The organism is Rubellimicrobium rubrum (genome assembly GCF_006152115.1).
GTDB lineage: Bacteria > Pseudomonadota > Alphaproteobacteria > Rhodobacterales > Rhodobacteraceae > Rubellimicrobium > Rubellimicrobium rubrum.
Genome location: NZ_VDFU01000003.1, coordinates 167,477 through 277,991 on the forward strand (window position 1 = coordinate 167,477; position 110,515 = coordinate 277,991).

General features: G+C 67.5%; 113 protein-coding genes and 3 tRNA genes (2 of these 116 cut by a window edge). 66 read left to right on the forward strand and 50 right to left on the reverse strand.

Annotation, left to right across the window (positions count from 1 at the left end; genetic code table 11):
- Positions 1-1,319: the 3' portion of an ABC transporter substrate-binding protein gene (locus FHG66_RS03890; protein WP_139075379.1), read on the forward strand. 418 nt of this gene lie to the left of the window's left edge; the window shows 1,319 of its 1,737 coding nt (coding positions 419-1,737); its start codon lies off the left edge, out of view; the stop codon is at positions 1,317-1,319.
- Positions 1,320-1,660: 341 nt separating this feature from the next.
- Positions 1,661-3,331 carry a methyl-accepting chemotaxis protein gene (locus FHG66_RS03895; RefSeq protein ID WP_139075380.1) on the forward strand — a complete coding sequence of 557 codons (1,671 nt, stop codon included), beginning with the start codon at positions 1,661-1,663 and terminating at the stop codon, positions 3,329-3,331.
- 149 nt (positions 3,332-3,480) lie between these two features.
- Here FHG66_RS03895 and FHG66_RS03900 read toward each other — a convergent pair whose 3' ends face one another.
- Positions 3,481-4,110: a LysE/ArgO family amino acid transporter gene (locus FHG66_RS03900; protein ID WP_139075381.1), complete on the reverse strand. Its 630-nt coding sequence runs from the start codon at positions 4,108-4,110 to the stop codon at positions 3,481-3,483.
- Positions 4,111-4,182: 72 nt separating this feature from the next.
- Between FHG66_RS03900 and FHG66_RS03905 the strand changes: the two genes are divergently transcribed.
- Positions 4,183-5,106 (forward strand): LysR family transcriptional regulator ArgP, encoded by a 924-nt coding sequence (locus tag FHG66_RS03905; protein WP_139075382.1) that lies wholly within the window; start codon positions 4,183-4,185, stop codon positions 5,104-5,106.
- A 551-nt stretch (positions 5,107-5,657) separates the two neighbouring features.
- The gene (locus tag FHG66_RS03910) at positions 5,658-6,602 is read left to right on the forward strand and encodes a hypothetical protein (protein WP_139075383.1); all 945 of its coding nucleotides are present in this window, start codon (positions 5,658-5,660) and stop codon (positions 6,600-6,602) included.
- A 52-nt stretch (positions 6,603-6,654) separates the two neighbouring features.
- On the opposite strand, the gene FHG66_RS03915 is transcribed toward FHG66_RS03910, so the two are convergent.
- Positions 6,655-7,578, reverse strand: a complete 924-nt coding sequence (locus FHG66_RS03915; protein WP_139075384.1) for a LysR family transcriptional regulator — start codon at positions 7,576-7,578, stop codon at positions 6,655-6,657.
- Positions 7,579-7,753: 175 nt separating this feature from the next.
- Between FHG66_RS03915 and FHG66_RS03920 the strand changes: the two genes are divergently transcribed.
- The 3 genes from FHG66_RS03920 (at position 7,754) to FHG66_RS03930 (ending at position 10,486) form a co-directional block, all read left to right on the forward strand.
- Positions 7,754-8,947 carry an MFS transporter gene (locus tag FHG66_RS03920; protein ID WP_139075385.1) on the forward strand — a complete coding sequence of 398 codons (1,194 nt, stop codon included), beginning with the start codon at positions 7,754-7,756 and terminating at the stop codon, positions 8,945-8,947.
- 45 nt (positions 8,948-8,992) lie between these two features.
- Positions 8,993-10,027: a zinc-dependent alcohol dehydrogenase family protein gene (locus FHG66_RS03925; RefSeq protein ID WP_176556113.1), complete on the forward strand. Its 1,035-nt coding sequence runs from the start codon at positions 8,993-8,995 to the stop codon at positions 10,025-10,027.
- A 63-nt stretch (positions 10,028-10,090) separates the two neighbouring features.
- Positions 10,091-10,486, forward strand: coding sequence for a (R)-mandelonitrile lyase (locus tag FHG66_RS03930; protein ID WP_139075386.1), 396 nt, complete (start codon positions 10,091-10,093; stop codon positions 10,484-10,486).
- 188 nt (positions 10,487-10,674) lie between these two features.
- Here FHG66_RS03930 and FHG66_RS03935 read toward each other — a convergent pair whose 3' ends face one another.
- From FHG66_RS03935 to FHG66_RS03950, 4 genes are all read right to left on the reverse strand, one after another.
- Positions 10,675-10,959, reverse strand: a complete 285-nt coding sequence (locus FHG66_RS03935) for a DUF1775 domain-containing protein (protein WP_139075387.1) — start codon at positions 10,957-10,959, stop codon at positions 10,675-10,677.
- A 166-nt stretch (positions 10,960-11,125) separates the two neighbouring features.
- The gene (gene ilvD / locus FHG66_RS03940; RefSeq protein WP_139075388.1) at positions 11,126-12,964 is read right to left on the reverse strand and encodes a dihydroxy-acid dehydratase; all 1,839 of its coding nucleotides are present in this window, start codon (positions 12,962-12,964) and stop codon (positions 11,126-11,128) included.
- A gap of 412 nt (positions 12,965-13,376) precedes the next feature.
- On the reverse strand, positions 13,377-14,096 hold the full coding sequence (locus tag FHG66_RS03945; RefSeq protein ID WP_139075389.1) for an anti-sigma factor: 720 nt from the start codon (positions 14,094-14,096) through the stop codon (positions 13,377-13,379).
- Entirely contained in the window at positions 14,093-14,644 is a 552-nt protein-coding gene (locus tag FHG66_RS03950) for a sigma-70 family RNA polymerase sigma factor (protein WP_139075390.1), read from the reverse strand. Before FHG66_RS03950 ends, FHG66_RS03945 begins: the two co-directional genes overlap by 4 nt.
- A gap of 276 nt (positions 14,645-14,920) precedes the next feature.
- On the opposite strand from FHG66_RS03950, the gene FHG66_RS21480 reads away from it, so the two are divergent.
- The 6 genes from FHG66_RS21480 to FHG66_RS03980 all read left to right on the forward strand — a co-directional run bounded on the left by FHG66_RS21480 (position 14,921) and on the right by FHG66_RS03980 (position 22,911).
- Positions 14,921-16,297, forward strand: coding sequence for a calcium-binding protein (locus tag FHG66_RS21480; protein ID WP_218013785.1), 1,377 nt, complete (start codon positions 14,921-14,923; stop codon positions 16,295-16,297).
- A 628-nt stretch (positions 16,298-16,925) separates the two neighbouring features.
- Positions 16,926-17,876: a hypothetical protein gene (locus FHG66_RS03960; protein WP_218013786.1), complete on the forward strand. Its 951-nt coding sequence runs from the start codon at positions 16,926-16,928 to the stop codon at positions 17,874-17,876.
- Positions 17,860-18,507 (forward strand): HlyD family secretion protein, encoded by a 648-nt coding sequence (locus tag FHG66_RS03965; RefSeq protein ID WP_139075391.1) that lies wholly within the window; start codon positions 17,860-17,862, stop codon positions 18,505-18,507. The genes FHG66_RS03960 and FHG66_RS03965 overlap by 17 nt, the downstream gene beginning before the upstream one ends.
- Positions 18,504-20,714: a peptidase domain-containing ABC transporter gene (locus tag FHG66_RS21855; protein WP_139075392.1), complete on the forward strand. Its 2,211-nt coding sequence runs from the start codon at positions 18,504-18,506 to the stop codon at positions 20,712-20,714. The genes FHG66_RS03965 and FHG66_RS21855 overlap by 4 nt, the downstream gene beginning before the upstream one ends.
- A gap of 457 nt (positions 20,715-21,171) precedes the next feature.
- Positions 21,172-22,197: a sensor histidine kinase gene (locus FHG66_RS22150; protein WP_246082457.1), complete on the forward strand. Its 1,026-nt coding sequence runs from the start codon at positions 21,172-21,174 to the stop codon at positions 22,195-22,197.
- Positions 22,198-22,200: 3 nt separating this feature from the next.
- Positions 22,201-22,911 (forward strand): response regulator transcription factor, encoded by a 711-nt coding sequence (locus tag FHG66_RS03980; protein WP_139075394.1) that lies wholly within the window; start codon positions 22,201-22,203, stop codon positions 22,909-22,911.
- Positions 22,912-23,039: 128 nt separating this feature from the next.
- On the opposite strand, the gene FHG66_RS03985 is transcribed toward FHG66_RS03980, so the two are convergent.
- Positions 23,040-23,114 (reverse strand) — tRNA-Thr (locus FHG66_RS03985).
- An 88-nt stretch (positions 23,115-23,202) separates the two neighbouring features.
- Here FHG66_RS03985 and FHG66_RS03990 point away from each other — a divergent pair.
- The 4 genes from FHG66_RS03990 (at position 23,203) to FHG66_RS04005 (ending at position 25,995) form a co-directional block, all read left to right on the forward strand.
- The gene (locus tag FHG66_RS03990) at positions 23,203-23,409 is read left to right on the forward strand and encodes a hypothetical protein (protein WP_139075395.1); all 207 of its coding nucleotides are present in this window, start codon (positions 23,203-23,205) and stop codon (positions 23,407-23,409) included.
- On the forward strand, positions 23,410-24,675 hold the full coding sequence (gene murA, locus FHG66_RS03995; RefSeq protein WP_139075396.1) for a UDP-N-acetylglucosamine 1-carboxyvinyltransferase: 1,266 nt from the start codon (positions 23,410-23,412) through the stop codon (positions 24,673-24,675).
- Complete coding sequence (locus FHG66_RS04000; protein ID WP_139075397.1) at positions 24,672-25,142, forward strand: DUF2948 family protein; 471 nt, start codon at positions 24,672-24,674, stop codon at positions 25,140-25,142. The genes murA and FHG66_RS04000 overlap by 4 nt, the downstream gene beginning before the upstream one ends.
- A gap of 76 nt (positions 25,143-25,218) precedes the next feature.
- Entirely contained in the window at positions 25,219-25,995 is a 777-nt protein-coding gene (locus tag FHG66_RS04005) for a Stf0 family sulfotransferase (protein WP_176556115.1), read from the forward strand.
- A 21-nt stretch (positions 25,996-26,016) separates the two neighbouring features.
- On the opposite strand, the gene FHG66_RS04010 is transcribed toward FHG66_RS04005, so the two are convergent.
- Positions 26,017-26,223, reverse strand: a complete 207-nt coding sequence (locus FHG66_RS04010; RefSeq protein WP_139075399.1) for a hypothetical protein — start codon at positions 26,221-26,223, stop codon at positions 26,017-26,019.
- A gap of 176 nt (positions 26,224-26,399) precedes the next feature.
- On the opposite strand from FHG66_RS04010, the gene hisD reads away from it, so the two are divergent.
- From hisD to yacG, 7 genes are all read left to right on the forward strand, one after another.
- Positions 26,400-27,701, forward strand: a complete 1,302-nt coding sequence (gene hisD, locus FHG66_RS04015; protein ID WP_139075400.1) for a histidinol dehydrogenase — start codon at positions 26,400-26,402, stop codon at positions 27,699-27,701.
- Positions 27,698-28,177: a UPF0262 family protein gene (locus FHG66_RS04020; protein ID WP_139075401.1), complete on the forward strand. Its 480-nt coding sequence runs from the start codon at positions 27,698-27,700 to the stop codon at positions 28,175-28,177. Before hisD ends, FHG66_RS04020 begins: the two co-directional genes overlap by 4 nt.
- A gap of 93 nt (positions 28,178-28,270) precedes the next feature.
- Positions 28,271-28,681: an arsenate-mycothiol transferase ArsC gene (locus FHG66_RS04025; RefSeq protein WP_246082458.1), complete on the forward strand. Its 411-nt coding sequence runs from the start codon at positions 28,271-28,273 to the stop codon at positions 28,679-28,681.
- Positions 28,682-28,811: 130 nt separating this feature from the next.
- Complete coding sequence (infA, locus tag FHG66_RS04030) at positions 28,812-29,030, forward strand: translation initiation factor IF-1 (protein WP_007205486.1); 219 nt, start codon at positions 28,812-28,814, stop codon at positions 29,028-29,030.
- A gap of 22 nt (positions 29,031-29,052) precedes the next feature.
- Positions 29,053-29,652: a Maf family protein gene (locus FHG66_RS04035; RefSeq protein ID WP_139075402.1), complete on the forward strand. Its 600-nt coding sequence runs from the start codon at positions 29,053-29,055 to the stop codon at positions 29,650-29,652.
- Positions 29,649-30,674, forward strand: a complete 1,026-nt coding sequence (locus FHG66_RS04040) for a ribonuclease E/G (protein ID WP_139075403.1) — start codon at positions 29,649-29,651, stop codon at positions 30,672-30,674. Before FHG66_RS04035 ends, FHG66_RS04040 begins: the two co-directional genes overlap by 4 nt.
- A gap of 1 nt (position 30,675) precedes the next feature.
- The gene (gene yacG / locus FHG66_RS04045) at positions 30,676-30,849 is read left to right on the forward strand and encodes a DNA gyrase inhibitor YacG (RefSeq protein ID WP_139075404.1); all 174 of its coding nucleotides are present in this window, start codon (positions 30,676-30,678) and stop codon (positions 30,847-30,849) included.
- 21 nt (positions 30,850-30,870) lie between these two features.
- On the opposite strand, the gene FHG66_RS04050 is transcribed toward yacG, so the two are convergent.
- The 7 genes from FHG66_RS04050 to FHG66_RS04080 form a co-directional block, all read right to left on the reverse strand.
- Positions 30,871-31,935: an ABC transporter ATP-binding protein gene (locus FHG66_RS04050; protein ID WP_139075405.1), complete on the reverse strand. Its 1,065-nt coding sequence runs from the start codon at positions 31,933-31,935 to the stop codon at positions 30,871-30,873.
- A complete protein-coding gene (locus FHG66_RS04055) occupies positions 31,935-32,678 on the reverse strand; it encodes an ABC transporter permease (RefSeq protein WP_218013791.1) in 744 nt (247 codons plus the stop codon). The genes FHG66_RS04050 and FHG66_RS04055 overlap by 1 nt, the downstream gene beginning before the upstream one ends.
- Positions 32,679-32,713: 35 nt before the next feature.
- Positions 32,714-33,601: an ABC transporter permease gene (locus FHG66_RS04060; RefSeq protein ID WP_425471698.1), complete on the reverse strand. Its 888-nt coding sequence runs from the start codon at positions 33,599-33,601 to the stop codon at positions 32,714-32,716.
- Positions 33,602-33,654: 53 nt separating this feature from the next.
- Positions 33,655-34,761: an ABC transporter substrate-binding protein gene (locus tag FHG66_RS04065; RefSeq protein ID WP_139075407.1), complete on the reverse strand. Its 1,107-nt coding sequence runs from the start codon at positions 34,759-34,761 to the stop codon at positions 33,655-33,657.
- Positions 34,762-35,064: 303 nt separating this feature from the next.
- The gene (locus tag FHG66_RS04070; RefSeq protein ID WP_139075408.1) at positions 35,065-38,358 is read right to left on the reverse strand and encodes an efflux RND transporter permease subunit; all 3,294 of its coding nucleotides are present in this window, start codon (positions 38,356-38,358) and stop codon (positions 35,065-35,067) included.
- Positions 38,359-38,362: 4 nt separating this feature from the next.
- The gene (locus tag FHG66_RS04075) at positions 38,363-39,595 is read right to left on the reverse strand and encodes an efflux RND transporter periplasmic adaptor subunit (protein WP_139075409.1); all 1,233 of its coding nucleotides are present in this window, start codon (positions 39,593-39,595) and stop codon (positions 38,363-38,365) included.
- A 1-nt stretch (position 39,596) separates the two neighbouring features.
- The gene (locus tag FHG66_RS04080) at positions 39,597-40,235 is read right to left on the reverse strand and encodes a TetR/AcrR family transcriptional regulator (protein WP_139075410.1); all 639 of its coding nucleotides are present in this window, start codon (positions 40,233-40,235) and stop codon (positions 39,597-39,599) included.
- 233 nt (positions 40,236-40,468) lie between these two features.
- On the opposite strand from FHG66_RS04080, the gene FHG66_RS04085 reads away from it, so the two are divergent.
- A tRNA-Phe gene (locus FHG66_RS04085) sits at positions 40,469-40,543 on the forward strand.
- Between the two features lie 643 nt (positions 40,544-41,186).
- On the opposite strand, the gene FHG66_RS04090 is transcribed toward FHG66_RS04085, so the two are convergent.
- The 7 genes from FHG66_RS04090 to FHG66_RS04120 are packed head-to-tail and all read right to left on the reverse strand — an operon-like array spanning position 41,187 to position 47,213.
- Positions 41,187-42,620, reverse strand: coding sequence for a methyl-accepting chemotaxis protein (locus FHG66_RS04090; protein ID WP_139075411.1), 1,434 nt, complete (start codon positions 42,618-42,620; stop codon positions 41,187-41,189).
- A gap of 35 nt (positions 42,621-42,655) precedes the next feature.
- Entirely contained in the window at positions 42,656-43,015 is a 360-nt protein-coding gene (locus FHG66_RS04095) for a hypothetical protein (protein ID WP_176556116.1), read from the reverse strand.
- Positions 43,015-43,401, reverse strand: coding sequence for a response regulator (locus tag FHG66_RS04100; protein WP_139075413.1), 387 nt, complete (start codon positions 43,399-43,401; stop codon positions 43,015-43,017). Before FHG66_RS04100 ends, FHG66_RS04095 begins: the two co-directional genes overlap by 1 nt.
- Before the next feature lie 3 nt (positions 43,402-43,404).
- Positions 43,405-44,292, reverse strand: a complete 888-nt coding sequence (locus tag FHG66_RS04105; RefSeq protein ID WP_139075414.1) for a CheR family methyltransferase — start codon at positions 44,290-44,292, stop codon at positions 43,405-43,407.
- Complete coding sequence (locus FHG66_RS04110; RefSeq protein ID WP_342777475.1) at positions 44,289-44,747, reverse strand: chemotaxis protein CheW; 459 nt, start codon at positions 44,745-44,747, stop codon at positions 44,289-44,291. The genes FHG66_RS04105 and FHG66_RS04110 overlap by 4 nt, the downstream gene beginning before the upstream one ends.
- Entirely contained in the window at positions 44,737-46,842 is a 2,106-nt protein-coding gene (locus FHG66_RS04115; protein WP_139075416.1) for a chemotaxis protein CheA, read from the reverse strand. The genes FHG66_RS04110 and FHG66_RS04115 overlap by 11 nt, the downstream gene beginning before the upstream one ends.
- Positions 46,843-46,844: 2 nt before the next feature.
- Entirely contained in the window at positions 46,845-47,213 is a 369-nt protein-coding gene (locus FHG66_RS04120) for a response regulator (RefSeq protein ID WP_139075417.1), read from the reverse strand.
- A gap of 385 nt (positions 47,214-47,598) precedes the next feature.
- Here FHG66_RS04120 and FHG66_RS04125 point away from each other — a divergent pair, with 385 nt between their 5' ends.
- From FHG66_RS04125 to FHG66_RS04175, 11 genes are all read left to right on the forward strand, one after another.
- A complete protein-coding gene (locus FHG66_RS04125; protein WP_139075418.1) occupies positions 47,599-47,967 on the forward strand; it encodes a response regulator in 369 nt (122 codons plus the stop codon).
- The gene (locus FHG66_RS04130; protein ID WP_139075419.1) at positions 47,964-49,595 is read left to right on the forward strand and encodes a chemotaxis protein CheA; all 1,632 of its coding nucleotides are present in this window, start codon (positions 47,964-47,966) and stop codon (positions 49,593-49,595) included. Before FHG66_RS04125 ends, FHG66_RS04130 begins: the two co-directional genes overlap by 4 nt.
- Positions 49,592-50,116, forward strand: coding sequence for a chemotaxis protein CheW (locus FHG66_RS04135; RefSeq protein ID WP_139075420.1), 525 nt, complete (start codon positions 49,592-49,594; stop codon positions 50,114-50,116). Before FHG66_RS04130 ends, FHG66_RS04135 begins: the two co-directional genes overlap by 4 nt.
- 129 nt (positions 50,117-50,245) lie before the next feature.
- Positions 50,246-50,770, forward strand: coding sequence for a chemotaxis protein CheW (locus FHG66_RS04140; protein WP_139075421.1), 525 nt, complete (start codon positions 50,246-50,248; stop codon positions 50,768-50,770).
- Positions 50,767-51,678 (forward strand): CheR family methyltransferase, encoded by a 912-nt coding sequence (locus tag FHG66_RS04145; RefSeq protein WP_139075422.1) that lies wholly within the window; start codon positions 50,767-50,769, stop codon positions 51,676-51,678. Before FHG66_RS04140 ends, FHG66_RS04145 begins: the two co-directional genes overlap by 4 nt.
- On the forward strand, positions 51,675-52,775 hold the full coding sequence (locus tag FHG66_RS04150) for a protein-glutamate methylesterase/protein-glutamine glutaminase (RefSeq protein ID WP_139075423.1): 1,101 nt from the start codon (positions 51,675-51,677) through the stop codon (positions 52,773-52,775). The genes FHG66_RS04145 and FHG66_RS04150 overlap by 4 nt, the downstream gene beginning before the upstream one ends.
- Positions 52,756-54,450: a hypothetical protein gene (locus FHG66_RS04155; protein ID WP_139075424.1), complete on the forward strand. Its 1,695-nt coding sequence runs from the start codon at positions 52,756-52,758 to the stop codon at positions 54,448-54,450. Before FHG66_RS04150 ends, FHG66_RS04155 begins: the two co-directional genes overlap by 20 nt.
- A 162-nt stretch (positions 54,451-54,612) precedes the next feature.
- Positions 54,613-55,092, forward strand: a complete 480-nt coding sequence (locus FHG66_RS04160; protein WP_139075425.1) for a hypothetical protein — start codon at positions 54,613-54,615, stop codon at positions 55,090-55,092.
- A gap of 153 nt (positions 55,093-55,245) precedes the next feature.
- A complete protein-coding gene (locus tag FHG66_RS04165; RefSeq protein WP_139075426.1) occupies positions 55,246-55,455 on the forward strand; it encodes a DUF1127 domain-containing protein in 210 nt (69 codons plus the stop codon).
- A 122-nt stretch (positions 55,456-55,577) separates the two neighbouring features.
- Positions 55,578-56,510 (forward strand): NAD(P)/FAD-dependent oxidoreductase, encoded by a 933-nt coding sequence (locus tag FHG66_RS04170; RefSeq protein ID WP_218013787.1) that lies wholly within the window; start codon positions 55,578-55,580, stop codon positions 56,508-56,510.
- A 115-nt stretch (positions 56,511-56,625) separates the two neighbouring features.
- Positions 56,626-57,855: a multidrug effflux MFS transporter gene (locus tag FHG66_RS04175; protein ID WP_218013788.1), complete on the forward strand. Its 1,230-nt coding sequence runs from the start codon at positions 56,626-56,628 to the stop codon at positions 57,853-57,855.
- 18 nt (positions 57,856-57,873) lie between these two features.
- On the opposite strand, the gene FHG66_RS04180 is transcribed toward FHG66_RS04175, so the two are convergent.
- Positions 57,874-58,800 carry a cation diffusion facilitator family transporter gene (locus tag FHG66_RS04180; RefSeq protein WP_139075427.1) on the reverse strand — a complete coding sequence of 309 codons (927 nt, stop codon included), beginning with the start codon at positions 58,798-58,800 and terminating at the stop codon, positions 57,874-57,876.
- A 27-nt stretch (positions 58,801-58,827) separates the two neighbouring features.
- Entirely contained in the window at positions 58,828-59,433 is a 606-nt protein-coding gene (locus FHG66_RS04185; protein WP_246082448.1) for an SH3 domain-containing protein, read from the reverse strand.
- A 177-nt stretch (positions 59,434-59,610) separates the two neighbouring features.
- On the opposite strand from FHG66_RS04185, the gene FHG66_RS04190 reads away from it, so the two are divergent.
- On the forward strand, positions 59,611-60,045 hold the full coding sequence (locus FHG66_RS04190; protein WP_281282901.1) for an SDR family oxidoreductase: 435 nt from the start codon (positions 59,611-59,613) through the stop codon (positions 60,043-60,045).
- Between the two features lie 2 nt (positions 60,046-60,047).
- On the opposite strand, the gene FHG66_RS04195 is transcribed toward FHG66_RS04190, so the two are convergent.
- Complete coding sequence (locus FHG66_RS04195; RefSeq protein ID WP_139075429.1) at positions 60,048-61,031, reverse strand: quinone oxidoreductase family protein; 984 nt, start codon at positions 61,029-61,031, stop codon at positions 60,048-60,050.
- 140 nt (positions 61,032-61,171) lie between these two features.
- Here FHG66_RS04195 and FHG66_RS04200 point away from each other — a divergent pair, with 140 nt between their 5' ends.
- Positions 61,172-61,345: a DUF1328 domain-containing protein gene (locus tag FHG66_RS04200; RefSeq protein WP_139075430.1), complete on the forward strand. Its 174-nt coding sequence runs from the start codon at positions 61,172-61,174 to the stop codon at positions 61,343-61,345.
- 195 nt (positions 61,346-61,540) lie between these two features.
- Here FHG66_RS04200 and panB read toward each other — a convergent pair whose 3' ends face one another.
- From panB to FHG66_RS04215, 3 genes are all read right to left on the reverse strand, one after another.
- Positions 61,541-62,356 carry a 3-methyl-2-oxobutanoate hydroxymethyltransferase gene (panB, locus tag FHG66_RS04205; protein ID WP_139075431.1) on the reverse strand — a complete coding sequence of 272 codons (816 nt, stop codon included), beginning with the start codon at positions 62,354-62,356 and terminating at the stop codon, positions 61,541-61,543.
- Positions 62,353-63,213 carry a pantoate--beta-alanine ligase gene (gene panC / locus FHG66_RS04210; protein ID WP_139075432.1) on the reverse strand — a complete coding sequence of 287 codons (861 nt, stop codon included), beginning with the start codon at positions 63,211-63,213 and terminating at the stop codon, positions 62,353-62,355. The genes panB and panC overlap by 4 nt, the downstream gene beginning before the upstream one ends.
- 99 nt (positions 63,214-63,312) lie before the next feature.
- On the reverse strand, positions 63,313-64,056 hold the full coding sequence (locus tag FHG66_RS04215; protein WP_139075433.1) for a carbonic anhydrase: 744 nt from the start codon (positions 64,054-64,056) through the stop codon (positions 63,313-63,315).
- A 175-nt stretch (positions 64,057-64,231) separates the two neighbouring features.
- Between FHG66_RS04215 and FHG66_RS04220 the strand changes: the two genes are divergently transcribed.
- Together FHG66_RS04220 and FHG66_RS04225 are read left to right on the forward strand one after the other, a co-directional pair.
- On the forward strand, positions 64,232-66,730 hold the full coding sequence (locus FHG66_RS04220; protein ID WP_139075520.1) for a GcvT family protein: 2,499 nt from the start codon (positions 64,232-64,234) through the stop codon (positions 66,728-66,730).
- A 104-nt stretch (positions 66,731-66,834) separates the two neighbouring features.
- Positions 66,835-67,593, forward strand: a complete 759-nt coding sequence (locus tag FHG66_RS04225) for a MipA/OmpV family protein (protein ID WP_176556117.1) — start codon at positions 66,835-66,837, stop codon at positions 67,591-67,593.
- A gap of 43 nt (positions 67,594-67,636) precedes the next feature.
- On the opposite strand, the gene FHG66_RS04230 is transcribed toward FHG66_RS04225, so the two are convergent.
- From FHG66_RS04230 to secG, 3 genes are all read right to left on the reverse strand, one after another.
- Positions 67,637-67,966, reverse strand: coding sequence for a DUF1330 domain-containing protein (locus FHG66_RS04230; protein ID WP_139075435.1), 330 nt, complete (start codon positions 67,964-67,966; stop codon positions 67,637-67,639).
- A 154-nt stretch (positions 67,967-68,120) separates the two neighbouring features.
- Positions 68,121-69,764: a CTP synthase gene (locus tag FHG66_RS04235; RefSeq protein ID WP_139075436.1), complete on the reverse strand. Its 1,644-nt coding sequence runs from the start codon at positions 69,762-69,764 to the stop codon at positions 68,121-68,123.
- A gap of 120 nt (positions 69,765-69,884) precedes the next feature.
- Entirely contained in the window at positions 69,885-70,274 is a 390-nt protein-coding gene (gene secG, locus FHG66_RS04240; protein WP_139075437.1) for a preprotein translocase subunit SecG, read from the reverse strand.
- Between the two features lie 135 nt (positions 70,275-70,409).
- Here secG and FHG66_RS04245 point away from each other — a divergent pair, with 135 nt between their 5' ends.
- A complete protein-coding gene (locus tag FHG66_RS04245; RefSeq protein ID WP_139075438.1) occupies positions 70,410-71,699 on the forward strand; it encodes an adenylosuccinate synthase in 1,290 nt (429 codons plus the stop codon).
- A gap of 4 nt (positions 71,700-71,703) precedes the next feature.
- The gene (locus FHG66_RS04250; protein WP_139075439.1) at positions 71,704-71,943 is read left to right on the forward strand and encodes a DUF2842 domain-containing protein; all 240 of its coding nucleotides are present in this window, start codon (positions 71,704-71,706) and stop codon (positions 71,941-71,943) included.
- Between the two features lie 30 nt (positions 71,944-71,973).
- Here FHG66_RS04250 and FHG66_RS04255 read toward each other — a convergent pair whose 3' ends face one another.
- Complete coding sequence (locus FHG66_RS04255; RefSeq protein ID WP_139075440.1) at positions 71,974-72,870, reverse strand: hypothetical protein; 897 nt, start codon at positions 72,868-72,870, stop codon at positions 71,974-71,976.
- A 135-nt stretch (positions 72,871-73,005) separates the two neighbouring features.
- On the opposite strand from FHG66_RS04255, the gene FHG66_RS04260 reads away from it, so the two are divergent.
- Complete coding sequence (locus FHG66_RS04260; protein WP_139075441.1) at positions 73,006-73,692, forward strand: thiamine diphosphokinase; 687 nt, start codon at positions 73,006-73,008, stop codon at positions 73,690-73,692.
- Here FHG66_RS04260 and FHG66_RS04265 read toward each other — a convergent pair.
- The gene (locus tag FHG66_RS04265) at positions 73,613-74,551 is read right to left on the reverse strand and encodes a DMT family transporter (protein ID WP_246082450.1); all 939 of its coding nucleotides are present in this window, start codon (positions 74,549-74,551) and stop codon (positions 73,613-73,615) included. The two genes, FHG66_RS04260 and FHG66_RS04265, sit on opposite strands and share 80 nt — an antisense overlap.
- A gap of 129 nt (positions 74,552-74,680) precedes the next feature.
- On the opposite strand from FHG66_RS04265, the gene FHG66_RS04270 reads away from it, so the two are divergent.
- Positions 74,681-75,280 (forward strand): copper chaperone PCu(A)C, encoded by a 600-nt coding sequence (locus FHG66_RS04270; RefSeq protein WP_139075442.1) that lies wholly within the window; start codon positions 74,681-74,683, stop codon positions 75,278-75,280.
- A 7-nt stretch (positions 75,281-75,287) separates the two neighbouring features.
- Here the strand turns inward: FHG66_RS04270 and FHG66_RS04275 are convergent, their stop codons facing one another.
- Positions 75,288-75,599: an arginine transporter gene (locus FHG66_RS04275; RefSeq protein WP_342777476.1), complete on the reverse strand. Its 312-nt coding sequence runs from the start codon at positions 75,597-75,599 to the stop codon at positions 75,288-75,290.
- 187 nt (positions 75,600-75,786) lie between these two features.
- Between FHG66_RS04275 and lepA the strand changes: the two genes are divergently transcribed.
- The 3 genes from lepA to FHG66_RS04290 all read left to right on the forward strand — a co-directional run bounded on the left by lepA (position 75,787) and on the right by FHG66_RS04290 (position 79,679).
- Positions 75,787-77,586, forward strand: coding sequence for a translation elongation factor 4 (gene lepA, locus FHG66_RS04280; RefSeq protein WP_139075443.1), 1,800 nt, complete (start codon positions 75,787-75,789; stop codon positions 77,584-77,586).
- 41 nt (positions 77,587-77,627) lie between these two features.
- Positions 77,628-78,521: a DUF2971 domain-containing protein gene (locus tag FHG66_RS04285; RefSeq protein ID WP_139075444.1), complete on the forward strand. Its 894-nt coding sequence runs from the start codon at positions 77,628-77,630 to the stop codon at positions 78,519-78,521.
- 657 nt (positions 78,522-79,178) lie between these two features.
- On the forward strand, positions 79,179-79,679 hold the full coding sequence (locus FHG66_RS04290) for a pyridoxamine 5'-phosphate oxidase family protein (protein WP_139075445.1): 501 nt from the start codon (positions 79,179-79,181) through the stop codon (positions 79,677-79,679).
- Positions 79,680-79,704: 25 nt separating this feature from the next.
- On the opposite strand, the gene FHG66_RS04295 is transcribed toward FHG66_RS04290, so the two are convergent.
- Positions 79,705-80,454: an alpha/beta fold hydrolase gene (locus FHG66_RS04295; RefSeq protein WP_139075446.1), complete on the reverse strand. Its 750-nt coding sequence runs from the start codon at positions 80,452-80,454 to the stop codon at positions 79,705-79,707.
- A gap of 77 nt (positions 80,455-80,531) precedes the next feature.
- On the opposite strand from FHG66_RS04295, the gene FHG66_RS04300 reads away from it, so the two are divergent.
- Positions 80,532-80,897 (forward strand): hypothetical protein, encoded by a 366-nt coding sequence (locus FHG66_RS04300; RefSeq protein WP_139075447.1) that lies wholly within the window; start codon positions 80,532-80,534, stop codon positions 80,895-80,897.
- On the opposite strand, the gene glyA is transcribed toward FHG66_RS04300, so the two are convergent.
- Positions 80,898-82,181 (reverse strand): serine hydroxymethyltransferase, encoded by a 1,284-nt coding sequence (glyA, locus tag FHG66_RS04305; RefSeq protein WP_139075448.1) that lies wholly within the window; start codon positions 82,179-82,181, stop codon positions 80,898-80,900.
- 162 nt (positions 82,182-82,343) lie between these two features.
- Here glyA and FHG66_RS04310 point away from each other — a divergent pair, with 162 nt between their 5' ends.
- The 4 genes from FHG66_RS04310 to FHG66_RS04325 all read left to right on the forward strand — a co-directional run bounded on the left by FHG66_RS04310 (position 82,344) and on the right by FHG66_RS04325 (position 84,609).
- Positions 82,344-83,108, forward strand: a complete 765-nt coding sequence (locus FHG66_RS04310; protein WP_139075449.1) for an NAD kinase — start codon at positions 82,344-82,346, stop codon at positions 83,106-83,108.
- A gap of 187 nt (positions 83,109-83,295) precedes the next feature.
- Positions 83,296-83,736 carry a hypothetical protein gene (locus tag FHG66_RS04315; protein ID WP_139075450.1) on the forward strand — a complete coding sequence of 147 codons (441 nt, stop codon included), beginning with the start codon at positions 83,296-83,298 and terminating at the stop codon, positions 83,734-83,736.
- Positions 83,737-83,795: 59 nt separating this feature from the next.
- On the forward strand, positions 83,796-84,203 hold the full coding sequence (gene csgH, locus FHG66_RS04320) for a curli-like amyloid fiber formation chaperone CsgH (RefSeq protein ID WP_139075451.1): 408 nt from the start codon (positions 83,796-83,798) through the stop codon (positions 84,201-84,203).
- Positions 84,204-84,228: 25 nt separating this feature from the next.
- Positions 84,229-84,609 (forward strand): curlin, encoded by a 381-nt coding sequence (locus tag FHG66_RS04325; RefSeq protein ID WP_139075452.1) that lies wholly within the window; start codon positions 84,229-84,231, stop codon positions 84,607-84,609.
- A gap of 36 nt (positions 84,610-84,645) precedes the next feature.
- Here the strand turns inward: FHG66_RS04325 and FHG66_RS04330 are convergent, their stop codons facing one another.
- On the reverse strand, positions 84,646-86,925 hold the full coding sequence (locus FHG66_RS04330) for an NADP-dependent malic enzyme (RefSeq protein WP_139075453.1): 2,280 nt from the start codon (positions 86,923-86,925) through the stop codon (positions 84,646-84,648).
- Positions 86,926-87,151: 226 nt separating this feature from the next.
- On the opposite strand from FHG66_RS04330, the gene FHG66_RS04335 reads away from it, so the two are divergent.
- The 5 genes from FHG66_RS04335 to upp are packed head-to-tail and all read left to right on the forward strand — an operon-like array spanning position 87,152 to position 91,734.
- Positions 87,152-87,538, forward strand: coding sequence for a cytidine deaminase (locus FHG66_RS04335; protein ID WP_139075454.1), 387 nt, complete (start codon positions 87,152-87,154; stop codon positions 87,536-87,538).
- Entirely contained in the window at positions 87,535-88,887 is a 1,353-nt protein-coding gene (locus FHG66_RS04340; protein WP_246082451.1) for a thymidine phosphorylase, read from the forward strand. Before FHG66_RS04335 ends, FHG66_RS04340 begins: the two co-directional genes overlap by 4 nt.
- Positions 88,884-90,059: a phosphopentomutase gene (locus FHG66_RS04345; protein WP_139075455.1), complete on the forward strand. Its 1,176-nt coding sequence runs from the start codon at positions 88,884-88,886 to the stop codon at positions 90,057-90,059. The genes FHG66_RS04340 and FHG66_RS04345 overlap by 4 nt, the downstream gene beginning before the upstream one ends.
- Positions 90,056-91,042 carry an adenosine deaminase gene (locus FHG66_RS04350; RefSeq protein WP_139075456.1) on the forward strand — a complete coding sequence of 329 codons (987 nt, stop codon included), beginning with the start codon at positions 90,056-90,058 and terminating at the stop codon, positions 91,040-91,042. Before FHG66_RS04345 ends, FHG66_RS04350 begins: the two co-directional genes overlap by 4 nt.
- Positions 91,039-91,734 carry a uracil phosphoribosyltransferase gene (upp, locus tag FHG66_RS04355; RefSeq protein ID WP_139075457.1) on the forward strand — a complete coding sequence of 232 codons (696 nt, stop codon included), beginning with the start codon at positions 91,039-91,041 and terminating at the stop codon, positions 91,732-91,734. Before FHG66_RS04350 ends, upp begins: the two co-directional genes overlap by 4 nt.
- Before the next feature lie 46 nt (positions 91,735-91,780).
- On the opposite strand, the gene FHG66_RS04360 is transcribed toward upp, so the two are convergent.
- The 8 genes from FHG66_RS04360 to FHG66_RS04395 form a co-directional block, all read right to left on the reverse strand.
- Positions 91,781-92,797 carry a hypothetical protein gene (locus FHG66_RS04360; protein ID WP_139075458.1) on the reverse strand — a complete coding sequence of 339 codons (1,017 nt, stop codon included), beginning with the start codon at positions 92,795-92,797 and terminating at the stop codon, positions 91,781-91,783.
- 144 nt (positions 92,798-92,941) lie between these two features.
- Positions 92,942-95,140, reverse strand: coding sequence for an FAD-dependent oxidoreductase (locus tag FHG66_RS04365; RefSeq protein ID WP_139075459.1), 2,199 nt, complete (start codon positions 95,138-95,140; stop codon positions 92,942-92,944).
- Between the two features lie 94 nt (positions 95,141-95,234).
- Positions 95,235-95,633, reverse strand: a complete 399-nt coding sequence (locus tag FHG66_RS04370; protein ID WP_176556118.1) for a hypothetical protein — start codon at positions 95,631-95,633, stop codon at positions 95,235-95,237.
- Positions 95,634-95,768: 135 nt separating this feature from the next.
- Positions 95,769-96,980 (reverse strand): acetyl-CoA C-acetyltransferase, encoded by a 1,212-nt coding sequence (locus FHG66_RS04375; RefSeq protein ID WP_139075461.1) that lies wholly within the window; start codon positions 96,978-96,980, stop codon positions 95,769-95,771.
- Between the two features lie 9 nt (positions 96,981-96,989).
- On the reverse strand, positions 96,990-97,619 hold the full coding sequence (locus FHG66_RS04380) for a glutathione S-transferase family protein (protein WP_139075462.1): 630 nt from the start codon (positions 97,617-97,619) through the stop codon (positions 96,990-96,992).
- 70 nt (positions 97,620-97,689) lie between these two features.
- Positions 97,690-99,468 carry an acyl-CoA dehydrogenase C-terminal domain-containing protein gene (locus tag FHG66_RS04385; RefSeq protein ID WP_139075463.1) on the reverse strand — a complete coding sequence of 593 codons (1,779 nt, stop codon included), beginning with the start codon at positions 99,466-99,468 and terminating at the stop codon, positions 97,690-97,692.
- A gap of 29 nt (positions 99,469-99,497) precedes the next feature.
- Positions 99,498-99,896, reverse strand: a complete 399-nt coding sequence (locus tag FHG66_RS04390; RefSeq protein WP_139075464.1) for a MerR family transcriptional regulator — start codon at positions 99,894-99,896, stop codon at positions 99,498-99,500.
- Between the two features lie 138 nt (positions 99,897-100,034).
- On the reverse strand, positions 100,035-100,418 hold the full coding sequence (locus tag FHG66_RS04395; RefSeq protein WP_139075465.1) for a MerR family transcriptional regulator: 384 nt from the start codon (positions 100,416-100,418) through the stop codon (positions 100,035-100,037).
- Positions 100,419-100,523: 105 nt separating this feature from the next.
- On the opposite strand from FHG66_RS04395, the gene FHG66_RS04400 reads away from it, so the two are divergent.
- From FHG66_RS04400 to FHG66_RS04410, 3 genes are read left to right on the forward strand one after another with little or no spacing between them, the layout of a single operon-like run.
- Complete coding sequence (locus FHG66_RS04400) at positions 100,524-100,961, forward strand: PaaI family thioesterase (protein ID WP_139075466.1); 438 nt, start codon at positions 100,524-100,526, stop codon at positions 100,959-100,961.
- Positions 100,958-101,449, forward strand: a complete 492-nt coding sequence (locus FHG66_RS04405; RefSeq protein WP_139075467.1) for a PaaI family thioesterase — start codon at positions 100,958-100,960, stop codon at positions 101,447-101,449. Before FHG66_RS04400 ends, FHG66_RS04405 begins: the two co-directional genes overlap by 4 nt.
- Positions 101,446-102,756, forward strand: a complete 1,311-nt coding sequence (locus FHG66_RS04410) for an MATE family efflux transporter (protein WP_139075468.1) — start codon at positions 101,446-101,448, stop codon at positions 102,754-102,756. Before FHG66_RS04405 ends, FHG66_RS04410 begins: the two co-directional genes overlap by 4 nt.
- Here FHG66_RS04410 and FHG66_RS04415 read toward each other — a convergent pair.
- On the reverse strand, positions 102,753-103,808 hold the full coding sequence (locus FHG66_RS04415) for a quinone-dependent dihydroorotate dehydrogenase (protein ID WP_139075469.1): 1,056 nt from the start codon (positions 103,806-103,808) through the stop codon (positions 102,753-102,755). The genes FHG66_RS04410 and FHG66_RS04415 overlap by 4 nt on opposite strands.
- Positions 103,805-104,137, reverse strand: coding sequence for a DUF952 domain-containing protein (locus FHG66_RS04420; protein ID WP_139075524.1), 333 nt, complete (start codon positions 104,135-104,137; stop codon positions 103,805-103,807). The genes FHG66_RS04415 and FHG66_RS04420 overlap by 4 nt, the downstream gene beginning before the upstream one ends.
- Before the next feature lie 136 nt (positions 104,138-104,273).
- Here FHG66_RS04420 and FHG66_RS04425 point away from each other — a divergent pair, with 136 nt between their 5' ends.
- The 3 genes from FHG66_RS04425 to FHG66_RS04435 all read left to right on the forward strand — a co-directional run bounded on the left by FHG66_RS04425 (position 104,274) and on the right by FHG66_RS04435 (position 106,819).
- On the forward strand, positions 104,274-105,986 hold the full coding sequence (locus FHG66_RS04425) for a bifunctional metallophosphatase/5'-nucleotidase (protein WP_139075470.1): 1,713 nt from the start codon (positions 104,274-104,276) through the stop codon (positions 105,984-105,986).
- Positions 105,987-106,026: 40 nt separating this feature from the next.
- Positions 106,027-106,701, forward strand: coding sequence for an SOS response-associated peptidase (locus tag FHG66_RS04430; protein WP_139075525.1), 675 nt, complete (start codon positions 106,027-106,029; stop codon positions 106,699-106,701).
- Between the two features lie 44 nt (positions 106,702-106,745).
- Positions 106,746-106,819 (forward strand) — tRNA-Gly (locus FHG66_RS04435).
- A 761-nt stretch (positions 106,820-107,580) separates the two neighbouring features.
- Here FHG66_RS04435 and FHG66_RS22830 read toward each other — a convergent pair.
- Both FHG66_RS22830 and FHG66_RS22835 read right to left on the reverse strand, forming a co-directional pair.
- Positions 107,581-107,778: a hypothetical protein gene (locus FHG66_RS22830; protein ID WP_425471696.1), complete on the reverse strand. Its 198-nt coding sequence runs from the start codon at positions 107,776-107,778 to the stop codon at positions 107,581-107,583.
- Positions 107,775-108,050, reverse strand: coding sequence for a helix-turn-helix domain-containing protein (locus FHG66_RS22835; RefSeq protein ID WP_425471699.1), 276 nt, complete (start codon positions 108,048-108,050; stop codon positions 107,775-107,777). Before FHG66_RS22835 ends, FHG66_RS22830 begins: the two co-directional genes overlap by 4 nt.
- Here FHG66_RS22835 and FHG66_RS04445 point away from each other — a divergent pair.
- Positions 108,022-108,825, forward strand: a complete 804-nt coding sequence (locus FHG66_RS04445) for a fatty acid desaturase (protein ID WP_246082461.1) — start codon at positions 108,022-108,024, stop codon at positions 108,823-108,825. The two genes, FHG66_RS22835 and FHG66_RS04445, sit on opposite strands and share 29 nt — an antisense overlap.
- Here FHG66_RS04445 and FHG66_RS04450 read toward each other — a convergent pair.
- Positions 108,751-109,167 (reverse strand): DUF983 domain-containing protein, encoded by a 417-nt coding sequence (locus FHG66_RS04450; protein ID WP_139075471.1) that lies wholly within the window; start codon positions 109,165-109,167, stop codon positions 108,751-108,753. The two genes, FHG66_RS04445 and FHG66_RS04450, sit on opposite strands and share 75 nt — an antisense overlap.
- 196 nt (positions 109,168-109,363) lie before the next feature.
- Here FHG66_RS04450 and FHG66_RS04455 point away from each other — a divergent pair, with 196 nt between their 5' ends.
- Both FHG66_RS04455 and FHG66_RS04460 read left to right on the forward strand, forming a co-directional pair.
- Positions 109,364-109,981: an EF-hand domain-containing protein gene (locus tag FHG66_RS04455; RefSeq protein ID WP_176556119.1), complete on the forward strand. Its 618-nt coding sequence runs from the start codon at positions 109,364-109,366 to the stop codon at positions 109,979-109,981.
- Positions 109,982-110,072: 91 nt separating this feature from the next.
- Positions 110,073-110,515 carry the 5' portion of an RNA polymerase sigma factor gene (locus FHG66_RS04460; RefSeq protein ID WP_139075473.1) on the forward strand. The gene runs 160 nt beyond the window's last position, so 443 of the gene's 603 nt are visible here — the first part of the coding sequence; the start codon lies at positions 110,073-110,075; its stop codon lies off the right edge, out of view.

The following is a 110,515-nucleotide window of genomic DNA, read 5'->3' on the forward strand; positions in this document are numbered from 1 at the left end:
CCCGGTCGCTGACCGACTGGATGGCGGGGGAGGGGGCCTCGGTCACGTCGCCCACGCTGAACCTCGACGACTTCATCGGGATCCAGTTCACGACCGGCCCGGACGGAGAGCTGTACCAGCTTCCCGACCAGCAGTTCGCGAACCTGTACTGGTTCCGCTACGACTGGTTCAACGACGAAAAGAACATGGCCGACTTCGAGGCCGAGTACGGCTATCCGCTGGGCGTGCCGGTCAACTGGGCCGCCTACGAGGACATCGCCAAGTTCTTCACCGGCCGCGACCTGTCGCACATGGGCGTCGAGGGCGAGGTCTTCGGCCACATGGACTACGGCAAGAAGGACCCGAGCCTCGGCTGGCGGTTCACCGACGCCTGGATGTCGATGGCCGGCATGGGCGACGTGGGCGAGCCCAACGGCCTGCCCGTGGACGAATGGGGCATCCGCGTCAACGAGAACTCGCAGCCGGTGGGCTCCTGCGTGGCGCGGGGCGGGGCGACCAACGACGCCGCCGCCGTCTATGCCATCGAGAAATATGTCGAATGGCTGGGCGCCTATGCCCCTCCGGCCGCCGCTGGCATGACCTTCTCCGAGTCCGGGCCCATCCCGGCCCAGGGGCAGGTCGCGCAGCAGATGTTCATGTACACCACCTTCGTGCCCTCGCTTGTGGAGCCCGGCATCCCGGTCATGAACGAGGACGGCACCCCGCGTTGGCGCCTCGCCCCATCGCCCCACGGCGCCTACTGGCAGGACGGCATGAAGGTCGGCTACCAGGACGTGGGAAGCTGGACGATCATGGAGTCCACCCCGGTGGATCGTGCGCAGGCCGCTTGGCTTTACGCGCAGTTCGTGACCTCCATGACCGTGGACGTGGAAAAGGCCCATGCCGGCCTGACCTTCATCCGTGAATCCACCATCCAGCACGAAAGCTTCACCGAACGCGCCCCGCTTTTGGGTGGCCTCGTGGAGTTCTACCGTTCGCCCGACCGCGTCCGCTGGTCGCCCACGGGCACCAACATCCCCGACTATCCGCGCCTGGCGCAGCTCTGGTGGCAGAACATCGGTGATGCTTCCTCGGGGGCGAAGACCGCTCAGGAAGCGCTCGACGCGCTGTGCGAGCAGCAGGAAGAGGTGCTGGCGCGGCTTGAACGCTCGGGCGTTCAGGGCGAGCTCGGCCCCGTCCTGGGTGAGGAGCAGGACCCGCAGACCTGGATCGACGAGCCGGGCGCCCCGGTGGCCGAACTCGCGGACGAGCGCGGCAACCCCGAGACGGTCAACTACGACGAGCTGATCCAGTCCTGGCAGGCCGCTCCGGCGCAGTGATCCAACACGGGCCGAGACCTGCCCGACAGGCCCCGGCCGATCATTGGCCCCGCGTCCATGGCGCGGGGCCTTTATCATTCGCGCATCTGCCCAAAGGGATTGTATCGATACCTCCAGTCTGACCGGACCCATCTCGCGGCCCTGCAATGGCCCAGGTCCAGCTTGGAGCGGACGGCTGACTCTGTGGGCGTTGACCCATATTCCTGCGTAAACATAGTCAATTTCCCGGATTGGTTCCTGGAACTGCCAGTCGTGAGCAGTTTGTTAACCATGGTGGACCAAGGGTGGCGGCGAGTTGCCGTGGTGGCAGCCCAAGTCAAGTTGCTGCGCGAAAGTGGAACATGCGTCTCACCCTCAAACTCAAGCTGACCGTTGTCTTCGCCGCCGTGATTCTGTCGGCAGGTGGCGGCATGGGCCTCGCGCTCACGGATTTGGCTGCCCTGAACGGGCGCGTGTCCAGCCTTGCGTCCATCAATGCCGAAAGCCTTCGTCTGGCCGGGGCGATCAAGGCCGACGTGATCACCATACAGCGCGACCTTCGGGACATCATCCTGTCCGACGACATGGCGACCATCGCAGCGCTTCGGGACGAGATCACGGGCTTGCGCGAACATGTGGACCTTGCAAAGGCGCAACTTACCGAACTCAGCGCTCAGGAAGGAAACACAGGTCTCGACCGGTTCGCTGAACTCACCGTGCAGCTTCGGACGGTCAACAACGAGGTGGCCCGCCTCGCGCTTCTGGGGACGCCGGAAGGGGACGACCAGGCGTTCCGCCTGCTGGCCAGCCAAGGCCTCGCTATCTGGGCGCAGATGGAGGCTAACCTCAATGAGATGGTGCAGGCCGAGCATGAGCACATGGCCGAGGCCGCCGCGGAGTCGGGGGAGCTTTACGCCATAGCCCGCGACCTCCTGATCGCGCTGGCCTTGGGCAGCGTCCTGATCGGTGCGCTGGGTGCGTCCTGGGTCATCCGGGCCATCTCGCGCGGGATGAAGCGCGGTGTCGATCTGGCTGGCCGGGTGGCGAATGGCGATCTCACCGAACTGGCCGAGATCCATGGCAACGATGAGATCACCGATCTTCTCGGACGTCTCAACGGTATGATCCTTAAGCTGCGCGAGGTCGTGGGGGGTGCGTCGGTCGGTGCGCGCAACGTCGCTACCGGCGCGACCGAGATGGCGGCCACCGCGCAGCAGCTGAGCCAGGGCGCGACCGAGCAGGCCGCTGCGACCGAGGAAGCCTCGGCCTCCGTCGAGCAGATGGCGGCCAACATCAAGCAGACGGCCCAGAACGCCACCGAAACGGAAACCATCGCCACCACCTCGGCCGACAGCGCGCGCCGGGTAGGCGAGAACGCCGCCCAGTCGATCCGCGCCATGAAGACGGTGGCCGAGCAGATCCTGGTCATCCAGGAGATTGCCCGCCAGACCGACCTGCTGGCGCTCAACGCCGCCGTGGAGGCCGCGCGGGCCGGGGAGCACGGGCGGGGCTTCGCCGTGGTGGCGTCCGAGGTCAGGAAACTGGCAGAGCGCAGCCAGGCCGCCGCGTCACAGGTGAGCCGCCTGTCAGCCGAAACCTCGATCACGGCGGAAGGCACCGGCCAGAGCCTTGAGCGGCTGGTTCCCGAGATCGCGCGCACGGCCGAACTCGTGGGCCAGATCGGCGGCGCGAACCGCGAGCTGGCCACCGGTGCCGCGCAAGTCACCCTGGCCATCGAGCAGCTGAACGAGGTCACGCAGCAGAACACCGCCGCCTCCGAGCAGGTGGCCACGACCGCCGAGGAACTGGCTGCCCAAGCCGAGATGCTGCGGTCGGCCATCGCGTTCTTCCGCATTGGCGGGATCGAGGTCGCGCCTGCCGCGCCCCTGGCTCTCCCTCAGGGCAAGGCTGCCGCGGCCCCCCGATCGGCCCGGTCGTCCGGGTTTGCCTTCGATCTGGAGACGGGCGAGGACGAACTCGATGCGGGCTTCGTCCGGAGCCCGGCGCGCGGCTCGTCCGCCAGGGCCGCCTGACCGGAGACGGCTTAGGGGCAGGCGTGCTCTGTGCGCTCCCGAGATGGCGGGTTCATGGAGCGATCAATCGCTGTCGCCGCATGTGGACGAAAGTGCATCTCCGGCGCGGCAAGGGTCGTCGCCATCTGGAGTCCTGTCGAAAAGGGCTGTCAGGCGCGCCCGTCGAAGGCGTATTCCAGCAGCCCGAAGGCGAGAAGGATCATGGTCGCCCCCACGACCAGATCCAGCACGCGCCACGCGGCGGGTCGTGCGAAAAGTGGCGCGAGGAGTCGTGCGCCGAAGCCCAAGGCGGTGAACCAGGCCGCGCTGGCCAGTCCCGCTCCGGCCACGAAGGATCCTTGCGCCCCGGCTGGCTGAGCGGCCCCGATGGACCCCACGAGCAGGACCGTATCGAGATACACGTGCGGGTTCAGGAACGTGAAGGCCGCGACCTGCGCCAGCGCCGCTCCTAGCGACCGCGCGGCCCCCCCTTGATCCGCCACGAGCCGTTCGGGCCGGGCAGCCCGCTGCAGCGCCGCGAGGCCGTACCAGCCCAGGAACACGGCCCCGCCCAGCGCCAGAAGAGTCACAAGTCCCGGCAAGCCCTTGAGCGCCACCCCAAGGCCTGCCACCCCGGCCGCGATGAGCACGAGATCGGCGCAGGCGCAGAACAGCACGACGGCTCCCACATGCTCGCGCCGAAGACCCTGCCGGAGCACGAAGGCGTTCTGCGAACCGATGGCGATGATGAGGCCAGCCGAAAGGGCGAAGCCGGTCAGGAAAGAGGATGAAGCAGCCATGCACGCTTCCTTGCCGCGGCAGGGGACTGTAGGCCAGTTAAAGATGCTAACATCGCTGAAGCGGAGCTAATGATGCTCGACTATCCCGCCTTGGCCGCCTTGGCCGCCGTTGTCCGGGAGGGCGGGTTCGAACGGGCGGCGGCCGTGCTGGGCGTCACGCCGTCGGCGGTATCGCAGCGCATCCGCGCATTGGAGGAGCGGGTCGGCACGACGCTGGTCGTGCGTTGCCAACCCCCGAAACCCACCGAGGCCGGAACCCGCCTCTGCGCCCATGTCGAGCGGGTGCGCCTTCTGGAGGGCGAACTTGTCGCAGGGCTGCCCGTGCTGGGGGAACCCGGCCGCGGGAACGCCGCACCGGTGACGCTTCGAGTGGCCGTCAACGCGGACAGCCTGGGCAGTTGGTTCCTGCCGGTCATGGCTCGCTTTGCCGAACGCACCGGCGCGTTCCTGGATCTGGTGCTGGACGGCGAGGAGCACACGGCCGAACGTCTGCGCTCGGGCGAGGTGCTGGCCGCCGTGACCGCCGATCCGGTGCCGGTTCCGGGATGCCGTATGCGTCTGCTGGGCGCCCTGCGCTATGTCGCCACCGCGAGCCCCGGCTTCCTGCGCCGCCATGCGCCACAGGGCGTGGATGCCGCCGCGCTGGCCCGCGCGCCCGTCCTGCGGTTCGATCGCAGGGACGGCCTTCAGGCGCGCTGGGCGCAGGAGGTGTTGGGGATCCCGCTCGACGCGCCGACGCATTGGGTACCATCCACGCAAGGGTTCCTCGACGCGAGCCTCGCGGGCCTGGGCTGGGCTCTCAACCCGAAGCGGATGGCCGACGCGCATCTGGCGGCCGGGCGCCTCGTGGAGCTCGTGCCGGGACGGCCGCTCGACGTGGCCCTTCATTGGCAGCACGCCCGACTTGGGGCGCGCCTGCTCGACGTGCTGACCCACGAGGTCGCCACAGAGGCGAAGCGCAGCCTTTCGCAGCCCGCCGAGAAGCAGGAGTCCTGATCGCGATGGGACAGAGGGTCATGCCTCGGCTTGCTCTGCAAGGAGAGGGTCAGGGCGAAGGGCAAGCAAATGCATTGGCTGCGGCTAGGACATCCGCGATCGCCTGAGGGGAACCGACTGAGGAATGGGCTGCCGACGATAGGAGCAACCGTGTCGAACGCCTACGCCCTGCACCGGCCCGGTCCCGCAGCGTCCCGCTTTCGTCCGCAAGCGCGCCGCTATCCAAGGTATTCCTGCCTGCTCCATGAACCAACGGCGGCTCGCATCTCGTGGCTGGGTGCCCCATTTCTCCAAGTCGAGCACCGGTCCGACACCAGTCATGCGCTTCTTGGGTCCGACAGCTGGACGACCACGGAGACGCCGGATGCAACAGCACGGCGCCGCGCCGACAGCGTGGCCCAAACGGACGGCCGACTGTCCTGCCCATCCGGCGGGGCCCAAGGCTGCCCCGGACAGGTTGCGCCGAGTGCCCGCGGTCGTTACGCCCAGTGCGCGGTGACAGAATGGAGCACGGTCGACCGATGTCTGCGGCGAGGCTGAAGGTACGCATCGTGGCAAGGGGGCCGCGCCTCGATCGGCGCGAGAGCCGTCGTCGCGGTCGTCCGGTGTTCCTGCAGCGGGGCTCGGACATCATGCGGTCGCAGCAGCTTGCGACGTTGATCCAGCCTCATCTCCCGCCGCATATCGACCTCAGCATATCGATCATTCCGCGGATCGCGTTCCGTTGGCTGACGCCCTGGATCCTCGCCCAGCCCGAAGCGGTCTTCATCCTCCTCAAGAACGTGGCCCATGCCATGAGTGCCGATCAACTGGATCTGCTGCGCAAGCGCGCGATCGCGGTCGGCGTGGACCACATCGATGGCGACCCGGCAGCCATCGATCTTGGCCGCTTCGATGTTCATGTGTCCGCCTCCTATGCCGGGCTCGCCGCGTTGGAGCAGGCCTGCCAAGGCCTGCAGGCAAAGGCTGCCCTCCTCCTGCACCATGCCGATCCCCGCCTGGACGGGCTGGCCTTCCCGACGCTGCCACGCGTGGAGACGGTCTATCTGGGGTACCCGCCCAACCTTCTGCTGCCGGCGTCCCTCGCGGGCGAGGTGGAGGTCCTGCCGGTCGTCACGCCGGACGACATGGCCCGCGCGATACCGCGTCTGCCCGACTTCAACCTCCACTACGGAGTGCGGCCGCCGCCGCCTACCGATCGGACGCTCCGGGTCTACAAGCCCTTCACCAAGGGGATGACCGCGGCGGCATGTTCCTCCAACATCATCGTCAACCGCGACGTGGACGACGCCGTGGCCTTTCTGGGCGAGGACTACCCCTACCTCGTGGATGATGTGGAGCCGGACGCGATTGCCGCCGCGCTCGACCGGGCCAAGGGCGATCTCGGAACGCCCCGATGGACGGAGTCCTTGGCGCGCATGGCCCGGATCAGGGCTCTGGTCTCCGGCCCGAACCTTGCGCGGCAGTTCACCCGGATCCTGTCTCTCGTCACATGAGGCGGGCCTCCTCGGACCCTCCAGAGAGGAGCTTCGCGTGCCCAGGCGACGGTCATGATGGCTGTCCTTCAGCCATCGATCCGTGCCCTCTCCACCGAAGAGCTTCCACGAGGAGGGTCAGGGCGGGGGCCATCTGCCGACGGCTGGGATAGTAGAGGTAGTACCCTGTGGCAGGCGGGCACCACTCCGAAAGCACCTGCACGAGCCGCCCATTCCTTAGGGGGCGGGCCGCGATATCCTCGGGGACATAGGCCAGGCCCAGGCCTTCGACCGCCGCCTCGAGGGCGGGCTGCGCGTCGTTGAAGACCAGCGGCCCATCCACACGGACGTTCAGCGCGCGCGCGTCCTGCTCGAACTCCCAGGCATAAATCCCACCTGACGTGCTGTGCCGGTAGTTGATGCAGCGATGCGCCGTCAGGTCCTGCGGCACCACCGGAGCGCTCCGGTCCGCCAGATAGGCCGGAGAGCCCACGACGATCCAGCGCATCTCTGGTCCGATGCGGACGGCGATCATGTCGCGCTCGACCTGCTCGCCCAGCCGGATGCCGGCGTCGAACCGCTGGCTGACGATGTCCACGAAGCCATGCTCGATCATCACCTCGACGGTGATGTCCGGGTAATCCGGCAGGAGCCGCTTCAGCGCCGGGCGAAGGATGGTCTGGCAGGCATGGGCGCTCGTGGTGATCCGGATCGTGCCAGCAGGCTTGTCCCGAAGCTCTCCCAAAGCCGACAGCCCGGCCGCAATGGCCTCCATCCCGGGCCGGGCGGCCAGGAGCAGCCGCTCGCCCGCCTCGGTCGGTGCGACGCTGCGCGTCGTCCGCGTCAGCAGCCGAACCCCGAGCCGTTCCTCGAAGCTGCGGATGGAATGGCTGAGGGTGGACTGCGTAAGGCCGAGGCGAGCGGCGGCGCGGGTGAAGCTGCGTTCCTCGGCCACAGCGAGGAATACACTCAGGTCGGTCAGATCATCGCGCCGCACTCATGGTCTCCGTCGATAGCCCCATGCGATTCTTAAGCCCTAATCGCTGGGTCACCCAGGTGTATCTAAGACGGTGGATGCGGAAGCCCGATTCCCGCCCCGACGCTGTCCAGCCGCATGCCTGCACGCGGTCGATGGCGAGCCTGTCCTGTCCCGACCAAGGAACCCAAGCCCCATGTCCGCTCCTGCCGCTGTCCTGCCCGCCTCCGGTGCCGACCGACCCGCCTGGGGCCCGGTGCTGGCCATGACGCTGTGCGTGGTCGTTCTGATCGCGTCCGAGTTCCTGCCTGTGAGCCTGCTTACGCCCATGGCGCGCGACCTCGGCCTGACTGCGGGGCAGGCGGGGCAGGCCATCTCCATATCCGGCCTTTTCGCCGTGCTCACGAGCCTGTTCGTCACCCGCCTTGTCGGCACCTACGACCGACGTCACGTGGTGATCGGCATGGCCCTGCTTTTGGCCGTGTCGGGCAGCCTGGTGGCTGCGGCTCCGAACTTTGTTGTGCTGATGACCGGACGCGCGCTTCTTGGGGTCGCGATCGGCGGCTTCTGGTCACTGAACACCGCGATCATCATGCGGCTTCTGCCCGCGGCCCTGGTGCCCGCAGGTCTGGCGGTCAGCAACGGCGGAGTGGCCTTTGCCTCCACCGTGTCGGCTCCGCTGGGCAGCGCCTTGGGCGACGTGATCGGCTGGCGCTGGACGTTCTTTGCGGTGGTGCCGCTGGCCCTCGTCGCGGCCGCGTGGCAGGCCATGGCCCTGCCGCGCCTTCCCGCCGGGGATCAGGGCCGAACGGGCGGTGTCCTGCGGTTACTGCGAAGCCGGCAGATCGCCCTAGGCATGGCGGCCATCCTGATGTTCTTCATGGGGCAGTTCGCGCTTTTCACCTATCTGCGTCCGTTCCTGGAGCAGGTAACCGGCGTCGATATCGCAACGCTTTCGGCGCTTCTCCTGATGATCGGCGTGGCGAGCCTCCTGGGCAATGCCCTGATCGGCCCCGTCCTGAGGGCGAGCCTGCCGCTGGCCTTGGCGGGGATCCCGCTGATCATGGCTGGGGTTGCCCTGATGATCGCCGTGACCGGAACATCCACCTGGACGGTGGCAGGGCTGCTGGCCCTGTGGGGCCTCGTGGCCACGGGCGGTCCGGTTGCCTGGGGCACCTGGCTCACGCGGGCGTTGCCCCACGACGTCGAAGCAGGCGGCGGCCTCCAGGTGGCGGTGATCCAACTGGCCATCACCCTGGGCGCGACGGCGGGCGGCCAGGTCTTCGACGCGGCAGGCCCCATCGCGAACGTCATGGGCAGCGCAGGGATCCTCGCGCTGGCGGGCGTCGCGGCCATCGTGGCGGGACGCGCCATCCCCCGCCAAGCCTGAACCGGACCGTCCACAGACAACTCAACTCATCAAGGACCCACCATCATGCTTGCAACCGTCCTGCACGCGGCTCGCGATGTCCGCATCGAGACCGTCCCGGACGCCGGTATCAAGGAGGCCACGGACGCGCTGATCCGGGTCACCCGCGCCTGTATCTGCGGCTCGGACCTGTGGCCCTACAACGGCCAGGATTTCCGCGGCTATCCCCTCCCCATGGGGCACGAAGCCATCGGCGTTGTCGAAGCGGTGGGCTCCGAGGTCCGCACCTTGAAGAAGGGCGACGTGGTGGTGATGCCGTTCGCCTTTTCGGACGGCACCTGCGCCTTCTGCCATGAGGGGTTGCACACCTCCTGCCGACAGGGCGGCTTCTTCGGCTCGCTCGACGTGGGCGGCGCCCAGGCCGAGGCGCTGCGGGTGCCCCAAGCGGATGGGACGTTGTTCGCGCTGCCCGTCGGCGAGGACGATGCGCTCATGCCTTCGCTCCTGACGCTCTCGGATGTCATGGGCACGGGCCATCACGCGGCGGTGGTCGCCAAGGCAGGGCCGGGACGAACGGCGGCCGTGATCGGCGACGGTGCCGTCGGCCTGTGCGGAGTCATCGCCGCCAAGCGCCTTGGGGCCGAGCGGATCATCCTCTTGGGCCGCCACGCCGACCGCATCGCTCTCGCCCGCGAGTTCGGGGCGACCGATGTGGTCAGCGAGCGTGGCGATGAGGCCGTGGAGCGCGTCATGGACATCACCGGCGGGATGGGCGTTCACTCGGTCCTCGAATGCGTGGGCACCGATCAGGCGGTGGCGACGGCGGTGGGCCTCGCCCGTCCGGGCGGCGCCGTGGGCCGGGTGGGCGTGCCGCACTACGACACGATCCCGTCCTCTCTGCCGGCATTCTTCAAGAACGTCACCGTCGGTGGCGGACCCGCCCCGGTGCGAGCCTACATCAACGACCTGCTGCCCGACGTGATGGAGGGCCGCATCGAGCCTGGACGGGTCTTCGACCGAGCCGTGGACCTGTCGGGTGTGCCCGAGGGCTATAGGGCCATGAACGACCGCGATGCGATCAAGGTCATGGTCCGGCCCTGACGATCCCGTGGAGGCCAGCTTTCGGCCGGTCTCCTCTTCGCTCCAGATGAAGGAGACAAGGACATGAAGATCCAACGCGCGGGTTCCCGACCGTCTACTTCCGGCCCTGCCGAGTGGTTCACGGGTCGGGTCCGCATCGACCCGCTCTTCCCGACCGAACCACCCTCGGCTATGGCCGGCAACCTCGTCACCTTCGAGCCCGGCGCAAGGACGGCGTGGCACACCCATCCCTTGGGCCAGATGCTGGTCGTGACGGCGGGCCTGGGCTGGGCCCAGCGCGGCGATGGGCCGGTCGAGGAGATCCGGCCCGGTGACGTGGTGCGCTTCGAGCCCGGCGAAAGGCACTGGCACGGGGCCACGGCCACCACTGGCATGAGTCACATCGCGATCCAGGAAGCCCAGGATGGCACCGCCGTCACCTGGATGGAGCAGGTTAGCGAGGGAGACTATAAAGCCTGACCTGGGTTCCAGTGGCGCCGACTTGCGAGGCTCAACCGGCCTGCATCACCCCTCCTGCATTGCGATCCCGATCCTTAACCGGGACCGCATCATCCTCATCGCGCCGATCAGCCAGCATGACAGAGGTGGTGCCGTCCATGCTGGACGTGGTGACCCTTGCGCAAGAATGGCTGCCGCGACGTGCCCGCTCAGTGCGTGGGGGCAGTCGGATCCGCCAAGATCAGCGCCGGCGCGGGCTCTTCCAACTCCTTGCGATCCTCTCCTTTCGGAGGGGCTTCGATCCAGCGGATCTTGGCCTTGCTGCGGGTCTGCAGCACTGGGAAGCACAGGGTCGGACCAGCGACACCGTCCTCGGAAAGGCGAGCGCGACAGGTGAACTCGTCGGACCAGTCGTCGGGAAGGCCGCCGCCGCTGTAGGTGATCTCGCGCACGCCCTCGGTGACGGTCTCACCTGGGGGCCGAGGGTTGGGCATAGGCTGCTATCTGCTTGGGAACAGCCCGCCGTTGCGCCATCGCAGGGAGGCCGTCCTGCGGCTGCGCTTCGCACGGGGCTGCGCTGACCGGGTGCCATTGCAGCCCCGCAGCCTGAACCCTCGCCGCAGGAAGGGGCTCTCGGCCGTGCGTCAGAACGCGTACGGCTCAGGCCTCGGGCAGCTTGCGCACGGCCCCTTGGGCGGCCGAGGTGGCATGCAGGGCATAAGCCCTGAGCGCCGTGCTGACCTTGCGGGCGCGCGGGGCGGCCGGTTTCCAGCCCAAGGCATCCTGCTCGGCCCGGCGCTGCGTCAGGGTTTCCTCGGGCAAGGCGAGGGTGATCGTCCGGGACGGGATGTCGATCTCGATCCGGTCGCCCTCGCGCACGAGGCCGATGGTCCCCCCTGACGCCGCTTCGGGCGAGACATGCCCGATGGACAGGCCCGAGGTTCCCCCGGAGAAGCGTCCATCGGTGATGAGCGCACAGGCTTTGCCCAGACCTTTCGACTTCAGGTAGCTGGTCGGGTACAGCATTTCCTGCATGCCGGGGCCGCCCTTGGGGCCTTCATATCGGATCACCAGCACGTCGCCCGCCTTAATGCGGTTCGACAGGATCGCCTCCACGGCGGCGTTCTGGCTCTCGAAGACGCGGGCAGGACCCGAGAAGACCAGGATGGAATCGTCCACCCCGGCGGTCTTCACGATGCAGCCTTCGGGCGCGAGGTTGCCGGACAGTACGGCAAGGCCCCCATCCTGGCTGAAAGCGTGGGCGGCGTCACGGATGGCCCCCTTTTCGCGGTCGAGGTCCAGTTCCGACCAACGGCGGTCCTGGCTGAACGCGGTCTGCGTCGGCACCCCGCCCGGCGCAGCGAGGAAGAGCTGGCGGACCGAGTCGTGGTTCGTCCGGCTGATGTCCCACTGGTCGATGGCAGCCCCGAGGGATCGCGCATGGACGACCGGCACCTCGCGGTGGAGGAGGCCTGCGGCGTCGAGCTGGCCCAGGATCGCCGGGATGCCCCCCGCGCGGTGAACGTCCTCCATGTGAACGTCGGGTTTGGCGGGCGCGACCTTGCACAGGCAGGGGACGCGGCGGGACAGGCGGTCGATGTCCTCCATCCCGAAGTCCACGCCCCCTTCGTGCGCGGCGGCGAGGATGTGCAAGACCGTGTTGGTGGAGCCGCCCATCGCGATGTCGAGCGCCATGGCGTTTTCGAAGGCTTCCTTGGTCGCGATGGACCGGGGCAGCACGGTCTCGTCGTTCTGCTCGTAGTAGCGGCGGGCGAGGTCCACGACGAGGTGCCCGGCTTCCACGAACAGCCGCTTGCGGTCGGCATGGGTGGCGAGCGTGGAGCCGTTCCCCGGCAGCGACAGGCCCAGCGCCTCCGTCAGGCAGTTCATCGAGTTCGCGGTGAACATGCCCGAGCAGGACCCGCAGGTCGGGCAGGCAGCCTGCTCGATCTGCTTGACCTCCTCGTCGGTCACGGAGTCATCGGCGGCGGCGACCATCGCGTCCACGAGGTCGAGGGCGACCTCGCGCCCCTTAAGGACGACCTTCCCGGCCTCCATCGGCCCGCCGGAGACGAAGACCACGGGGATGTTGAGCCGCATGGCGGCCATGAGCATGCCGGGCGTGATCTTGTCGCAATTGGAGATGCAGACCATCGCGTCGGCGCAATGCGCGTTCACCATGTATTCGACGCTGTCGGCGATCAGTTCGCGCGACGGCAGGGAATAGAGCATCCCGTCATGGCCCATGGCGATGCCGTCATCGACCGCGATGGTGTTGAATTCCTTGGCGACGCCGCCCGCCGTCTCGATCTCGCGGGCGACGAGCTGGCCCAGATCCTTGAGGTGGACGTGGCCGGGGACGAACTGGGTGAAGGAGTTGACCACGGCGATGATCGGCTTGCCGAAGTCCGAGTCCTTCATGCCCGTCGCGCGCCACAGGCCGCGAGCGCCGGCCATGTTGCGGCCATGGGTGGTGGTGCGGGAACGATAGGCGGGCATCGGGCGGGCCTCGGAAGCGAAGGGGGTTGCCGCGTTCCCTTGGACCCACCGGTCGTAAGGATCAAGGGGGTCGCGGAATGTGATCGGGCGCTCGGCCGGCTTGGCTATGGTCGTGGGTGCACAGCAGCAAGACTTTGTCGCCGGGGAGGATGCCCCGGTCTCCGGGTCGTGCGGAATCGTCCGGTTTCCTTGGAGTTGGAACCAGGGAGCGGGGGATCGACGGTCCCCTGTGCTCGGGCCTCGGGCTCGTTCACGCTGGCCGGGTGCAAGGGACGAGCTTCGACCGGCCGAGGTGGACAACGACCCCTTCCGAGTCCGCCAGCCTGTCCCCAGGCTCGGGATGACTGCGACGCTGCCCGGTTCTCGCAGCAGGGGCCAGCCAGAGCAGCTTCGACGGGCCCGCCATGGAGCCCTATCCAGGGATGCTGGCGCGCCCGACACCCAGGATCGGTCCGGTGGGCCGGCCCGTGACCGAGCCGCCCTCCTCCTCCAGGGTGATCTCGTAGAGTTGGCCCGCGATGGGTTGCGGCAGTCCCTCGGCCCCCACCGGCGCCCCTGTGAACTCATCGAGGACGCCAAGCGACACGGGCCCCACCTCCTCGGACCACTTTGTCCAGACCTGCAGGCTTTCCCCTGCTGGCACCTCGTAGGAGGCCAGCGTCGTCACGGTCACCTCGCCTCCGCCGAAGTCCTCGATCAGCGCGAAGGGAGCGCCTTCGGGGTCAAGGAGGACCGCAATCGCGGCGGGCTCTGTCCTGCTGGACGGCAGACCGGTCAGGAACGGCCAGGCGAGCCCCAGCGTAAGAAGCAGCGCCGCCGCCACGCCCAAGACCATGCGCCAGACTGACCGGTTCAGGTTGGCGGCGGGTCGGTCGGCAGGGCGCAAGGGCGGTGCCGCAAGCTCGACCGGGGACGCCAGCCGGCGTTCCAGCCGCTCCCAGGCACCGTCGGGCAGCGGCACAGGCTCGGCGGTGTCGTCGATGGGGGCGAGGCGGCGGGCTGCTGCTGCCACCAGAACCGCGAACGCTTGGTCGCTCTCGATGCGTTGCTCGGCCTGTGCCTGCTCGGCGGGATCGAGAAGCCCCAGGACGTACAGGTCGGCCTGCAGGTCGTCGTCGGGATCGGGTGTCATCCCAGGCACTCCCGTAACTGTTGCAGGCCACGGCGCATCCAGGCCTTGACGGTCCCGAGCGGCAACCCCGTGCGGCCCGCGATCTCTCCCTGGGAGTAGCCGTGCACATAGGCCAGCAGGATCGCATGCCGACGGCGCGCCTCCAGCGCACCCAGGCACAGGGGCAGGCGCAGCGTCGGATCGAGCGCCTGCAGCACGGCCTCGGTGTCGTCCACGGTCGTGCGGTCCTGCAACGTCTCGATGTCACCGTCGACCGCATGGTCCTGTCGGCGCTCGGCACGCAGGATGTTGAGAGCGGTGTTCCGCAGGATCATCGTGAGCCAGGCGCGGGCCGCGCCACGGTCCGGGTGAAAGGTCGCGGCGCGCGTCCAGATCTTGACCAGGGTGTCCTGCACCGCTTCCTCGGCCAGCACGGGATTGCGCACAAGCCGCATCGCAACCGCCATGAGCCGCGGTCCCTCGCTGTCGAAGAGACGCCTCATGGCACTTCGGTCGCCATGGGCACAGGACTGGATGTCCCGGACGAGGCGTTGGTCGCTGTCGTTCATCTCGCTCCGTCTTCAGATCCGTGTCTTCAGGTCCGCGTCTTCAGGCCCGCATCTTCAGGTCAGCCTGCCGCGCTCCGCCGAGGGGCCGCCGGCGGCGCATCGAACCCTTTCACCAGTCCTACACCGGAGAAGGCGACTTGGATGCGGCAAACGCGGGGTCTGACAAAATTCGTCGGCGCTGGTGCATCCGATCGGGGCGGCCCTGGGTAAGGACGACGCAGAGGCTCGATGCCGGGCTGGCCCCGGCGGGCAGCGATCACTGTCAGGAGGACGACGATGTCTTACGACCAGAATGGCGGCTACGGCAGCACCCGTGACGACGATGACTTTCGGTTCAACATCCTCTACAAGCCGGCCGTGAGCCGCGACCTGGGGGCCGGCGACGACCTGGTCAGGATCACGGCGGACAAGGGGATCCCGCAGGTTCGGCTGACCTTCACCAGCAGCGAGGTCGGGAACGGCTCGGCTCTGGACAGCAACACCATGGCCAATCAGGACGGCGGCCTCGCTGTCAGGGCACAGGTCGAGAACGGCTCGGGCGCCCTGATCGGCCCGGTCAGCCGCTTCGATGACGAAGGGATCACCTTCGACAGCAAGGGGCGCTTCACCTTCGACGTCCGCGACCTGGTCAGCGGCGTGCAACGGGGCGATCAGTTCGACGTGGTCGTGCTCGGCACCAAGGGGAACGACACACTGGGCGACAGCGGCTCCCGCGATGCGTACTACATCAACGCAGGCATGGGTGACGACCGGCTGATCGGCGGTCGCGGCGACGATTTCCTGGTGGGCGGCGCGGGTAACGACCAACTGTTCGGCGGTCGCGGCGACGATTCCTTCATCGGTGGCGGCGGCAACGACCTGATCCGTGGCGGCACAGGCGACGACATGGCGATCTTCAGCCTGGCCACCGACGGGGCGGATCAGGTCAACCTGGAGTCCGGTTGGGACACCGTCAGCGTGGCGGCGCCAGCCACCGCCCAGCAGGTCCGCCTGACCTTCACCAGCAGCGAGGTCGGCAACGACCGGGCCACCGACAGCAACACCATGGCCAACCAGGATGGCGGCCTTGCGGTGCGGCTGCAGGCCGAGGACGGGTCGGGCAACCTTGCGGGCCTCGTCAGCCGCTATGACGACGAAGGCATCCGTTTCGCGAGCACCACCTCGGGTGTGACCTTCGACGTGCGCGACCTGGTCAGCGGCGTGCAGCGCGGCGACCAGTTCGACGTGGTGGAACTGGGGACCAAGGGCAACGACGTGTTCGACGCGCGCGGCGAGGATGAGGCCTATTACATCAACGCAGGCATGGGCAACGACCGGCTGACGGGTGGTCTGGATCGCGACTTCCTGGTGGGCGGCCTGGGCAACGACCGCCTGAACGGCGGCGAAAGCGACGACTCGCTGCTCGGCGGTGGGGGCAACGACGTATTCGTCTTCATCGGCGCTGCTGGCGACGACAGCATTCTCGACTTCGCCTCCGGCACCGACAGGATTGACCTGAGGTCGTTCGATATCGACTTCGGCGATGTCCGGAGCACGAGGTCCGGGGCCGATACCATCGTCGAAGTCAACTCGGACCGCGACTCGGCTTACGATGTCCAGATCCGGCTTGTGGGTGTGGGCGCGGCGGTCGAATCCGACTTCATCTTCGCCTGACGTCATCGCGTCCGCCGGCCATCCAGGCCGGCGGGCGGCCCGTCGTTCCGAGTGGTGTCCGTGTCATGAGTTGAACGGGGGACGGTCCTTGGATGCAGGGCCGTCCTCGCCACGGAACGGCAGAACTTCCGCGACAAAGGCCGTCCGTCAAACGCTCCGATGGAGAGAGGCCCTCGTCGGAGCGCCCGGGCTCCAGGGGGCCAGCCGGTCGCACGGTTCTCTGCGCCAGATCTGCCCGGCCTGCCCTGCCCAAGGGAAGAGATCGGTAAGAGTCAGGTTAGAAGTTGCGAAGAATCCGGGGCTTCCGCGCCCTGTTCCTTGCTCCGATGGGTGTGTGGTCCAAGATCGGACCCGAGCCGATCATGGGCTCGCGCAGCAAGGAGAAACCAGATGCGTGATCTACTGACCGAAGAACTCGAGCACGTTTACGGCGCCGGCGGTAAGGGTCGGCGTCGCCGGACCAAGGGCCGCAACGACAGCGATTCCGGCCGTCGGGGCCGCGGTCGCAATCGTCGCAGTGGGTCCAACTCGGGCCGTCGGGGCGCCAGCACCTGACCCACTCATGAACCGGCACGCCTCCGCCCCACCGGAGGCGTGCCGATCCACGCAGGTTCCCGAGGAGATGCACATGCCGTTCGAGATGGCCGTTGCCGATGGTGAGGCCGCACGTGGTGCGGTCCGGGACGAACTCTGGCTTCTGGGCCAGCCGCCCCTGCGCGACTATCTGGATTTCGTCCGGCGCCTGGTGGTCGATGGCGCATCGCTGGATCCCCGCGCGCTGACCGATAAATGGCGCGAGGCGAACGACCGCTACTACGAGCTCGAGCGCACCGAAGCCGGGGTTGCCGACAAGGCCGGTCGCCGCCCTTTGCCCAAGGCGATGCGGTCGTTGGCCGAATCCGTATCGCAGACCGCGCATTTTCGCCGCACATTCGATTCCCTTCCCGTGACCATCGAGATGGTCCAGCTCGACCGCCTTGTGGTGTACCAGCCGCATGTGACCCTTCCGTTCACCGAGCGCCTGCAGGCCCAGGTCGATCCAGGCATGGATGCAGAGGCACTCTTTCGCTTCTGCCACCCCGTCGAGCGTCGGGACCCGCCCGTGCGCGCCCGGCGTATCGATGACAAGCGCTACCTTTTCACGTCCGACTCGACCGACTTCCGGCTCCACGACCCCGCGCTGCTGCGCCCCGACCAGATCGTCGAGCACGACAGCTTTGGGCCGATCAGCGCGGCGATCGGGCTCATGGTAGGCTACGGGTCCAACTTCCTGAGCGTCATCCGCTCTGACAGTCGCATGCTCCTCCACAATGGCTATCACCGGGCCTACGCCCTGCGCGCCGCAGGCATTACCCATGCCCCCGCCGTCGTGCAGACGGTGACGCGGCGCGACGAGCTGCAACTCGTGGCCTCGGCGGTGGTGGTGGACGAGCCCGCCTTCTTCTTCGCTTCCAAGCGGCCGCCGCTGTTGAAGGACTTCTTCGACCCCAAGATCGCGAGGGTCCTGCCGGTCAAGCGGATGGAGAAGATGATCGAGGTGAGCTTCGAGATCCGGGAATACGATGTGCCCTGCGCCTGAGCCCAGGCCGGCCGCTCCGCTGTTCCGCCCCGAGGCCGTCGCGGAGCAGGAAAGCCGCTGGCTCGGGCAGGTGCTCATCGTGCCCCGGCTGGGCCTGAGCCTGGGCGTCGCCTTCGCGGCCTTGCTGGCGCTGGGCGTTCTGGGGTTGCTCGTGTTCGGGCAGTACACCCGGACCGAGCGTCTGGCTGGCTGGCTGGTGCCTGCCATTGCCGGAGCGTCGGCAGGCGGGCAGGGCACGGGCGTGCCGCTGGAGGCCCGACTCCATGCGCCCGGCCATGCCATCGGCGACCTCCGCCCGGGCCAGAGGGTGCAACTGCGCTACGATGCCTTTCCCTACCAGCGCCATGGCCAGCACAAGGGGGTAGTCCGCCGGCTCCTCCCGGCGAGCCTCACGCCGGAAGAGGTGGCAGAGATCACCGGCAGCCCGGCACTGGCGGTGTCCGGGCCGTTGTTCGAGGTGGAGGTTGATCTGGTCGACCCGGCGGCAGAGGTCATGGGGCAGGGCGCGCGGCTCATGCCGACGATGACGCTCGAGGCCGACGTCCTGATCGAGACCCGGAAAGTCTGGGAATGGGTTCTCGACTTGGACGATGCGCTTGATGGCGAGTCCGAGGGTGAAGGACTGACATGAAGCTGTTCGGGCATTCCTCCGCGCGGCGGCTGCCCATGACGCTCCAGGCCGAAGCGGCCGAGTGCGGGCTGGCCTGCCTATCGATGATCGCAGCCTTTCACGGCCGCCCGGCCGGTCCGGCCGAGTTGCGCCAGCGCTTCGGGCTGTCGCTGAAGGGAGCTACCCTGAAGGACGTGATCGGGATCGCGGAGCGGCTAAGTATGGCCGCCCGCCCGGTGCGGCTCGATCTGGATGAGCTTGGCCAACTCCGGACTCCTTGCATCCTGCACTGGGATCTCAGCCATTTCGTCGTGCTCCGGTCGGTCGATCGGCGCGGCGTGACGATCCACGATCCTGCCGAGGGCGTTCGGCGGCTGAGCCTTGCCGAGGTGTCCCGCCACTTCACCGGGGTCGCGCTCGAGCTCACTCCCACGGGTGGCTTCGAGGCTGCGTCTGGGCCAGTGCCGCGTGTGCGGTTGCGCTCGCTTGTGGGCGAAGTGAGGGGCCTGCGGCGCGCGTTGGCGCATCTTCTCGTGCTGGCCCTCGCCATCGAGGTGTTCGCCCTCCTGAGCCCGCTTTTTCTTGGGCTCACGGTCGATCAGGCCCTGCTGTCGGGCGACCGCGACCTGCTGCTGACGCTGGCGCTGGCCTTTGGCCTCCTGCTCTTGCTCCAGACAGGGGTCGAAGCCCTGCGGGGCTGGATGCTGATGGCGCTTGGGGCATCGCTCAAGGTGCAGGCGCGCACCAACCTGCTGTCGCATCTTCTGGCCCTTCCGGCGGGGTGGTTCGAGGCCCGCGCGGTCGCGGACATCCTGTCGCGCTTTGAATCACAGGACGAGATCCTGCGGGCCATCACCCGTGATCTCGTGGTGGCGGTGCTGGACGGCATCATGTGCATCGTGACGCTGGTCGTCATGGCGGTTCTCGCGCCGACGCTCACGATCCTGGTGATCGCGGGCGGCCTGCTTTATGCCCTGGTGCGCTGGGCCTTCTACGCCCCGCTCCGGCAGGCCTCGGCCGAGGCGCTGGTCTGGGCCGCGCGCCGGGACGGGCACTTTCTCGAGTCGCTGCGCGGCATCCGCGCCATCAAGCTGTTCAATGCTCAGGCCGACCGCCGGACGCAGTGGGCGAACCTCCTGATCGAGACCGTGAACCGCCAGCTCGTGACCGAGCGGCTCCACATCCTGTTCAGGGCTGTCAACATGCTGCTCCTCGGGGGTTTGGGGATCCTCGTGATCTGGCTGGCAGCCCGGATGATCATGGACGGGCGTCTCACCGTCGGGCTCCTGATCGCCTTTGTTGCCTACCAGACCCTGTTCCTGCGCCGGGTGAGCAGCCTGATCGACACGCTGGTCGATCTGCGGATGCTTGGCCTGCATGCCGAACGCCTGACCGACATTGCCCTGACGCCGCCCGAGCCAGCGGGGGAGCCGGCGGCATCCGAGCCCGCGCCCAGGTTGCCGGTCGCGATCGAGGTTCGCGGCCTGGGGTTCCGCTACGGCCCGAACGACCCGTGGATTCTTCGCGACATCAATCTCCGCATCGAGCCCGGCGAGTGGGTCGCCATCGCCGGCCCGTCGGGCTGCGGCAAGACCACTTTGCTCAAGCTCCTCGCGGGCCTCCTCCCGACCACCTGCGGCGAGATCCTTGTGGACGGGGTTCCGTTGGATGAGCTCGGTCCCGCGCGGTGGCGCGACAGGATCGGGGTCGTCATGCAGGACGACTCGCTCTTTGCCGGGTCCATCGCCGACAACATCGCCTTTTTCGCGCCGGACCCGGACCGAGCCCGCATCGAGCGATGCGCCCGGCTCGCGGCGGTCCACGACGACATCGCCCGCATGCCGATGAGCTATGCGACGCTGATCGGCGACATGGGCAGCGTCCTTTCGGGCGGACAGCAGCAGCGTGTCCTTCTGGCCCGAGCGCTTTACAGGCAGCCACGACTCCTTTTGCTCGACGAGGCCACGAGCCATCTCGACACGGAGCGCGAACGCGCCGTCAATGACGCGCTCGCAACCATGCCCATGACCCGCATCGCCATCGCCCATCGCCCGGAGACCATCCATGCAGCAGGACGTGTCATCGCACTGGACGGCGGCCGGCTGGTCGAGCCTGTTGGCGCGCGACACCCGCCATCGCCTGAGCATCCGGGCCAAGATCGCCCTGCACCAGGCCGTGGTCGCGCTGACCCTGCTGTGCAGCGGCGGGGCGACCTGGTTCGCGGTTGAGCGGATCGACTACTACTTCGACCGCAACCGGTTGGCGCAGGAGCAGATGGAGACGATGCTCCGCCTGTCCACGCATCTCAACCGCTATTCCGAGAACGTGGCTGAGCTACTTCTCCTCGGGAGGACCGAGCTCGACGATTTCTTCGCCGCGAGGCGAAGCGTGGAGGAAGTGCTGGACGAACTGTCGGACTTGACCGGACAGGAGATCGAGTTCGTCCGATCCGCCGAGGAGCGGGCGGAGGAGATCGGAGAGCAGGAGCGGACCAACCAGATCCGCGCGCTGTTCGAGGAGATCGACCTCACCACGCAACGTCTTCTGTTCCTGCGCGATCAGGGTCAGCAGGAGCAGGCCGTGACCCTGTTCCGCGACACCATCGAGGAGGGGGTGAGCGCGCAACTCGACCGCGAGATCGCCACCGCCCTCGCCGGTGAGGAGGCCGAGCTGCGCGAACTCCAGATGCGGACCAATCGGCTCGAAAGCGGCCTTGTGCTGTTCGTCCTGTCGGTCGTCGGCACGGCCATCCTGGTATCCGCGCTGGCGGGCGCGCGCCTGGTCGGGGCGCTGACCCGGCCCATCCACGACCTGATCGCCGCGACCCGTGCCATCGGCGATGGCGACCTGGGGCACCGGATCGGCAACGACCACCCCAAGGAGTTCGCCGGGCTGGCGCGGCAGTTCAACCGGACCGCCAGCCAGCTCGAGGCGCAGCGGCTCGAGGTGCAGGAGCGGCAGGCCGGGCTCGAGGACACCATTTCCCGGCGCACGGCCGAGCTCGAGGAGGCCAACGAGCGGCTTCAGCGCCTCGACCGCATGCGGGTGCTGTTCCTGGCGGATATCAGCCACGAGCTCCGCACCCCGCTGACGGTCCTGCGCGGCGAGGCCGAGGTGGCGCTGAGGGGGGTGCGGTCGTCCGAAGAGCACCGCGAGACACTGGTGCGCGTCGTTCAGCTTGCCCAGCAGATGGGACGGCTGGTCGAGGACCTCCTGTTCCTGGGACGCGCCGAGGTCGGGGCCGTGCGCTTCGAGATGCAGCCGCTCGAGCTGGAGGATGTCGTGGAGATCGCCCTCGCGGACGCCGAGATCCTCGCGGACGAGCGGGAACTGGTCATCGATGCGCACTTGCCGGATGGTCCAGTGAGGGTCGAGGGGGATGCGGGACGGCTGTCGCAGGCCCTCGTGACAATCCTCGACAACGCGGTGAAGTACTCCAGCCCCGGCGGTCGAATCGCGGTCGAGCTGAGCCGGACCGAGATCGAAGCCTGCCTCCGGGTCGTCAACGGCGGTCCGGGCATTCCCAAGGCCGATCTACCCTTCGTGTTCAACCGATTCTACCGAGGCCGAGCCGAGCGCGGTTCCACCGATGGCAGCGGCCTGGGCCTGCCGATCGCCAAGTGGATCGTGGATGCCCATGGCGGCCGAGTCGACCTGGCGAGCGAGGAGGGTCGGACGGTGGTCACCCTACAACTTCCACTGAGGGGCTGAGCGATGGCGCGTATTCTGCTGGTCGAGGACGACCCTCGGATCGTGAGCTTCATCCGGCGCGGCCTGCAGGCGGAAGGGCATGTGATCGACACGGCCGACACGGCAGCGCGGGGCCTCAACATGGCGCGCGAGAACGACTATCCCCTGCTGATCCTGGACCGGATGCTGCCCGACATGGATGGAGCCGAGATCTGCCGACAGCTCCGGCAGGAGCGGGTGGGCTCGCGCATCCTGATGCTGACGGCCAAAGACACGCTTGGCGACAAGGTGGGCGGCCTGCGCGCCGGGGCCGATGACTACCTGACCAAGCCGTTCTCTTTCGACGAGTTCGTGGCGCGGATCGAGGCCCTCTTGCGACGCAGCGCGATGCAGCGGCACGAGTCGCGGCTTCAGGTGTCGGACCTGACCCTGGACCCCGCCACGCGGGCCGTGATGCGCGGCGGAAGGGCGATCGAGTTGACGCCCAAGGAATACGCGTTGCTGCGATGCCTTATGGAGAACCCAGGCACGGTTCTGAGCCGTTCGCAGCTTCTCAACAACGTCTGGGGGCTGGCCTTCGATCCAGGCACCAAGGTCGTGGACGTTTATGTGCGCTACCTGCGCCGCAAGGTGGACGACGGCGCAGCCGAGTCCCTGATCCACACCGCACGAGGCACGGGCTATTGGATCGGCCAAGGCTCCGGTTCCCAGGACGCAACGGCGGCCGACTCGTGATGCACTGGCCCTGACCGTCGAGCAGGCTTCTGCCAAAGCGCCGGCGCCGACAGACACTCTCTTGCGTGCCCCTTCGACCGCACTTGCCCGGGTTCTTGATGCAACTCAGCCGAAATGATCTGGATGACTGGTGCTGCGAGAGAGGATTGAACTCTCGACCTCACCCTTACCAAGGGTGTGCTCTACCACTGAGCTACCGCAGCACTGGGGCGCCTTCTAGCGACCCCGACGCCGAGCGCAAGAGGGTTCGTGCGGCTGGACGTGCGCTGAGGCTGGGACTATGACGCGCCCATGACGGAACGGCGGCCAGGCACCCCCGCGAAGGGCGAACGCGACGCGCGGCTCAGGGCCGCGCCGACCGGCCGCGACGCGCGGCTCAAGGCCGCCCTCAAGGCCAACATCGCCCGGCGTAAGGCCCGCGCCCAGGTTTTGGACGCGGAACGACCGCCCGAAGATCCCTATGGCGACGCGCCGCTCGCCCCACCCGAGGAAAACTGAATGGACTCGATCATTGTCCGTGGCGGAGCCGAGCTGAACGGCCAGATCCCCATCGCGGGGGCAAAGAACGCCTGCCTCGCGCTCATGCCGGCAACGCTGCTGAGCGAGGAGCCGCTGACCCTCACCAATGCGCCGCGGCTGTCGGACATCCGTACCATGACGATGCTCCTGCAGTCGCTGGGGGCCGAGGTCTCCACGCTGGCGGGGGGCAAGGTCCTGGCCGCGTCCTCGCACGGTCTCACCTCCTCGCGCGCGGACTATGACATCGTCCGCAAGATGCGCGCCTCGAACCTCGTGCTGGGGCCGCTCCTCGCTCGGGAAGGGCAGGCGGTCGTGTCGTTGCCGGGTGGCTGCGCCATCGGCGCGCGGCCCATGGACATTCATATCGACGCGCTGGAACGTCTGGGCGCGGTCATCGACCTCCGCGACGGCTACCTGCATGCGACCGCGCCGGGGGGGCTGAAGGGCGCCCGCGTGCCGCTGCGCTTCGCCTCCGTGGGCGCGACCGAGAACGTGCTGATGGCCGCCACGCTCGCAAAAGGCACTACCATCATCGAGAACGCCGCCCGCGAGCCCGAGATCGTGGACCTCGCCCAATGCCTTCGCAAGATGGGCGCGCAGATCGAGGGGGAGGGGACGTCCGCCATCACCATCCAGGGCGTCGACCGGCTTAATGGCGCGACGCACGCCGTGGTAACCGACCGGATCGAGCTTGGCACCTACATGCTCGCGCCTGCCTTCACGGGCGGTGAGGTGGAGTGCCTGGGCGGGCGGCTCGACCTCGTGGGAGCCTTCGTGGAAAAGCTGGAGATGGCTGGCCTTGAGATCGAGGAGACCGCGCGCGGGCTCAAGGTCCGCCGCTCGAACGGACGGCCCCGCGCCGTGGACGTGGTGACCGAACCGTTCCCTGGCTTTCCGACTGACCTGCAAGCGCAGATGATGGCGATGCTCTGCACCGCCGACGGCACCTCGGTCCTTGAGGAGAAGATTTTCGAGAATCGCTTCATGCACGCACCCGAACTCATGCGGATGGGCGCGCGGATCGAGCTTCACGGCGGGACCGCCAAGGTGACGGGCGTGGAACGCCTTCGCGGCGCGCGTGTTATGGCCACCGACCTGCGGGCCTCGGTGTCGCTGATCCTTGCGGGGCTCGCGGCCGAGGGCGAGACGGTGGTCAGCCGCGTCTACCACCTCGACCGCGGCTACGAACATGTCGAGGAAAAGCTCTCCGCCGTGGGGGCCCGGATCGAAAGGATCGCCGCATGAGTGACGCACCGCAGGACGCCCGCTTCGCTGATGCCGACGAGGGCCCCCTGCGGCTTCGGGCCCAGGACCCGGAGGACCTGACCATCCTGTCCGCCCTGGTGCAGGACGCGGTGGTCACGGTCGGCGACGTCGCCTGGCTGAAGCAGAACCGCCGCTTCGCCGCCCTCGTCAATCGCTTCCGTTGGGAGGGACAGACCCGGACGCCCGAGCGCGTGCGCTCCCTGCTGGTGATCGAGGGGGTGACGGCAGTGCGCTCGCAGGGCGTCGATCCTCGGGACAAGGACACCGTGCTGTCCCTCCTTTCGCTGGCTTGGGAGGCCGGGGAGGATGGGGCTGGCCGGGTCGTCGTGACGCTTGCCGGCGACGGAGTCATCGCCGTCGAGGTGGAAGCGCTGGAGATCCTGCTGAAGGACGTGACCAAGCCTTACCTCGCCCCATCCCGCCGAGCGCCGTCGCATCCGGAGTGACCCGGACGGTGCTCAAGGGAGGCTTCGGCCACGCCGCATGCACTGGCCTGATATCCGCTGGCGGCCGGCTGGGACTGTGAGGTCCCCGGTCACCTCTTACGTGCTCTGCGGCACGCCCAGGTCGGGCAGCACGCTCTTGTGCGGGATGCTGGCGGCCAGTGGCGTGGCGGGCCGCCCGAACTCCTACTTCCGGCCCGAAGATGTCGTGGATTGGGCCGCGGCCTGGGGCGTTCCGCAGCCGCACGACCTCAACAGCGCCGACTTCGAGTGCGCCTACCTGGAGGCCATGCGACGCGAAGGAAGGGCAGGCACGGGCGTGTTCGGCCTTCGGCTGATGTGGGACAGCGTGGCCGAAGCCGGGCGACGCTTGAACCGTGCGCTTGGTGCCGATCGCGACATCGGGCAGGCGATCGAGGCGGCATTCGGGCCTACGCTCTACGTGCATGTGTCGCGCAAGGACAAGGTTGCCCAGGCGGTGTCGCTTGTTCGGGCCGAACAGAGTGGGTTCTGGCATCTGGCAGCGGATGGAACGGTGCTCGAAGGCGAGGAGACACCGCGCCCCGTGTCCTATGATCGGGCTCGGCTGGGCGAAGTGACCGAAAGGTTGAGAACGGATGACGCCGCCTGGGTGGCCTTTTTCCAGGAGCGCCGCATCAGGCCCCTGCGGCTGGTCTATGAAACCGCGTCAGCCGATCCCATCGCGGCGCTGGCGAAGGTCCTGGCCGCTCTGGGCCTCGACCCGGAACTGGCGAGGCACGTGGCTGTCCCGACCGCGCGGATGGCCGATGAGGTCAGCCGCGAGTGGACCCAGCGGTTCCATAAGGAGTCAGGCGGCCGGGGTGCCCGCGTCTGAACGGCCACCTCGTCCCGAAAGTCAGTCCTTCGTGTCGGGAAGGGCAGCCTCCTCGTCCTCTCCGGCCTGCAGTCCAAGGGGCACGTCGCGGGCCAGATGAACTGCCGATGCGCCTTCGCCCACATCCGGCAATCCTTGGGCAAAAGTCTCGGATGGGACGTCGGCGTTCCTGATGCCAGGGCGCGGAGCCTGGGGGTGTTTCACGGACCTGGTCGGGTCGTCGGTCATGGGGGTCGCTCCTGATCGCTGTGTTCGGAGCCCAACCGCCCGAGCGGTGGCCTCGTTCCCTCCGAAGCCGCGATCCGGACCGATCCAACGCACCGGGACAATCGAGCCGAGCCGGCGACCTGCGGATTGAAGGCGCGGTCAGGCCTCGCTAATCCAGTCCGGCAAGGAGGCCACCCATGCCGCAATACCTCTCCACGTCCGATCCCGGCTTCGAGGCGGCTTTCGCCCATCTCCTCTCCCTCAAGCGCGAGGACAGCCCCGACGTGGACGCAACCGTGGCCGCCATCATTGCCGACGTGCGCGAGCGCGGGGATGCGGCTCTGGTCGAAATGACCGCCCGGTTTGACCGGGTGACCCTTGCGCCCGACCGCCTCCGCATCCCGGACCACGAGATCGACGCCTTGTGCGCACAGGTGCCCGAGGCCGAGCGGGCGGCCCTGTCCGTTGCCGCCGACCGCATCCGTGCCTACCACCAGCGGCAGATGCCATGCGACGAGAGCTGGACCGATGATCTGGGCGCCATGCTGGGCTGGCGCTGGACGCCCGTCTCGGCGGCCGGGCTTTACGTGCCGGGGGGACTTGCCTCCTATCCATCCTCCGTCCTGATGAATGCGATCCCGGCCAAGGTCGCCGGGGTCCGTCGCCTGGTCGTGACCGTGCCCACGCCGGACGGGGTCGCCAATCCGCTCGTTCTCCTTGCCTGCCGGATCGCAGGCGTGGACGAGGTGTTTCGCATCGGTGGCGCGCAGGCCATCGCGGCGCTGGCCTATGGCACGGAGTCGGTGCGCCCCGTCGATACGATCACCGGCCCGGGCAACGCCTATGTCGCCGCCGCCAAGCGCCGCGTCTTCGGCCGCGTCGGCATCGACATGATCGCCGGACCTTCCGAGATCCTGGTTATCGCCGACCGCGACAACGACCCGGACTTTGTCGCGCTCGACCTCCTGTCCCAGGCCGAGCACGACGAGTCGGCGCAATCCATCCTCGTCACCGACGATGCGTCCTTTGGCCAAGCGGTGGCTCGCGCGGTCGAGCGACATCTCGAAATCCTGCCCCGCGCCGCCATCGCCGGGGCGAGCTGGCGCGACTTTGGCGCAATCATCACGGTGCGCGACCTCCCCGAGGCCGCAGCCTTGGCCGACCGCATCGCAGCCGAGCATCTGGAGCTTCTGGTGGCCGATCCGGAGGGGCTGGCCGCGACGATCAGCCACGCCGGCGCGATCTTCCTCGGCCCCTGGACGCCCGAGGCCATCGGCGATTACATCGGCGGGCCGAACCACGTGCTTCCCACGGCGCGGACGGCGCGGTTCTCGTCGGGGCTGTCGGTCATGGACTTCCTCAAGCGCACCACCCTGTCCCGGATGACGCCCGAGGCGCTGCGGGCGCTGGGCCCCTCGGCCGAGACCCTGGCCAAGGCCGAGCGGCTCGAGGCCCATGGCCTGTCCGTGCGGGCGCGTCTGGACCGGCTCAACGGATGACAGAGCGTCTCGTTGCCATCGCGATCGACGACACGGGGCTGCCCCGCCCCACGCCCGAAATGGAGCAGGAGCGTCGCGTCGCCATCGTGGATCTCCTGGAGGAGAACTGCTTCACGCTTCCGCCGCACCCGGATCGCACGGCAGCACCCCCCTGGAAGCTCAACCTGTCGGTCCGCGACCGCCGCCTCGTGTTCGCGGTCACTTCCGAGTCCGGCGAGCCCGCGGGCGAGTTCCACATGTCCACGGGACCGTTCCGTCAGGTGGTCAAGGATTACTTCCAGATCTGCCAAAGCTACTACGACGCCGTGCGCACCCTTCCGCCCTCGCAGATCGAGACCATCGACATGGCCCGGCGAGGCATCCACAATGAGGGCGCGCGCGTGCTTCAGGAACGGCTGGCCGGAAAGGCCGAGCTCGACCAGGACACGGCACGTCGGTTGTTTACGTTGATCTGTGTGCTTCAGTTCGGGGGCTAGCGCGTGGAAGGGGACAAGGTCGCGAACGCCTCTCTGGATGCCCTTCCACAATCGGTGCTGTTCTGCTGCGATCACAACGCGGTCCGCTCGCCCATGGCCGAAGGGATGATGAAGCAACTCTACGGGACCGACTGCTACGTGCAGTCGGCGGGCGTGGTGAACGACCTCGAGATCGACGGCTTCGCCATCGCCGTCTGCCAGGAAATCGGGGTGGAACTGTCGCGTCACCGCGCCCGCAGCTTCGATGAAATGCGGGATTGGGGCGACGACCTGTCCTCGTTCGATCTTGTCGTGGCGCTGACCCCGGCCAGCCAGCATCGCGCGCTCGACCTGACGCGGCACAGCGCCATCAACGTCGAATACTGGCCCATTCTGGACCCAACGGGCTTGGGGGAAGGGCGTGAGGAACGCCTTCGCTCCTACCGCAAGACCCGGGAGATGATCCTGAGCCGCCTTCTCGACCGCTTCGGGCCGCCGCGGGGGCGCTGGGAGCCGCCCCGCTGACGGGAACCCGGAGTGGCCCTGACGCGTCACTGTGCTGGACGTGACGATTCGCGCTTGAAAAAGCGCCCGCGCGGGGCCATCTAGGCCCCGGGCCGCAGCATTTCGCGGCCTGAAATCATTTGGAGATCACATGGCCAAGGAAGAACTGCTCGAATTTCCTGGTGTCGTGAAGGAGCTTCTGCCGAATGCGACGTTCCGGGTCGAGCTGGAAAACGGCCATGAGATCATCGCGCATACGGCAGGCAAGATGCGGAAGAACCGCATCCGGGTGCTCGCTGGCGACAAGGTGCAAGTCGAGATGACGCCCTACGACCTGACCAAGGGGCGCATCAATTACCGCTTCAAGTGACGCGGGCGCGAAGGACACTCCCTTGACGACCCTCGCCCCGGACCCCGCAGTGCGACTGGTCCTAGGTTCGGCCAGCCCGCGCCGCCTCGACCTGCTCGCGCAGGCCGGGATCACGCCGCACGCCGTTCGCCCGCCCGAGATCGACGAGACCCCTCGCAAGGCCGAAACGCCCTTGGATTACGTGCGCCGGATCGCCCGCGAAAAGATCGCGGCCATCCAGGTGGCCGAGGACGAGGTCGTGCTTTGCGCGGATACCACTGTGGCCCTTGGCCGCCGCATCCTTGGCAAGCCCGCCGACGAGGCCTCGGCCAGGGCGATGCTTTCCCTCCTCGCCGGCCGCCGCCACCGGGTCATCACCGCCGTCACCGTGCGCCGCGGCGACCGGGTCTGGGAACGGGCCGTCACGACGGCCGTCGCCGTCAAGCCGCTGACGGATGCAGAGATCGAGGCCTATATCGGGACCGATGACTGGCGCGGCAAGGCGGGCTCTTATGCCATCCAGGGACCCTTCGGGGCGCATATCCCCTGGATCAATGGGTCCTTCACGGGTGTCGTGGGCCTGCCTCTCACCGAAACACTGGGCCTGCTCACGGCGGCGGGCCTTGCCGGAGGACCGCGATGAAGGGACGGACCATCGTCCTCGACCACCTGGGGGGCCGAGAGGCCGCTGCCCTGCTCGTGGATGGGCGGCTTGATGACCTTCTGGTCGATGACGACTCCGCGCCCCGGCCGGGAGCTATCTACAGGGCTGTGACCGACCGTGGCATGAAGGGGCAGGGCGGGATGATCCTCCGCATCCCTGGCGGGACCGCGTGGCTCCGCAACGCCAGCGGCCTCAAGTCCGGCGAGACGATGCTTGTCCAAGTCACCGGCATCGCCGAGGGCGGCAAGGCCGTCCCGGTCACGGATCGTGTCTTGTTCAAGTCGCGCTATGCCATCGTGACGCCCGGCGCCCCGGGCATCAACGTGTCACGCCAGATCCGCGACGATGAGGAACGGGGGCGGCTCCTTGCGATTGCACACGAGGAGATGGAGGAGGGCTCGCACGGCTTGATCCTGCGCTCGTCCTGCGAAGGGGCGCCAGAGGACGACGTGGCCAGCGACATCGCGGCGATGCGCGACTTGGCCGTCAAGGTCATGGCCGACGACCAGGGCCCGCCCGAGAAGCTGACCGAGGGCGATGGTCCCCATCTCCTTGCCTGGAGGGAGTGGACCGCCCCCAGCGTGATCACCAAGCCCGGCAGCTTCGCGCGCGAGGGTGTTCTCGACCAGATCGACAGCATCCGCAAGCCGGAGGTGGACCTGGGCGAAGGCTCCATGGTGCTGGAGCCGACGCGGGCGCTCGTGGCGGTGGATGTGAACACGGGCGGCGACACCTCGCCTGCCGCCGCTCTCAAGGCCAACATGGCCGCCGCCCGCGCGCTGCCGCGCCAGCTCCGGCTCCGCGGACTTGGCGGGCAGGTCGTGGTGGATTTCGCCAACATGTCCAAAGGCCACCGCAAGCAGCTCGAGCAGTCGATCCGCGACAGCTTCCGGGCGGACCCGATCGAGACGAGCCTCGTGGGCTGGACCGCGATGGGCCTGTTCGAACTGTCCCGCAAGCGCGAACGCCTACCCTTGGGGCATCTGTTGGGAAAGGACTGACATGGCCTGCCCGATCTGCGGAAAGCCTGCCGAAGCCAAGTACCGTCCCTTCTGCTCCTCGCGCTGCGCCGATGTCGATCTGGCGCGGTGGCTGCGGGGCGACTACGTCCTCCCCGGCAGCGTGTCCGAGGAGGAGGAGCGTCCCGACCCTCAGGGCGAGCAGCGGGACGGCTAGAGGCCGCCAGCCGCTCCGCCGTCAGACTCCGATCACGATCACGTCCCGGCCCGAGAAGCTGATCTCCACGGCCTCCCCTGGCTGCGGAGGTGGGGCGTCGGGCCGGTTGAAGGTATCCAGGAGAAAGCTCTGCCCGGCGGCTTCGGCGCGAATGCGGATCACCGAACCCATGAACTCCACTTCCCGTGCCGTGGCGGGAAGGATGATCTCGCGTCCCGAGGCGCGTCCCAACTGAACGGCCTCGGGTCGGAGTGCGATGGGCACAGCCGTCCCCGTTTCGGCCGACAAGGGGCGTCCCAGGTTCATGGTGAGCCCGCCCGACATGACCGTGCCCACGCGTGGGTCGATCACCGTCGCCTCGAAGGGCGTCAGGGTTCCTACGAAACTGGCCACAAATGGCGTGGCAGGACGGTTGTAGATCTCGAACGGCGAGCCGACCTGATCGGCGATCCCCGCATTCATCACCACAACGCGGTCGCTGATCGACAGCGCCTCCTCCTGGTCGTGGGTCACGAAGATCGTGGTGATGCCCAGCCGGCGCTGGATGTCCCGGATCTCGCCGCGCAGCCGCACGCGCACCTTGGCGTCAAGCGCCGAGAGCGGCTCGTCGAGCAGCAGCACGCGCGGTCGAGGGGCCAGCGCCCGGGCAAGCGCCACACGCTGCTGCTGGCCGCCCGAAAGCTGGAAGGGATACCGGGCTCCGTACTCGGCCAATGGCAGGCCGATTATGTCGAGCATCTCGCCCACGCGGGTCTGCGCCTCTTTGCCAGCGACCCCGGCGATCCTGAGCCCGAATCCCACGTTCTGCGCAACCGTCAGGTTCGGGAACAGTGCATAGGCCTGGAACACCATGCCGATGTTGCGCTGGTTCGGACGCAAGGGAACGATGTCCTTGCCTTCGATGCGGATCGCGCCGGCGCTGGGCGTCTCGAAGCCCGCGACCATTCGCAGGACGGTGGTCTTGCCGCAACCAGACGGGCCCAGCAGCGACACGAACTCCCCCTTGTCGATGGGGAGCGAGAAGTCCTTGACCACGCGGTTGGCGCCGAACGACTTTTCGAGGTGAGCGATATCGAGATAGGCCATCAGGCTCCCGCCCGTGTGTGTTTCTGCAGCCGTGTCACAAGCTGGATCAGCCCCATGCAGGCCCAGGTTATGGCAAAGGCGATCACGGCCAGCGCGGCGGGCTCATAAGCCCGGTTCGCGCCAAGAATCTGCATGAAGGGCCCAAAGGCCGGCCGGTCCAGCAGCGCGGCCATGGTGAACTCGCCGATGACGATGGCGAAGGTGAGAAAGGCGCCTGAAAGGACCGCGACCAGCACGTTGGGCAGGATCACCCGGAACAGGATGGTGCCCCAGCCCGCGCCCAGGGACTGCGCGGCTTCGGTCAGGGTGCCCACGTCCAGCGTCCGCAGGCCCGTGTCCACGGCGCGGTACATGTAAGGCAGTGCCAGCGTGGCATAGCCGAACACCAGCAGCAGGTTGGTCCCCATGGACGATCCCGTCAGCGGCAACCAGGACGAGGTGTTGTACAGCCGGATGTACCCGAACACGATCACGATGGCCGGGATCACGAGGGGCAGCAGCGTGATGAACTCGATGTAGGGGCGGATCCAGGGCAGCCGCAGCCGGACCCAGTAGGCCGTCGGCACCACCAGCAGCACGCCGAAGATGATGGTCGCCACCGCCATCAGCACCGAATAGCCAAAGGTCTGGCGAAAGCGCGGGTCGCCCAGGATCGTCGTATAGGCATCGAGCGAATAAACCCCCCGCCGCATGGACAAGGAGAACTCGGTCATCCCGACCAAGGGGAGGATGAAGTAGAGCATGCCCAAGATCAGGGCCACCCAAGCCAGGATGCGGGTCAACGAAGCCACCTTTCGGACCGGGCGCGCAGGACGATGTAGACCGTGTTCGCCACCGCCGTGATCGCGATCATCCCCGTGGCGAGTGCATAACCCAGATGGGGGTTGCCCAGCACGTCACCCCGGATCTGCGCGTAAAGCAGGATCGGAGCGATGTTGAGCGAGGATCCGGTGAGCGCGATGGCCGTGGCGACCGCCCCGAAGGCGTTCGCGAACAGCAGCGCCAGGCAGCCCAGGAGCGAGGGGAACAGGATCGGCAGCGCCACCATCCGCCAGTATTGCCAGCCGGTCGCGCCCAGCACCATCGCCGCCTCGCGCCATTCGCGACGCAGGCCGTCCAGGGCGGGCGTGATGATCAAGATCATCAAGGGGATCTGAAAGAACAGGTAGGTGATGATCAGGCCCGGCGTGCTGAGCAGATTGAAGCCGTAGGCCCGCAGGTTGATCCCCAGGTCCTGCCGCAGCCACATCGTGATCAGCCCCGCCGGCCCGATGGTGGCGAGAAAGGCAAAGGCCAGCGGTACGCCCGCAAAGTTCGACGCCACGCCCGAAAAGGTCAGGAGCGGCGAGCGCACCCATTTCGGCAGGCCCCCAAGGACCGCCCCGGCGGACATGGCGAAACCGATCAAGCAGCCCAGCAACGCCGAGATGAAGGAGATCTTGATCGACACCCAGTAGGCGTTGCGGACCGAAGGGGTGTTCAGAGCGACGATGTTCTCGAGCGTCCAGCCCCCGCCTGTCCGCTGGAACGCTCCCAGCACGATGTAGAGCGTGGGCCCGATCAGGAACAGCAGCGCAAAGACAAGGAACGGCACGACACCGACCATCCGCAGGATGGGGGCCAACACGTTGCGACGCGGGGAGGGGGGAAGGGATGTGTCTGTCACGTGAGGGGAGCGGGGGCGGCCCACCATGGAGCCGCCCCTCCGGACCTATTTCATCACTCGACGACGTTCGCGCCGACGGTGGTGTCCCAGCCAGCCTTGACCGCCTCGGAGTTGGTGTTGACCTGGTCGAGGGTCGGGAAGACCGCCGCGTCGTAAGCCTCGGCCGGCGGCAGCTTGTCCATCATCTCTTGCGGGACGACGCCGCGCTCCACGAGGTCGTTGAAGCGAATCGGGTGGCAGTAGCCCGACAGCCAATGCAACTGGCCCTCGTCTGAATAGATGTATTCCATCCACAGCTTCGCAGCGTTCGGGTGCGGCGCGTAGGCCGAAATGGCCTGCACATAGACGCCGGCGAGCGAGGCGTCCGATGGCACCACGACCTCGACCGGCGGGTTGCCGGCCAATGTGTCGCGCCAGGACAGCGCATTGTAGTCCCAGGCGATGACGATCGGCGTCGTGCCCTGCGCCAGCGTCCCGGCCTTGCCGATCACGGGGACGAAGTTCCCGGCGTCGTTCATTTCCTTGAAATAACCGAGCCCCGCCTCGGCAGCAGCTTGTCCGGGCTCGGCCCCACGGGCCATGCCCGCAGCCATCACGCCCAGGATCGCCTGGTTCGAGGCGCGGGGATCGCCCGCCAGCGCCACCTGACCTGCGTATTCGGGCTTGAGGAGGTCGGCAAAGGAGGTCGGCACCGGGTCCACGAGGTCGGTGTTCACAGCCATGGCCATCACGCCGTAATAGTCGCCGTACCAATAGCCGTCCGGGTCCTTGGCATCCTCGGGAATCGTGTCCCAGGTCGAGACCTTGTAGGGTTGGATCAGCCCTTCGGCCTGGGCCTGCGGTCCAAAGGACAGGCCCACGTCAATCACGTCGGGTGCCTGCGGGCCGGCGTTGTCCATGTTGGCGCGGATCGCCTCGAGCTCGTCGGCCGAGCCTGCGTCCGGGTTCAGCTCGTTGACTTCGATGTTCGGATACTTCGCCTTGAAGCCCTCGATCAGGGCACCGTAGTTGCACCAGTCATGGGGCAGGGCGATGGTGGTCAGCATCCCCTCGGCCTCGGCGGCTGCGACCAGTTCGTCCATGGATTGCGCCATCGCGGCGCCGGCCTGCAAAAGCGTGGCCACGCTGGCCGAGGCCGCCAGCCAGTTCGTCATTCTCATCGTCGTCTCCCCAAAGTCGGGCCGGGCTGTCTGTCCGCCCGGCTTGTGCGGACTTAGGTAACGACTGAATCGTTCATGTGACAATGGCATTGTCATGAACTGACCATTTGGTCAGCATCCGGTCCGGCCGCTGCTGGAACCAAGATCCGACTTCAGTGGCCGGAACAGCAGGCCCCGCTGCACAGATGACCGGACCGCATGCCTGATCCGCCATTTGCGTGGCCGCTGTTGCCCTTAGCCCAATGTTGCAGATCCGGCGCTTCCCGGCCCGACGCCACGGTGCGTCGGGCCGGGAAGCGGAACTCACTCCGCGACGTGGAGCACGGGCCGCGCGCCCTCGCCCTCAAGCCGCATGAGGCGCGCCTCGAGTGCCGCGATCTCGGCCTTGCGGGCGGCGATGCCGGCGGACAGGTCGCTCAGGGCGGGCTCCTCGGGCTCCTCGTCCTTTTGGCCAACGAAGCGCCCGAAGATCCAGGAGATGAGGCGCTGCAGGTCGTCCATGATCAGGAAGAACGACGGCACAATCACAAGGCTCAGCACCGTCGAGACGATGATGCCCCCGATCACGGCGGTGGCCATCGGCGCACGGAACGACCCGCCCTCGCCCACGCCCAGCGCCGAAGGCAGCATCCCCGCCGACATCGCGATCGAGGTCATCACGATGGGACGGGCCCGCTTGTGGCCAGCCTCCACGACAGCCTCGAAGCGGCTCATGCCCTTGGCGCGCATCTCGATGGCAAAGTCCACCAGCAGGATCGCGTTCTTGGTCACGATCCCCATCAGCATCAGGATGCCGATCAGCACCGGCATCGACACCGCGCTTCCCGTCAGGATCAGCGCCGCCGCCACGCCGCCGATGGCGAGCGGCAGGGAGAAGAGGATCGTGAAGGGCTGGATCACGGAGCCGAACAGCAGGATCAGCACCCCGAGCATCAGCATGAGGGCCAGCAGCATGGCATTGGCGAAGCTCGCGAACAGCTCGGCCTGGATCTCGGCGTCGCCCGATTCGGCTGTCCGGACCGAAGCGGGAAGATCGACACCCGCCACGATTTCGTTAAACCGCGCCGTCGCGGTGCCCAGCGCCACCCCGGGGGGCAGGTTGGCGCCGATGGTAGCCACCCGCTCGCGGTTGAGACGGTTCACGACGCTCGGCCCCTCCGCGACCACGATGTCCGCCACTGCGTTGAGCGGCACGGCACCCCCCGCCGCGGTCGGCACCCGCAGGGCCCCGATCCGCGCCAGGTCTTCCCGCGCGCTCCGGGTCAGTTGCACCCGCACCGGAATGAGCCTGTCGTCGATCGAGACCTTGGCCAGCGCCGCATCGTAGTCGCCGATCGTGGCGACCCGCACGGCTTCGGCGATCGACGCCGTGGTGACGCCCAGGCGGGCGGCTTCCTCGATTCGGGGGGTGATCTGCAGTTCGGGCCGGGGCAGGGCACCCTCGGTCGAGACCGCCTGCAGCAGCGGATCGCCCCGCAGCGCCTCCTCGAGCCGGGCCACCGCCACGTTGAGGTCGGCTTCGCTTTGGGACAGGATCGAATAGGAGATGTCGCGCCCCGATCCGCCTGCGCCTTCGGCAAGCTTGATGATGCGCGCGTCCGGGATGGCCGACACCATCGCCAGGATCTCGGCCTCGATGGCGGTCTGCGGCCTCAGGGTGCCGTTGCGCCCGTGATAGGGCACGTCGGGAACCAGGTCGCCCAGCACCGGCACACTCTCGACGATGTCGAGGAGCTTGCGCTCGAGCGTGTTGTCGAGCCTGTCGAGCACGATCGTCACCGCGCCGCGGCGCACGTCGCGCTGTCCGGTCGGTGAGGAGCCGTCGAGCACGAAGACGTTCGCCACGCCGTCCACGCCGCTGACCATGCCTTCGATCTGTCGCGTGACCGCCTCGGTGTCGGCCAGGGCGACGCCCGGGGGCAGTTCGACCGACAGGGTTATGCGGCTCGCATCCTCCGGCGGGATGAAGCTGCCCGGAATCTGCGCCATGAAGTAGAGCGAGACCCCCAGGATGCCGAACGCCGCCAGCAGGGTGAGATACCGCACCCGCATGGTCACGCGAACGAAGGCCAGATAGGCCCGCAGCATCAGGCCGTCCTTTTGACCGTGGTCGTCGTGACCATCGCTCGACCGCATCAGATAGGCGGCCATGAGCGGCGTGATGAGCCGCGCGACCAGCAGCGAGAACAGCACGGCGATGGCGACCGTCAGGCCGAACTGCCGGAAGTACTGTCCCGGAATGCCGGGCATGAACGACACAGGCACGAAGACCGCGACGATGGTGAACGAGGTCGCCACCACGGCAAGCCCGATCTCGTCGGCGGCGTCGATGGCGGCCCGATAGGGCGTCTTGCCCATTCGGATGTGCCGCTGGATGTTCTCGATCTCGACGATGGCATCGTCCACCAGGATCCCGGTGGCCAAGGTGATCGCCAGGAACGAGATGAGGTTGAGCGAGAAGCCCAGAAGGTCCATGGCCCAGAAGGTCGGGATTGCGGACAGCGGCAGCGCCACCGCCGCGATCATCGTGGCGCGCCAGTTCCGCAGGAACAGGAGCACCACCAGCACCGCCAGCAGCGCGCCCTCCAGAAGCGTATGGATGGCGGCCTCGTAGTTGCCGTAGGTCGAGTAGACGTTGTCCACCACGAGGTCGATCGAGACGCCGGGGTTCTCGGCGCGGATCGTTTCCAGGCTTTCCTCGACTGTCTCCTGGACGCTCACCTCGGACGCGCCCTGGGCACGGAACACCGCGAACACGACCGCATCCTCGCCGTTGAAGCTCGCCGAGGAGCGGACCTCCTCGTAGGTGTCCACCACGGTGCCGAGGTCGGACAGGCGCACCTCCCGGCCCGAGGGCAGGGCGATGGTGCTCTCGGCCAGCCGCTCGGCGTCGCCCTGGTCGCCCAGCAGGCGGATCGCCTGCTCGCCCGATCCGAGGTCGGCGCGCCCGGCGCCCTGGTTGGCGTTGGTGGCCCGGATCTGGGCGCTGACCGTGCCGGCGGTGATCCCGTAGGCATCGAGCCGCGCGGGGTCGAGCTCCACCCGGATCTCACGGTCCGCGCCGCCGTAGCGGTCGACCTGACCGACGCCGGGCCGGCCCTGGAGCTCGCTCTTGATGGTGTCGTCCACGAACCAAGAGAGTTCCTCGTAGGTCATGGCCGGCGCGGAGACCGCGTAATACAGGATCGCCTGCCCTGCCACGTCCACCTTGGTGACGACGGGTTCCTCGACATCTCCGGGAAGATCGCCGCGGATCTGGTCGATGGCGTCCTTGACGTCCTGCACGGCTTCGTCGGTGGGCACCTCCATGCGGAAGGTGACCACCGTGGACGACAGGCCGTCCGAGACGGTCGAGGTGATGTCGTCAACCCCGGTGATTCCAGCCACCGCGTCCTCGACCTCGCGGGTCACCTGACTTTCAAGCTCGGCCGGTGCCGCGCCCGACTGGGCCACGGATATCGACACCACGGGCACGTCGATGGTGGGGAACTGGGTGATGGGCAAGGTGCGGAAGCTCTGCCAGCCCAAGAGCAGCAGAAGTCCGAATACAAGGATGGGCGCAATGGGATGGCGGATCGACCAGGCAGAAAAGTTCATGGTCTCAGTCCTCTTCCACTTGGCCGCCTTGGGCGACCTCCAACTCGTCCTGAACCGGGTTGATGCGGTCCCCATCGCGCACGAAGGCTCCGGCCTTGGTGACGACGAGATCGCCTTCGGCCAGACCATCGACGATGCCGATCAGGCCGCCATCCCGGATTCCGGTGGTCACGCTGACCCGTTCCGCCACGCCGTCGCGGACCCGCATGACGGTCGAGCCATCCGAGCCCGTGCCCACGGCCGTGACCGGCACGGCAGGGCTTTCCTGCTCGCTCACCGTCACCTCGGCCGTCAGGAACATGCCTTTCACGGCCCGGGTGGGGTCGTCGATCTGGATCCGCGCAACGCCAAGGCGTGTCTGCGGGTCGATCGCGGGCTCCACGAGGCGAACCTTGCCGGGAATGACGTCGGAGCCCTGCATCGCCTGCATGGTCGCCGGTTGACCTTCATCGAGCCGCAGCAGGTCCTGTTCGGAGACGTCGGCGCGCATCTCCATCGCGCCCTCGCGGACGATGGTGAACATCGCCTGACCCGTCGCGGAGGCAATGGCTCCGATCTGGGCGTTGCGTGCAACCACGAGGCCGCCCACGGGCGCCCGGACCTCCGTTCGGGACAACTGCAGCTCTGCATTCTCGATCTGCGCGTCCACCAGTTCAAGTTGTGCTCGCGCCGAGGCGATCCCCTGCTCGGACACGCGCACGGCCGCCCGCGCGGACTCGGCTGCGGCGGCGGACTGGTCGGCCTGCGCCTGGGGAACGGAGCCGGCCTCGACCAGCTCGGCGTTGCGGCGGGCCACTCGCTCGGCCTCTTCGGCATTAGCCGTGGCCTGCACGAGGCTGGCCTCGGCTTGCGCGATCTGCGCCTCGGTCGAGGCACGATTCGCAGCGAGCTGGCTCAACTGCAGTTCCAGCGTCGACTCCGACAGGCGAGCGAGCACCTGACCTTCCTCGACCGTGTCTCCGACATCGGCCAGAAGCTCGTCGATGGGCTGCCCCTCGACGAGCGGTTGGACCTGAACCTGCTCGATGGCATCCACGAGGCCCGAGGCGATCACGCGATCGGTCAGCCGGACGCGCTTCACCTCGGAAACGGTGATCGCGGGCAGGTCGGCGGCCGGTGCGGCTTCTTCGGAATGTGCGTCGGGCGCAGCTTCCTGCGCCATTGCAAGGCCTGGGACGGCGATGAGGGAGGCCGCGATCAGGGCGCGAAGGGAATGGGCCGAGGGCAGGACGGTCATGTCAGTGATCCTTCCCGGCCAGGACGTCGTCGATCAGCCGGTCAATGGTTTTCAGGATTAGTTCGTTCAGGTCGCTGTCCGCTGCAGGGCAGGGTCCGTGGCCGCAGGCCGAGCCACGCACGATCAGCACGATCACGCGGGCATGCGTCTCGAAACGCCGGAACGCCTCCTCTTCAGGCAGTTGGCTCACGAGACCCAGCACCGAAACGATTCGCTGGACGATGCCTATCTCGAAGCCAGCCAGCAGAGCCGCGATGTCGGGCTTTCGTGCCGCTACTGCCAATATCTCGGCCCAAAGCGGGTCCTCGTCCTGGCAGTTCTCCATCACCCGTTCGCGCAAGGTAGCCTTCAGCGCGGCAAGCGGATCGTCCGAGGTGGCGATGGCTCGAAAAGTCTGCTCCACCTCCAGAAGGTCCCGAGCGATCAACGCCTCGACCAAGGCGGCCTTGGACGGGAAGTAGCGATAGAAGTTCCCCGCGCTCATGCCGGCGGCCTTGGCGAGATCCTGCATGGATGCGCCGTCGAAGCCTTTCTCTACGAAAGCATGCCGGGCGAGGCCAAGGATCTCCTCGCTACGATGACCCGAGTCCGTCGCTTCGGCCCCGTTCACTCCGACCAAGGTGGAAAGATCCTGTGGCACCTATGTGAGTCTCCCGCAGAAGCGTGTGAATGAACGTTCATTCATCTGGGTGCTGATGCGACGATTGTCCAGTGCTGGGTGCAATCTGGAGCTGGTTTTGTCCTGGATGTGTCTAAGCTGCGGTGCGATGCCGTTAAAGTAGGCACTTCCTTACCCTGAACGCCTCTGGACACTGTCAGCGCGCTCGCCTAGAAGGCGCCCACCTGATGCGGACGACACGTTCGCATCCCCGTGCCCGGGTAGCTCAGGGGTAGAGCAGCGGATTGAAAATCCGCGTGTCGGTGGTTCAAATCCGCCCCCGGGCACCACTTGTGCTGCTTCCTTTCGAGTTGGATCGTCCTTCTTTGGCCGGATGTCGAGGCGGTTGCGTCGCGCCCTGATGAATCGGGATGTGTCATGCGCTTCAGCCGGGCGACTCGTGGACGTGCATCTTCAGTCCTCCGGCCCAATCCGTCGGTGAGCGCATGGAAGAACCGCAGCCTGGGAGCAGCCCCTTACTTGTGCTTTGACGTTTGCAGCGCTGAGGCCTGCTAGCTGTCGAATCTAGCCTTTGCTGTTGGGCGGGGGCTTGGGTGTAGAGCAAGGGCTTTAGCACCGAACAGTCAGTTCAGGAACGATTGCATCGGTTCTGAACGTGTTCGGACGTCTCTAACCCAGCAGGATCCAGCCTGGATGTCGAAGCCTTGACACTCTTTGAACGGACGTCGCTGACCGGCAGATCCTCAAGGTCATGATCGCACCTCCTGAGGGGTAGGCCCGTCGGAGGAGCTGCTTTCAGCGGCAGACAGGACTGAAAGGATCCCTATTCCCCTTGGTGAGCCGACTTGGCAGCGCAGTCCGCGCTCAGGGAACAAAGCCAAATCGTCAGTGCCCTCAGCCTTGACATGCATAACGAGCCAAGGCGCAGCCAGCCCTGGCTCGTTCGTTGCGGCGGAACTTGGCGCTTGGGCGTCAGAACTCCTGCCATCCTCCATCGGAGGCCCCGACGGCAAGGCGTACCGGACGGGACGGAGCCCGCGGCGCAAGGTCCATTTGGGCCGTGGTAGCCGTTGGAGAGGCTGTCGCCTTGATGTCGGCCTCAGCGATCCGGAACCGTCCGACGACCTCTCCCAGATGCGCGGCATCCTGGCTTAGAGCATGGCTGGCGGTCGTTGACTCTTCCACCATGGCCGCATTCTGCTGCGTGACCTGATCAAGCTGCGTGATCGCGATGTTGATCTCGCCCAAGCCGGTCGACTGCTCACGCGCGCCGGCCGCGATCTCGCTGACGAGGGAAGATATCTCCGAGACGCGGCCCACGATGCTGGTGAGCGCCGTGCCGGCTTGTCCGACGAGCTGGACGCCGTCTTGCACCTGCTTCGCACTCCCCTCGATCAGGGACTTGATCTGGCGAGCGGCGTCGGAGGATCGCTGCGCCAGGGAGCGCACTTCGGAGGCCACGACCGCAAAGCCGCGCCCGGCCTCGCCAGCCCTCGCGGCCTCCACCCCAGCGTTCAGGGCCAGGAGGTTGGTCTGGAAAGCGATGTCGTCGATAACGCCGATGATTTGCGAGATCTCGTCCGAGGACCGCTTGATCTCCGACATGGCGGCCACGGCGTCCCGAACCACCGAGCCGCTGCTCTCGGCTTCGGCCTTGGCCTCGCCGACGACAGCCTCGACCTCGACCGTGCGCTCGGCGGCCGAAGCCACGCTGGCCGTAAGTTCGCCCAGCGCTGCCGCCGTTTGTTCCAGAGCGGCCGCCTGGCTTTCCGTGCGCCTGGACAAGTCGTCCGATGATTCGCTGATCTCGATCGACCGGTCACGGATGCTGTTGGCGTTGCCCACGACCGAAGCCACGATCGAGCCCAGCGTCTCCAGAGTCCGATTGAAATCGGAGCGGAGCCCTTCGTAGGCTTGCGGGAAGGGGGCCGTGATAGGCGTGTCGAGGTCACCCTGCGCGAGTCGGGTCAGCCCTCGTCCGAGTTCCGACACGATGCGCTCTTGCTCGTCCTGCGCGGCATCACGCTCAAAGGCGGCGCGATCCGCTGACTGCAGGCTGGTGCGTAAGTCGTTCAGGGTCGCCGCGATCGCACCGAATTCGTCCGTCCGGCCCAAGCCAGAGATGGCGTGGTCAGGATCACGATGGGCGACAGCCTGCATGGACTGGCCGAGATCTTCTAGTCCGGTCGTCACGGATCGGGCCAGCAGCCACCCGAGAAGACCGGCCACGCCCACGCTGCTCAGGATGAGAGCCACGACCGTGATGTGGAGGCCGGGGCCGCTCAGGAGCGCATCCTCCTGGCCTTGGCGGTAGAGCAGGATGCCGAAGCAACTCATCACGATGAGCATGAGGCCCATGATCGCGAGGGGGAGGCGAAGAGCGAGGGGGAGGCGGGCGCTGAGCATGGGACGTCCTGATGCAATGCGTGGGAGGCTCGGGCTTAGAAAAGCTCGACCGGTGGTTGAGGAGTGCAGGCTAGGCCTTGCCTGCCCAGGGCCGCGCCGAGGCTTGCGGCCACGCGTTCGAGCTTGAGGGCGTGAAAGGCGGGACCCGCGTCGATCTGGACGTCGGTCGGGACATGATCGCCCAAGCGCATCATGAACCCTTCGAGGTCATTCAGGATCTGGAGCGCCAGATCGATGCTCTGCAGATCCTGGGCCGCACCATCGGCCGCCGGACGCGACTGAAGAACCGCAGTGAGGTGGTGCTCCGCCGCGAGAATGGCTTGGCGCGGCCCGTCGATCTCGCGGGCGAGAGCAGGGAGCAGGTCGCTCAGGGCGACCGGGAGTTCCTGTTCCATCATAGCCGGCCCACGACCTGTTCGATGGAGGCCTTGAGGGATGCTGTCGTGAACGGCTTCTTGACGAGGTTGTTCAGCCCCAAAGCCCGGCCGCGGTCCATGACTTCCTTGGTCGGACTTCCGGTCACCAGAATAAAGCCGACGCCTTGGGTCGTGCGGTTCGACCGCAGTGCCTCCAGAAGCTGGAGGCCGTTCATCCCCGGCATGTTGTAGTCCGCAAGGACCAGATGGACGGGGTTCGCGACGATCTTGTTGAGCGCGGCCTGTCCGGCGCTCTCGGTCTGGAACTTCCATAGTCCCATCTCCTCGAGCGCTTGCGTCAGGAGCCCGCGGCTCACCGACATGTCGTCGACGACCATTATGCGGAGCGTGTCCTTGAGTGCCATGTCCTAGATCCTTGATGACGAGGGGCGAGGGGCCGGCCTCTTGCGGTAGGCGGTGGTCCCGGCATGGTCGAGCCGTTCGATCGCCGACCCCAGAACCCGCTCGGAATGTCCGATGAACAGCACTCCGTCGTCGCGCAGGGCGTCGCTGAAGCGCCGCCAGAGATCCTCGCGCACGGTTTTGTCGAGGTAGATCGCGACGTTGCGACAAAAGATCACGTCGAACGGATGCTTCATGGGCCAGGTTTTCACGAGATTCAGGCGCTTGAACGACACCAGTCCAAGGACAGCGTCCCGGATCTTCGCAGACCCGGCGTGCTTGGATTCCCCGAAGAGGGCCCTCCGGCGTTCCGGAGGCAGGAGCTCCGCTTCGGCGACCGGGTAGGTCGCGTCGCGGGCCTGATCCAGCACGCCCGGATCCACATCCGTGGCCAGGACGCGGATGTCGAACTGCGCGGCCTCGGGACAAAGCCCGACGATGCAGGCGGCGATGGAGAACGGCTCCTGGCCGGTGGAGCAACCTGCCGACCAGATGCGCACGCGGCCGCCAGCCTTTGCCTGGTCGATGAGGCCGGGCAGCACATCGCGCTCGAGCATTTCGAAGTGGTGCGCCTCGCGGAAGAAGTGCGTGACGTTGGTGGTCGTGGCCGAAATGAGATTGTCACGCTCGTCCTCGGCCCACGGAGCCTCGATCAGGTCGAGGTATGCACCCAGGCTCGACAGGCCAAGCTCACGCATGCGGGCGCCGAGGCGTTGACGGACGACAGAGGATTTGGCGGGCTGAAGGTCGATCCCCAGGGAGGATCGCACGACCCGTGCCAGACGTTCCAGATCCGCCGGGGTTGCGGTGCCTGCCTCTCGCGGGCGGGGTCGAAGATCCTGTCTGGATGTCATGCGGCCACCTCTGCCATCGTCGGCGCGACAGCCTGCATGTTGAGGACCCGAAGCGCCTCGCCGTTCAGTGCGATCATGCCCTGGATCAAACGCATGTCGGCGCCCGACAGCGTGGGGGTGCCCTGGATCGCCGTTCGCGGGACCCTCAGGATGTCCGACACGGAGTCGACCAGAAGACCGACGGTCCGTTCTCCGGCCGAGACGATGAGGACGACATGGCGTGCCGTCAGCGCCGTCCGGTCCAGCCCCAGCCGAAGAGCCAGGTCCAGAACCGGGATGACCGCGCCACGCAGGTTCATGACCCCGAGCAGGCAGTCGGGAGCATGGGGCAAGGTCGTAACCGGAGACCACCGACGGATCTCGCGGACCTTGGTGACCTCGATGCAGTAACCCTGGCCCCCGGCCATCAGGGAGATGAACTCGGCCTGTTCCTCGGTCCGAGCGTCAGTCTGCATGTTCATGTCCGGCCTCGAAGGTCGTGATGGAATGAAGATCCCGCCGGCGTGCCGCCATTCCCACAAGGGTGTCGGGATCGAGGATGAGTGCGACCTTGCCGTCGCCCAGGATGGTGGCCGCCGAGATGCCGGGCACGGTGCCGACATTGCCCCGCAGGCTCTTGATGACGACCTGCCGCTTGTCCGAGATGCCACTGATCGCGAGGGCTGCCCGCGTGTCCTCTCCGGTGCGGACAAGCACGACGATCGCCTGGGAGGGATCGACGACAGGGCCATAGCCCAAAACCGATGCGACATCGACGATGGGCACATGAGTCCCACGGAGATTGAGCACCCGCTCGCCTTGCCCGAGATCCAGGAAGTCCCGCGAGGATGGCCGGATCGTCTCGAGCACGGCGGCTGCCGGTACGATCATCGGCTGGTCGGCCACGGCAACGATCAAGCCGTCGAGCACAGCCAGAGTAAGGGGGAGCGAGATGATGAAGGTAGTGCCCTCGCCCGGCCGGCTGGTGATGCTGATCCGCCCGCCAAGGGCAGTGATCGCCGTACGGGCCACATCCATGCCGACCCCGCGCCCCGAGAGGCTGGTGACCGAGGCGGCCGTCGAGAAGCCGGGGAGGAAGAGCAGGTTGTCGATCTCGCTGTCCGACAGAACGGCGTCGGCCGGAATGAGGCCCTTGCGAACCGCAGTGGCCTGGATCCTCTCGCGGTTCAGTCCTGCCCCGTCATCCTTGATGACGATTCGGACGTTCCCGGACACGTGGCTGGCGGTCAGAAGCAGGCGACCCGCGCTGGCCTTGCCCGTGGCGATGCGGTCGTCAGGCGATTCGATGCCGTGGTCGATGGCATTGCGGACCATATGGGTGAGTGGATCGGCCAGCCCCTCGACCACGGTGCGATCGACCTCCGTGTCCTCGCCTTCGGTGACCAGATCGACCTGCTTGCCGGTCGCGTCGGCCGCTTCGCGAACGACGCGGGCCATGCGCTGGAACAGTGGCTTCACCGGTTGCGCCCGGATCAGCATCACGCCTTCCTGGATGTCGCGCGCCAGAAGGCTCAGGTCCTCGACCTGCGCCGCGAGCCCGGAGGACGGCGGCAGCCCGGCTTCGGCGACCTTCTGGGCGATCACCGCTTGGTTGATGATGAGCTCGCCGACGGAGTTGATGAGGCGATCCACCCGGTCCAGGTCGACGCGGAGCGTCGGACGGGGTGCCTCCTTGACGGTAGGAGGTGTCGGGACCGAGACCGGAGGAGTCGTCGGGGTGGGTGCTGGGGCGGCTTGCGGTTCCTCGGCCGGTACGTCTTCGGCCGCGGTGTCCGTCGCCTCCGGAAGGTCGATCAGGGGAAGGATCCCCATCGCGAACCGCGGCATTTCCTCGACTTCGAGGTCGCAGAGGTCCTCGACAAAGGCGAATACGTCCCGGACCTGGTCCTCGCCGGCTTCCGTCTCGAGGGTCAGGCTCCAGGCGAGGTAGCTTTCCTCAAGATCGATTACCTCAAGCCGCGGTAGTCCTGTGGTGTCGCAGGCGACGGTGACCTCGCCCAGGTCGGACAGAGCGGCGAACAGGTTCGCGGGTTCATGCCCGTTGTGGAAGAACTGGCGGCTCGGGCGGAAGTGCAGGCGGAACAGCTTCGGTTGCGCCGGAGCATCGTCGGCCAGGAACGACATTCCAAGACCCATCGGCTCGAACACGAAGTCCTCTTCCGCGAGATCCTCGCCCCCGGCCAGTTCCTCCAGTGCTTCAAGAATCGCACCAAGCGCCTCGGGCGGGTCCGAACGCCCGTCGCGTGCCGCCTCGAGCAGGTCGGCCAGGATGTCCCCGGACCGTTGGAGGAGCCGCATGACATCCGCATCCGGGACCAGCCGGTCGGATCGGATCGCGTCGAGCACCGTTTCGAAACTGTGGGCGAACGACACGACGTCGGACAGGGCAAAGGCCCCGGCGGCACCCTTGATCGAGTGAACGGCCCGGAAGACAGCGTGCATCGTCTCTGTCTCGGCGGTGCCGTCCGACATCGCGGCCAGCCCCTCGCCCATGGCGGCGAGAAGGTCCTCGCTTTCGGCGAAGAAAGTGTCCCTGAGTTCGTCCGTCATGCTCAGATCGTCCCGGTGACGCGCTTCAGGGTGGACACGAGGGCCGTCTCATCGAAGGGCTTGGTCAGCCAACCGGTCGCGCCGGCCGTCCGGGCACGGGCCCGCAGCTCGGGGCCGGTTTCCGTGGTGAGGACGAGGATCGGCACCCGCTTGTTGCGGTCGCCGGCGCGGATGGCCTCGATGACGCCGAAGCCATCCATGTTCGGCATGTTGATGTCCGTGATGACGGCATCGAATGCCTCTCCGGCAAAGGCCGAGACGCCCAGGACGCCATCATCGGCGGTGGTCACCTGCATGCCGGCGGTTTCGAGAGCGCGACGGAGCAATTCCCTGATCGTTCGTGAATCGTCGATGGCGAGAACGGAGATCATGTCAGGCCACAGCCTCCTGGATCGTGGGGCGGGTGTCCCGACCTGCACCAAGGGCGGAGGTGCCCGGCGCACAAGGCTGGCGGCCAGCCGGCTTTCTCGGATCGGACGTGTGGGTCGCACGGCTTGGCGCGCAGAAGTCGTCAGTCATGTTGAACCTCGATCGTATGGCGCGGAGCGATGCCGGACGTTCTGCCGATCCATACGCCTGCCTTCGTTAAAACGGGCTGAATGCAAGGAAGCGTCTGCCTCGGGATCATTAAAGGTCGAGGCTTAAACTCACCTTAAGCCGGACGGCCTTACCGATTCGCACCAGTCCCGACTCGACAAAGGTTCATCCCATGGTTGCCGAACGTTCCGCTCTCACCTTCATGCCAGGAGTCCTCCGTTGAGCCGGCGCATCCTTGTCGTGGACGACTCGCCTTCGCTGCGCCGGATGATCGCCATGACGCTCAAGGGAGCGGGCTATGACGTGGTTGAAGCAGAGGATGGCCTCGATGCCCTGGAGCGGGTCGCGGCGGCGCGCTTCGATGCGGTGCTGACGGACCAGAACATGCCGCGCATGGATGGCCTGTCCTTTATCCGCGAGTTCAAGTCGCGGCCCGAGGGGCAGGGCATCCCGGTGGTATTCCTGTCCACCGAGAGCGAGGGCGAGCTCAAGGACAAGGCACGCGCCGCCGGTGCGTTGGGCTGGATGACCAAGCCGTTCGATCAGGCCAAGCTCCTGTCGGTCATGGCCCGGGTGGTAGGCGCATGATCGACGCCGAAACCCTGGCCATCTTCCGCACCGAAGCGGACGGATTGGTGGAAAGCCTCGAGGCGGGCCTGCTGACCCTTCAGGAGCGCCCCGGCGACCGTTCTGTCATCGATCAGGTCTTCCGCGACCTGCACACGCTGAAGGGCACGGGAGGCATGTTCGGGCAGACCGAACTCGCGGCTTTCGTGCATGGCTTCGAATCGGCCTTCGAGGCGATCCGCTCTGGAACCAGCGTGGCGAGCCCCGCCCTGATCGCCGTCTGCCTGAAGGCCCATGACCATATCATGTCCCTTCTGGCCGGAGAGCGGCCGGGTGGCGCCGGGACGATCCTTGCCGATCTTGCGACGGCCGTGTCGGGCTCGGCTCCAGCGGATGAGCAGATCCTTCCAGAAGTGCCCACCGAGGCGTCCGCCTCCGCTTCCCAGGAATCGGGGGCCAAGACGATCCCCATGATGCGCATCTCGGCCGAGCGCCTCGACGAGATGATGGATCGCGTGGGCGAACTCGTCATTGCCGAGGCCCGCCTGGCCGAGATCGCCGCCAGGAGCGGCGTTCCGGCCCTGGTCTCCGTGACCGAGGATATACAGCGTCTAGCATCGAGCATGCGCGACGCGACGATGTCGATCCGCATGACGCCGATCTCGTCCATCACTGGCCGCTTCCGCCGTCTCGTTCACGATCTCGCACGCCAGTTGGACAAGCCGATCGATCTCGTGATCGAGGGGGAAGAGACGGAGCTGGACAAGGCCGTCGTCGAGCAGCTCGCCGAGCCGCTGATGCACCTCATCCGGAACGCCGCCGATCATGGGATCGAGGACGCCGCGACACGCTCGCGACTCGGCAAGTCCCCGTCCGGTCAGATCAGGCTTTCGGCCCGACAGTCCGGGGGCGAAGTCGAAGTCGAACTCGCAGACGACGGCCGCGGTCTGGACGAGGCCCGCATCCGGGCCAAGGCGATCGATCTCGGGCTTCTCGGGCTGGATGCCGATGTCGGATCGGCCGATCTCCAGCGCCTGATCCTTTCTCCGGGCTTCTCGACGGCCCAGCAGGTCACCGAGCTGTCCGGGCGGGGGGTCGGCATGGACGTCGTCCGCCGCACCGTCTCCGAACTCCGCGGCAGCGTCGACATCGCGTCCTCGTCGGGGAGCGGAACCCGCGTGGTCATACGGCTCCCGCTGACCCTTGCCATCATCAGCGGGCTGCTGGTCGAGGTGGCCGGGGAACGGTTCACGATCCCGCTCTCGACCGTGGAGGAGATCGTCGAGCTTCCCGAAAGATCGGGACCGGCAGACGCCTCGTCGCGGTTCTTGGACATCCGGGGACGGCTTGTCCCCACCATGTCGCTTCGCGAGGTATTTGCCAGCCCGCCCGCCCCCGAGATGTTCCCCAAGGTCGTGATCGTGGGAGCCAGCGGAGCCCGTGTCGGCTTGGTCGTGGATCGCATCATCGGATCCAACCAGACGGTCATCAAGCAGCTCTCGCCGCTTCATGCGGGGGTCAGCACATTCTCGGGCGCCACCATCCTCGGGGATGGCGCCGTGGCGCTGATCCTGGATGTGGCGACCCTGGTCAATCAATCGAAACGCCCGGCTCCGATCGAGCGGCATCTTCAAGAGGTTCTCGCATGACGCTGATGTCCCGCCCCGCCAGTCGATCCCTGGGCAACATCGACGTGGTCACCCTGCGGCTGGGCCAGGATACCCTGGCCATCCGGGCCGAGATGCTGCGCGAGGTGCTGGAGCCTGTCAGCATCACTCGCGTGCCCGGTGCGCCCGAGTTCTGCTGCGGGCTCGTCAACGTACGAGGGACCGTGGTTCCCTTGTCCGACCTGCGGGTGACCTTCGGAATGCCCCGGACGCCGCTTGGACCCGACAGCCGGATCCTTGTGCTCGATCTGCCCCTGTCCGGGCGTGCTTCTGTCGTGGGCATCGTAGCGGATGCCGTCCACGAGGTGACCCGAGTCGAAAGCCACATGCTCCAGACTGTTCCTGCCGTGGGCACCCGGTGGCCTCCGCAGTTCATCGAGGCGATCGCCCGGATCGGAGGAAACTTCGTGATGCTGCCCGACATCCCCGCCATCTTCGCGGCGTTCCTCGGCGGCCAATCGGCCACGACGGTCGGCCCGCAGGGGCAGGGCGCTGCAGCGTGACCGGCGTCGCCCTCCTCTGAGCCAAGGTCTGCCTCCACCCTGGCTGCTCCGGATCGCCGATCCGGCGGCAGCTGTCTTGAACCGATCCTGCGCAGTGGCCGCGCGGTCCCCGACTGAGGAAGATGCCTCATGCTGAATCAACCAGTAGTTACCTTCGGACTGGAAAGCTCTCTGTTCGGCCTTCCCGTCGCGCTCGTCCAGGAGATCCTCGATCCCCGTCCGGTGTCGCGCCTCCCCCACGCGCCGTCGCACCTCATGGGCGTGACGGACGTCAGGGGCAGCTCGGTCGCCGTCATCGACCTTCGCACCTACTTGGGCGAGCCGATGAGGCCCGATGCGGCGGACACGCGCATCATGGTTCTCAAGCTCGACAGGGATGGGGCCGCGCTTCTCGTGGCCCTCAGGGTCGACCGGGTGATCGAGGTGACGAGCCTGGACGACGACCGCCTCGAGCCGCTGGCCGAAGCTGCTCTCCTGAACTGGGACCAGCGGATGGTCGAAGGCATCGGCCGTCGGAACGGGACATTCGTCACCGTCCTGCGCTTGGCCGGCCTGTTCGACCGAGACGTCATGGACGCGATGGCGACGGGTCGGCCAAGGCAGGCGGCCAGTCAGGACGCGGAGGCGGCCTTTGCCGGGCTGGCCAGCGCATGAGCACCCAGATCCTCCGCTCGCGGTACCCTGCGCGGTTCCGTCAGATCGTCCATGAGGCCACAGGCATCCATCTTCCTGAAAGCAAGGATGGCATGGTGGAGTCCCGGCTGCGCCCGCGGCTGGTGGCCCTGGGGCTTACCGATGCCGGTGAATATTTCCGCTACCTGTTCGAGGAGAATGGTCTCGAAACAGAACTGGCAAGCCTCATCGAACTCGTCACCACGAACAAGACCGACTTCTTTCGGGAGGTCCAGCATTACAACCTGCTTCAGGACATGATGATCCCTGCTGCCCTCAGGACCGGACGGGCGGGCGGGCGGGTCAGCTTCAAGTTCTGGAGCGCGGCCGCGTCGACCGGGGCCGAAGCCTGGTCGGCGGCGATGGTTCTGGCGGAAGCCCAGGCCCGTGCGCCCGAGTTGGACTGGGCCGTGCTGGGCACCGACATCTCGCGCCGCGTGCTGAAGACGGCCGTCCGCGCCATCTATCCCGAAGCCGAGCTCATCCCGGTGCCTCCCATGCTGCGGGACCGGTACGCGATGGTTGGGCGCGACAAGGATGGTTTGCCTTTGCGCCGCATCGTGCCGGAATTGCGCCAGCGCGTCCGCTTCGAGGAGATGAACCTCATGGACAGGACCTATCCGGTGGATCGCAACCTGGATGCGATCTTTCTGCGCAACGTGCTGATCTACTTCGATCCTCCGACCCAGGCTCGCGTGATCGCCACGATCGCATCGCATCTCCGTCCCGGTGGGCATCTCGTGGTCGGACATGCGGAGTCGATGATCGTGCGCCAGTCCGGCCTGAAACAGGTCGCCCCGGCCGTGTTCGAGCGGCAAGGCAAACTCGAGACGGACGCCATGGCTGGCCATTTGACCCAGCCATCCATGCATATGGGAGCCATGCCATGACCGCCGGCCCGATCAAGGTCATGATCGTCGATGACAGCGCCAGCATCAGGGCGGGGCTCAAGGCCCTGCTGTCCACGGACCCGGAGATCGAGGTCATCGCCTCCGCCGCCGACCCGTTCGAGGCCGCCGAGCGGCTCCGCTCGATGGTGCCCGATGTCATGCTTCTCGATATCGAGATGCCAAGAATGGATGGCCTGACGTTCCTGAGCAAGATCATGGCTCAGCGGCCCTTGCCGGTCGTCATCTGCTCCAGCCATACCGAGGCCGGGTCCAAGACGGCGATGCGCGCCCTGGAGTTGGGGGCCGCCGAGGTGATCGGGAAGCCGAACCTGGGCAGCCCACGCGAGCGCCAGGAAGCGCAGATGCGCGTGTGCGATGCCGTGCACGCGGCTGTCCAGACCAGGCCCGGCGCGCGTGGGTCGACGCCCCGCCCGATGCAACCGGGGCCGAAGCATACAGCCGACGTCATCCTGCCGCCTGCGCGCGCGCATGCCGCCAAGCCGCCGCAGACCGCGCCCCTGGTGGCGATCGGCGCTTCGACTGGCGGCACCGAAGCTCTTGCGTCCATCTTGCGTGAACTGCCGCCGAACGCCCCGCCGGTCGTGATCGTGCAGCACATGCCCGAGCGCTTCACCGCCGCGTTCGCCCAACGTCTCGACGGATTGTGCCGGGTGCGGGTGGCCGAGGCCGTGACCGGCGACCAACTCACGAGCGGACTGGTGCTTATCGCTCCGGGCGACCATCACCTGCTGCTAAGGCGTCAAGGCGTCAACTACAGGGTCGAGGTGGTCGAAGGCCCGTATGTCGCGCGGCACCGTCCCTCGGTGGATGTGCTGTTCCGCTCGGTCGCGCAGGCAGCGGGGCCCAACGCCCTGGGGATCCTGCTGACCGGCATGGGAGACGACGGCGCGCGCGGTCTCCTGGAGATGAAGCAGGCGGGTTCGGGCACCATCGCCCAGGACGAGGCCACATCCGTGGTCTTCGGCATGCCGCGCGAGGCGTTGCGGATGGGAGCCACCGAACGGGCACTGCCACTGGGCCGAATGGCCAACGAGATCGTGACCTGGGGGAGGAAACATGTTGGATCGGTCCAGTGATATCGACCCTGCTCGGCAGGAAGCCTCTGAGGTCACGGCCCTGGACTGGTCGCCCCTGACCCGGGTCGCCGTCGTGAGGAGCCGCACCGAAGCCGTTTTCGGGGCGTCGCTCGATGCCATGCTGGGGGCAGTGGACGACCTTAGCCTGACGGAGTCGTCGCTCGCCGCTCTGGCGGACGCGCTGTCGCCCGCAACGATGGTTCGCCTCAAGTCGCTTCAGCCCCGGTTCCAGGATCTCAGCCGGCAGGTCGAGGCCAAGGCTGATCGGTGCCGCGTGGCGGCCGGTGCCTTGGGCGGCCTCATGAGGGACGCCCGCAGCCGGCTCGAGGAACTTCGTCGCCTCGCCCGCACGGCGACCCTGGTGTCGCTCAACGCCTTGGTCGTCAGCCGCACGCTGAACTCGGACGGCGGCACCATCGACGGCTTGGCCCGGGACATGAGGGCGGTGCTGGGCGAGGTGGGTGGCCTGGTTGCCGATCTTGCCGTTCGCATCTCGGCCGGACAGTCCGAGCTCAACGGGGTGGCCGAGCAGACGGCCAAACTGCAGACGCTCGCGCACAAGGACGTCCTTCCTGCGATCCGGACGCTGTCCGAACTGATTCAAGCCAAGTCCCGCGACGACCGGATCGCCCGCTCGGCCGGGTTGGTGTCCAAGCGGTTCCGCGCGCTTCAGGATCGCGTCAGCCAGGTCATCCTGCACCTTCAGGTGGGGGACGGCTTCCGCCAAAGGCTCGAACACATCGAGGCTATCCTGGCGATGGCCCAGGATCCCGACAACGCGTCGATTCGAACGATGCTGCACCGGCTCGGGGCCGCACAGCTTCGCGGCGCGCTCATCGACCTCAGATCCTCTCTTCAGGTCGCAGGGCGCCACATCCGCGCGATGAGCCGGATGGGGGCCGAGATCCCGCGCGCGGGGGCGATCAGCGCGATCAGGGGTGGACAAGATGGGCTGGGTGTCCTGCTGTCCGCAGCCTCGGGCATGGAGACCGTGATCGAACGGCTGTCCGACAGGAGCGGTCGCCTCACCGTCACGTCGCGCGGGTTGGCGGCCACGCTGGCCGGCGCCGGGCAGAACGCCGATCAGGCTGCCGAGTTCGAGCGGCGAATGACTGTCCTGGGTCTCAATGCCATCCTCCTGGCCTCGCGCCTGGGATCCGAAGGCCGCGCGATGGAGGAAGTGGCGCAGCAGCAGCGCGACATCGCTCGCAGCATCATCGAGGTCATGGGCCTGCTCCGCAAGGAGTTGGAAGCCGTGGTCGTGACCTCGGGTGCACTCGACGCTCCGGAAGACGAGACCTTGACGGGGACGCTGCATGCCGCGGCCGAAGCGGCCCTGGAGATCTCCATCCTGTCGGGCCGGGTGCGCGGGCACCTCGCGGCCATGGACAGCGTCCGCGGGTCGGACGAGATCGCCGTCGTCGTGGAGCGTGCGGGACGCGAACTCGATCACTTCATGGACATGGCCAAGGGACTGGACGAGGTTGCGCGCGTCCTTGATCAGGGACATGTCGCGGCAGAGGCGCCCCCGGGTCACAGCGAGACGTTCGCTCGTGTCCGGACGCTCTACTCCATGCAATCCGAGCGCGACATCCATGACCGGATGTTCCCCCGGGATGCTGCGGCGGAAATCGCAGCCGAGCCCGAGGAGGAGGACGACTTCCTCTTCGCCTGACGTCTGATCGCTTCGACGGCGCTGCTACCCAGAGTGCGGCGCCGTCCACATGCCTTCGGCCCCCGGCGTGTATCGCCCTCAATGCCCTGGACCAAAGATGTGAGCCATGGAACCGCCTGGCGGCGCCGGCGCTCCGTCACTGATGGATCCCGGGGGCGGACAATGGTGCAACTCTTTCTCGACTGCGATGGTGTTCTGGCGGACTTCGAGACCTATGCGACCGAGGTTCTGGGCATGGCTCCCCGTGACTTCGAGGCGCAGCATGGGCCCAGACGTTTCTGGAGCCGTATCGCCGCGCACGAAGACTTCTTCTTCAACCTGCCGCTGATGCCCGATGCGCGCGACCTTTGGGACGCGGTGGCCCACCTCGACCCTGTGATCCTGACCGGCCTTCCGCACGGCAATTGGGCCGCGCCGCAGAAGATGCGCTGGGCGTCCAGACACTTTCCCGATGCACGCATGATCACGACCATGGCACGCGCCAAGCGGGATCACATGAAGGCACCGGGAGACATCCTCGTGGACGATCTCCTGAAGTACCGGCCCCTGTGGGAGGAGGCCGGTGGCATCTTCGTCCATCATCGCAGCACCAGGGAGACCTTGGCTGCTCTGAAGGATCTTAGACTGGACATCCACGCATAGCTCCCGATCTCTTCCATGCCCTGGATGCATGACGGGCCTGCAGTGGAAGGGGCTGATACGGCGGCCCCTGAACCCCATCTCTCGTCTCGATAGCGCTAACACGCGCAACGAGGGGCCGTCAGGTCCCGCCATCTTTCAGGGAAGCAGTTCATCATGGCCTATGCCAACACCTCCTACTCGTCCTTTGCCCGCCCGCAGGGCGACAGCCTGCTGGCCCGTCTGGCGAGCCATTTCGCCGCACGCCGCCGCTATCACGAGACGCGCCGGGAGCTTGGCGCGCTGAGCGACCGTGATCTCATGGATCTTGGCATCCACCGCAGCAACATCTCCGATATCGCGGCCGAAGCGGCCCGGAACTTCTGAGGGGCCGAACGTCTGCCGTCCATGGAGGACGGAACGTCTTGCGCTCTGGTTGGTTCTCGGATCAGTCCGCAGCGTCCCACCCGGGCGGCGCCGGCGGCGTCCCTAATGTGGAGCATGTGTGGTTGACCGACGACGTCCTCGACTGCTGCATCATCGGCGGCGGCCCGGCTGGGCTGACCGCCGCCATCTTTCTTGCACGCTTCCGCCGCCGCTTCGTTCTCATCGACGCGGGCGAGAGCCGCGCCTCCTGGATCCCCCGGTCGCACAACCATCCGGCCTTTCCGGGCGGCATCAACGGCGAAGAGCTGCTCGACCGCATGCGGCGGCAGGTGGATGAGTTCGGCGGCACGCGCCTGTCCGGCGTCGTCACCCGGATCTCGCGCGAGGGGGAGGGGCCGTTCCGGATCGACACCGGACAGGGCACACTGGTTGCGCGTCACCTGATCCTTGCGACAGGCGTCCGGGACAACCTGCCGGCCGTGCCGGATGCCGTGTCGCACGTCCGCCGGGGTACCATCCGTCAGTGCCCGATCTGCGACGGCTACGAAGTCACCGGGAAACGGATTGCGGTCCTTGGCTCGGCCGCCTGTGCGGCGGGCGAGGCGCTGTTCCTGCGAACCTACACCTCCGACATAACCGTGGTGACCCTGGGGGAATCCCTGTCGATCGCCGATGACGATCGGGCCCGGCTGGATGATCTTGGAATCCGTCTCATCGAAGCGCCGGTCGATCGTGTCGCTTGCGACGATGGCACCGTCGAGGTGACCCTGGGTGACGGTCAGGTCATGACCTTCGACGCCGTCTATGCTGGGCTGGGGATCGAGCCCCGGACCAGTCTGGCCCATGAGCTGGACGTCCAGCTATCGGACGACGGGCGGGTCGTGACGGACGCGAAGCAGCGCACCAGCGCCCCGCAGGTCTATGCCGCGGGCGACGCGGTGACCGGCCTGAACCAGATCGCCGTCGCCATGGCGCAAGCCGAGGTGGCAGCCGTGGACATTCACAACGAGTTGCGCCGGGCCGAGAAGATGTGCCTTCTCCAGACGGCCTCCTGACCATGGACCGACCGACACCGACAGGCCAGGGCGCGCCCAAGGGGGATTGCCCGTCCTTTCGACAAGGCGCATCAGCGCACCCTGACCCCAGACAGACCGTCATACCGGACCCATCATGAACAGATCCCTGACGGGCGCGCTGTCGCGCCCGGAATTCGTGGCGCTGATTGCCGCGATCATGTCCCTCAATGCCCTGGCCATCGACGTGATGCTGCCGGCCTTGCCCCATATGGGCGACGCGCTGGGCGTGAGCGACGACAACCACCGCCAGTTCGTGGTGTCGGTCTACATGATCGGCTTCGCGGTGGGGCAACTCCTCATCGGGCCGCTTTCGGACCGCTACGGGCGACGGGTGCCGCTGCTGATCGGGATCGGCGTCTATGTGGTGGCCGTTCTCGCGGCGGCCTTTGCCCCGACCTTCGGCGCCCTTCTTGGGCTGCGCTTCGTGCAGGGCCTGGGCGCCGCCTCCACCCGCGTCGTGGCGACCGCCGTGGTCCGGGACCGCTTCTCGGGGCGGGCGATGGCCGAGGTGATGTCCCTGGTCTTCATGGTCTTCATGGTGATCCCCGTCGTGGCCCCCGGACTGGGCGAGGTGCTGCTGCAGGTGAGCCCGTGGCAGAGCATCTTCGTCTTCATGGGCGTTCTGGCCACGGCCTTCGGCATTTGGGCCTTCCTCCGCCTGCCCGAGACGCTCGAGCCCGAGCACAGGCGGCCCCTGACCGCGCGCTCCATCTTCGGGGGGTTCCGCCTCGTGGTCGAGAACCGGATGGCGCTGTGGTACGCGCTGGCCGGGACCTTCACCTTCGGCGCGCTGTTCGGCTTCATCAGCACGGCGCAGCAGATCTATGTCGATCTGTATGGCCTGGGGGTCTGGTTCCCGGCCGCCTTCGCCTTCGTGGCGGGGCTGATGGCGCTGTCCTCGTTCCTCAACTCGCAGATCGTCCGGCGGCTCGGGATGCGGAGGCTCGCGCATTTCGCGATCCTGGCCTTCACCGGGCTGAGTGGCGTGCTCCTGCTGGTGAGCCTTGGGGGCCTGCCGCCGCTCTGGCTGTTCCTTGGGCTCCTGTCGGCTGTCATGTTCATGTTCGGCTGGGCTGCGTCCAACATGAACGCGCTGTCGCTCCAGCCGCTCGGGGCCGTCGCGGGCACGGCGTCGTCGGTGTTCGGCTTCATCCAGACCTTGGGGGGCGCCCTGCTCGGCGGCTTCGTGGGGCAGCAGTTCAATGGAACGGTGATCCCCACGGTGACGGGCTACTTCGTCCTGGGGGTCCTGGCCGTCGCTTGCGTGCTCGTCGCCGAGCGTGGCCGCCTGTTCAACGAAGTGCAGGAGGGCGCTCAGGCCTGACGCCATGACGGCGTGGGGTCAGCCGGCCTCGGGAGACACCGGTGTCCGCCGCGCCGCCGGATCCTTGTGGATCAGCACGTCAGCCAGCGGATAGGCCCGGATGATCTCGCGCTTGAGCGCCGCGCCAATGGCATGAGCCTCGTCCAGGGTCTGGTCGCCATCGAGTTCGATGTGGAGGTTGACGAAGATCCGGCTTCCGGCGGTCCGGGTCTTGAGGTCGTGATACCCCCGCACCCCCGGAAAGGCCGAGGTGATCGCGGCGATCCCGTCGATGACCGCCGGGTCTGCGCGCCGGTCCATGAGGGCGTCGAACGCCCGTCGTCCCAGCCCAAGCGCCCCGACCACCATCAGCCCCGCCGCGGCTAGCGCCACGACCGAGTCGATCTGCGTCAGCCCGAACGCCGCCGAGGCCCAGAGCGCCAGCAATCCCCCGATGGATGGGATCAGGTCCCCGATGTAGTGGAGTGAATCAGCCGCCACGACCGGGTTGCCCGTCCGCCTCACGACCTGCCGCTGCCAGGCCACCAGCCCCAGGGTCAGCAGGATCGACAGTCCGAGCACCAGCGCCCCCGCGCCTTCGGCCGCGATCTCGGGCGGCGCGACGGCCAGCAGCCGGCGCAGCGACGCCACCGCGATCACCCCGGCCGAGACCAGGATGAACACCGATTGCATCAGCGCCGCGAGATCCTCGGCCGAGGTGTGGCCGAAGGCATGATCCTCGTCGGCAGGCTTGGCGGCATAGACGATGGCCGCGAGCCCGCCCGCCGACATCAGCAGATCCATAGCGGAATCCACCAACGTCGCCGCGATGGACAGAGCGCCCGTCTGCCCCAGCGCCCAAAGCTTCAGCAGCACCAGCGTCAAGGCCACAAGAACCGAGGCCACGCCCGCGGACAGGTTCAGGCGCGCGCCCGAATCGGGCGCAGGAGAAGGGGTCGCGTTCATGCGGCGCAGCTAGACCGCTCCGGACGCCTAGTCGAGAACCTCGTCGGCCCCTACGCCCCAGATCGCGTCCTTGGGCGCCCAGCCGCCGTAGCCGCCGGCGCTGATCCGGCACCAGCCGGCCTCGCAAGACTCAAGGCGGGCCACGACGTTCTGCTCCAGCAGCGCCACGGCCTGCGATCCTTCGTCGGGGCGGGTCCGCAGCGGCATCTCGTCTTGGTCCACGATCACCGTGCGGGTTCCGGACAGGAGCGAGTAGTGCACCCAGCCGCCCTCGCCATCGCGATCCTCGACCCGCCGCCAATGCCCGTACTCGGCCGTGATCTGGAGCGGCATGTCCTCGCGGGTGAAGACCCAGTCGATCCGCTGGTCCAGGGCGGGACCGCGGCGCGCGTTGCCTTCGTCGGTCTTGAGCGACACGTAACGGGGCAGGGGCAGGTTCGTCTCGGGCCCCAACGTCGGCGACCCGGCCGGTGCCGGCGCGACCGACGAGGCAGGCACCACGATCTGGTCGGCTGCAGGGATCACGAGGTTGGCCGGACGGGCGAGCGGCCGCACTTGGGCGCAGGCCGGCCAGGCCGTCACCGCGCCCATCAAGAGCGTCGCACACAGGCGCGTCCACCGCCGTTCCGTCATGCTGCCCTCATTGCCCCGATTCGCGAAAGGTCCCCCTTTCGTCGTTGCCGGGAACTCTGCCACAACCTGGGGGTTTATCGAAAGCCGCCTGCACTTGTGTGGGCCAATCCCGGCCGAGTTGTGTTGTCCCTGCGCGACGGTTGACAGCCTGGCGGCCTGTGCCCACCCCTGTCCTGCATCGCAACCTACTGCACGCTCCTTCATCACCTCTTGCCCGACCTCAGGGCCAGCCGGGGCGCGGTGGTGAACGTGTCGTCCAAGACGGCGCTCACGGGGCAGGGCGGCACTTCGGCCTATGTGGCCGTCAAGGCCGCGCAACTGGGCCTGACGCGGGAATGGGCAGCCGAGCTGGCCCCGGACGGCATCCGGATCAACGCCGTGATCCTCGCCGAGGTCATGACCCCGCTCGATCGCCGCCTTCTCGACGCCCAACCCGATCCGCGCGCCGAGGAAGCCCGCATCGCCGCCCGTATCCCGCTCGGCCCCCTCATGACCACCCCGCGCGAGATCGCGGACGTCGTCGTGTTCCTCCTGTCCGACCGGGCGAGCCACACGACCGGGCAGTGGATCGTCCCGCACGACGGCCACACCCATCTCCACCGTGCCCTCTAGGGTCAGGGGATCAGCACCGTCGATCCCGTGGTTGCCCGGCCCTCCAGCGCGCGGTGGGCCTCCTGCACCTGGTCCAGGGGAAAGCGCTGGTCGATCCGCACCCGGATCGCGCCGCTTTCGATCTTGCCGAACAGGTCGGCTGCCATCGCGCGACAGGTCGCAGGGTCGGCGACATGGGTGAACATGGTGGGCCGGGTCAGTTGCAGCGACCCCTTGGCGGCAAGCGTCATGATGTCCACCGGCGGCACCTTGCCCGAGGCGTTCCCGAACGAGATCATCATCCCAAGCGGCCGCAGGCAGTCGAGCGAGGCGTCAAAGGTGTCGCGACCAACGCCGTCCATGACGACGTCCACCCCGCGACCATCGGTCAGTCGCTTCACCTCCGCCGCGACATCTGCCTCCCGGTAGTTGATGGCCTCCGACGCCCCATGTTCCAGGGCCAGCGCGCATTTCTCGGCCGAGCCCGCCGTCCCGATCAGCCGAATGCCTTCGGACCGGGCCCATTGGCAGGCGATCAGGCCGACGCCACCGGCCGCGGCCTGGAACAGGACCGTGTCGCCCGGGGCCAGGGGCGTCGTGCGGCGGAACAGGAACTGGACCGTCAGCCCCTTGAGCATGACCGCTGCTCCCTCCTCGAAGGAGATGCCGTCGGGCAGCGGCACGACTACCCCGGCCGGCAGGATGCGCGCCTCGGCATAGGCCCCCGCCGGTCCGCCGGCATAGGCCGCCCGGTCCCCTGCCTTCAGATGGGTCACGCCGTCGCCCACGGCCTCCACGATCCCGGCACCTTCCTGCCCCAAGGCCGCCGGGAGCGGCATCTGATACAGGCCCGACCGCTGGTAGACGTCAATGAAGTTGAGGCCGATTGCATGGTGCCGGATGCGGACCTCGCCCGGCCCCGGCTCGCCCAGGGCGCGATCCTCGATCTCCATCACCTCGGGCCCGCCATGCTGGCGAATCGTGACGGCGCGAACGGTCTGGGTCATCGAAGGCTCCTGAAGCACTAGGGACATGGTGCAGGCTAGCCTCAGTCCGGGCGCGAGTGAACGCTTCGCTTGCACAACCGGAACCCGACGCAGTCCATGGAGTTTGACTTCCAAATGCCTGTTCTGAAAAGGAGTTCACCATGCTCGGATGGGCCGTCACCTTTCTGGTGATCGCATTGATCGCAGCGCTGTTCGGCTTCGGGGGCATCGCCTCCGCTTCGGCCGGCATCGCCCAGATCATCTTCTTCGTCTTCATCGTGCTGTTCGTGATCGCGATGATCATGCGCGCGGTGCGGGGTCGTCCCCCAGTCTGACACCCCGTCTGACCCCCGGGTTCCAAGCCCCGGCCCGGCTTGTCGCCGCGGCCGGGGACTTGTCAGGATGCAGAGGGCGCCCGCAGTGCCGCAGATCGGCATGAGCGAACATCATCAACAGCTTGCCGGCCGAGGCTGAACCGGCAGGGCAGCAACCCGCTCCCGGTCGGTCCGGGCCCGTTCAGCGATAAGAGTTCAACGATAAACCTGATCCTCGGTCGGGAACGCCCGCGCGCGCACGTCTTCGGCGTAGGATCTGACTGCCTCCTCGATCATGCCCCCAAGCTGGCCATAGACCTTGACGAACTTGGGCGGGCGCGGGCTCAGCCCGAGCATGTCCTCCAGCACGAGGATCTGACCGTCGCAGGCCGGCGAGGCTCCGATGCCGATGGTGGGGATGGGGCATTGCGCCGTGATCCGGGCCGCAAGCGGCTCCACCATGCCTTCCAGCACCACGGCAAAGGCGCCCGCCTCGGCCACCACGCGGGCGTCGGTCTCGTGGGTCGGCCAGGTCTCCTCCTGACGCCCTTGCGTCTTGAACCCGCCCATGACGTGGCTCGACTGCGGGGTGAGGCCGATATGGGCCATGACGGGAATCCCCCGCTCGGTCAGGAAGCGGATCGTCTCGCCCATCCGCGCGCCGCCCTCGAGCTTGACCGCGCCGCAGCCCGTTTCCTTCATGACGTGGGCGGCGTTCCGAAAGGCCATGTTCGGGCTTTCCTCGTAGCTGCCAAAGGGCATGTCGACGACCACCAACGCCCGCTTGGTGCCCCGCACGACCGCCCGCCCATGCATGACCATGAGGTCGAGCGGCACGCCCACCGTGGTCTCCATCCCATGCATCACCATGCCAAGGGAATCGCCCACCAGGATGATCTCCGCATGGCGGTCCACGATGGCCGCCGTGTGCGCGTGATACGAGGTCAGGGACACGATGGGCGCGCCGCCCTTGCGGGCCCGGATCTGGGGGACCGTGATGCGGCGGACGGGGGCTGTGGGCTCGGTGCTCATCGCGTCTCCTGGGGTGGGTCGATCTCGCGTTGGTCGATCAGCAGGACGCCCCCGAACTCGGCCGAGAGCATGATCCCCGCGCGGCGGGTCAGATGCCGCACCACGGGACGGAAGCTTGCCGCGTCCACGATGTCGAGCCCTTTCAGGACGGCGCGGGGCTCGGAGCCGATGACGTCGCGGATGGCTTGCATCATCGTCTCGACCGGGGCGCCCTCGGCGGCCAGCGCCTCGGCCCGATCAAGGGCGCGGCTCAGAACCGGAGCGGCGGCGCGATCCTCGGGCGAAAGGCGGACGTTGCGCGACGACATGGCCAGCCCGTCAGGCTCGCGCAGCGTCGGCACGCCCAGGATGTCCACCGGCATGTGGAGGTCGCGCACCATACGCCGGATCACGGCCAATTGCTGGTAGTCCTTTTCCCCGAAGAGCGCGACATCGGGTTGAACGATGTTGAGGAGCTTGGTCACCACCGTCGCCACGCCCCGGAAATGCCCAGGCCGCACGGCCCCGTGGTAAAGCCCCGCGAGCCGGCTCGTTTCCACGATCGTCTCGTCGCCCTCGGGATACATCGCCTCGACGGCGGGAAGGAACAGGGCTCCCACGCCGTGATCCTCAAGCAGCCGGGTGTCGGCTTCGATGGTTCGCGGATAGGCCGCCAAGTCCTTGGGGTCCCCGAACTGCGTGGGGTTCACGAAGATGGAGGCGACCACCCGGTCAGCCTGCGCTTGGGCCTGCCCTACCAAGGCCATGTGGCCCGCGTGGAGCGCGCCCATGGTCGGCACGAGCGCCACCCGGTCCCCGGCGCGCCGCCAACCCGCGACGGTGTCGCGGATTGCCTCGACTGTGCGGCAGATCTCCATGCCTCTCTCCGTCCTGCCCCTCCCGATGTGTAAGGTCGGGCCGACCGGCGGGCAAGGCGGGGGAGGCGGACGGCCACCTCCCCCCCCCCCGTCGCTCGATCAGTTGATCAGCAGCTCGCGGTCGTTCAGCGGCTGCAGCGGCCGCGCGTCGTTCGGGAACATGGCGGAGAAGGCGGCGCTCGCCTCGTCGGACACGGCCATCTTCTCGGTCGTCACGGTCCAGGTCACCGCCTCCGAGCAGGGCGGCGTGGTGAGCGAACCCTCGTAGCGGTCGAACAGCCCACCGGCCGGGAGCAGGGCGCTCGGGTCCGCGATGCCGGCCGGCGCTTCGCCTTCGTGGATCGGGGCAGCCGCAAGCACCGCATCGACTGGGCCGACAGCCCCACCGCCGGTCAGCATCACGCCGATCACGGCCAGCGCGCCGTCGGCAGCCTTGTGGACGAAATGGACCTCCATCTCGGTGTGGGCCGCGTCCACGGCGTGCTCCGAGGGGTGGTGGAAGTGGAACTGCACGAGGTCATAGGTCTTGCCGGCGATCTCGATCTGGCCAGCGGCTCCGCCATGGGCGGGCGCGGCCTGAACCGTGTGGCCGTTGTTGATCGCGGTCCAGTCGGTGTCCGAGGCCCAGACGGGGGCGCTCGCAGCCACGTCGCCATGCATGGCGCCGCTCAGGTCGATGGGGGACTGGTGGGCTCCCTTGGCGCACAGCGCGTTCGCGGGATCGAGCGCCGCCCAGGCGTCGGGACCGGCATCGCCGTCATAGGCCCAATGCGCACCCTCGGCCCAGAGGGCCTGCGGCGCGAGAAGGAAAGCCAGGGCGGCGGCAGAATGGGCAAGTTTCAGGCTGTCGGTCTCCGAGGTTCAATAACGGCACCTCTCCGACGCGGATCTCTAACGATTCCTTGATGGATCGATTTAGCGTCGGTTTCGACCGACAAGGGGTCGGCCCCCTCTCGCGCTCGACGGCGGGTTAAGCCAGATTGCGCGCGGCTAACGCACGAGGGATCCGATGGGCGTGTTGAAGACGGAAGTGAAGGCGCTCGTCGTCGGTGGCGGCGCGGTAGGAACCGGCATCGCCTACCACTTGGCCAAGCGCGGCTGGGACACCATGCTGCTTGAACGGGACGAGCTGACCTCGGGCTCCACCTGGCACGCGGCGGGCCTGCTGCCCTTGTTCAACATGGGCTACGCCACCACCCACATCCACAAGTACTCCGTGGACTTCTACAAGTCGCTCGAGGCCGAAACCGGCCTTGATGCGGGCTTCTTTGTCGTGGGCAACCTGCGGATGGCTCAGACCGATGCGCGCATGGACGAATACATGCTCTACTCCACCACCGCCGAAACTGCGGGCGTGGAGCATCACTTCCTGTCCCCCAAGGAGATCGCCGATCGCTGGCCCCTCGTGCGGACCGAGGACTTGAAGGGCGCGCTGTTCCACCCGCAGGACGGCTACATCAACCCCGCCGACGTCACGATGGCCATGGCCAAGGGCGCCCGCCAGCGCGGCGTCACCATCGAACGCAAGTGGCAGGTGGACGGCTATCACTGGGCGGGCGACCACTGGCAGGTGCAGGTGACCCGCATGGAGGATCGCGGCGGCAACCTTATCGCCACCGACGACCGCGAGGTCATCCGGGCCGAGCATGTCGTCACCGCCACCGGCAACCACGCCCAACGCACCGCCCGCCTCCTCGGGCTCCGCATCCCCGCAATCCCGGTCGAACACCAGTACATCGTGACCGAGCAGGACCCCGCGCTGGTCCAGTGGCGCTCCACCAACCCGCAGCACCCGGTCCTGCGCGACGCCGACGCCAAGTGGTACGTCCGCGAGGAGCGGGGCGGCTGGATCCTTGGGCCCTACGAGCGCAACGCGCCCGCCCGCTTCGAATATGAGGTGCCCGCCGGCTTCCGCGCCGATCTTTTCCCGCTCGACCTCGACCGGATCGAGGCGGAATACATGTCGATGATCCACCGGCTTCCGTCCTCGGAAACCGTGGGCCTCAAGGACGACTACAACGGCCCGATCTGCTACACGCCCGACGGCAACCCGCTTGTCGGCCCCGCGCCGGGCCTGCGCAACATGTGGCTGGCCGAGGGCTTCTCCTTCGGGATCACCGCCGCCGGGGGGACCGGCCACTACCTCGCGCAGATGATGGTGGACGGCGAGGCCGAGATCGACATGGCCTCGCTCGACCCCAAGCGGTTCGGCGGCTGGATGACGACCGAATACGCGGCCCGCAAGAACGAGGAAGCCTACGAGAACGTCTTCATCCTCCACCACCCCGACGAGGAGCGGCCCGCCTGCCGCCCGCTTCGCACTTCGCCCGCTTATGACCGGCAAAAGATGCGGGGGGCGCAGTTCGGCCAGGTGAACGGCTGGGAGCGTCCGACCTACTTCGGCCCCCTGGACGCGCCCGAGGGTTTCGACCACGACACCCGCAGCTTCCGGCGCGGCGGCTGGTGGCAGTACGCCGTCAGCGAGGCGCAGGCGATCCGCGAAAAGGTCGGCCTGATCGACGCGACCGCCTTCGCCAAGCACCGGGTCAAGGGGCCGGGCGCGACCGCCTTCCTCGACTGGTTCACCACCAACAAGCTGCCCAAGGTCGGCCGCATCAACCTGACCTACGCGCTGACCGACGCGGGCACCACGCGGACCGAATACACCATCGTCCGTCTGGCCGAGAACGACTACTACCTCGTCTCCGCCGGCGCCTGGTCGGATTACGACGGCGACTTCCTCCGCAAATCCGTGGAGGACATGGAGCCCACCTTTGGCCGCATCGAGGTGCAGGACGTCACGACCCAGTGGGGCGTCTTCGCCCTCGCCGGCCCCAACTCCCGCGCGCTGCTGAACGCGGTCATCAAGGATGGCGACCCCGCCACCGCCTTGTCGAACAAGCGTTTCCCCTGGCTGTCGTCCCGGCGGATCGAGCTTGGCATGGTCCCCGTCCAGGCGATCCGTGTGGCCTACACCGGCGAGCTGGGCTGGGAACTGCACCACCCGATCGAGATGCAGAACCACCTGTTCGACCTGCTGATGAAGGCCGGGGAGGCGCATGGCCTGACCCTCGTGGGCGCGCGCGCCCAGAACTGGCTCCGTCAGGAGAAGAGCTACCGCGCATTCGGCAACGAACTCGGCCGCGACGCGACGCCGCTCGAAGCCGACCTGCCGCGCTTCGTGGACATGACCAAGGACTTCCGGGGCAAGGATGCCATGCAGGCGCTGGGCATCCGCTCCAAGTGCGTCACGGTCCTGATCGACGGCCCTGCCGACGCCGACCCCTGGGGCCGCGAGGCGCTGTACGCGGAGGACGGCACCAAGGTCGGACGCCTCACCTCGGGTGGCTACTCGGTGGCCTTCGGCCAGTCGATCGGCATGGGCTACATCCGCCCGGACCTCGCCGTACCGGGCACACGCCTCAAGGTCCGCATGTTCCGCGAGCTCTTCGACGCCGTGGTGACCGAGGACAGCCCCTACGATCCCCAGAACGCCCGCATCCGCCAGGACGGCTGAGCCATGGTGGGCGGGCTTCGGCCTGCCCGTGCCATGCCGGGTGTTTTCCCTGGGCGGCGCGGCTAGTGTTCCGGCCAATGCCACGCCGCCCGAAGGAGAACCTGATGTCACGCCTCGCTCTCGCCTCCGTTGCCGCGCTTCTGCCGCTGCAAGCCCTGGCCCAGGAGGCGGGCAACCGCTTCGCCTTCTCCCTTCGCGCCGGTTTGGAGGCGCGGCCGGGCTACTTCGGCTCGGACGAAGTGGCGGCCAGTCCCGACCTCGCCTTTTCCCTCGACAGCCTGAGTCTCGGGCCCCTGTCCTTCGGCGACCCCGATTCCCCTGCCGTGCAGGAGGGGTTCGGCCTGCGCGGCTCCTTCCGCTACCTGCCCGAGCGGAGCGCCGACGACTACGAGGAGCTGGCCGGGTTGAACGACGTGGACGGGGCCTTTGAGCTTGGCGCCGGCCTGTCCTATGCCCAGCCCTGGTGGGAGGCCTTCGCGGTGGTCCGCTATGGCGTGACGGGCCATGAATCCCTGGTGGCCGACCTCGGCATGGACCTGATCGCCCGCCCGTCGGACCGCCTTTCGCTGCGCCTGGGCCCCCGGGCGTTCATCGGCTCGGACGATTTCGCGCAGACCTATTTCGGCGTCACCGGAGCCGAGGCCGCGACCAGCGCCTTTTCCGCCTTCGATGCGGAGGGCGGCATCCTGTCGGCCGGGCTCGAGGCCAGCGTCGAATATCGTCTCTCGGACCCTTGGGGTATCGAAGCCGGGCTGCGGCTCGACCGCCTGCGCAACGACGCCGCCGCGAGCCCGATCACGACCGAGGACAACCAGCTTTCGGCCTTCGTGGGCGTTACCCGGCGCTTCGATCTGCGGTTCTGACCCGGATGGGACGCGAGGCGCGCCCCACCCATGGCCAGATGGTTCAGCCTGCCTTGGCAAGGTAGGGGATCGACCCCGCCAGATCGGTGTCGTCGATGACGTAGAAGTTGCTCACGCTGCCAGCCTGCCGCGCCTGCACGAAGGGCGCATAGTCGGGGTCGTTGGCGAAGGCTTCGGCGGCATCGGCGGACGGGAACTCGATCAGGGCGACCAGGGTGACATCCGGCCGCTCGCCTTCGAGTACCCGGACGTTGCCGCTGCGGGACAGGTACCGCCCTCCGTGCCGGGCGGCGATGTCATGCACCCGTGCGGCGTAGTCCGGAATCCATGAGTCGTCGGTGACCTTCACTTGGGCGATCAGGTATGCGGGCATTGTGGTCCTCCCTTGCAGTTCCGTTGGCTGATAGGCGGCGACCCCTTCAGGGGGTCACCGTCCGATCACGCCACGGATAGCAGGCGAAGGCCCGTCGATCACTCGCCGAATGGGCAGGCCCCGCAATGACTCGGGCCGCGGCCCGGCGACAGGCTCAGACCAGCCGCGCCGACCCCACCGCCGCCTTCACGAACCCCGCGAAAAGCGGATGCGGCTGGAAGGGCTTGGACTTCAGCTCGGGGTGGAACTGCACGCCGATGAACCAGGGATGCCCCGACCATTCCACGATCTCGGGCAGGCGGCCATCCGGGCTCATGCCCGTGAAGCAAAGCCCGCACTCCTCCAGCTTCTCGCGGAAGGCGGTGTCCACCTCGTAGCGGTGGCGGTGCCGCTCCTCGATCTCGTGTGCGCCGTAGACGTCCGACACCAGCGACCCCGGCTTCAGTTGCGCCGTATAGGCCCCAAGGCGCATGGTGCCGCCCTTGTCGTCGGTGACCTTGCGCTCGACCACATGGTTGCCCTGCACCCATTCGCGCAGGTGGTATACCACGGGCGTAAAGCGCTTGTGCCCCGCCTCGTGGTCGAACTCCTCCGATCCGGCGTTCTCGACCTTGGCCACGTTGCGCGACGCCTCGATCACGGCCAACTGCATCCCCAGGCAGATGCCCAGATAGGGGATGTGATGCTCGCGCGCGTATTTCGCGGCGGCGATCATCCCTTCGGTCCCGCGCTCGCCGAAACCCCCGGGCACGAGGATCGCGTCGAAGTCCTCCAGATACGGGGCAGGGTCCTCGCGCTCGAACAGCTCGCTCGACACCCACTCGGCCTTGACGCGCACGCGGTTGGCCATGCCGCCATGAGTCAGCGCCTCGGCGATGGATTTGTACGCGTCTTCAAGCTGCGTGTACTTGCCGACGACCGCGACCTTCACCTCGCCCTCGGGGTTCTCGAGCCGGTCCATGACGTCGAGCCACCGCGCGAGGTTCGGCTTGGGCGCGGGCGAGATGCCAAAGGCGTCCAGAACGGCCTGGTCCAACCCTTCCTTGTGATAGGCCAGCGGCGCCTCGTAGATGGACTTGAGGTCATAGGCGGCGATCACCGCTTCTTTCCGGACGTTGCAGAACAGCGCGATCTTTTCGCGCTCCCGCTCGGGGATCGGATGCTCGGACCGGCACACGAGCACATCGGGGGCAAGGCCGATGGACTGCAGCTCCTTGACCGAATGCTGCGTGGGCTTGGTCTTCAGCTCCCCCGAGGCCGCCAGATAAGGCAGAAGCGTCAGGTGCATCAGGATGCACTGGCCACGCGGGCGTTCATGCGTGAACTGGCGGATGGCCTCAAAGAAGGGCAGACCCTCGATGTCACCCACCGTGCCGCCGATCTCGCACAGCATGAAGTCGACCTCGTCCTCGCCCACGGCAAGGAAGTCCTTGATCTCGTTGGTGACGTGCGGGATCACCTGGATCGTCTTGCCCAGATAGTCGCCCCGCCGCTCCTTCTCCAGCACGGTCGAATAGATCCGCCCCGAGGACACCGAATCCGTCCGCCGCGCCGCGACGCCCGTGAACCGCTCGTAGTGCCCCAGATCGAGGTCGGTCTCGGCCCCGTCGTCGGTCACGAAGACTTCGCCATGCTCGAAGGGCGACATCGTCCCGGGATCGACGTTCAGGTAGGGATCAAGCTTCCGGAGCCGCACCGTATAGCCGCGCGCCTGCAGGAGAGCGCCCAGCGCGGCCGAAGCCAGACCCTTGCCCAGGGACGAAACCACGCCGCCGGTGATGAAGATGTAGCGCGCCATCAAGGCCCCCGTGGTGTGCAAAAGGAATCAGGATCGGCGCGCCCTGGGACGCGCCGCCACGGGGTTTCCCCTTAATCGGAAGCGCCCCGCCTGCGCAACCGGCGAACGCTCGACGTAGCGTCAGTCGCCTGCGGGAACCAGCGGCGCGTCCTGCGGCGCGGCCGTACCCGCATCAGTCCCGGCCGGCGGAGGCAGAAGGCTGCCGCCACCCAGGTCGGGCAACGTGGGGGCCTCGTCCTCGGCGGCATCGGCGCCGCCCGCGTTGATCTGGTCCACGACCGAGGAACTGGCCGACTTCTCGGCCGCAATGATGGTCAGGATGACCGAGGTCACCATGAAGGCCCCGCCGATGAGCCAGGTCGCCCGGCCCAGCGCGGTGGCCTGTGCGCGGCCGGTCATCGCGCCGCCTCCGCCCATGCCCAGCCCGCCGCCTTCGGAGCGCTGGAGAAGCACCACCCCGATCAGCGCGACGGCGAGGATCAGGAGGATCACGAGGGCGACGTTTTCCATGGAGCTTTTCCCAAGGGGCGGAACGGGGCGCTTCTAAAGGGACTCTCCGGGGCCTGCAAGCCTGTCCTCCGCACGGCTTCCCCCCTGGTCACGGCACCGCTATAGGGGGCGCGGTTTGCATGAAGGGGAACGGACATGGCCAACGTCGTCGTCGTGGGCGCGCAATGGGGCGACGAAGGAAAGGGCAAGATCGTCGACTGGCTCTCCGAGCGGGCCGACATCGTCGCCCGGTTCCAGGGCGGCCACAACGCGGGCCACACGCTCGTCGTCGGCGGCCAGGTCTACAAGCTTTCGCTCCTCCCGTCCGGGATCGTGCGCGGCAAGCTGTCGGTGATCGGCAACGGCGTGGTGCTCGACCCCTGGGCGCTGCTGGAGGAGATCGCCCGCCTCGAAGGGCAGGGCGTCCGCATCACCCCCGACAACCTCATGATCGCCGAGAACACGCCCCTGATCCTGCCGCTTCACGGGGAACTGGACCGCGCCCGCGAAAGCAGCACGGCGGTCGCCAAGATCGGCACTACCGGGCGCGGTATCGGCCCCGCCTACGAGGACAAGGTCGGTCGCCGCTCGATCCGCGTGGCCGACCTGTTCGACCCCGCGACGGTCGTCCAGCGCATCGAGCGGCTGCTTACCCACCACAACGCGCTGCGCCGTGGCCTGGGCCTGCCCGAGGTGGACGGCGAGGCGCTGCGCGCCCAGCTCCAGGAAATCGCGCCGAAGCTCCGCCCCTATGCCGCGCCCGTCTGGAAGCTCCTCAACGAGGCGCGCCGCGCCGGCAAGCGCATCCTGTTCGAAGGCGCGCAAGGCTCGCTCCTCGACGTGGATTTCGGCACCTATCCCTTCGTGACCTCCTCCACGACGCTGGCCGGGCAGGCCGCGACCGGGACCGGCGTCGGCCCGTCTGCGGTGGGATTCGTGCTGGGCATCGTCAAGGCCTACACCACCCGTGTGGGCGAGGGTCCCTTCGCCGCCGAACTGCACGACGACATCGGAGAGCATCTGCGCACCGTCGGCCACGAGCGCGGCACCGTCACGGGCCGCAACCGCCGCTGCGGCTGGTTCGACGCCGTGCTCGTGCGCCAGACTTGCGCCCTGTCGGGCGTGAACGGCATCGCGCTGACCAAGATGGACGTGCTGGACGGCCTGCCCGAGCTCAAGATCTGCGTGGCCTACGACCTGGATGGCGAACGGCTGGACCACCTGCCCACCGCCGCCGACGCCCAGGCCCGCTGCAAGCCCATCTACGAGACCGTCGAGGGCTGGACCGGGTCCACCGCCGGCGCGCGGTCCTGGGCCGAGCTTCCCGCCCAGGCCATCAAGTATGTCCGCCGCATCGAGGAACTGATCCAGTGCCCCGTCGCGTTGGTCTCCACGAGCCCCGAGCGCGAGGACACCATCCTCGTGACCGACCCCTTCTCGGATTGACAGCATGGCCCTGAGCTACCGCGCCCGCCGCCGCTGGGCCTACCTGATCCTGCTGGTCGGGCTTCCCGCCTACATCGTCGTCTCGGTGACGCTGGTGAACTGGCTCGAGCGTCTCTACGGCCGCCCGCCCTTGTGGCTCGAACTCATCGTGTATGTCGGGCTGGGGGTGCTCTGGGCGCTGCCCTTCCGGGCCCTGTTCCGGGGGGTCGGGCGTGAGGACCCCGACAAGCCGAGCGTCGACTGACGCCGGCTCGTCCGGTCCCCCTCGGCCGCCCTATCGCGCCTGTTTCCCCGGATGGAACCGGCTTCGCGGTCCGGGCCTGTAGGACCCGTTCCCCTCGCGCGCCAGCTTGCCTTCGCGCAGCAACGCACTGATGCAGCCCAGCCCGTCCTCCGGCGAAAGGGTACCGGAAAGCCGGCTCGCGGCCAGGGTCATCAGGGTCGGGGGGTCGCAGGCCTCCCGTCCCCCCGTGCCGGCCGCCCAGGCCGCCGCGGCTTCCAGCAGGTCGGGCAGGCTCCGGGCCCCCACCCGGTCCGCGAAGTCGGCAAAGGGCTGGAGCTCCGAACCGGTGCCTTCCTCCAGCGGCTCCGGCCCGTGATCCACCCGCTGCGACGCCTTGAGCCGAAGCGGAGGCGGCGTGGAGGGTCCGCCCCTGGGTCGCGACCCTACGGCGTCGCGCAGGTCGTTGCGGAAGACACCGTGCCGCACCACCCCGCCGGCATTCGCCTCTCCCAGGACGCGCTCGGCCTCGGTGGCGGCCACGGCGGCCTTGAGGCTGGCGATCGCGTCGCGACGACGGGCTGACTCGGGATCGGCCAGATGGCTGTCGGCCTGCGACAGGATTCGGTCCAGCACCGCATCGTCGTCGGGGGGCGGAGCCGGCAGCCGCCGCCGTCCGGTCGGAGCGGCGCCCGGCGTTTTGGTCGCCCGAAGGACCAGCCCGGTCCCGTCCACATCCACGACAACGCGCGCCGCGCCACCGCGCTTCGCGATGCAGGCCAGCGCCTTGCCGTCGAGGCGGCTGCGTCCTTCCGCCAAGGTCAGGCCCTCTCCCGCACGGCCAAGATGCTCCTCGACCGCGACCATCGCCGCCGCCGGGTCGTCGAAACCCTCCAGGCGGCAGGAGAACGCCCCGAAGGTGACTTGGAGACTCTTGAAAGGGTCGGCCATGCCATTGCTCGCTTTCTGGCGCTCCCGCACTGACAACTTGTCAGCGGAGTTGGAGTTGGTGCTTAACGCGCAGGAGAACCGGGCGGGTTCTTTATTGACCGTTTCATGGCGGCCCTCCGCTCAGGGAAACAATGCATGAGTTCGCAAGTGATCGTCCATAGCATGACACCGGTTACACTGATCGGTGGGGCAGGGGCCAGTGCGGAAGACATGACTTTGGCCCTTTCGCTCGCCCCGATTCTCACCGTGGCCGATGGCGGCGCCGACACCGCGCTGGCCCTGGGCCTGACTCCGCAGGCGGTGATCGGCGACATGGACAGCCTGAGCCCGCAGGCGGCGGCGGCCTTTGCCGCGGTCCTTCACCCGGTGGCCGAGCAGGACACCACGGACTTCGACAAGGCGCTGACCCACATCGACGCGCCGCTCATCCTGGCGCTGGGGTTCTCGGGCGGGCGGCTCGACCACGAACTTGCGGCGCTCCACAGCCTCGTGCTGCGCGCCGACCGGCCCTGCCTCCTCCTGGGCTCCGAGACGCTGGCCTTCCATTGCCCGCCGGACCTCCTGCTGCCCCTTGCGGCGGGAACGCTGGTGTCGCTGTTCCCCTTCGGCGCGGTCCGTGTCGCGTCCCAGGGGCTGCGCTGGCCGACCGACCACCTCGATTTTGCCCCCGACCGGCGCATCGGCACCTCGAACCAGGCCACGGGCGAGGTCCGGCTCCGTCCCGCCGCGCCGGGGATGCTGGTCATCCTGCCGCGTGCGACGCTGCCTCTGGTGGCGGAACCTCTGCGCCGCGCGCCGCGCTGGCCAGTCGCTCCCGGTTGATGACATACAGGCCCGAGGCCACGATCACCCCGATCCCCACCCAGGTCAGCGCGTTCGGGAAATCGCCGAATACCAAGTAGCCCAGCGCGACCGAGGTCACGATCTCCAGGTAGTTCAGGGGCGCGAGCGTGGCCGAGGGCGCAAAGCGCAGCGCCACCGTCATCAGCATGTGCGATACGGCCGAGGCCGCGCCCACCCCCAAAAGCCAGGCCCAAGCCCAGCCCTGCGGCCATGCGGCGTCGAACTCCGGCGACCCGCTCCCCTCCGCCCACCACAGCACCGGCAGGCAGATCGCGGAGGCGAGGACCGAGGTGTGCAACTGCATCGGAACCGGGTGCATCCGGGGCGACAAGCCGCGCGTGATCAGCATGTAGAAGGCAAAGCTCAGCGCCGTCGCCAGCGGCCACAGCGCCACGAACCCAAAGGCCGCCAGACTGGGCTGGATCACCAGGAGGCACCCCCCGAAGCCCACCGCGCAGGCCGCGATCCGGCGCGGCCCCACAGCGTCCCCGAACACGAGCCGCCCCAGGATCAGCAGCACGAACGGCATGACAAAGACGATGGCTAGGGCATCCGCCAGCGGCATCACGTCGATGGCCGAGACGAAGGCAAAGGTGGACACCACCAGGCACAGACCGCGCAAGGCAACGGGCCCGACCAGCCGCAGGGGCAGCCCCAGCCCGTGCCCGCCCAGCGCCGCCAACGGCAGCATCAAGGCCCCCTGCACCACGAAGCGCGCCGCCGTGACCTGCCCTACGGGCAAGGTCTGCGCCGCAAGCTTGGAGGCCACGTCGATCAGCGGGGCGGTGACCACAAAGCCCAGCATCAGGGCCACGCCGGTCAGGATGCGGTCGGTCATGATCGAGGTCCGGGCTCAGTGTACGCCGCTCCTAGCAGCGGCAAGGGGGCAGGGCCAGGGTGCCGCATGGTGCGCGGCATGCGCACATGCTAGCCCGCCGCCGAACGACGCTCCCGAAGGATACCCCCGATGCGCTTCATGTTCCGCTCCGCCTTGGCTGCCCTGGCGCTCTCTGCCGCGCCGGTCCTGGCGCAGGACATCGGCGTCCACGATGCTTACGCGATCACCGCCATCCCGGGCGCGCCCACCGGCTCGGCCTATATGCTCATCCATAATCACGCCTCCGCCGCCGACCGGCTGATCGGGGCCTCATCGCCCGCCGCCGACCGGGTGGAGATCCACGAGAACCTCGAAGAGAACGGCGTCATCCGCATGCGCCACGTCGAGGAGGGACTCGAACTGCGGCCGGGCAGCGTGCTGCTGCTCAATCGCGGCGGGCCGCACCTCATGTTCCTGGGCATCACCGATTCCTTCGAGGACGGCGACACCGTCCCCATCACCCTGACCTTCGAAAAGGCCGGAGACGTCCCGGTCGAGGCGATCGTGGACCTCAGCCGCCTCACCGAGGATGCAGAGGGCGATCCCGCCATGGATCATGACGCGATGGACCACGGCACCATGGACCACGATGCGATGGATCACGGGGCCATGGACCACGGCACCACGGACGGCGGCGGGGCGGCGCATGGCCACGCCGACCATCAGCACACGGACGGGCAGGGCGGCTGACGCAGGCCTAGCGGCAGATCGCCTCGGCGCGGTTGGCAAAGGCGCGGTAGCGCGCCCAGAAGGCCTCGTCCCCGGCGCGGTCCGAGACGCGGGTGCTCTGCGCCTCGTCCGGGTCGCTGAACAGCCGGGCCGCCCGCCGCTGGTCCGCGCCCGACAGCGACTGGTTCGCCACCCCCTGGATGCAGGAGCAAAGCTGCGGGTTCGCCGCATTGCGCCCTCCCGCCATGCAGGCCTGGCCGATCTCGCCCGACACGCCGCCGCCGCAGCCGCCCATCACCCAGAGCGCGCCCAGCGCCGCGCACAGCCCGAATCTCCGCACGTCCCTGCCTCTTCGTGTTCTGCCCGCCGGCCATCATGACCGCCCCCGCGCCCAAGCGCAATTCACGCTCCCGCGGCGCCCCGGAACCGCGACCCCCGCGACCTCACGAAGGCGCGACCACGCGGGCGGGCGCAGGGACACCAGAGCGCATTGACGCGTTCCCCAAACGCCCCCATAGCGTGCGCCCATGACCGATCTGTCCCGCATCCGCAACTTCTCCATCGTGGCTCATATCGACCACGGCAAATCCACTCTCGCCGACCGGCTGATCCAGTCGACCGGGACGGTCGCCGACCGCGACATGAAGGAGCAGTTGCTCGACTCGATGGACATCGAACGCGAGCGCGGGATCACCATCAAGGCGAACACCGTCCGCATCGACTACAAGGCCAAGGACGGCCAGCAATACGTCCTGAACCTGATCGACACGCCCGGCCACGTGGACTTCGCCTACGAGGTCAGCCGTTCCATGCGCGCGGTCGAAGGCTCGCTCCTCGTCGTGGACGCCTCCCAGGGGGTCGAGGCGCAGACGCTGGCCAACGTCTACCAGGCGCTCGACGCGGGCCACGAGATCGTGCCCGTCCTCAACAAGATCGACCTCCCCGCCGCCGAGCCCGAGCGCGTCGCCCGCCAGATCGAGGACGTGATCGGCCTCGACGCCTCGGACGCCGTGATGATCTCGGCCAAGTCCGGCCTGGGCATCCCCGACGTGCTCGAGGCCATCGTCCACCGCCTTCCCGCGCCCAAGGGCGACCGGGACGCGCCGCTCAAGGCGATGCTGGTGGATTCGTGGTACGACGCCTATCTCGGCGTGGTGGTCATGGTCCGCGTCATGGACGGCGTCCTCAAGCGCGGCGACCGCATCCGCATGATGCAGACCAACGCCGTCTATCCCGTGGACACGCTCGCCGTCCTGCGCCCCCAGATGGTCTCCATCCCCGAACTCGGCCCGGGCGAGATCGGCGTGCTCACCGCCCAGATCAAGCAGGTCCGCGACACCCGCGTGGGCGACACCATCACCCACGAACGCAAGGGCGCGACCGAGGCGTTGCCCGGCTTCAAGCCCGCGCAGCCCGTGGTGTTCTGCGGCCTCTTCCCCGTGGACGCCGCCGACTTCGAGGATCTGCGCGACGCCATCGAAAAGCTCGCCCTCAACGACGCCTCCTTCACCTACGAGATGGAAACCTCGGCCGCCCTCGGCTTCGGCTTCCGCTGCGGCTTCCTGGGCCTCCTCCACCTGGAGGTGATCCGGGACCGGCTCGAACGCGAATACGACATCGACCTCATCACCACCGCGCCCTCCGTGGTTTACCACCTCTACATGCGCGACGGCACGATGACGGAACTGCACAACCCCGCCGACATGCCCGACCTCACCCTGGTGGACCACCTGGAGGAGCCGCGCATCAAGGCCACGATCCTTGTGCCCGACGAATACCTGGGCGCCGTGCTCAAGCTCTGCCAGGACCGCCGCGGCATCCAGCTCGACCTCAGCTATGCCGGCACCCGCGCCATGGCCGTCTATGACCTCCCCCTGAACGAGGTGGTCTTCGACTTCTACGACCGCCTCAAGTCGGTGACGACCGGCTACGCGAGCTTCGACTACCAGATCACCGGCTACCGCGAGGACGCCCTCGTCAAGATGTCGATCCTGGTGAACGACGAACCCGTGGACGCCCTGTCCATGATGGTCCACCGCGACCGGGCCGAGATGCGGGGCCGCGCGATGGTCGAGAAGCTCAAGGACCTGATCCCCCGCCACATGTTCAAGATCCCGATCCAGGCCGCCATCGGCGGCAAGGTCATAGCCCGCGAGACGCTGTCGGCGCTCCGCAAGGACGTGACCGCCAAATGCTATGGCGGCGACGCGACGCGGAAGCGCAAGCTTCTCGACAAGCAGAAGGCGGGCAAGAAGAAGATGCGGCAGTTCGGGAAGGTCGATATCCCGCAGGAGGCGTTTATCTCGGCGCTGAAGATGGATGGGTGATGCCTTCAGTATGTTTTTGGCCTCTTCCGGGGGGCGAATAGATGAAACTGTACAAATATCTTTCGTTTCCCAGAATCGACGTGCTGCAGGGAATGCGTATTCGGCTAACGCAGCCGCAGTGCTTCAACGATCCGTTCGACCTGCGTCCCAGCTTCCAACTACTATCTCGGGATGACATCGAACAGTTGCCCTTAGCCTTCGACGAACGCGGACTCCCAACAGGAGGACGGCTTCTAACTCCGGACATTCTTAAGACAATATTTGAGTTCGCGTTACCAACTCTGATTGAACTTCAAACAAGCGACCCTTCTGCTGGTGCAGCTTACTCCGTCGATAACAACCAACTTGCTCAAAATGCGCTCGGTGACCAGTTCGGGGTGCTCTCCTTATCGAGTACTCATGACAATCTTCTGATGTGGGCTCACTACGCTCAAGATCATACGGGCTTCGTAGTTGAATTGGACTCTTCGCACTCATTCTTTCACGGTGAGGAGCTAGTACAGAGCCTGCCTAGATTGAGCGCAGTCGAGTACTCCGACACGCGTCCGGTCCTTTCAGTTACGACTATTCACCATCCGGCGGCATTCCTGAGGAAAAGTAACGCTTGGTCTTATGAACAGGAGTGGCGTCTAATTCGGCCGCTGAATGAAGCCTCTGATGTTTTTGACAATGGTGGACGTTATCCAATTTGCCTTTTCTCGCTTCCGCCTGAGGCTGTCACCGCTGTTTTCACTGGTGTTCAGATGCTGCCTGAGAACTATCAAGAGTTGACTAGCTTCATTGCCGACGACCCAAGATATCGTCATGTGCGAGTGCACCATATGTCGCTGAGTTCCCATAACTATCGTCTACTTACTTCACCGCCTTTGCCCGGAGCAGAGCTTGATCCTGAGTTCCAGCCACAAGTGCTGTCGGCTCGGCCGTTTAGTGTGTGAGAACCGTAGCTAGCGTGGGTGTGCGGCAGCGCTTCACCTTTCCCACGCTGATGGTGGTGCGCGCCAGCGCGCCCTACAGACTGCTCTCCGGCAATACCGACCCGCGTTGATCGCGTGGTGGACCAATGTAAAAGCGCATTGCGGGGTTCACTCCGCCATGCCTCGATACAAGAACCTCATCTATCGGGGTGCCGGGCTGAGGCCTGCGCCACGGGTTCACACTCAGCCTTCACCGCCAAGGTGAACCGCGTCTTAATCACCCCCACCGCCCGCCGCTCCCACGCCCCCTTAACCCCCGCCCCCTATCCTCCCGCCCATCTCCGATGCCTCCGGAAGCGGCTTGATGAACGGCCGGCCGCTCTCCGATTTCCGGTACCCGACCGTTCAAGCCCCGTCCCGCGCCGCCCGCTAGCACCCCCGGGCATGGTCGGGTCCCTTCCGGGGCCGTGCTGAGACACCGCACCCCTATTTGCGGGGCCCGAGGGGAGGGCACCACTGGGACAACCCCCCAGCCGCCGCGCGTCGAACACGCGACCTCCGCGCCGTGGGCTGGCATCCCGGCGCGGCCCCGGCGCGCGACCCCATGGCAGGGGTGACGGCCCGGGAACCACCCTTCGCCCCGCTCGTTCCCCTGCCGACATTCGAAGGAGAACACCCATGACCGACGACCCCCAGAAGGACGCCGAGATCGAGGCCCGGTTCTGGGCCGCCCTGCGCAAGGACATGACCGTGATGCTCGGCCTCGGGAGCGAGATCGAATCCCGCCCCATGACCGCCCAGATCGAAGGCGATGAGAACCAGGGCCCCATCTGGTTCTTCGGCAACACCGAATCCGACCTCGTGGAGCATCTGGGCCAGGGCGCCAAGGACGCGAGCTTCCATTTCGTGTCCAAGGGCCACGACGTCTGGGCCACGGTGTCCGGCACGCTCCAGGTGGACAACAACAAGGCCATGATCGACGCGCTCTGGAACCCCCACGCCGCCGCCTGGTACGAAAACGGCAAGGACGACCCCAAGCTCGCCTTGCTGCGGATGGACGTGACCCACGCCAAGATCTGGAAGGACGGCTCCTCGCTGGTCGCGGGCTTCCTGTCGATCCTGGGCCGCGACCCCAAGAAGGACTACCAGGACAACGTGGCCGAGGTTTCCCTGCGCTGATCGCGCCCTTGGGCGCCGGGCCGGCTCAGGCGTCCAGGAACACCCGCACGGCCGCCTCCACCTCGCGGGGGCGGTCGGCATGGACCCAGTGGCCCGCGCCCTTCACCCGCGCAAAGCGGGCATGGGGGAACAGCGCCTTGATCCGCGCCCGATGCTCGGGCAGCACATAGGTCGACTCCTCCCCCGACAGGAACAGGACCGGGCCGTCGAACCGCCCCTCGACCTCGGGAAAGCCGATCACCGCCTCCATCGCCGCCTCCAGCGCATCGAGGTTGAGCCGCCAGCGCCGCTCCGACAGATCGAGGCTTTGGAGCAGGAACGGCGCGATGGCCGGATCGGCCTGCATCTGCGCCTCCGCCTCTCCCCGTGATCCCACCGTGCCCAGGTCAACCCGCCGCATCGCGTCGATCTGCGGCTGCTGCGTGTGCCCATACGCCACCGGAGCGATGTCGAGCACGACAAGCTTGCGCACCAGCTCGGGCCGGGACAGCGCCAGCACCATCGCCGCCTTCCCGCCCATCGAATGCCCCATGACGTCCATGGGCTGACCCTCGGCCTCGATGACCTGCGCCAGATCCGCAGCCATCGCCGGATAGTCGTGCAGCGGATCATGGGCGCTCTGCCCATGGTTCCGCATATCCACGGCCAGCACCGCGCGCCCGTCCGACAGGCGCCGGGCGATCACCCCCCAGTTCCGCGCCGACCCGAACAGGCCATGCGCGATGAGAAGGGCGGGGCGGTCGGTCGGGGCGCCGTGGCGGATGACATTGAGCATAGCCCCCCATCTAGCCTCGGGCCGTCCCCCGCTCCAGAGGACTTGCGCCCGAACGCGCCGGAGCCGATCCTGGCGCCATGACCGATCTGCCCGCCCGCTTGGCCGCTCTCCGTTCGCTCCTGGCGGAAAAGCTGGGCGTCGGGCCAGGCGACCTCTCGCGCCAGATCCGCCGGGCCGGACGGCGCCTGCCCAGACGGCTGCGGAGGGACGCCGCCGTGCTGGCCCGCGCCGAGCCCCTGACGCGTCACCCGCGCCTGTCCCGCCTCATCGACCCTGCCGAGGTCCACCGGGCCGAAGCGCGGCTAGCCCGGCATCTGAGCACCATTGACCCGGTCCGTCAAAGACGCGACCGCCGCCAGGACAGGCTGGCGGCGGTCGGGTTCTACATCCTCGTCACCTTCGCGCTGGTCGTAACCGTGCTCTGGTGGCGGGGCTATGTGTGATCAGAGCCCCGGATAGATCGGGAAGCGCTGGCAAAGCGCCTCGACCTCGGCCTTGACCTTCCCCTCGATCGCGGGGTCGCCTTGCAGGTCCGTGGCCTTGAGCCCGTCCACCACCTCGATGATCCAGCGGCCGACCTGCCGGAACTCGTCCTCGCCAAAGCCGCGCGTGGTGGCCGCCGGAGAGCCCAGGCGGACACCGCTCGTCACGGTCGGCTTCTCGGGGTCAAAGGGGACGCCGTTCTTGTTGCAGGTGATGTGGGCGCGGCCCAGCGCCTGTTCGGTCGCATTGCCCTTCACGCCCTTGGGCCGCAGGTCCACCAGCATCAGGTGGGTGTCGGTCCCGCCAGTGACGATATCAAGCCCGCCCTTCATCAGCTCGTCGGCCAGCGCCTGGGCGTTCAGGACCACCTGCTTCTGGTACTCCTTGAACGACGGCTCCAGCGCCTCGCCAAAGGCTACGGCCTTGGCGGCGATGACGTGCATCAGAGGGCCGCCCTGGATGCCGGGAAAGATGGCCGAGTTGACCTTCTTGGCAATCTCCTCGTCGTTCGTCAGGATCATCCCGCCACGCGGGCCGCGCAGCGTCTTGTGCGTGGTCGTCGTCGCGACATGCGCGTGCGGGAAGGGCGACGGGTACAGCCCCGCAGCGACAAGGCCCGCGAAATGCGCCATGTCGACGATCAGGTACGCGCCCACCGAATCCGCGATCTCGCGCATCCGGGCAAAGTCGATGACGCGCGGGATGGCCGAGCCGCCCGCGATGATCGCCTTGGGCCGGTGCTCGCTGGCAAGGGCCGCCACCTGCTCATAATCGAGCAGACTGTCCTGCCGGCGCACGCCGTACTGGATCGCGTTGAACCACTTGCCAGACTGGTTGGGCTTGGCCCCGTGCGTCAGGTGGCCGCCGGCATCAAGGCTCATGCCCAGGATGGTGTCGCCCGGCCGCAGGAGAGCGGTGTAGACCCCCTGGTTCGCCTGGCTGCCGGAGTTGGGCTGCACGTTGGCGAAGCCGCAGCCGAACAGCGCCTTGGCCCGTTCGATGGCCAGCGTCTCGGCGATATCCACGAACTGGCAGCCGCCGTAGTAGCGCTTGCCCGGATAGCCTTCGGCGTATTTGTTGGTCATCACCGAACCCTGCGCCTCGAGCACGGCGCGCGACACGATGTTCTCGCTCGCGATGAGCTCGATCTCGTGGCGCTGACGACCGAGTTCCTGCGCGATGGCGGCGGCGATCTCGGGGTCGCGGGCGGACAGGGACGTGTCGAAGAAGCCTTGGTCCAGCATCAAGCATCCTTTCGGGCGGGTTGCGTCCTCTTAGCCGTCCGCCGCGACGCGGGCGAGACGCAAAACGACGCGGGGGCGACCTCTCGCGGCCCCGATGCGGCGCTTGCGTTTCGTATCGTGGCGGCGGACAACCTCGGGGAAACCTCAGGGACCACCCGGCCCATGTCCGAGCTTCGCATCTGCTTCGTGGCCAGCGACGCGACCCTGGCCCGCGAGGCTCAGGCCCGGCTCGCCAATCGCTATGGCCAAGTCCCGCTTGAGAACGCCGATGTCGTCGTCGCGCTGGGCGGCGACGGCTTCATGCTCCAGACCCTCCACGCCGTGCAGCGGAGCGAGACGCCGGTCTATGGCATGAACCGGGGTACCGTGGGCTTCCTTATGAACGCCTACCGGGAAAGCGAGCTGCGCCACCGTCTTGTCCAGGCCGAACTGGCCGTCATCAATCCCCTGCGGATGCGGGCCTCGCCCGTCGGCGGCGGGATCGAGGAAGCCCTCGCCATCAACGAGGTGTCGCTCCTCCGGGCCGGTCCCCAGGCGGCCAAGCTTAGGGTCTCGGTGGACGGCAAGGTGCGGATGGAGGAACTGGTCTGCGACGGGGCGCTGGTCGCCACGCCCGCCGGGTCCACGGCCTACAACTACTCGGCGCACGGTCCCGTGCTGCCCATCGGGGCTGAGGTGCTGGCCCTGACTGCCATCGCTCCGTTCCGGCCGCGCCGGTGGCGGGGGGCGCTGATCCCCAGGGACGCCGTCGTTCGCTTCGACGTGGTGGAGCCGCAGAAACGCCCGGTCCGGGCCGATGCGGACTCCCGTCCGGTGCAGGATGTGGTCTGGGTCGAGATCGCCTCCGAGCCCGCCGTGCGCCACCATCTCCTCTTCGATCCGGGCCATGGCCTCGATGAACGGCTCATCCGCGAGCAGTTCGCCTGACCCCTCAGGCTTGGCCCAAGCAGCCGACCGCTAGTCGATAACAACTCAACGTCGGCGGGACGAAAGTCCCTAGCACTGTGATGTTTTTGCCTAGTCCGGAGCGTGCCCCCTCTTTCGCTGCATCGGACCCGCGCTTTGGGCCGAGGCAACGAACAGGGCGCACCGACGCCCGAACGGGAGACACCATATGACCATCAGGACCCTTCTCGCCACGGCGGTGCTCGGCCTTTCGCTCGGCCTTTCGGCGGTCCCGGCGCAGGCCGACGGCGGCAACGTCGTCCGGCTGGACCAATGGGGCATGCGCAACGAAGCCGGGCTGGGCCAGGGCGGGGCGCGCAACCGCCTGTCCGTGACGCAGGAGGGCTACGGCAACTCCACCATCGCCACCCAGGACGGGGCGCGCAACCGCACCGTGGTGGGCCAGACCGGAGCCTACAACCGTTCGACTACCTCGCAGGCGGGCCGCTGCAACGTCCTGGGCGTGGCGCAGTTCGGATCGGGCAACGACGTCGATGTGGACCAGGCGGGGCGCTGCAACGCGCTTGGCGTGATCCAGACGGGCCGCAACGGGCACGCCGAAGCCCGGCAGTACGGGCGCGGCAACGTGGCCGTGATCGTTCAGGACTGATCGCTCACAAACAACCGGACGCGCGCCCCGGTGCGCGTCCCTTTCCCGGAGGATGTTCCATGACCACGCGATCCCCGCTCCTGATGGCCCTTGCGGCTCTGGTCCTCACGGCCTGCGCGATGGCCATGGGCGGTCCCGGTCCGGCCCGGGGCGGCCCCAATATCCCGCCGGTGATCGGCACCGCCACGCCTCTCCCCTTCGCCTGCGCCTTGGTGGCGCGGCAGCAAGGCGGGAACCTTGCCCTCGAAGGACGGATCGACGCCCGCGATGCCGTATCGGGCACCTACGATCTGACGGTCCGTGGGCCCGGCGTGTCGATCGACCAGTCCGGCGACCTGCTGATCCCTGCGGGAGCCTCGGATGTCCTGGGTCAGGCCAGCGTGCCCGGCCGACTGGCGGACCTCGAGACCGCGATGACCATCACGACCCGAGGGCGGACCGTGACCTGCCCCGTCCAGCAGGGCTGACCCGATCCACGGAGGAACCTTCGCCATGCGCCGTGTCATTGCCATCTTCGCCTTGGCCGCTCTGCCGCTCTGCGCCCAGGCCGAGAGCCTGTCGCACACCTGGACGCCACGGACAGAGGCGCAGGCCCACGCAATTCGTGGGGCGCTCGCGCTCCATTCCCTCCGAAGCCGTCTCCGGGAGGGTGGGACGATCCGCCAATGGGGGCGAGAGAACCGTGCCGCCCTGTCCCAATCCGGCTCGGGCAACTGGGGCGCCATCTTGCAGCGCGGCGACGACCACGACGCGCGCCTAAAGCAGAAGGGGGACGGCAACGCCCACGCCATCCTCCAGGCCGGCCGCGAAACGGAGGCCGAGGTGGAGCAGGACGGGGACGAGGTGGGCGTCACGCTCCAGTACGGCTGGTGACCCGGCCCCGGGCAGCGCCAGGACCGCGCGCCGGGCCTAGCTGTAGTGCTGGACCGGCGTCCCCGCGATGGCGCTCATGTTGAGAAGCCCGCGCGCGGTGATGGAGGGCGTGACGATATGCGCCCGGTTGCCCATGCCCATGAGGATCGGTCCCACCTCCAGCGCGCGCGCCTTCATCTTGAGGATGTTGCGCACGCCCGAGGCGGTGTCGGTCCCTGCAAAGATCAAGATGTTGGCCACGCCCTCGAGCCGGTTGCCGGGAAACAGCCGTTCGCGCAACTCGGGGTCCAGCGCGGCATCCACCGTCATCTCGCCCTCATAGGCGAAGTCGGGCTCGCGCTGGGCCAGCAGGTCCATCGCGGCGCGCATCTTGAGGCCCGACGCCGTCTCGAGGTTGCCGAACTGGCTTTGCGAGCAGAGCGCCACCTTGGGCATCACGCCAAAGCGCCGGGCGTGCCGGGCCGCGCCGATCGTGGCCTCGACCACCTGCTCGGGCGTCGGATCGGGATGCACCTGGGTGTCCGCGATGAACAGCGGGCCATCGTCCAGGATCATCAGGGACAGCGCCCCCTGGGGCCGCAACCCCCCGCGCGCAAGCACCTGCCGCACATAGGTCAGGTGCCAGAGATACTGCCCGAGCGTCCCGCAGATGAGGGATTCGGCTTCGCCCCGATGGACCATGACGGCGCCGATGGCGGTGCTGTTCGTCCGCATGATCGCGCGGGCGGTGTCGGGCGTCACGCCACGCCGGGCCATCAGCTCGTGGTAGGTGCCCCAGTAGTCGCGGTAGCGCGCATCGGATTCAGGGTTCACCAGCTCGAAGTCGCGGTCGGGGCGGATGGGCAGGCCCAGGCGACGGCAGCGGACATCGACGACCTCGGGGCGGCCGATCAGGATGGGCTTGTCGTCGGTTTCCTCCAGCATCGCCGCGGCCGTGCGCAGGACCCGCTCGTCCTCGCCTTCCGCGAAGACGATGCGGCGGGCGGCGTGGCGGCTGGCCTCGAACACGGGCCGCATGATCAGGGCCGACCGGAAGACCGACCCGTCGAGCTGGTCCTTGTAGCCCTTGAGGTCGGCAATGGGCCGCGTGGCCACGCCCGACTCCATGGCGGCGCGGGCCACGGCGGTCGCGACCACGCCCATCAGGCGGGGGTCGAAGGGCTTGGGGATCAGATAGTCGGGGCCAAAGGTCATCTCCTCCCCGTGGTAGGCGGCGGCGGCCTCGGCGCTGGTCGTGGCGCGCGCGAGCTCTGCGATCCCCTCGATGCACGCAAGCTTCATCGCATCGTTAATCTGGGTCGCGCCCACATCCAGCGCGCCGCGAAAGATGAACGGAAAGCAGAGGACGTTGTTGACCTGATTGGGAAAGTCCGACCGTCCCGTCGCGATCACCGCACCGGGCGCGGCCTCCCGGGCGGCGTCGGGCATGATCTCGGGCGACGGATTGGCAAGCGCGAAGATGATCGGGCGCTCGGCCATCCGGGCCACCATCTCGGGTTTCAGCACGTTCGGGCCGGACAGCCCCAGGAACATGTCCGCGCCTTCGATCACGTCGGCCAGGGTCGCGGGAGTGGTGCCTTGGGCGAAGGCGGCCTTCTGCGGAGTCATCTCGGCCTCGCGACCCTCGTAGACCAGCCCGGCGAGGTCGCAGAGCCAGATGTTCTCGCGCCGCACGCCCAGCTTGACCAGCATGTCGAGGCAGGCGATCCCCGCCGCGCCGCCGCCCGTGGACACGACCTTGATCTCGGCCCAGTCCTTGCCCACGACCCGCAGCGCGTTGGTCGTGGCCGCGCCCACGACGATGGCCGTGCCGTGCTGGTCGTCGTGGAACACCGGGATGTTCATCCGCTCGCGGCAGATCCGTTCGACCGTGAAGCAGTCGGGGGCTTTGATGTCCTCAAGGTTGATGGCCCCAAAGGTGGGCTCCAGCGCGCACACGATGTCAGCAAGCCGTTCGGGGTCGGCCTCGTTCAACTCGATGTCGAAGCAGTCGATGTTGGCGAACTTCTTGAACAGGACGGCCTTGCCTTCCATCACGGGCTTCGAGGCCAGTGCGCCGATGTTGCCCAGGCCCAGCACGGCGGTGCCGTTGGACACCACGGCCACGAGGTTCCCGCGCGAGGTGTAGTCGCGGGCGGTGTCGGGGTTGGCCTTGATCTCCAGGCAGGCCTCGGCCACGCCGGGCGAATAAGCGCGGGCGAGGTCCCGACCGTTCGCCAAGGGCTTGGTCGCCCGGACCTCGAGCTTTCCGGGTTTCGGGAACTGGTGATAATCAAGCGCGGCCTGCCGCAGGCTGTCCTTGCCATCGTCCGCCATCGCCGTCGCTCCCGCCCTTGCGCTCTTGTTGAAGCGCTTTAAGCACGGGGGGCTCAGGTTGCAAAGGCTGCGCGACGCGGGTGCGCTGTCTAGCGACATCCGCTCCGTCATGTAGCGGGGAGGGCGCCGCCGTGGAGCGCCCAGGACCTTGCGTCCGCGCGGCGTGCGGGTCTTGCCTCCGGGTCGGGGGGGCACCAGTCTCTGGGCCAATGTCAGCGAGGATGCCATGACGCTTGTCGAAGCCGCAGCCCAGGTGCGCGAGAACGCCTATGCGCCCTATTCCAACTTCAAGGTCGGGGCGGCGATCCGGTCCATGTCGGGCCAGGTCTACCTCGGCGTCAACGTGGAGAACGCAGCCTATCCGCAGGGAACCTGCGCCGAGGCGGGGGCCATCGCGGCCATGATCGCGGGCGGCGACACGCGCATCGCAGAAGTGGCCGTCATCGCGGACAGCCCGACGCCGGTGTCGCCCTGCGGCGGCTGCCGCCAGAAGCTCGCGGAGTTCGGGGCGGGGGACGTGACCGTGACGCTCGCCACCACGCGGGGCGCGATGCGCGAGACGACCATCGCGGCGCTGCTGCCCGGGGCCTTTTCGGATCAGGACATGGAATGATGGATACCCGGCCCGAACCGAGGCCTGAACCGAGGCCCGAACCCAGGCTCGACGCCCGCTGGATCAATGGGCGGCTCCGACGGGGCGAGGTTCCGACCGAGAACGAATTGCGGTGGTTCGCGCGGGGACTCGCCTCGGGCGCGGTGACGGATGCGCAGGCCGGGGCCTTCGCGATGGGCGTCTGCCTGCGAGGATTGGGAGAGCAGGGGCGCGTGGCTCTGACGCTCGCCATGCGGGACTCGGGCCGGGTGCTGGAATGGCGGCTCGACAAGCCGGTGCTCGACAAGCATTCGACCGGGGGCGTGGGGGATGCGGTGTCGCTCATCCTCGCGCCCGCGCTCGCCGCCTGCGGGGTGGCGGTGCCGATGATCTCGGGCCGGGGGCTGGGCCATACCGGCGGCACGCTCGACAAGATGGAGGCGATCCCCGGCGTGGAGCCGAAGGTGAGCGAGGAGGCGCTGCGCCGGATCGTGACCGAGGTCGGATGCGCCATAGCCGGGGCCACCGCCGAGATCGCGCCCGCTGACCGCCGGCTCTATGCTATCCGGGACGTGAGCGGGACCGTGGAAAGCATCGACCTCATCACCGCGTCGATCCTGTCGAAGAAGCTTGCGGCGGGGCTCGAAGGGCTGGTGCTGGACGTGAAGTGCGGGTCGGGCGCCTTCATGAAGACCGACGCCGAGGCTGTCGCCCTGGCCGAGGCCCTGGTGGGGGCGGCCAATGGCGCGGGCTGCCCTACGGCGGCCCTCGTGACCGACATGGACGAGCCGCTGTGCCCCGCCTTGGGCAACGCGGTGGAGGTCGCGATCTGCCTGGAGATCATGGAAGGACGGCGGGAGGTCGCGCCGCGGCTCCATGACCTGACGGTTGCGCTGGGCGGGCGGCTTCTGGCGCTGGCGGGTGAGGCCGAAGGGGAAAGCGAGGAGCGGGTGGCGGAGGCCATCGCCTCCGGCGCGGCGATGGAGCGGTTCGAGAGGATGGTGGCGCTGATGGGCGGACCCTTGGATCTGGCCGCGACATGGCGCGAGCGGCTGCCGAAAGCGCCGGTCGTGATGGAGGTGTCCGCCGACACGGAGGGGTTCGCGTCGGAGTTCGACGGCGAGGCACTGGGCCTTGCGGTTGTGCGGCTGGGCGGCGGACGGACCAGGGAAACCGATCCGGTGGACCCGGTGGTAGGCCTGACCGGCGTGGTTCGGCGCGGCGCACGGGTGTCGCGTGGCGATCCGCTGGCGGTTGTCCATGCGCGGGACGAGAGCACGGCGAGGGCCGCCGCCGAAACAGTGCGGGCGGCGATCCGCATCGGGGAGGCGCCCCGGCTCGGGCCGCTGGTGCGGGAGCGCGTGGGGTGACGCGCGCCTTTTTGGTGGTCATGGATTCGGTGGGTGTCGGCGGCGCCCCGGACGCGGACCGGTTCTTCAATGGCGACCGGCCGGACACGGGCGCGAACACGGTGGGCCACATCGCGCAGACCGTGGGATTGCGTGTTCCGACCCTTTCGTCACTGGGATTGGGAGAGGCGGTGCGGCTTGCTTCGGGACTCGATGCGCCGGGTCTTACGGGGCCGGTGACCGGGGCCTGGGGCGTGGCGACAGAGGTGTCGCTTGGCAAGGATACGCCATCGGGCCACTGGGAGTTGGCGGGCGTTCCGGTCCCTTGGGACTGGACGTATTTTCCGAACACCGAACCGGCGTTCCCGCCGGATCTGGTCCAAGAGGTCTGCCGGATCGCGGGAACGGACGGCATCCTGGGGAACAGGCACGCTTCGGGCACCGCGGTCATCGACAACCTTGGCGCAGAGCACCTGAGGACGGGCTGGCCCATCTGCTACACCTCGGTGGACAGCGTGTTCCAGATTGCGGCCCACGAGGACGCCTTCGGGCTGGACCGGCTGATCGGGCTCTGTCGGGATCTCGCCCCCACCCTGCATGCCATGAAGGTGGGGCGCGTGATCGCGCGCCCCTTCGTCGGCGGGCCGGGAACGTTCAAAAGGACGCCGCACCGGAGGGACTTCGCCATCGCGCCACCGGCGCCCACGCTTTGCGATTGGGTGCATGACGCGGGCCGGCCGGTGCATGCCGTGGGCAAGATCGGCGACATATTCTCAATGCAGGGGATCGACACCTTGTCCAAGGGACCCGATCGGGCACTGATGGATCATCTGCACAGGTTGGCAGAAGAGGCGGAGGACGGGTCGCTGGTCTTCGCCAACTTCGTAGAGTTCGACACGGATTATGGCCACCGGCGCGACCCGCAGGGCTATGCGCGGCAGATCGAGTGGTTCGACCGTGGTATCGGCGACTTGATCCCCAAGCTTCGCAAAGGAGATCTGCTCGTGATCACCGCCGATCACGGCAACGACCCGACTTGGAGCGGCACCGACCACACGCGGGAACGCGTGCCAGTCCTCATGCACGGGGTAGGCGCGCGGGAACTGGGCCTCATGGGCTTCGTGGACGTGGGGGCGAGCGTGGCCGCCCATCTGGGCGTGCCTGCGCAGGGACCGGGGAGGAGCGTGCTGTGAGCTGGCGGGACCTTCCCAAGGTGGAATTGCACCTGCACCTGGAAGGCGCCGCACCGCCTGCCTTCGTCCGGGGCATGGCGGCGGAAAAGGGCACCGACATATCGGGCATCTTCGATGAGCGCGGGGGCTACCGGACCGGATCGTTCGCGCACTTCCTCAAGGTCTATGAAGCGGCCTGCTCGGTGCTGACCACGCCCGACGACTTCCGGCGGCTGACGCTTGCCGTGCTGGAGGAAAGCGCCGCGAACGGGGTCGTCTATTCCGAAGTGTTCCTGAGTCCGGATTTCTGCGGCGGCGGGGATGTAGCCGCTTGGCGCGACTACCTTGCCGCCATCGAGGATGCGGCGCGGCAGGCCGAGGCACAGGCGGGGATCACGCTGCGGGGGGTCGTCACCTGCATCCGCCACTTCGGGCCCGACCGGGCCAGGCGGGCCGCGCTCTGCGCCGCCGAGACGATGGGCGGCTTCGTCACCGGGTTCGGCATGGCGGGGGCGGAAACCGTGGGTCAACCCAAGGACTACGCCTGGAGCTTCGACCTTGCACGCGAGGCCGGGCTGCGCCTGACATGCCATGCCGGTGAATGGGGCGGGCCGGCGATGGTCGCCGACACCCTGCGCGACCTGCGGCCCGAGCGGATCGGCCACGGGATCGCGGCCGCGAAGGACCCCGCGCTGATGGATCAGATCGCGGAGGCCGGCATCGTGCTGGAGGTCTGCCCGGGGTCGAACGTCTTTCTGGGCGCGGTGCCAAGCTGGGAAAAGCACCCCATCGAGACGCTGCGAGCCCGCGAGGTCAAGGTCACAGTATCCACCGACGACCCGCCCTTCTTCCGCACGACCATGACAAAGGAATGGGAGATGCTGGAACGCATCTTTGAATGGAACGAGGACGACCTGAGGGCGCTCAACCGGGTGGCGCTCGACGCGGCGTTCTGCGACGAGGCGACCAAGGACCGGATACGAAAGACGCTGGAGGCCGCATGAACGACACCCCCGACCTGCCCCCCGGAACGCCCGTGGAGCCCGCGCCCGCCACGCCCGTCGTGCCGACGGGGGTCACCGTGGTCGATCATCCGCTGGTGCAGCACAAGCTCACCCTCATGCGGGAGCACGACACCTCCACGGCCTCGTTCCGGCGGCTCCTGCGCGAGATCAGCCTCCTCTTGGCTTATGAGGTCACGCGGACGCTGCCGATGACCACGACGCGGATCCAGACGCCGCTGACCGAGATGGACGCGCCGACCATCGAAGGAAAGAAGCTGGCGCTGATCTCGATCCTGCGGGCGGGCAACGGCCTCATGGATGGCATCCTGGACCTCATTCCGGCGGCTCGGGTGGGCTTCGTCGGGCTCTACCGCGATCCCGAGACGCTCCAGCCGGTGCAATACTACTTCAAGGTGCCCAGTTCGCTGGAAGACCGGATCTGCATCGTGGTGGACCCGATGCTGGCCACGGGCAATTCCTCGGCTGCGGCGCTGGACCTGCTCAAGAAGGCAGGAGCCAGGGATATCCGCTTCCTGTGTCTGCTGGCTGCGCCCGAAGGCATTCAGCGGATGCAGGAGGCCCATCCCGACGTGGCCATCGTCACGGCAGCCATCGACAGCCATCTGGACGAACATGGCTACATCGTACCGGGACTCGGCGATGCGGGCGATCGGATGTTTGGAACGAAGTAGGCCATGGGTACTGGTGGTCGGCCAGGACCACCCGCCCGTTGCCATGTCAGCCGCCCTGGCAGATGCCCTGAAGCGCGACCCACTCGGAATCGGTGATGAGGAGCGGGGCGTCACCCTCCGCGTAGGGATCGGCGGCCACAAGGTCGGCCACGGTGACTCCGGTCGGGTCACGGTCCAAGGCGAATGGCGTGATCGCCACTTCGGCCTGGGCAAAGGCTGGACCCAGGATGTCAGGGCCCAGGGCCGGGCTCTCCTCGGCCAGCAGGCGGTCGGCATGGCTGGCCAGCGCATCGGTGGCGAGGTTGCCCGTCGTGAGCAGCCGCATCGTGGCCCAGGGCCCCGCGTCGTCCAGCAGATGAGCGAGTGGATCGGCTTCACCCTGCGCTGCGCGCGCGGCCAGAAGCTGCCCGGCCACGACCGCGGGTTCGGCGGCGCGCTCGATCATCTCGCGCGAAAGAACAACGATGCCGCCCGGAAGGGCCAGGGGCGTTGCGGGCCCCAGTGGAAGCACGACGGCCTGTCCGGTTTCGCCCAGGATGCGGTCGTGAAGACGGTCGAGGGCCTCGGATCCCAGCGGATCGCGGCAGGCCGGCCCCAGCCGCTGCTGCATGTGGCCCAAGAGCGTCGCGCCGATCTCGGTCCGCTTGGGCAGGGGCACGACCTTGAGAGCCTCCTGCCGGAGCGAGGCCGGAAGCCAGATCGCGGCGGCGATCAGCGTTGCGGCCGAGGCGGCCCCGATGACGCCCCAGCGGACCTGGCGTGGGTTCGATTTCCGTCTGGCCACGCTGGCCCGCACGGTTTCGATGGCGGCGACCATGATCTCGTCATTGATCTCCAGCGTCTCGGACCCTGCTTCGTCGGGCGCGAACAGGGCCGGAGCCTGACCGGGATTGAGCCGTGCCACGGCTGGCAGGGACCAGTGCGCGAGCGGCTGGCCCGATCCTTCGGCCAGCACGAGCGTGGCCTTTCCGAAGGATACGACGACCTCCCTCCCGCTGTCGCTGGGGACCGTGCGCCAGCATCCCGTGGATTCGAGACGGGTGTATCGGGAAAGGGCGGTCATGATCCTCGGGAAAAGCTTCGCGGCACCACATAGCCCGGCCGGCCGAGGAAGGGGAAGGTGGGACGGCTGCGACGCGGCCCTGCTTGTGCAGAGCTCTCCACGGCCCGGGAGCGGCCTTGTGTCGGCTCCCGGGCCTGGATCGCGTCAGGCGGCCTTGGCTGGCGCGAACCGGCCATAGAAGGTGTCGCCACGATCGGCCATCTCGCGCAGGAGCGCGGGCGGGGCGAAGCGGTCGCCGTGCTGCGCCGCCAGTTCCTCACAGCGGGCGACGGCATAGGGCGCCCCCAGCATATCGAGCCAGGAGAAAGGGCCCCCGGACCACGGCGCGAAGCCCCAGCCCAGGATCGCGCCCACGTCACCCTCTCGGATATCGGTCAGTACCCCGTCCTCAAGGGCGCGCACCGCTTCGAGCACCTGCGCAAAAAGGAGACGTTCCTGCACCTCCTGAAGGTCTGGTTGCGGGTCCGCCGGTGGGAAGCGGTTGGTGAGGTCGGGCCATAGGCCAGTGCGCTCACCCTTGTCGTCGTAGGTATAAAAGCCTGCCTTGGCCTTGCGACCCAGTCGCCCCTCATCCGCCATGGGGAACAGCACCCGATCCACGGCATCGTCCTTGTAGGCGTCACCGAGCGCGGCCTTGGTGGCTTTCGCGATCTTCACCCCGAGGTCGATGCTGGTCTCGTCGATGAGCTGCAAGGGCCCGAGCGGCATCCCCGCGAGCTTGGCCGCGTTCTCGATGAGGGCAGGCTTGACGCCTTCGGCCACCATTCGCACCCCCTCGTTCAGGTAGGGGATGATGCAGCGGTTGGCGTAGAAGAACCGCGCATCGTTCACGACGATGGGCGTCTTGCCGATCTGCCGCGCGAAGTCGAGCGCCTTGGCCACGGCACGGTTGCCCGTCTCCTTGCCCCGGATGATCTCGACGAGCTGCATCTTGTCCACGGGGGAGAAGAAGTGGATGCCGATGAACTGGCCCCGATTGTCCGACGCCTTGGCGAGGTCCGTGATCGGCAGGGTCGAGGTGTTGGTGGCAAAGATGCAGTCGGGGCCGACATGCTGCAGCACCTTGCGCGTCACCTCGGCCTTGACGGACGGGTCCTCGAAGACCGCTTCCACGATCAGGTCGCAGTCCGTCAGCGCCGCGTAATCCGTCGTCGGCGTGATGCGGGCGAGGGTCTCGGCCTTCTTCTCCTCGGTCACCTTGCGACGGCTGACGCCTTTCGACAGCAGACCTTCGGAATGTGCCTTGCCGCGGCTTGCGGCCTCCTCGGAGGAGTCGACCAGCACGACCTCAATCCCGGCATTCGCTGCCACATAGGCGATCCCCGCGCCCATCATGCCAGCACCCAGGACTCCCAGCCTGCGGGCTTTCTGGTCCGGAGCCTCGGGCCGGTTCGCGCCTTTGCCCAAGGCTTGCATGTTGATGAACAGCGACCGGATCATGGCCGAGGAGGACGGGTTCATCAGGACGTTCACGAACCACCGCGCCTCGATCCTGAGCGCGTTGTCGAAGTTGACCAGCGCGCCTTCGTAGACGGCGGACAGTAGGGCCTTGGCCGCAGGATAAGCCCCGAAGGTCTTGCCGTTCACCATGGCCGAGGCGCCAACGAAGGTCATGAAGCCCGTCGGATGGTAAGGCGCGCCGCCCGGCATCCTGTAATCCTTGCGGTCCCAGGGCTTTGCCAGTTCAGTCCCCACGGCCGACAGCACCCAAGCCTTGGCATGGTCCAGCAGCCCCTCGGCCGGAACGACCTCGTCGATGAGACCCGCCGCCTTGGCAGCCTGAGGGTCCACCGTCTTGCCTTCGAGAAGCCAGGAGGACGCCGCCATGGCTCCGAGCTTGCGCACGAGGCGGGTGGTGCCGCCCGCGCCAGGGAAGATGCCGACCTTGATCTCGGGCAGGCCGATCTTGGCGCGGGGGTTGTCAGCGGCAAAGATCCGGTGGCAGGCCAGGGGGATCTCGTAGCCGATGCCGAGGGCGGTGCCGGGCAGGGCGGCCGCGATGGGTTTGCCCCCTTTGCCGGTCTTGGGATCCATGCCCGCCCGTTCTATGCGACGAAGCGCATGGTGCATCGACATGATACCTTCAAACAGGCCGCGTGCCGGTTCGTTACCCGCCGAGTCGCGCATGGACGCGATCACGTTCAGGTCCATCCCGGCCGCGAAATCCTTCTTGCCGCTGGTGATCACGATTCCTGTGACCGCAGGGTCGGCCAGGGCCTGCTCGACGAGCGCGTCCAGTTCCTTGAGCGATTCGAGGTTCAGCACATTCATCGACTTGCCGGGCACGTCCCAGTTGAGGACCGCGATCCCTTGGTCGTCCGTCTGCATCGAGAAATCGGTCATGCTGGTGGGCTCCTGTGCAGATGGGCGTGAACGGCGAATGCCATCGGCGGATGGCTGGCACCCGGCGTCGGCCCGGTCGCGAGTTGATAGGGGATCAGGCGCTCTGGGCTTGGGCGGCGTAAGGGGGCACCCGGACCGAGTCGACCATCTCGATCATAAGCTCGCCCCAGGGCTTCTGGGCCAGATAATAGACGGACCCGTATTCGTCGGGCAGGCAGACGTCTTCGAAGATGTACTCCCAGCGGAGCCAGACCCGGAAACGACCTTTGCGCGGCATTTCGATCGCTGCGATGCGCGGGGTCATCTGGGTCATGCCCGCCAAGAGCGCGGAGGAGCGCCGGGTCGCCAGGAACGCTTCCAGCACCTTGGGCGTGCGTATCACCACAAGCCCGCCCTCGATCTCGATGGGGCAGGGAAAGGCGAAATGGCGAGACATCTCGTCCAGGCGACCTTTGACAAAGAGTTCGCCCAGACGAACGAACAGCGGTGTCACCGCAAGTGGCCTGATGCTGGCCGCCGCCATCCGAATCCTTGCCTCCCGAGTTGTGCCCCAGGGACCCCGTCGCGATCCCGTGAACACACTGTAGCGCAGCCATGGCATAATCCCCAAGTGCTGAAAGGTTAACGGCTACACCCTCTCGATGATCGTGGCTGCGCCCATGCCCGATGCGATGCACAAGGTGGCAAGTCCGACGCCCTGACCTCGCCGTTCCAACTCGTCCAGGAGCGTCCCCAAGATGATCGCCCCGGTGGCGCCGAGGGGATGGCCCATGGCGATGGACCCGCCGTTGACGTTGACGCGGCTGTCATCGACCCCGAACGCCTGCATGTAGAGCAGGACCACCGAGGCGAAGGCCTCGTTCACCTCGAACAGGTCGATGTCGGACACGGTCATGCCGTTCTCGCGCAGGATCTTCTCGGTGACGGGCAGGGGGCCGGTGAGCATGATCGACGGGTCCGAGCCGATCTTGGCGGTGGCCCGGATGCGGGCGCGGGGCCTGAGCCCATGCTTCTCCCCGAATTCCTTGGAGCCCAGGAGCAGCCCCGCCGCGCCGTCCACGATCCCCGAGGAATTGCCCGCGTGGTGGATGTGGTTGATGCGTTCCAGTTCGGGATACCGCATCATCGCCACCTTGTCGAAACCGGGCATGACCTCGCCCATGGAGCGGAACGATGGCTCCAGGGCTCCCAGGGCCTGCATGTCCGTGCTGGGCCGCATATACTCGTCATGGGACAGGATCGTGAGGCCGTTCTGGTCCCTGACCGGAACCACGGATTTCGCAAAGCGACCGTCGTCCCAAGCTGCCTTGGCCCGCTTCTGAGACTGGACAGCAAAGGCGTCGGCCTCGTCGCGGGTGATGCCGTACTTGGTCGCGATCACGTCGGCGCCGATGCCCTGCGGCATGAAGTAGGTTTCCAAGGCCAGCGTCGGGTCCACGGCGATAGCCGCGCCGTCCGAGCCCATGGGCACCCGTCCCATCATCTCAACGCCGCCGGCGATGTAGCCTTCGCCCGCGCCGCCCCTGATCTGGTTGGCGGCGAGGTTCACCGCCTCAAGGCCGCTGGCGCAGAAGCGGTTGATGGTTAGGCCGGGCACCGACTGGGCGAGGTCCGAGGCCAGGACCGCGGTCCGCGCGATGCATCCACCCTGTTCGCCGATCTGTGTGACATTGCCCCAGATCACGTCCTCAACGGCGTCGGCGGGCAAGTCGCTCCGCTCCCTCAGGTTGTCGAGAACCTGCGCGGACAGCCGCACCGCCGTCACTTCGTGAAGCGAGCCATCGGGCTTGCCCTTGCCGCGGGGGGTGCGGATGGCGTCGTAGATATAGGCCTCTGGCATGGCATCCTCTCAGGCGGGGGCGCGGTCGGAGGGCCGACCGGGCATCATGTCGTAAGGGTGCTTCCAGCCCGGAAGGGCCTGGATGCGTGAAAGCCAGGCGTCGATGGCGGGCCACTGTGCCCGGTCGAAGCCGAAGGGCTCGGGGTAGAACAGGTAGCCGCAGCAGGCGGTGTCGCCGATGGTGACCTCATCTCCCGCAAGGAAGGGGGTCCGCTCCAGCTGCGCCTCAAGAACTTTGTACGCCGAAGCGAGGCGGCCCTTGAGCCAGTCGATCACTGCCGGTTCCCGCTTCTTGGGGTCAAGGAAATTCATGTGGAACCGAAGCGCTCCCGCCTGGGACGAGACCTTGTGGTTGTCGAAGAACACCCAGCGTAGCGCCTCTGCCCGATCCCCCAGGAGCTTGCCCGTCCTCTCGGCCGCCCAGAGCTGGATGGTCCCGGACTGAGTGAGTTTCACGTCGGGACCAACGAGAACCGGCACCTCGCCCATGAGGTTAATTTCACGGAAGGCAGGAGAGCGGGCCTCGCCGTGGAAGAAGTCCACGAAGACCGGCTCCCATTCGAGCCCGCAAAGGGTGAGAGTCAGTGCCGCCTTGTAAGCGTTCCCGGACTCTCCAAAGCAGTAGAGCTTCAGGCCCATGCCCGGCTCTCCCGTTCCCTGTAGCTATGCATACGACCCCCTTCTGGCATGCGTGTCGTCGCTGGTCAGCCTAGAAGTTCGCCGCCTCCAATGCCATCACCGGAGCCGCACCGCTCTGGATCCGGGCGAGATGCATCGCCGTCGCCGGGAGCTGCCGCGCCGCGTAGAAACGGGCGGTGGCCAGCTTGGATTCATAGAAGGTCCGGTCCTCGGCTCCGTCCGCCAGCGCGGCCGTGGCCGCCACGGCCATCCTGGCCCACATATAACCCAGGCACACATGGCCCATCATGTGCATGAAGTCGGTCGCCCCCGCGAGCGCATCGTTGGGGTTCTTGCCAGCCGCGCCCATGAAGTACATCGCCGCCGCCTGCAGATCCTTGGAGGCCGCCTTGAGCGGATCAAGCACCTGGGCCTTGAGGTCCGCGTCGCCCTCGTGCTGCTTGATGAACCCCTTGATGGCCTCGAACAGCGCCATGATCGGCTTGCCGCCCTGCGCCGCGAGCTTGCGCCCCACGAGATCGAGCGCCTGGATGCCGTTCGCACCCTCGTAGATCATGGCGATGCGGGCGTCGCGAACGAACTGCGACATGCCCCATTCCTCGATGTAGCCATGCCCGCCATAGAGCTGCTGGGCGGCCACGGCCATCTCGAAGCCCTTGTCGGTCTGGAAGCCCTTGAGGACGGGGGTCAGCAGCGAGATCAGGCCGTCGGCGTCCGGGTCCTCCATCCGGTGCGCGCGATCGATCAGCATCGCCCCCCAATAGGTGAACGCCCGCGCCCCTTCGACGAAGCTCTTCTGCTCCATGAGCGAGCGGCGCACGTCCGGGTGGACGATGATCGGGTCGGCATGGCCGGAGGGGTTCTTGGCGCCCGTGAGGTCGCGTCCCTGGAGCCGGTCCTTCGCGTAGGCGAGGGCATTCTGGTAGGCGATCTCGGCCTGCGCGAGCCCCTGCATCCCTACGCCGAGGCGTGCCTCGTTCATCATGGTGAACATGGCGCGCATACCCTTGTGCTCCTCCCCGAGGAGGGAGCCGGTCGCGCCGTCGAAGTTCATCACGCAGGTAGCGTTGCCGTGGATGCCCATCTTCTCTTCGAGCTTGCCGCAGCTAACCGCATTGCGCTGACCGAGAGAGCCGTCCTCGTTCACCAGGAACTTCGGCACGATGAACAAGGAAACACCCTTGGTTCCGTCAGGCCCGCCAGGAATCTTGGCCAGCACCAGATGGATGATGTTCTCCGCGAGGTCGTGCTCGCCGGACGAGATGAAGATCTTCTGCCCGGTGATGGCATAGGTGCCGTCGCCATTGGGGACAGCGCGGGTCCGCATGATACCCAGATCCGTGCCGGCATGCGGCTCGGTCAGGTTCATGGTGCCCGTCCACTCGCAGGTGGTGAGCTTGGGCAGGTAGGTCTGCTTCTGCTCCTCGGACCCATGGATGTGGATCGCGGAATACGCGCCGTGCGTCAGGCCCTGGTACATGTTGAAAGCCATGTTCGCCGACACGAAGGCCTCCTGCGCGGCGGTGTGCATGACGTACGGCAAGCCTTGGCCACCATAGGCCGGATCGCAGTCGATGGAGGTCCAGCCGCCCTCGCGCATGACGCGCATGGCGTCTTGGAAACCCGAGGGCGTGCGAACGACACCGTTCTCCAGCCTGCATCCTTCGCGGTCGCCGACGGCGTTGAGGGGAAGGAGGATGTCCGAAGCCACGCGGCCCGCCTCTTCGAGGATCGCACCCGTGGTGTCGCGGTCAAGGTCCGCGAAGCCTGGGCAATCGTCCTCGCTCACCCGCAGCACCTCGTGAAGAACGAACTGCATGTCCTTGAGCGGGCTCTGATAGATCGGCATTCCTCGCGTTCCCCCCGTTAAGCGTTCCTTCAGGCGGCCGTGGCGCGGGCCCCCTGCCGGGCCAGCTCGGACCGGCCCCATTCGATCTGGTCGCGCAGGTCCTTGATGGTCGCGTCGAGCATGGCCCGGCGCTCCTCCATCTCGGCCAGGTGGCGTTCGGCCACGTCGCAAGTCCGCGCAAGCTGCTCGGTCCGGCCCTTGCCGCCTTCGTAAAGGTCGAGAAGTTGCCGGATCTCCTCGAGGGAGAACCCAAAGCGCTTGCCCCGCAGGATCAGTGTGAGCCGCGCCCGGTCCGCCTTGGTGAAAAGGCGCCGGGTTCCTTCCCGGATCGGAAACAGCAACTCCTTGGCTTCGTAGAAGCGCAGGGCCCTGGCTGTCACGTCGAACTGCTCGCACATCTCGCGGATCGTCATCAATTGGTCGGTCATCGGGTTGGCCCTCTTGTTCTTGCCGCCACGTCCGGCGGCAGATGGGCCAGTCCGTTTCACCTTACAAGCAGAGGTGGCGTTGACGTAAACGTAACGCGACGTCACGCCGCAGCATGACCGCAGGTCAAAGCGGAGCGGTCAGGACCCGATGGATCGGGCCGTATCGGCGCGCAGTTGCTGCAATTCCGCGACGGTCGTTTCGAGTTGTCGCTGCTGCTCCGCCAGTTCACCCAGCTGACGATCGGCCATGTCGAGGAACCGCCGCATCTGGGCCTCGGTACCTTCCTTCTCGTAGATGAGGAGCCACTGCCGGATCTCCTCGAGCGAGAAGCCGAACTTGCGACCGCGCAGGACCAGCGTCATTCGCGCAACCTCGCGCGGGCCGTAGTAGCGGGCGCGACCTTCCTTTTCGGGCGAAAGGAGCTCGATGTATTCGTAGTAACGAAGGGTGCGCGGCGTTACGTCGAAACGCGCGCACATCTCCTTGAACGAAAGCCGTGTTTCGGGTTTCTCGTCTGGCATGACCCCTCGCTGCGCCGCAACCTAAACCCTGGACGACGCACGGGCAACCTCGCGACGCAGGGTTCCGGCTTGCGCGCCGGGCCGGTCGTGGCAAGCTGCCGCCCCATGACACCTGACCTCACCTCCGCCGCGCGGGACGAGATCGCGCAACGGTTCATCTCGGCTCTTCCTTACGCCAAGGCCTTGGGCCTGACCCTGGTCCGGCTGGGCGACGGCATGGCCGAGATCCTGATGCCGTGGAACGTGCAGCTGGTCGGCGATCCCGAGACAGGGGTGATCCATGGCGGCGCGGTGTTCGCCCTGATGGACACCTGTGCGGGAACGGCCGTAATGTCCCATGCCAGCGCACCGCGGCGGACCGCGACCCTGGACCTTCGCATCGACTACATGCGCGCCGCCATGCCCGACCGGGTGATCACCGCGCGTGCCGAATGCTATCATATCACCCGGACCGTCGCGTTCGTCCGGGCGACCGCCACGGACGGGGACGACCGGCCGATTGCCACCGCGACCGGAGCCTTCATGATCGAGCCCGCGCCATGAGGGCGCCGCCCGAACCCGTGCAGGTCGTCAAGGGCCGTCGCGATGCGGCGCTGGAGCGGTTGGTGGGTGGGGTGCCCTTCATCGCCTTCCTGGGTCTCCGGTTCGACCGGCGAGGAGACGAGCTGACCTCCGTGTTGCCGTTCCGGGACGAACTGATCGGCAACCCCATCCTTCCGGCCCTGCATGGCGGGGCTACGGCGGGGTTCCTCGAAGCAACTGCGATCGTCGAACTCGCCTGGACCGCCATGTGGGAGGAGATGGAGGCCGGGCGGATCGGGCCCGATGCACCCTTGCGCCTGCCCAAGACCATCGACTTCACGGTGGACTATCTTCGGTCGGGTTTGCCGCGGGACGCCTATGCGCGGGCGCGGGTCAACCGGTCGGGCCGACGCTACGCTAGCGTCCATGTTGAGGCTTGGCAGGACAACCGCGCGAGGCTCTTCGCGCAGGCCACGGGACATTTCCTGATGCCCGAAGCGGCGCAGTGACTGCTGAGGCGATCACTCACGCGCGGGTTCTTCGGATCGCGCTGCCCATCGTCCTGTCGAATGCCACGGTACCCCTTCTAGGGGCCGTGGATACGGCCGTGGTGGGCCAGCTTGGGCAGGCCGCGCCACTCGGCGCCGTCGGGATCGGCGCCGTGGTGCTGAGCGCGATCTACTGGATCTTCGGCTTTCTTCGGATGGGAACCACCGGACTGACCGCACAGGCGCGCGGGGCCGGGGACAGGGCAGAAGTGGCGGCGCTCCTGTCCCGCGCGCTCCTGATCGGGCTGACCGCTGGGGTCCTGCTGATCATCGCCCAGTCCGCGCTGTTCGCCGCGGCGTTCCGGCTCTCGCCGGCCTCGGAGGAGGTCGAAAGTCTCGCACGGCAATACATGGCAATCCGGATCTGGTCGGCGCCGGCCGCCATCGCGGCCTACGGCATCAATGGCTGGCTCATCGCGCAGGAGCGGACCCGCAGCGTGCTCGCGATCCAGTTCTGGACCAACGGCGTCAACATCACCCTCGATCTGTGGTTCGTGCTGGGGCTGGGTTGGGGCGTGCCGGGGGTGGCCCTGGCGACGGCCCTGGCCGAATGGTCCGGCCTGATCCTGGGGCTATGGCTCTGCCGCGCCGCGTTCCGCGGAGCAGCCTGGCGGGACTGGCCACGGGTGCTCGACCGGACGCGGCTGCGGGTCATAGCGCAGGTCAATGCCGACATCCTGGTGCGGACGGTCCTGCTGCTGTCGATCTTTGTCTCCTTCCAGTTCTGGGGCGCGGGTCTGGGCGACGTGACGCTGGCGGCCAACCAGGTGCTCATGCAATTCGTCAACGTAGCGGCCTTTGCCCTGGATGGCTTTGCCTTCGCGACCGAGGCCCTTGTCGGGCAGGCGTTCGGGGCCGGGCGGATCGCGGAGCTGCGCCGCGCCATACGCCTTGCCTCGGTCTGGGGTGGCGTCATGGCGGTGCTGCTTGGGCTAAGCTACGCGTTTGCGGGGCCGGCCATCATCGCGGCCATGACGACGGCCCCCGAGGTGCGTGCCGAGGCGGCGCGTTTCCTGCCTTGGGTCGTGGCCGCGCCGGTCGTCGGCCTGCCGTCGTGGATGCTGGACGGGATCTTCATCGGCGCGACGCGGACGCGGGACATGCGCAACATGACCGTGATCGCGGTGACGCTTTACTTCGCGATGGCCTGGCCGCTGACGGGGGCATTGGGCAATCACGGTCTCTGGGCGGCGCTTGTCCTGAGCTGGGTGCTGCGCGCGGTTACGCTCGCCTGGCGCTATCCGGCGCTGGAGCGGGCCGCAGGCTAGAGCCAGTCGCCGCGTCCGGTGCCGACGGCCTGGGCGACGCTGGCAAAGCCGTGCCTTTGGAGAAGCGCATCAAGGCCGCGCGCGATCTTGTCCGCAAGCGACAGGCCGCCATAGGCGAGTGCGGTGTAGAGTTGCACGGCGCTCGCCCCCGCGCGGATCTTGGCAAAGGCAGCCTCGGCCGAGTCCACGCCGCCAACGCCGATCAGGGGTAAGGCCGTCAGCGTCGAAAGCCGCGCCAGCACGCGCGTGGAGCGTTCAAAGAGCGGCGCGCCGGACAGGCCGCCCTTTTCACCTGCATGGGCGCTGCGCAGGCCATCGCGGGACAGGGTTGTGTTGGTGGCCACGATCCCGGCAAGACCCGAGGCGTTCGCTACACCGGCCACGTCGGCCAACTCCTCCTCGGACAGGTCGGGCGCGATCTTGAGGAGGATCGGAATGGGACGGGGCAGGCCCTCACGCGCTTCCATTACGCGCGCCAGGAGCGCCGAAAGCGCGGCGCGGCCCTGAAGGTCGCGCAAACGCTCGGTGTTGGGGGATGACACGTTGACGGTCGCAAAGTCGACGAAGGGTCCAAGGCGCGCCAGGACAAGGGCGAAGTCGCCGGCGCGATCCTCGCTATCCTTGTTGGCCCCCAGGTTCACGCCCAGCACCATCGCGCCGGGCCGCCGGGCGAGCCGATCCCCCACGGTTTCCATGCCTTCGTTGTTGAAGCCGAAGCGATTGATCACGGCCCTGTCCTCGGCCAGGCGGAACAGGCGCGGTCGGGGATTGCCGTCCTGCGGCCGGGGGGTCACCGCCCCCACCTCGGCAAAGCCGAGGGGGCTTCGGGCGAGGCCGGACAACGCAACGGCGTTCTTGTCGAATCCGGCCGCCACGCCCACCGGGTTGGGAAGGTCCAGCCCGGCAAGGTTCGTCCGCAGGCGGGGCGATGTCACCGGGCCGCCAGCCGGGCCAAGCCCTGCCTGCAACGCCCTGAGTGCCAGGCCGTGCGCGGCCTCGGGGTCCATGCGCTGCAGAGCGCGCAGGCCCGCCTGTTCGATCAGCCGCCTCATACCGGTGGAAACCTGTGCTGCCCGCCGTCGAGGGGGAGGGGTGCGGACCAGAGCACGTCCTCGGCCCGAAGCTCGCGGTAGAGATGCGGGAAAAGCGCGCCGCCGCGCGAAGGCTCCCACCGCAGTTCGGGCACGAGACGGGTCTCGTCCACGGCCAGGAGCATGAGCCCGTCCTCGCCCGCGAAGTGCCGGGCAGCGGTCTCCTCGACCTGGGCGGCGGTGGACAGGTGAACGTAGCCGTCCCGCAGGTCGATGGGCGCCCCCTGGCTGTGCCCGGCGGCGGCGAAGGCGTCCCATTCGGGCCCGCGAAAGATCTTGTAGATGGCCATGCTGCGCCAGATGCGCCGCCTCCGCGTGCGGGTCAAGCCGCGTTCACAGGGCTGTCTCATAGGCCGGCTATCCCGGCTTTGACCCCGCCGTCGCGCGAACCAGATACCCGGTCAAAATATCAACAGGGAGACTCCCATGTCGCTTCGTCTCTGGCTTTCCACGGCTGGGGCCGCGCTTGTCGCGACCCAGGCCTGTGCGGACTTCACGCTGACCATCCTGCACACCAACGACTTCCATGACCGCTTCGAGCCGATCAACGCGACCGATTCGGCCTGCGACGAGGAGCAGGCGGCCGCGAACGAATGCTTCGGGGGCATCGCGCGCCTGATTACGGCTGTGAGCGAGGCGCGGGGCCGGGCCGAGAACAGCATCCTTCTCGACGCAGGCGACCAGTTCCAGGGGTCGCTTCTTTACACCCAGTACAAGGGCGACATGTCGGCCGAGTTCATGCCGCAGCTGGGCTACCAGGCCATGGCGGTCGGCAACCACGAGTTCGACGACGGCCCTGCCGTGCTGGGCGAGTTCATCGATGCCGTGGGTCTCCCGGTTCTGTCGGCCAACATCGACCCCTCGCAGGAGCCCGCGCTCGCGGGCAAGATCGCCAAGTCCACCGTGATCGAAGTGGGCGGGGAGCGGATCGGCGTCGTGGGCCTGACGACCGTCGAGACGCCCGAGATCGCCTCACCCGGACCGAACGTCAACTTCCTGCCCTATGACGCGGCGCAGCAGGAGATCGACGACCTGACCGAGCAGGGGATCAACAAGATCGTTCTCCTCAGCCATGCGGGCTATGTCGAGGATCAGGCGCTGGCTCAAAGCCTTACAGGCGTCGATGTGATCGTGGGCGGCCATTCTCACACCTTGCTGTCCAACACCGAGGAGGGCGCGGCCGGGCCCTACCCGACGATGGTGAACGACGTGCCCATCGTGCAGGCCCGCTCCTACGGCAAGTACCTGGGCGAACTGACCGTCACCTTCGACGATCAGGGAAGCGTCATCTCGGCCGAAGGCGACCCGATCCTTCTCGACGCGAGCATCGCCGAGGACGAGGCCGCCAAGGCGCGTGTCGCCGAACTGGGGGCCCCACTAGAGGAGTTGCGGGCGCGGGTTGTGGCCGAGACATCGGACGCGGTCGATGGCGAACGGGAGTCATGCCGTGCCGTCGAATGCGAGATGGGCAACCTCGTGGCCGAGGCGATGCTGGCCCGCGTGGCGGATCAGGGCGTGACTATCGCCATAGCGAACGGCGGCGGGCTGCGCGCCTCGATCGACGCCGGGCCGGTGACGATGGGCGAGGTGCTGACGGTTCTGCCGTTCCAGAACACACTTTCCACCTTCCAGACCGATGGCCAGACCATCATCGAAGCGCTCGAGAACGGAGCCAGCCAGATCGAGGAGCAGGGGGGCCGCTTCGCGCAAGTGGCGGGCCTTCGATACACGATCGATCCGTCCCAGCCCGCGGGCTCGCGCGTGTCGGACGTGCAGGCGCTGCTGGGCGGCGATGCCTGGGCGCCCATTGACCCGGCTGCCACCTATGGCGTGGTGACCAACAACTATGTCCGAACTGGAGGCGACGGTTACGCCATGTTCGTGGACGCCGAGGACGCCTACGACTTCGGTCCGGACCTGGCCGATGTGACGGCCGAGTATCTGGCTGCGAATCAGCCTTACACCCCCTTCGTCGATGGTCGCATCACCGTGGTCGGCGCTGCCGTGCCGGCCTCGGAGGCAGTCGCACCTTCGGCAGTTGAAACGCCCGACGACGGCACGGCGGCCGAGGCTGCTCCGGCGGCGGAAGGTGGCGCGACCGAGGCTGCTCCGGCCGAAGCCGAGCCGGCCACTCCGTAAGGCCTTGCCGGTGGCGCCTTCGGGCGCCACCTTGCCTCCCATGTGTGGACGCATGGCCATAACGCTGCCCCATGATGCCATGGCGCAGCTGTTTGCGGCGTCTCCGGCGAACGATCTGCCGGAGGTGCCCAACTTCAATGTGTGCCCGACGCAGCGCATTGCCGTCTGCACATCCGAGGACGGCCGGCGCCTTTATCGCCCGATGCGATGGGGCCTCCTGCCGCATTGGTACAAGACGCCCAATGACGGCCCTCTCCTCATCAACGCCCGGAGCGAGACCGTGGCCGATAAGCCCGCTTTCCGCAGCGCGGTGCGCGAACGGCGCTGCCTAGTGCCGGCCTCGGGCTTTTATGAATGGGATCGAACCGATTCTAAGAAGCCTCTGCCTTGGTATGTCACCCGAACGGACGGCTCGCCCATGGTCTTTGCCGCGTTGTGGCAGGACTGGGGGCAGGGCGAAGAGCGCCTGAGCACCTGCGCGATCCTCACCTGTGCCGCGAACGCGCAGATGGCCCAGGTCCATGACCGCCTGCCGGTCATCCTGGAGCCCGAGGACTGGTCGCTTTGGCTGGGTGAGGAGGGCAAAGGCGCCGCGCGGCTGATGAAGCCCATCGAGGACGGGGCCCTGTCCATGCAGAGGGTCGGAACGGAGATCAATTCGTCGAAGGCCAGGGGCGAAGGTTTGATCGTGCCGGTGCCGCTCAATCCTGCCTGACGGGCTTGCACCTCCGGGCCGGGTCGGCCTATATCGGGGCGAGCGCGGGTATGGTGTAGTGGTAGCGCCTCAGCCTTCCAAGCTGATGGGGCGGGTTCGATTCCCGCTACCCGCTCCAGGTTCTTCAGGATGTGGACCAGTTTTCGGCGTCCGCAGTCGGTCCGAGCGCCGCTGCGGTCTGGCGGCAATGCAGCCTTCGCAAGGGAGGGCGGTGTCGTAGCCGGAGAACGGTTGCCACGGGGCCTTGATGGTTTCGGTACTGTCGAAGCCCAGGCCGGGCCCAAGCTCCTTACAGGAAGCCACCCATGCTTCCGAACTGCGCTGTGTGCGGGTCTCCAATGAAAATACAGTGTTGCGGACGTCGTGACAGTCGGGCCTTGTCCATCGTCGCGGGCCTTCGCTTCCGTCGAGCCTTCCGGGACTGTCCGGTTCTGCCCCGCAGGTAGTCGCCAACTCTCGACCCTCGATGCAGGATGGATGTTGGCCCAGGCAGGAGACCCGCAAGCGGAAGCGCGTCAGAGGTCGACCGCCAGATCTGCCAGATGCCTGTGAAAGTCACGGGAAGGAACTGCAGCCTCGCGCACCAGGGTGTCCAAGTGCCGGCGATGGCCTGTATCCTCTCGCTGTCGCGAAAGGTCAGGTAATGACGGCCCAGGTAGATGTCGGCGGGAAGGGGGCCGAAAACGGTGATCGGTGCCGAGTAGGTCCGCCGTGCGTCGAACAGATGAAAGCGGAGCGTCGGATAGAGCTGCTGGTGCAGGTTCAGCATGGGGGCAACCTGCGACCGCCGCAACTCGGCCGGGAGATCGGCACAATAAGCCTCTGCCCGAACGAAGCTGGCCAATTCGTGGAAGGGTAGTCCGATCTGGCCCCGCGCATTCAGTCGAGCCTGTCCTGGCTCGCGCCGATGGCCTGTTCGGTCGTGCGGCCCAAAAATGGCTCGGACTCCCAGCGGAGCATGTCAGGAATATTGGGCAGGGCCGCGGGGACATGCCGGATCTTGTAACCGGCCGCCTCCCGATGCCAGGCGAAGATCTGCTCGTCCACCAAGGCGCGTGGCGCTTCGGTGATGGTCATGGATGCCGCAACAAGGGCCGCAGCAGACTCGCGTCGTCCGAAAGGCCAAGGAGCCAGTCCGCCGAAACTCCCAGAACGTTGGCACATTCCGCCGCGACCTGTGCATTCGGCAGCCGCAAGGCATCAGGATCCAGCAATTGGGACACGGTCGAGCGATCCACCCCTATCGAGCGAGACAGTTCGGCCTGCGTCACATGCCCGTTCGCCATCGCGGCGCAGCATTCGTCGCTCCAGCATAAAGCCATCCATGGGCATCCATTCTCCGCCCCCATGCTCAACGCCGCCCTGGCGTTCCCGGCCTTGGCACAGTTCGTGCCCTACCAGCGTTTTCGCGACACTCATCTTGCGCATCACCAAGACGCTACCCTGACGGACCCCTATGATGACCCCGAGTCGCACTACTTGGCGCGTGGGGACTGGGACGGATTGCCGGGCTGGCTTCGGCTCGTGCTGGACACCAACAACACCCTTGTGGGGCGCCTGTTCATCGGCCCGATCGTGGGCCAGACGGTCTGGATGGGGGCAGACTGGCGTGCGGCACGATCAGGGAATCGCCGCGTCATCCACGGGTGGCTCATGCACCTGCCGGCCGTGGCGATGGTAGTGGCTGTGGTCCTGCTGTCGCCTATGCCTCTCACGGCCTATCTCGGCGCGTCCTATCTGGGGCTGTCGCTACTCAAGATACGGAGGTTCCTGGAGCATCAGGCGCACGAGAAAGCGCGCGGCCGAACCGTCGTGATCGACGACCGCAGAGCGCTTGCCTTGCTGTTCCTGAGCAACAACCTGCATGCGGTCCATGATCTGCATCCGCGGGTGCCCTGGTACCGGCTGCCCGAACTGTACCGCGCCGATCCGCAACGGCATCTGAGCCTCAACGAAGGCTATCGCTACCCGTCCTATGCCGAGATCTTCGCGAGGCACTTGCTTCAGGCCAAGGACCCCGTACCGCATCCGCTGCTGCGGCTGGAGCCGTCAGTCGCCGTCGCCGAAGCCGTGCATCCGGTGGGCCCACTGATAACCCACGATCCCGCCCTTGAAGCGCGGTAGAAGCCAGAGAGATAGCCCCACGGCAAAGACCGTCAGGACCGAGGCGAAGACCAGCGGCTCGGGACGGAACTGCACCCAGACGAAGTGCATCACGAAAGCCAGCAGGTGCCCCACGATCAAGATCGTAAGATAGGCCGGGCCATCGTCGGCGCGATGGTGCTTGAGAACCTCGCCGCAGGCGGCGCAGGTGTCGGTCACCTTGAGGTAGCCGTCGAAGAGATGCCCCTCGCCGCAGTTCGGGCAGCGCCGCAGCAGGCCGCGCCGGACAGCCGGCCAAGTGGCTCGGGCCTCCGGGTCGTCGATGATCTGAGCGGCGCGGGCCGTGGTGAGTTGCTCGTCCATCACGGACCTCGTCTGCCTGGAGGGTGCCGGGGTGATGTGGACCGAAGCGCCCGCTTTGGAAAGGGCGCTTGCCGCTCTTGCGGCGCCATGTCGCGATCATTCGCTTGGGCTGCGACGGAAGTTCTGGGGACCCGCGTTCAAGGGACATATCCGGCGCGAAAAGGCCGGCAAACAGGTCGGGAAGGATCCCCCAGTCATGAAAAGAACAGTGTTGGTCGCAAGCATCTTGGGCGGCCTCATCGGGACAGCCGTCCTGGCCCAGGCAACCGCCCCCGAGAGCGACGCACCGACCTCCAGCGTCGAGGCGGCACCCAGCGCGTCGTCCCAGGCCCCTGACAGGTCCGCACCCCCGATGGACGACTTGGGTCCGATGCGGGAGGACAGTCGGGGCTTTGGGCCGGTTGGCCTCGCTCCGCTCGAAAGCTACGACGTGGACGGCAACGGCGTCATCACCCAACAGGAAATCACCACCCGCAAGGCCGAGCGGTTCGCCGCGGCAGACGCGGACGGGGACGGCGCCCTCTCGCCCGAGGAGCTGATTGCCCTGGAGGATGCCATCCGCGAAGAGGTCCGGCTGGCCCGTGCCGCCCGAGGGGTAGAGCGGATGGACGACAACGGCGACGGCCTCCTGCAGGCCGAGGAGCTCGAAGCCCGCTCCCCTCGCCTGGCCCCCATCTTCGACGAACTCGATACGGACGGCGATGATGGCATCTCGCTCGACGAGTTGGCCGCGGGGAGGCTTGGACACGAGCGCGGGCCGCACGGGTTCATGGGCGAAGGCTTCGGTCCGGGCCGTCGTGGTCACCACGACTGAGGGGACCGTCTGCCTTGGGCCGGCCATGTTCGGCCTGAGGCACCCCCGTCCGCTTTACGGTGGCCCCTTCATGCACCAGAACCCGAGGGCGATGCCTTCCGACGTTCCTCCTCCTGTTCGGGCCGTTGTCCACGGCGATCCCGATGGGGCGCTGCTCGTGGCCTATGCCAACGGCGACGGCGCGGCGGCACGGGCAATCATGGACAGGTTGGCGCCGCGGGTGCTGGCGCAGGCGTTTCGGATGCTGGCGGACCGGGCCGAAGCCGAGGACGTCACGCAAGACGTATTTCTCCGGTTGTGGAGGGTAGCACCCGAGTGGCGGCAGGGAGAGGCGAAGTTCTCGACTTGGCTTTACCGGGTGACGGCCAATCTTTGCACCGACCGCCTGCGACGGAGACGGCGATCAACAGGCATCGACGATATAGCTGAGCCGGAGGATCCCGCTCCCTCGGTCACCGACCGCTTGGAGGCAGACGCTCGGCTGCGCGCGCTGTCCGATGCATTGGCGGACCTGCCCGACCGACAGGCTCAGGC

Bases quoted from the DNA above. Each gene is read 5' to 3' on its own strand.
- FHG66_RS03895 (WP_139075380.1), top strand. From the start codon at position 1,661: ATGCGTCTCACCCTCAAACTCAAGCTGACCGTTGTCTTCGCCGCCGTG.
- FHG66_RS03900 (WP_139075381.1), bottom strand. From the start codon at position 4,110: ATGGCTGCTTCATCCTCTTTCCTGACCGGCTTCGCCCTTTCGGCTGGC.
- FHG66_RS03905 (WP_139075382.1), top strand. From the start codon at position 4,183: ATGCTCGACTATCCCGCCTTGGCCGCCTTGGCCGCCGTTGTCCGGGAG.
- FHG66_RS03920 (WP_139075385.1), top strand. From the start codon at position 7,754: ATGTCCGCTCCTGCCGCTGTCCTGCCCGCCTCCGGTGCCGACCGACCC.
- FHG66_RS03925 (WP_176556113.1), top strand. From the start codon at position 8,993: ATGCTTGCAACCGTCCTGCACGCGGCTCGCGATGTCCGCATCGAGACC.
- FHG66_RS03930 (WP_139075386.1), top strand. From the start codon at position 10,091: ATGAAGATCCAACGCGCGGGTTCCCGACCGTCTACTTCCGGCCCTGCC.
- FHG66_RS03935 (WP_139075387.1), bottom strand. From the start codon at position 10,959: ATGCCCAACCCTCGGCCCCCAGGTGAGACCGTCACCGAGGGCGTGCGC.
- ilvD (WP_139075388.1), bottom strand. From the start codon at position 12,964: ATGCCCGCCTATCGTTCCCGCACCACCACCCATGGCCGCAACATGGCC.
- FHG66_RS03945 (WP_139075389.1), bottom strand. From the start codon at position 14,096: ATGACACCCGATCCCGACGACGACCTGCAGGCCGACCTGTACGTCCTG.
- FHG66_RS03950 (WP_139075390.1), bottom strand. From the start codon at position 14,644: ATGAACGACAGCGACCAACGCCTCGTCCGGGACATCCAGTCCTGTGCC.
- FHG66_RS21480 (WP_218013785.1), top strand. From the start codon at position 14,921: ATGTCTTACGACCAGAATGGCGGCTACGGCAGCACCCGTGACGACGAT.
- FHG66_RS03960 (WP_218013786.1), top strand. From the start codon at position 16,926: ATGCCGTTCGAGATGGCCGTTGCCGATGGTGAGGCCGCACGTGGTGCG.
- FHG66_RS03965 (WP_139075391.1), top strand. From the start codon at position 17,860: ATGTGCCCTGCGCCTGAGCCCAGGCCGGCCGCTCCGCTGTTCCGCCCC.
- FHG66_RS21855 (WP_139075392.1), top strand. From the start codon at position 18,504: ATGAAGCTGTTCGGGCATTCCTCCGCGCGGCGGCTGCCCATGACGCTC.
- FHG66_RS22150 (WP_246082457.1), top strand. From the start codon at position 21,172: ATGCGGACCAATCGGCTCGAAAGCGGCCTTGTGCTGTTCGTCCTGTCG.
- FHG66_RS03980 (WP_139075394.1), top strand. From the start codon at position 22,201: ATGGCGCGTATTCTGCTGGTCGAGGACGACCCTCGGATCGTGAGCTTC.
- FHG66_RS03990 (WP_139075395.1), top strand. From the start codon at position 23,203: ATGACGGAACGGCGGCCAGGCACCCCCGCGAAGGGCGAACGCGACGCG.
- murA (WP_139075396.1), top strand. From the start codon at position 23,410: ATGGACTCGATCATTGTCCGTGGCGGAGCCGAGCTGAACGGCCAGATC.
- FHG66_RS04000 (WP_139075397.1), top strand. From the start codon at position 24,672: ATGAGTGACGCACCGCAGGACGCCCGCTTCGCTGATGCCGACGAGGGC.
- FHG66_RS04010 (WP_139075399.1), bottom strand. From the start codon at position 26,223: ATGACCGACGACCCGACCAGGTCCGTGAAACACCCCCAGGCTCCGCGC.
- hisD (WP_139075400.1), top strand. From the start codon at position 26,400: ATGCCGCAATACCTCTCCACGTCCGATCCCGGCTTCGAGGCGGCTTTC.
- FHG66_RS04020 (WP_139075401.1), top strand. From the start codon at position 27,698: ATGACAGAGCGTCTCGTTGCCATCGCGATCGACGACACGGGGCTGCCC.
- FHG66_RS04025 (WP_246082458.1), top strand. From the start codon at position 28,271: ATGGCCGAAGGGATGATGAAGCAACTCTACGGGACCGACTGCTACGTG.
- infA (WP_007205486.1), top strand. From the start codon at position 28,812: ATGGCCAAGGAAGAACTGCTCGAATTTCCTGGTGTCGTGAAGGAGCTT.
- FHG66_RS04040 (WP_139075403.1), top strand. From the start codon at position 29,649: ATGAAGGGACGGACCATCGTCCTCGACCACCTGGGGGGCCGAGAGGCC.
- yacG (WP_139075404.1), top strand. From the start codon at position 30,676: ATGGCCTGCCCGATCTGCGGAAAGCCTGCCGAAGCCAAGTACCGTCCC.
- FHG66_RS04050 (WP_139075405.1), bottom strand. From the start codon at position 31,935: ATGGCCTATCTCGATATCGCTCACCTCGAAAAGTCGTTCGGCGCCAAC.
- FHG66_RS04055 (WP_218013791.1), bottom strand. From the start codon at position 32,678: ATGCTCTACTTCATCCTCCCCTTGGTCGGGATGACCGAGTTCTCCTTG.
- FHG66_RS04065 (WP_139075407.1), bottom strand. From the start codon at position 34,761: ATGAGAATGACGAACTGGCTGGCGGCCTCGGCCAGCGTGGCCACGCTT.
- FHG66_RS04070 (WP_139075408.1), bottom strand. From the start codon at position 38,358: ATGAACTTTTCTGCCTGGTCGATCCGCCATCCCATTGCGCCCATCCTT.
- FHG66_RS04075 (WP_139075409.1), bottom strand. From the start codon at position 39,595: ATGACCGTCCTGCCCTCGGCCCATTCCCTTCGCGCCCTGATCGCGGCC.
- FHG66_RS04090 (WP_139075411.1), bottom strand. From the start codon at position 42,620: ATGCTCAGCGCCCGCCTCCCCCTCGCTCTTCGCCTCCCCCTCGCGATC.
- FHG66_RS04095 (WP_176556116.1), bottom strand. From the start codon at position 43,015: ATGGAACAGGAACTCCCGGTCGCCCTGAGCGACCTGCTCCCTGCTCTC.
- FHG66_RS04100 (WP_139075413.1), bottom strand. From the start codon at position 43,401: ATGGCACTCAAGGACACGCTCCGCATAATGGTCGTCGACGACATGTCG.
- FHG66_RS04105 (WP_139075414.1), bottom strand. From the start codon at position 44,292: ATGACATCCAGACAGGATCTTCGACCCCGCCCGCGAGAGGCAGGCACC.
- FHG66_RS04110 (WP_342777475.1), bottom strand. From the start codon at position 44,747: ATGCAGACTGACGCTCGGACCGAGGAACAGGCCGAGTTCATCTCCCTG.
- FHG66_RS04115 (WP_139075416.1), bottom strand. From the start codon at position 46,842: ATGACGGACGAACTCAGGGACACTTTCTTCGCCGAAAGCGAGGACCTT.
- FHG66_RS04120 (WP_139075417.1), bottom strand. From the start codon at position 47,213: ATGATCTCCGTTCTCGCCATCGACGATTCACGAACGATCAGGGAATTG.
- FHG66_RS04130 (WP_139075419.1), top strand. From the start codon at position 47,964: ATGATCGACGCCGAAACCCTGGCCATCTTCCGCACCGAAGCGGACGGA.
- FHG66_RS04135 (WP_139075420.1), top strand. From the start codon at position 49,592: ATGACGCTGATGTCCCGCCCCGCCAGTCGATCCCTGGGCAACATCGAC.
- FHG66_RS04140 (WP_139075421.1), top strand. From the start codon at position 50,246: ATGCTGAATCAACCAGTAGTTACCTTCGGACTGGAAAGCTCTCTGTTC.
- FHG66_RS04145 (WP_139075422.1), top strand. From the start codon at position 50,767: ATGAGCACCCAGATCCTCCGCTCGCGGTACCCTGCGCGGTTCCGTCAG.
- FHG66_RS04150 (WP_139075423.1), top strand. From the start codon at position 51,675: ATGACCGCCGGCCCGATCAAGGTCATGATCGTCGATGACAGCGCCAGC.
- FHG66_RS04155 (WP_139075424.1), top strand. From the start codon at position 52,756: ATGTTGGATCGGTCCAGTGATATCGACCCTGCTCGGCAGGAAGCCTCT.
- FHG66_RS04160 (WP_139075425.1), top strand. From the start codon at position 54,613: ATGGTGCAACTCTTTCTCGACTGCGATGGTGTTCTGGCGGACTTCGAG.
- FHG66_RS04165 (WP_139075426.1), top strand. From the start codon at position 55,246: ATGGCCTATGCCAACACCTCCTACTCGTCCTTTGCCCGCCCGCAGGGC.
- FHG66_RS04175 (WP_218013788.1), top strand. From the start codon at position 56,626: ATGAACAGATCCCTGACGGGCGCGCTGTCGCGCCCGGAATTCGTGGCG.
- FHG66_RS04180 (WP_139075427.1), bottom strand. From the start codon at position 58,800: ATGAACGCGACCCCTTCTCCTGCGCCCGATTCGGGCGCGCGCCTGAAC.
- FHG66_RS04185 (WP_246082448.1), bottom strand. From the start codon at position 59,433: ATGACGGAACGGCGGTGGACGCGCCTGTGTGCGACGCTCTTGATGGGC.
- FHG66_RS04195 (WP_139075429.1), bottom strand. From the start codon at position 61,031: ATGACCCAGACCGTTCGCGCCGTCACGATTCGCCAGCATGGCGGGCCC.
- FHG66_RS04200 (WP_139075430.1), top strand. From the start codon at position 61,172: ATGCTCGGATGGGCCGTCACCTTTCTGGTGATCGCATTGATCGCAGCG.
- panB (WP_139075431.1), bottom strand. From the start codon at position 62,356: ATGAGCACCGAGCCCACAGCCCCCGTCCGCCGCATCACGGTCCCCCAG.
- panC (WP_139075432.1), bottom strand. From the start codon at position 63,213: ATGGAGATCTGCCGCACAGTCGAGGCAATCCGCGACACCGTCGCGGGT.
- FHG66_RS04225 (WP_176556117.1), top strand. From the start codon at position 66,835: ATGTCACGCCTCGCTCTCGCCTCCGTTGCCGCGCTTCTGCCGCTGCAA.
- FHG66_RS04230 (WP_139075435.1), bottom strand. From the start codon at position 67,966: ATGCCCGCATACCTGATCGCCCAAGTGAAGGTCACCGACGACTCATGG.
- FHG66_RS04235 (WP_139075436.1), bottom strand. From the start codon at position 69,764: ATGGCGCGCTACATCTTCATCACCGGCGGCGTGGTTTCGTCCCTGGGC.
- secG (WP_139075437.1), bottom strand. From the start codon at position 70,274: ATGGAAAACGTCGCCCTCGTGATCCTCCTGATCCTCGCCGTCGCGCTG.
- FHG66_RS04245 (WP_139075438.1), top strand. From the start codon at position 70,410: ATGGCCAACGTCGTCGTCGTGGGCGCGCAATGGGGCGACGAAGGAAAG.
- FHG66_RS04250 (WP_139075439.1), top strand. From the start codon at position 71,704: ATGGCCCTGAGCTACCGCGCCCGCCGCCGCTGGGCCTACCTGATCCTG.
- FHG66_RS04255 (WP_139075440.1), bottom strand. From the start codon at position 72,870: ATGGCCGACCCTTTCAAGAGTCTCCAAGTCACCTTCGGGGCGTTCTCC.
- FHG66_RS04260 (WP_139075441.1), top strand. From the start codon at position 73,006: ATGAGTTCGCAAGTGATCGTCCATAGCATGACACCGGTTACACTGATC.
- FHG66_RS04265 (WP_246082450.1), bottom strand. From the start codon at position 74,551: ATGACCGACCGCATCCTGACCGGCGTGGCCCTGATGCTGGGCTTTGTG.
- FHG66_RS04270 (WP_139075442.1), top strand. From the start codon at position 74,681: ATGCGCTTCATGTTCCGCTCCGCCTTGGCTGCCCTGGCGCTCTCTGCC.
- lepA (WP_139075443.1), top strand. From the start codon at position 75,787: ATGACCGATCTGTCCCGCATCCGCAACTTCTCCATCGTGGCTCATATC.
- FHG66_RS04285 (WP_139075444.1), top strand. From the start codon at position 77,628: ATGAAACTGTACAAATATCTTTCGTTTCCCAGAATCGACGTGCTGCAG.
- FHG66_RS04290 (WP_139075445.1), top strand. From the start codon at position 79,179: ATGACCGACGACCCCCAGAAGGACGCCGAGATCGAGGCCCGGTTCTGG.
- FHG66_RS04295 (WP_139075446.1), bottom strand. From the start codon at position 80,454: ATGCTCAATGTCATCCGCCACGGCGCCCCGACCGACCGCCCCGCCCTT.
- FHG66_RS04300 (WP_139075447.1), top strand. From the start codon at position 80,532: ATGACCGATCTGCCCGCCCGCTTGGCCGCTCTCCGTTCGCTCCTGGCG.
- glyA (WP_139075448.1), bottom strand. From the start codon at position 82,181: ATGCTGGACCAAGGCTTCTTCGACACGTCCCTGTCCGCCCGCGACCCC.
- FHG66_RS04310 (WP_139075449.1), top strand. From the start codon at position 82,344: ATGTCCGAGCTTCGCATCTGCTTCGTGGCCAGCGACGCGACCCTGGCC.
- FHG66_RS04315 (WP_139075450.1), top strand. From the start codon at position 83,296: ATGACCATCAGGACCCTTCTCGCCACGGCGGTGCTCGGCCTTTCGCTC.
- csgH (WP_139075451.1), top strand. From the start codon at position 83,796: ATGACCACGCGATCCCCGCTCCTGATGGCCCTTGCGGCTCTGGTCCTC.
- FHG66_RS04325 (WP_139075452.1), top strand. From the start codon at position 84,229: ATGCGCCGTGTCATTGCCATCTTCGCCTTGGCCGCTCTGCCGCTCTGC.
- FHG66_RS04330 (WP_139075453.1), bottom strand. From the start codon at position 86,925: ATGGCGGACGATGGCAAGGACAGCCTGCGGCAGGCCGCGCTTGATTAT.
- FHG66_RS04335 (WP_139075454.1), top strand. From the start codon at position 87,152: ATGACGCTTGTCGAAGCCGCAGCCCAGGTGCGCGAGAACGCCTATGCG.
- FHG66_RS04340 (WP_246082451.1), top strand. From the start codon at position 87,535: ATGATGGATACCCGGCCCGAACCGAGGCCTGAACCGAGGCCCGAACCC.
- upp (WP_139075457.1), top strand. From the start codon at position 91,039: ATGAACGACACCCCCGACCTGCCCCCCGGAACGCCCGTGGAGCCCGCG.
- FHG66_RS04360 (WP_139075458.1), bottom strand. From the start codon at position 92,797: ATGACCGCCCTTTCCCGATACACCCGTCTCGAATCCACGGGATGCTGG.
- FHG66_RS04365 (WP_139075459.1), bottom strand. From the start codon at position 95,140: ATGACCGATTTCTCGATGCAGACGGACGACCAAGGGATCGCGGTCCTC.
- FHG66_RS04375 (WP_139075461.1), bottom strand. From the start codon at position 96,980: ATGCCAGAGGCCTATATCTACGACGCCATCCGCACCCCCCGCGGCAAG.
- FHG66_RS04380 (WP_139075462.1), bottom strand. From the start codon at position 97,619: ATGGGCCTGAAGCTCTACTGCTTTGGAGAGTCCGGGAACGCTTACAAG.
- FHG66_RS04385 (WP_139075463.1), bottom strand. From the start codon at position 99,468: ATGCCGATCTATCAGAGCCCGCTCAAGGACATGCAGTTCGTTCTTCAC.
- FHG66_RS04390 (WP_139075464.1), bottom strand. From the start codon at position 99,896: ATGACCGACCAATTGATGACGATCCGCGAGATGTGCGAGCAGTTCGAC.
- FHG66_RS04395 (WP_139075465.1), bottom strand. From the start codon at position 100,418: ATGCCAGACGAGAAACCCGAAACACGGCTTTCGTTCAAGGAGATGTGC.
- FHG66_RS04400 (WP_139075466.1), top strand. From the start codon at position 100,524: ATGACACCTGACCTCACCTCCGCCGCGCGGGACGAGATCGCGCAACGG.
- FHG66_RS04405 (WP_139075467.1), top strand. From the start codon at position 100,958: ATGAGGGCGCCGCCCGAACCCGTGCAGGTCGTCAAGGGCCGTCGCGAT.
- FHG66_RS04415 (WP_139075469.1), bottom strand. From the start codon at position 103,808: ATGAGGCGGCTGATCGAACAGGCGGGCCTGCGCGCTCTGCAGCGCATG.
- FHG66_RS04420 (WP_139075524.1), bottom strand. From the start codon at position 104,137: ATGGCCATCTACAAGATCTTTCGCGGGCCCGAATGGGACGCCTTCGCC.
- FHG66_RS04425 (WP_139075470.1), top strand. From the start codon at position 104,274: ATGTCGCTTCGTCTCTGGCTTTCCACGGCTGGGGCCGCGCTTGTCGCG.
- FHG66_RS04430 (WP_139075525.1), top strand. From the start codon at position 106,027: ATGTGTGGACGCATGGCCATAACGCTGCCCCATGATGCCATGGCGCAG.
- FHG66_RS22830 (WP_425471696.1), bottom strand. From the start codon at position 107,778: ATGACCATCACCGAAGCGCCACGCGCCTTGGTGGACGAGCAGATCTTC.
- FHG66_RS22835 (WP_425471699.1), bottom strand. From the start codon at position 108,050: ATGGGGGCGGAGAATGGATGCCCATGGATGGCTTTATGCTGGAGCGAC.
- FHG66_RS04450 (WP_139075471.1), bottom strand. From the start codon at position 109,167: ATGGACGAGCAACTCACCACGGCCCGCGCCGCTCAGATCATCGACGAC.
- FHG66_RS04455 (WP_176556119.1), top strand. From the start codon at position 109,364: ATGAAAAGAACAGTGTTGGTCGCAAGCATCTTGGGCGGCCTCATCGGG.